The sequence below is a fragment of the Shewanella denitrificans OS217 genome (assembly GCF_000013765.1).
Classification (GTDB): domain Bacteria; phylum Pseudomonadota; class Gammaproteobacteria; order Enterobacterales; family Shewanellaceae; genus Shewanella; species Shewanella denitrificans.
This window is the reverse complement of record NC_007954.1, coordinates 3,863,058-3,977,648: the sequence shown is the minus strand read 5'-3', so window position 1 is coordinate 3,977,648 and position 114,591 is coordinate 3,863,058. Positions and strand designations below refer to the sequence as shown.

114 protein-coding genes (2 of these 114 running past the window's edge) are annotated in these 114,591 nt (G+C 45.3%); 74 read left to right on the top strand and 40 right to left on the bottom strand.

The window, feature by feature from the left end; genetic code table 11:
- The 10 genes from SDEN_RS17325 to SDEN_RS17280 all read left to right on the top strand — a co-directional run.
- Window positions 1-2,612, top strand: the 3' portion of a protein-coding gene (locus tag SDEN_RS17325; RefSeq protein ID WP_157599885.1) for a DUF6701 domain-containing protein. 1,975 nt of this gene lie to the left of the window's left edge; 2,612 of the gene's 4,587 nt are visible here — the last part of the coding sequence; the start codon falls outside the window, past its left edge; its stop codon occupies window positions 2,610-2,612.
- 217 nt (window positions 2,613-2,829) lie between these two features.
- Complete coding sequence (locus tag SDEN_RS17320) at window positions 2,830-3,876, top strand: rod shape-determining protein (protein ID WP_011497753.1); 1,047 nt, start codon at window positions 2,830-2,832, stop codon at window positions 3,874-3,876.
- 56 nt (window positions 3,877-3,932) lie between these two features.
- A complete protein-coding gene (gene mreC, locus SDEN_RS17315; protein WP_011497752.1) occupies window positions 3,933-4,817 on the top strand; it encodes a rod shape-determining protein MreC in 885 nt (294 codons plus the stop codon).
- Complete coding sequence (gene mreD / locus SDEN_RS17310; protein ID WP_011497751.1) at window positions 4,810-5,301, top strand: rod shape-determining protein MreD; 492 nt, start codon at window positions 4,810-4,812, stop codon at window positions 5,299-5,301. Before mreC ends, mreD begins: the two co-directional genes overlap by 8 nt.
- Window positions 5,302-5,303: 2 nt before the next feature.
- Window positions 5,304-5,900 carry a Maf family protein gene (locus tag SDEN_RS17305; protein ID WP_011497750.1) on the top strand — a complete coding sequence of 199 codons (597 nt, stop codon included), beginning with the start codon at window positions 5,304-5,306 and terminating at the stop codon, window positions 5,898-5,900.
- 57 nt (window positions 5,901-5,957) lie between these two features.
- The gene (gene rng, locus SDEN_RS17300; protein WP_011497749.1) at window positions 5,958-7,448 is read left to right on the top strand and encodes a ribonuclease G; all 1,491 of its coding nucleotides are present in this window, start codon (window positions 5,958-5,960) and stop codon (window positions 7,446-7,448) included.
- Entirely contained in the window at window positions 7,448-11,707 is a 4,260-nt protein-coding gene (locus SDEN_RS17295) for a YhdP family protein (RefSeq protein WP_011497748.1), read from the top strand. Before rng ends, SDEN_RS17295 begins: the two co-directional genes overlap by 1 nt.
- Before the next feature lie 9 nt (window positions 11,708-11,716).
- On the top strand, window positions 11,717-12,556 hold the full coding sequence (locus SDEN_RS17290; protein ID WP_011497747.1) for a carbon-nitrogen hydrolase family protein: 840 nt from the start codon (window positions 11,717-11,719) through the stop codon (window positions 12,554-12,556).
- Between the two features lie 37 nt (window positions 12,557-12,593).
- On the top strand, window positions 12,594-14,042 hold the full coding sequence (gene tldD, locus SDEN_RS17285; protein ID WP_011497746.1) for a metalloprotease TldD: 1,449 nt from the start codon (window positions 12,594-12,596) through the stop codon (window positions 14,040-14,042).
- 177 nt (window positions 14,043-14,219) lie between these two features.
- Window positions 14,220-14,474 (top strand): DUF6500 family protein, encoded by a 255-nt coding sequence (locus SDEN_RS17280; protein WP_011497745.1) that lies wholly within the window; start codon window positions 14,220-14,222, stop codon window positions 14,472-14,474.
- Window positions 14,475-14,922: 448 nt separating this feature from the next.
- Here the strand turns inward: SDEN_RS17280 and SDEN_RS17275 are convergent, their stop codons facing one another.
- Window positions 14,923-16,125: an IS4-like element ISSde1 family transposase gene (locus SDEN_RS17275; RefSeq protein ID WP_011495916.1), complete on the bottom strand. Its 1,203-nt coding sequence runs from the start codon at window positions 16,123-16,125 to the stop codon at window positions 14,923-14,925.
- Between the two features lie 55 nt (window positions 16,126-16,180).
- Here SDEN_RS17275 and SDEN_RS17270 point away from each other — a divergent pair, with 55 nt between their 5' ends.
- The 5 genes from SDEN_RS17270 (at window position 16,181) to SDEN_RS17250 (ending at window position 19,840) form a co-directional block, all read left to right on the top strand.
- Window positions 16,181-16,435 carry a hypothetical protein gene (locus SDEN_RS17270; RefSeq protein ID WP_041405877.1) on the top strand — a complete coding sequence of 85 codons (255 nt, stop codon included), beginning with the start codon at window positions 16,181-16,183 and terminating at the stop codon, window positions 16,433-16,435.
- A gap of 2 nt (window positions 16,436-16,437) precedes the next feature.
- Window positions 16,438-16,944, top strand: coding sequence for a hypothetical protein (locus SDEN_RS17265; RefSeq protein WP_011497744.1), 507 nt, complete (start codon window positions 16,438-16,440; stop codon window positions 16,942-16,944).
- A gap of 184 nt (window positions 16,945-17,128) precedes the next feature.
- Window positions 17,129-18,106, top strand: coding sequence for a hypothetical protein (locus SDEN_RS17260; protein ID WP_011497743.1), 978 nt, complete (start codon window positions 17,129-17,131; stop codon window positions 18,104-18,106).
- A gap of 245 nt (window positions 18,107-18,351) precedes the next feature.
- Entirely contained in the window at window positions 18,352-18,945 is a 594-nt protein-coding gene (locus SDEN_RS17255; RefSeq protein WP_083759664.1) for an alpha/beta hydrolase, read from the top strand.
- A gap of 283 nt (window positions 18,946-19,228) precedes the next feature.
- Window positions 19,229-19,840, top strand: coding sequence for a DUF2238 domain-containing protein (locus SDEN_RS17250; protein ID WP_011497741.1), 612 nt, complete (start codon window positions 19,229-19,231; stop codon window positions 19,838-19,840).
- Window positions 19,841-19,984: 144 nt separating this feature from the next.
- On the opposite strand, the gene SDEN_RS17245 is transcribed toward SDEN_RS17250, so the two are convergent.
- Window positions 19,985-20,998 carry a hypothetical protein gene (locus SDEN_RS17245; protein WP_011497740.1) on the bottom strand — a complete coding sequence of 338 codons (1,014 nt, stop codon included), beginning with the start codon at window positions 20,996-20,998 and terminating at the stop codon, window positions 19,985-19,987.
- Entirely contained in the window at window positions 20,999-23,074 is a 2,076-nt protein-coding gene (locus SDEN_RS17240) for a winged helix-turn-helix domain-containing protein (protein ID WP_011497739.1), read from the bottom strand.
- Between the two features lie 128 nt (window positions 23,075-23,202).
- On the opposite strand from SDEN_RS17240, the gene SDEN_RS17235 reads away from it, so the two are divergent.
- Window positions 23,203-24,573, top strand: a complete 1,371-nt coding sequence (locus SDEN_RS17235; protein WP_011497738.1) for an FG-GAP repeat domain-containing protein — start codon at window positions 23,203-23,205, stop codon at window positions 24,571-24,573.
- 192 nt (window positions 24,574-24,765) lie between these two features.
- Here the strand turns inward: SDEN_RS17235 and SDEN_RS17230 are convergent, their stop codons facing one another.
- From SDEN_RS17230 to uvrA, 3 genes are all read right to left on the bottom strand, one after another.
- Window positions 24,766-26,601: a DEAD/DEAH box helicase gene (locus SDEN_RS17230; protein WP_011497737.1), complete on the bottom strand. Its 1,836-nt coding sequence runs from the start codon at window positions 26,599-26,601 to the stop codon at window positions 24,766-24,768.
- A 219-nt stretch (window positions 26,602-26,820) separates the two neighbouring features.
- Window positions 26,821-27,846: a M20/M25/M40 family metallo-hydrolase gene (locus SDEN_RS17225; RefSeq protein ID WP_011497736.1), complete on the bottom strand. Its 1,026-nt coding sequence runs from the start codon at window positions 27,844-27,846 to the stop codon at window positions 26,821-26,823.
- Window positions 27,847-27,892: 46 nt separating this feature from the next.
- Complete coding sequence (gene uvrA, locus SDEN_RS17220) at window positions 27,893-30,829, bottom strand: excinuclease ABC subunit UvrA (protein WP_011497735.1); 2,937 nt, start codon at window positions 30,827-30,829, stop codon at window positions 27,893-27,895.
- Window positions 30,830-31,086: 257 nt separating this feature from the next.
- On the opposite strand from uvrA, the gene SDEN_RS17215 reads away from it, so the two are divergent.
- The 6 genes from SDEN_RS17215 to SDEN_RS20710 all read left to right on the top strand — a co-directional run bounded on the left by SDEN_RS17215 (window position 31,087) and on the right by SDEN_RS20710 (window position 36,884).
- Window positions 31,087-32,454: an MFS transporter gene (locus SDEN_RS17215; RefSeq protein ID WP_011497734.1), complete on the top strand. Its 1,368-nt coding sequence runs from the start codon at window positions 31,087-31,089 to the stop codon at window positions 32,452-32,454.
- Between the two features lie 88 nt (window positions 32,455-32,542).
- Entirely contained in the window at window positions 32,543-33,238 is a 696-nt protein-coding gene (gene ssb, locus SDEN_RS17210) for a single-stranded DNA-binding protein (RefSeq protein ID WP_011497733.1), read from the top strand.
- A gap of 822 nt (window positions 33,239-34,060) precedes the next feature.
- Window positions 34,061-34,453, top strand: coding sequence for a hypothetical protein (locus tag SDEN_RS17205; protein ID WP_011497732.1), 393 nt, complete (start codon window positions 34,061-34,063; stop codon window positions 34,451-34,453).
- Window positions 34,454-34,512: 59 nt separating this feature from the next.
- A complete protein-coding gene (locus tag SDEN_RS17200; protein WP_011494663.1) occupies window positions 34,513-35,556 on the top strand; it encodes an IS110-like element ISSde11 family transposase in 1,044 nt (347 codons plus the stop codon).
- 392 nt (window positions 35,557-35,948) lie between these two features.
- Window positions 35,949-36,473, top strand: a complete 525-nt coding sequence (locus SDEN_RS20715) for a DUF3644 domain-containing protein (RefSeq protein ID WP_332248845.1) — start codon at window positions 35,949-35,951, stop codon at window positions 36,471-36,473.
- Between the two features lie 129 nt (window positions 36,474-36,602).
- Window positions 36,603-36,884: a hypothetical protein gene (locus SDEN_RS20710; RefSeq protein WP_011497730.1), complete on the top strand. Its 282-nt coding sequence runs from the start codon at window positions 36,603-36,605 to the stop codon at window positions 36,882-36,884.
- Between the two features lie 439 nt (window positions 36,885-37,323).
- Here the strand turns inward: SDEN_RS20710 and ppiC are convergent, their stop codons facing one another.
- The 3 genes from ppiC to SDEN_RS17180 form a co-directional block, all read right to left on the bottom strand.
- The gene (ppiC, locus tag SDEN_RS17190) at window positions 37,324-37,602 is read right to left on the bottom strand and encodes a peptidylprolyl isomerase PpiC (protein ID WP_011497729.1); all 279 of its coding nucleotides are present in this window, start codon (window positions 37,600-37,602) and stop codon (window positions 37,324-37,326) included.
- Window positions 37,603-37,740: 138 nt separating this feature from the next.
- Window positions 37,741-38,601, bottom strand: coding sequence for a substrate-binding periplasmic protein (locus SDEN_RS17185; RefSeq protein ID WP_011497728.1), 861 nt, complete (start codon window positions 38,599-38,601; stop codon window positions 37,741-37,743).
- A gap of 290 nt (window positions 38,602-38,891) precedes the next feature.
- Complete coding sequence (locus SDEN_RS17180; RefSeq protein WP_011497727.1) at window positions 38,892-41,027, bottom strand: M3 family metallopeptidase; 2,136 nt, start codon at window positions 41,025-41,027, stop codon at window positions 38,892-38,894.
- Between the two features lie 379 nt (window positions 41,028-41,406).
- Between SDEN_RS17180 and SDEN_RS17175 the strand changes: the two genes are divergently transcribed.
- The gene (locus SDEN_RS17175) at window positions 41,407-42,198 is read left to right on the top strand and encodes a hypothetical protein (RefSeq protein WP_011497726.1); all 792 of its coding nucleotides are present in this window, start codon (window positions 41,407-41,409) and stop codon (window positions 42,196-42,198) included.
- 147 nt (window positions 42,199-42,345) lie between these two features.
- Here SDEN_RS17175 and SDEN_RS17170 read toward each other — a convergent pair whose 3' ends face one another.
- The gene (locus SDEN_RS17170) at window positions 42,346-44,088 is read right to left on the bottom strand and encodes a winged helix-turn-helix domain-containing protein (protein ID WP_011497725.1); all 1,743 of its coding nucleotides are present in this window, start codon (window positions 44,086-44,088) and stop codon (window positions 42,346-42,348) included.
- A gap of 153 nt (window positions 44,089-44,241) precedes the next feature.
- On the opposite strand from SDEN_RS17170, the gene SDEN_RS17165 reads away from it, so the two are divergent.
- Both SDEN_RS17165 and SDEN_RS17160 read left to right on the top strand, forming a co-directional pair.
- Window positions 44,242-45,792 carry a peptide MFS transporter gene (locus tag SDEN_RS17165; RefSeq protein WP_011497724.1) on the top strand — a complete coding sequence of 517 codons (1,551 nt, stop codon included), beginning with the start codon at window positions 44,242-44,244 and terminating at the stop codon, window positions 45,790-45,792.
- A 153-nt stretch (window positions 45,793-45,945) separates the two neighbouring features.
- Window positions 45,946-46,440: a peptidylprolyl isomerase gene (locus tag SDEN_RS17160; RefSeq protein ID WP_011497723.1), complete on the top strand. Its 495-nt coding sequence runs from the start codon at window positions 45,946-45,948 to the stop codon at window positions 46,438-46,440.
- A 22-nt stretch (window positions 46,441-46,462) separates the two neighbouring features.
- On the opposite strand, the gene SDEN_RS17155 is transcribed toward SDEN_RS17160, so the two are convergent.
- From SDEN_RS17155 to SDEN_RS17115, 9 genes are read right to left on the bottom strand one after another with little or no spacing between them, the layout of a single operon-like run.
- Window positions 46,463-47,539: a protein-glutamate methylesterase/protein-glutamine glutaminase gene (locus SDEN_RS17155; RefSeq protein WP_011497722.1), complete on the bottom strand. Its 1,077-nt coding sequence runs from the start codon at window positions 47,537-47,539 to the stop codon at window positions 46,463-46,465.
- Window positions 47,536-48,039 (bottom strand): chemoreceptor glutamine deamidase CheD, encoded by a 504-nt coding sequence (gene cheD / locus SDEN_RS17150; protein ID WP_198134607.1) that lies wholly within the window; start codon window positions 48,037-48,039, stop codon window positions 47,536-47,538. Before cheD ends, SDEN_RS17155 begins: the two co-directional genes overlap by 4 nt.
- Window positions 48,040-48,044: 5 nt before the next feature.
- Entirely contained in the window at window positions 48,045-48,872 is an 828-nt protein-coding gene (locus SDEN_RS17145) for a CheR family methyltransferase (RefSeq protein ID WP_011497720.1), read from the bottom strand.
- A 52-nt stretch (window positions 48,873-48,924) separates the two neighbouring features.
- Window positions 48,925-49,488 carry a chemotaxis protein CheW gene (locus SDEN_RS17140; RefSeq protein WP_011497719.1) on the bottom strand — a complete coding sequence of 188 codons (564 nt, stop codon included), beginning with the start codon at window positions 49,486-49,488 and terminating at the stop codon, window positions 48,925-48,927.
- A 9-nt stretch (window positions 49,489-49,497) separates the two neighbouring features.
- Window positions 49,498-51,129 (bottom strand): methyl-accepting chemotaxis protein, encoded by a 1,632-nt coding sequence (locus SDEN_RS17135; RefSeq protein ID WP_011497718.1) that lies wholly within the window; start codon window positions 51,127-51,129, stop codon window positions 49,498-49,500.
- A gap of 32 nt (window positions 51,130-51,161) precedes the next feature.
- On the bottom strand, window positions 51,162-53,363 hold the full coding sequence (locus SDEN_RS17130) for a chemotaxis protein CheA (RefSeq protein WP_011497717.1): 2,202 nt from the start codon (window positions 53,361-53,363) through the stop codon (window positions 51,162-51,164).
- A 43-nt stretch (window positions 53,364-53,406) separates the two neighbouring features.
- Window positions 53,407-53,721, bottom strand: a complete 315-nt coding sequence (locus SDEN_RS17125; RefSeq protein WP_011497716.1) for an STAS domain-containing protein — start codon at window positions 53,719-53,721, stop codon at window positions 53,407-53,409.
- Window positions 53,722-53,752: 31 nt separating this feature from the next.
- Entirely contained in the window at window positions 53,753-54,115 is a 363-nt protein-coding gene (locus SDEN_RS17120) for a response regulator (RefSeq protein ID WP_011497715.1), read from the bottom strand.
- A gap of 47 nt (window positions 54,116-54,162) precedes the next feature.
- Complete coding sequence (locus SDEN_RS17115) at window positions 54,163-55,326, bottom strand: methyl-accepting chemotaxis protein (protein WP_011497714.1); 1,164 nt, start codon at window positions 55,324-55,326, stop codon at window positions 54,163-54,165.
- A gap of 389 nt (window positions 55,327-55,715) precedes the next feature.
- Between SDEN_RS17115 and SDEN_RS17110 the strand changes: the two genes are divergently transcribed.
- Entirely contained in the window at window positions 55,716-57,188 is a 1,473-nt protein-coding gene (locus SDEN_RS17110) for an MBL fold metallo-hydrolase RNA specificity domain-containing protein (protein WP_011497713.1), read from the top strand.
- Between the two features lie 26 nt (window positions 57,189-57,214).
- On the top strand, window positions 57,215-58,414 hold the full coding sequence (locus SDEN_RS17105) for a winged helix-turn-helix domain-containing protein (protein WP_011497712.1): 1,200 nt from the start codon (window positions 57,215-57,217) through the stop codon (window positions 58,412-58,414).
- 118 nt (window positions 58,415-58,532) lie between these two features.
- Here SDEN_RS17105 and SDEN_RS17100 read toward each other — a convergent pair whose 3' ends face one another.
- On the bottom strand, window positions 58,533-60,353 hold the full coding sequence (locus SDEN_RS17100; RefSeq protein WP_011497711.1) for a S8 family serine peptidase: 1,821 nt from the start codon (window positions 60,351-60,353) through the stop codon (window positions 58,533-58,535).
- Window positions 60,354-60,847: 494 nt separating this feature from the next.
- Here SDEN_RS17100 and SDEN_RS17095 point away from each other — a divergent pair, with 494 nt between their 5' ends.
- Window positions 60,848-62,461 (top strand): endonuclease, encoded by a 1,614-nt coding sequence (locus SDEN_RS17095; protein WP_041406493.1) that lies wholly within the window; start codon window positions 60,848-60,850, stop codon window positions 62,459-62,461.
- 82 nt (window positions 62,462-62,543) lie between these two features.
- Here the strand turns inward: SDEN_RS17095 and SDEN_RS17090 are convergent, their stop codons facing one another.
- A complete protein-coding gene (locus tag SDEN_RS17090; protein WP_011497709.1) occupies window positions 62,544-62,972 on the bottom strand; it encodes a CBS domain-containing protein in 429 nt (142 codons plus the stop codon).
- Window positions 62,973-63,270: 298 nt separating this feature from the next.
- Here SDEN_RS17090 and SDEN_RS17085 point away from each other — a divergent pair, with 298 nt between their 5' ends.
- Window positions 63,271-65,028 (top strand): alkaline phosphatase D family protein, encoded by a 1,758-nt coding sequence (locus tag SDEN_RS17085; protein ID WP_011497708.1) that lies wholly within the window; start codon window positions 63,271-63,273, stop codon window positions 65,026-65,028.
- Window positions 65,029-65,103: 75 nt separating this feature from the next.
- Here the strand turns inward: SDEN_RS17085 and SDEN_RS17080 are convergent, their stop codons facing one another.
- The 3 genes from SDEN_RS17080 to arfB form a co-directional block, all read right to left on the bottom strand.
- Window positions 65,104-66,111 carry a class I SAM-dependent rRNA methyltransferase gene (locus SDEN_RS17080; RefSeq protein WP_011497707.1) on the bottom strand — a complete coding sequence of 336 codons (1,008 nt, stop codon included), beginning with the start codon at window positions 66,109-66,111 and terminating at the stop codon, window positions 65,104-65,106.
- A gap of 145 nt (window positions 66,112-66,256) precedes the next feature.
- Window positions 66,257-66,712, bottom strand: coding sequence for a type II 3-dehydroquinate dehydratase (aroQ, locus tag SDEN_RS17075; RefSeq protein WP_011497706.1), 456 nt, complete (start codon window positions 66,710-66,712; stop codon window positions 66,257-66,259).
- A 76-nt stretch (window positions 66,713-66,788) separates the two neighbouring features.
- Window positions 66,789-67,205: an alternative ribosome rescue aminoacyl-tRNA hydrolase ArfB gene (gene arfB, locus SDEN_RS17070; protein WP_011497705.1), complete on the bottom strand. Its 417-nt coding sequence runs from the start codon at window positions 67,203-67,205 to the stop codon at window positions 66,789-66,791.
- Window positions 67,206-67,428: 223 nt separating this feature from the next.
- Here arfB and SDEN_RS17065 point away from each other — a divergent pair, with 223 nt between their 5' ends.
- The 4 genes from SDEN_RS17065 (at window position 67,429) to SDEN_RS17055 (ending at window position 70,177) form a co-directional block, all read left to right on the top strand.
- The gene (locus SDEN_RS17065; protein WP_011497704.1) at window positions 67,429-67,794 is read left to right on the top strand and encodes an STAS/SEC14 domain-containing protein; all 366 of its coding nucleotides are present in this window, start codon (window positions 67,429-67,431) and stop codon (window positions 67,792-67,794) included.
- A 53-nt stretch (window positions 67,795-67,847) separates the two neighbouring features.
- Window positions 67,848-68,000 (top strand): DUF3012 domain-containing protein, encoded by a 153-nt coding sequence (locus SDEN_RS20310; protein ID WP_083759700.1) that lies wholly within the window; start codon window positions 67,848-67,850, stop codon window positions 67,998-68,000.
- Window positions 68,001-68,656: 656 nt separating this feature from the next.
- A complete protein-coding gene (locus SDEN_RS17060; RefSeq protein WP_011497702.1) occupies window positions 68,657-69,199 on the top strand; it encodes a YniB family protein in 543 nt (180 codons plus the stop codon).
- Between the two features lie 192 nt (window positions 69,200-69,391).
- A complete protein-coding gene (locus SDEN_RS17055; RefSeq protein WP_011497701.1) occupies window positions 69,392-70,177 on the top strand; it encodes a DUF4393 domain-containing protein in 786 nt (261 codons plus the stop codon).
- A 37-nt stretch (window positions 70,178-70,214) separates the two neighbouring features.
- Here SDEN_RS17055 and SDEN_RS17050 read toward each other — a convergent pair whose 3' ends face one another.
- The 9 genes from SDEN_RS17050 to SDEN_RS17015 form a co-directional block, all read right to left on the bottom strand.
- On the bottom strand, window positions 70,215-70,523 hold the full coding sequence (locus tag SDEN_RS17050) for a hypothetical protein (protein ID WP_232279905.1): 309 nt from the start codon (window positions 70,521-70,523) through the stop codon (window positions 70,215-70,217).
- Between the two features lie 93 nt (window positions 70,524-70,616).
- Window positions 70,617-70,868, bottom strand: a complete 252-nt coding sequence (locus tag SDEN_RS17045; protein ID WP_011497699.1) for a hypothetical protein — start codon at window positions 70,866-70,868, stop codon at window positions 70,617-70,619.
- Window positions 70,865-71,125: a hypothetical protein gene (locus SDEN_RS17040; RefSeq protein ID WP_011497698.1), complete on the bottom strand. Its 261-nt coding sequence runs from the start codon at window positions 71,123-71,125 to the stop codon at window positions 70,865-70,867. The genes SDEN_RS17045 and SDEN_RS17040 overlap by 4 nt, the downstream gene beginning before the upstream one ends.
- Window positions 71,122-71,388 (bottom strand): hypothetical protein, encoded by a 267-nt coding sequence (locus SDEN_RS17035; protein ID WP_011497697.1) that lies wholly within the window; start codon window positions 71,386-71,388, stop codon window positions 71,122-71,124. The genes SDEN_RS17040 and SDEN_RS17035 overlap by 4 nt, the downstream gene beginning before the upstream one ends.
- Entirely contained in the window at window positions 71,385-71,708 is a 324-nt protein-coding gene (locus tag SDEN_RS17030) for a hypothetical protein (RefSeq protein ID WP_011497696.1), read from the bottom strand. Before SDEN_RS17030 ends, SDEN_RS17035 begins: the two co-directional genes overlap by 4 nt.
- Window positions 71,705-72,052 (bottom strand): hypothetical protein, encoded by a 348-nt coding sequence (locus SDEN_RS17025; RefSeq protein ID WP_011497695.1) that lies wholly within the window; start codon window positions 72,050-72,052, stop codon window positions 71,705-71,707. The genes SDEN_RS17030 and SDEN_RS17025 overlap by 4 nt, the downstream gene beginning before the upstream one ends.
- 24 nt (window positions 72,053-72,076) lie before the next feature.
- Window positions 72,077-72,328, bottom strand: coding sequence for a pyocin activator PrtN family protein (locus SDEN_RS17020; protein WP_011497694.1), 252 nt, complete (start codon window positions 72,326-72,328; stop codon window positions 72,077-72,079).
- Between the two features lie 33 nt (window positions 72,329-72,361).
- Window positions 72,362-72,535 carry a hypothetical protein gene (locus SDEN_RS20595; RefSeq protein WP_157599883.1) on the bottom strand — a complete coding sequence of 58 codons (174 nt, stop codon included), beginning with the start codon at window positions 72,533-72,535 and terminating at the stop codon, window positions 72,362-72,364.
- Window positions 72,532-72,864, bottom strand: a complete 333-nt coding sequence (locus SDEN_RS17015) for a hypothetical protein (protein ID WP_011497693.1) — start codon at window positions 72,862-72,864, stop codon at window positions 72,532-72,534. The genes SDEN_RS20595 and SDEN_RS17015 overlap by 4 nt, the downstream gene beginning before the upstream one ends.
- 604 nt (window positions 72,865-73,468) lie before the next feature.
- Between SDEN_RS17015 and SDEN_RS17010 the strand changes: the two genes are divergently transcribed.
- Window positions 73,469-74,320 (top strand): hypothetical protein, encoded by an 852-nt coding sequence (locus SDEN_RS17010; RefSeq protein WP_011497692.1) that lies wholly within the window; start codon window positions 73,469-73,471, stop codon window positions 74,318-74,320.
- 552 nt (window positions 74,321-74,872) lie between these two features.
- On the opposite strand, the gene SDEN_RS17005 is transcribed toward SDEN_RS17010, so the two are convergent.
- The 3 genes from SDEN_RS17005 to SDEN_RS16995 all read right to left on the bottom strand — a co-directional run bounded on the left by SDEN_RS17005 (window position 74,873) and on the right by SDEN_RS16995 (window position 78,701).
- Entirely contained in the window at window positions 74,873-75,850 is a 978-nt protein-coding gene (locus SDEN_RS17005) for a restriction endonuclease subunit S (protein ID WP_011497691.1), read from the bottom strand.
- A gap of 2 nt (window positions 75,851-75,852) precedes the next feature.
- Window positions 75,853-77,730 (bottom strand): HsdM family class I SAM-dependent methyltransferase, encoded by a 1,878-nt coding sequence (locus SDEN_RS17000; protein WP_041406491.1) that lies wholly within the window; start codon window positions 77,728-77,730, stop codon window positions 75,853-75,855.
- Window positions 77,731-78,011: 281 nt separating this feature from the next.
- Window positions 78,012-78,701, bottom strand: a complete 690-nt coding sequence (locus tag SDEN_RS16995) for a S24 family peptidase (RefSeq protein ID WP_011497689.1) — start codon at window positions 78,699-78,701, stop codon at window positions 78,012-78,014.
- A 105-nt stretch (window positions 78,702-78,806) separates the two neighbouring features.
- On the opposite strand from SDEN_RS16995, the gene SDEN_RS16990 reads away from it, so the two are divergent.
- The 3 genes from SDEN_RS16990 to SDEN_RS16980 all read left to right on the top strand — a co-directional run bounded on the left by SDEN_RS16990 (window position 78,807) and on the right by SDEN_RS16980 (window position 80,384).
- Window positions 78,807-79,010, top strand: a complete 204-nt coding sequence (locus SDEN_RS16990; RefSeq protein WP_011497688.1) for a Cro/CI family transcriptional regulator — start codon at window positions 78,807-78,809, stop codon at window positions 79,008-79,010.
- A 31-nt stretch (window positions 79,011-79,041) separates the two neighbouring features.
- Entirely contained in the window at window positions 79,042-79,647 is a 606-nt protein-coding gene (locus tag SDEN_RS16985; RefSeq protein WP_011497687.1) for a hypothetical protein, read from the top strand.
- 95 nt (window positions 79,648-79,742) lie between these two features.
- Window positions 79,743-80,384, top strand: a complete 642-nt coding sequence (locus tag SDEN_RS16980; protein WP_011497686.1) for a hypothetical protein — start codon at window positions 79,743-79,745, stop codon at window positions 80,382-80,384.
- 190 nt (window positions 80,385-80,574) lie between these two features.
- On the opposite strand, the gene SDEN_RS20305 is transcribed toward SDEN_RS16980, so the two are convergent.
- Complete coding sequence (locus tag SDEN_RS20305; RefSeq protein ID WP_083759663.1) at window positions 80,575-80,778, bottom strand: hypothetical protein; 204 nt, start codon at window positions 80,776-80,778, stop codon at window positions 80,575-80,577.
- Window positions 80,779-80,852: 74 nt separating this feature from the next.
- On the opposite strand from SDEN_RS20305, the gene SDEN_RS20590 reads away from it, so the two are divergent.
- The 31 genes from SDEN_RS20590 to SDEN_RS16825 all read left to right on the top strand — a co-directional run bounded on the left by SDEN_RS20590 (window position 80,853) and on the right by SDEN_RS16825 (window position 108,779).
- Window positions 80,853-81,017: a hypothetical protein gene (locus SDEN_RS20590; RefSeq protein WP_157599882.1), complete on the top strand. Its 165-nt coding sequence runs from the start codon at window positions 80,853-80,855 to the stop codon at window positions 81,015-81,017.
- A gap of 141 nt (window positions 81,018-81,158) precedes the next feature.
- Window positions 81,159-82,043 carry a helix-turn-helix domain-containing protein gene (locus SDEN_RS19930; RefSeq protein ID WP_011497684.1) on the top strand — a complete coding sequence of 295 codons (885 nt, stop codon included), beginning with the start codon at window positions 81,159-81,161 and terminating at the stop codon, window positions 82,041-82,043.
- Window positions 82,040-82,705 (top strand): replication protein P, encoded by a 666-nt coding sequence (locus SDEN_RS16965; protein ID WP_011497683.1) that lies wholly within the window; start codon window positions 82,040-82,042, stop codon window positions 82,703-82,705. The genes SDEN_RS19930 and SDEN_RS16965 overlap by 4 nt, the downstream gene beginning before the upstream one ends.
- Window positions 82,695-82,916: a hypothetical protein gene (locus SDEN_RS16960; RefSeq protein WP_041405874.1), complete on the top strand. Its 222-nt coding sequence runs from the start codon at window positions 82,695-82,697 to the stop codon at window positions 82,914-82,916. Before SDEN_RS16965 ends, SDEN_RS16960 begins: the two co-directional genes overlap by 11 nt.
- 2 nt (window positions 82,917-82,918) lie before the next feature.
- Window positions 82,919-84,172 carry a tyrosine-type recombinase/integrase gene (locus tag SDEN_RS16955; protein WP_011497682.1) on the top strand — a complete coding sequence of 418 codons (1,254 nt, stop codon included), beginning with the start codon at window positions 82,919-82,921 and terminating at the stop codon, window positions 84,170-84,172.
- 54 nt (window positions 84,173-84,226) lie between these two features.
- Complete coding sequence (locus tag SDEN_RS16950) at window positions 84,227-84,445, top strand: helix-turn-helix transcriptional regulator (RefSeq protein ID WP_041405873.1); 219 nt, start codon at window positions 84,227-84,229, stop codon at window positions 84,443-84,445.
- A complete protein-coding gene (locus SDEN_RS16945) occupies window positions 84,432-84,791 on the top strand; it encodes a hypothetical protein (protein ID WP_011497680.1) in 360 nt (119 codons plus the stop codon). Before SDEN_RS16950 ends, SDEN_RS16945 begins: the two co-directional genes overlap by 14 nt.
- A 48-nt stretch (window positions 84,792-84,839) precedes the next feature.
- On the top strand, window positions 84,840-85,484 hold the full coding sequence (locus SDEN_RS16940; protein ID WP_011497679.1) for a hypothetical protein: 645 nt from the start codon (window positions 84,840-84,842) through the stop codon (window positions 85,482-85,484).
- A gap of 550 nt (window positions 85,485-86,034) precedes the next feature.
- The gene (locus SDEN_RS16935) at window positions 86,035-86,382 is read left to right on the top strand and encodes a DUF4406 domain-containing protein (RefSeq protein ID WP_011497678.1); all 348 of its coding nucleotides are present in this window, start codon (window positions 86,035-86,037) and stop codon (window positions 86,380-86,382) included.
- On the top strand, window positions 86,379-86,858 hold the full coding sequence (locus SDEN_RS16930) for a lysozyme (protein ID WP_011497677.1): 480 nt from the start codon (window positions 86,379-86,381) through the stop codon (window positions 86,856-86,858). The genes SDEN_RS16935 and SDEN_RS16930 overlap by 4 nt, the downstream gene beginning before the upstream one ends.
- A complete protein-coding gene (locus SDEN_RS19925; protein ID WP_011497676.1) occupies window positions 86,848-87,285 on the top strand; it encodes a hypothetical protein in 438 nt (145 codons plus the stop codon). The genes SDEN_RS16930 and SDEN_RS19925 overlap by 11 nt, the downstream gene beginning before the upstream one ends.
- Before the next feature lie 137 nt (window positions 87,286-87,422).
- Complete coding sequence (locus SDEN_RS16920) at window positions 87,423-87,674, top strand: HP1 family phage holin (RefSeq protein ID WP_232279904.1); 252 nt, start codon at window positions 87,423-87,425, stop codon at window positions 87,672-87,674.
- Complete coding sequence (locus SDEN_RS16915; RefSeq protein ID WP_011497674.1) at window positions 87,674-88,204, top strand: terminase small subunit; 531 nt, start codon at window positions 87,674-87,676, stop codon at window positions 88,202-88,204. Before SDEN_RS16920 ends, SDEN_RS16915 begins: the two co-directional genes overlap by 1 nt.
- A complete protein-coding gene (locus SDEN_RS16910) occupies window positions 88,179-90,161 on the top strand; it encodes a phage terminase large subunit family protein (protein ID WP_041405871.1) in 1,983 nt (660 codons plus the stop codon). Before SDEN_RS16915 ends, SDEN_RS16910 begins: the two co-directional genes overlap by 26 nt.
- Before the next feature lie 28 nt (window positions 90,162-90,189).
- A complete protein-coding gene (locus tag SDEN_RS16905; RefSeq protein ID WP_011497672.1) occupies window positions 90,190-90,396 on the top strand; it encodes a hypothetical protein in 207 nt (68 codons plus the stop codon).
- A 114-nt stretch (window positions 90,397-90,510) separates the two neighbouring features.
- Window positions 90,511-92,085 carry a phage portal protein gene (locus tag SDEN_RS16900; protein ID WP_011497671.1) on the top strand — a complete coding sequence of 525 codons (1,575 nt, stop codon included), beginning with the start codon at window positions 90,511-90,513 and terminating at the stop codon, window positions 92,083-92,085.
- Window positions 91,994-94,081 carry a ClpP-like prohead protease/major capsid protein fusion protein gene (locus tag SDEN_RS16895; protein ID WP_232279903.1) on the top strand — a complete coding sequence of 696 codons (2,088 nt, stop codon included), beginning with the start codon at window positions 91,994-91,996 and terminating at the stop codon, window positions 94,079-94,081. The genes SDEN_RS16900 and SDEN_RS16895 overlap by 92 nt, the downstream gene beginning before the upstream one ends.
- Before the next feature lie 65 nt (window positions 94,082-94,146).
- On the top strand, window positions 94,147-94,467 hold the full coding sequence (locus SDEN_RS16890; RefSeq protein WP_011497669.1) for a DUF2190 family protein: 321 nt from the start codon (window positions 94,147-94,149) through the stop codon (window positions 94,465-94,467).
- Window positions 94,460-94,792, top strand: coding sequence for a hypothetical protein (locus tag SDEN_RS16885; RefSeq protein ID WP_011497668.1), 333 nt, complete (start codon window positions 94,460-94,462; stop codon window positions 94,790-94,792). Before SDEN_RS16890 ends, SDEN_RS16885 begins: the two co-directional genes overlap by 8 nt.
- A gap of 3 nt (window positions 94,793-94,795) precedes the next feature.
- A complete protein-coding gene (locus SDEN_RS16880; protein ID WP_011497667.1) occupies window positions 94,796-95,353 on the top strand; it encodes a hypothetical protein in 558 nt (185 codons plus the stop codon).
- A gap of 19 nt (window positions 95,354-95,372) precedes the next feature.
- Window positions 95,373-95,798: a hypothetical protein gene (locus SDEN_RS16875; protein ID WP_011497666.1), complete on the top strand. Its 426-nt coding sequence runs from the start codon at window positions 95,373-95,375 to the stop codon at window positions 95,796-95,798.
- The gene (locus tag SDEN_RS16870; protein WP_011497665.1) at window positions 95,795-96,514 is read left to right on the top strand and encodes a hypothetical protein; all 720 of its coding nucleotides are present in this window, start codon (window positions 95,795-95,797) and stop codon (window positions 96,512-96,514) included. Before SDEN_RS16875 ends, SDEN_RS16870 begins: the two co-directional genes overlap by 4 nt.
- 90 nt (window positions 96,515-96,604) lie before the next feature.
- On the top strand, window positions 96,605-100,864 hold the full coding sequence (locus SDEN_RS16865; RefSeq protein ID WP_011497664.1) for a phage tail tape measure protein: 4,260 nt from the start codon (window positions 96,605-96,607) through the stop codon (window positions 100,862-100,864).
- Window positions 100,865-100,890: 26 nt separating this feature from the next.
- Window positions 100,891-101,262 carry a hypothetical protein gene (locus tag SDEN_RS16860; RefSeq protein ID WP_041405870.1) on the top strand — a complete coding sequence of 124 codons (372 nt, stop codon included), beginning with the start codon at window positions 100,891-100,893 and terminating at the stop codon, window positions 101,260-101,262.
- Between the two features lie 10 nt (window positions 101,263-101,272).
- Window positions 101,273-103,678 carry a hypothetical protein gene (locus tag SDEN_RS16855; protein WP_011497662.1) on the top strand — a complete coding sequence of 802 codons (2,406 nt, stop codon included), beginning with the start codon at window positions 101,273-101,275 and terminating at the stop codon, window positions 103,676-103,678.
- Window positions 103,679-103,702: 24 nt separating this feature from the next.
- Entirely contained in the window at window positions 103,703-104,707 is a 1,005-nt protein-coding gene (locus tag SDEN_RS16850; protein ID WP_011497661.1) for a hypothetical protein, read from the top strand.
- Entirely contained in the window at window positions 104,700-104,999 is a 300-nt protein-coding gene (locus SDEN_RS16845; protein ID WP_011497660.1) for a hypothetical protein, read from the top strand. The genes SDEN_RS16850 and SDEN_RS16845 overlap by 8 nt, the downstream gene beginning before the upstream one ends.
- A gap of 3 nt (window positions 105,000-105,002) precedes the next feature.
- Window positions 105,003-106,784 (top strand): hypothetical protein, encoded by a 1,782-nt coding sequence (locus tag SDEN_RS16840; RefSeq protein WP_011497659.1) that lies wholly within the window; start codon window positions 105,003-105,005, stop codon window positions 106,782-106,784.
- A 25-nt stretch (window positions 106,785-106,809) separates the two neighbouring features.
- Entirely contained in the window at window positions 106,810-107,022 is a 213-nt protein-coding gene (locus tag SDEN_RS16835; protein ID WP_011497658.1) for a hypothetical protein, read from the top strand.
- Window positions 107,023-107,114: 92 nt separating this feature from the next.
- The gene (locus SDEN_RS16830) at window positions 107,115-107,522 is read left to right on the top strand and encodes a LexA family protein (RefSeq protein ID WP_011497657.1); all 408 of its coding nucleotides are present in this window, start codon (window positions 107,115-107,117) and stop codon (window positions 107,520-107,522) included.
- Window positions 107,523-108,779 carry a Y-family DNA polymerase gene (locus SDEN_RS16825; RefSeq protein WP_011497656.1) on the top strand — a complete coding sequence of 419 codons (1,257 nt, stop codon included), beginning with the start codon at window positions 107,523-107,525 and terminating at the stop codon, window positions 108,777-108,779.
- Here the strand turns inward: SDEN_RS16825 and SDEN_RS16820 are convergent, their stop codons facing one another.
- Entirely contained in the window at window positions 108,780-109,352 is a 573-nt protein-coding gene (locus tag SDEN_RS16820; protein ID WP_011497655.1) for an SOS response-associated peptidase, read from the bottom strand.
- A 17-nt stretch (window positions 109,353-109,369) separates the two neighbouring features.
- Window positions 109,370-110,440, bottom strand: coding sequence for a site-specific integrase (locus SDEN_RS16815; RefSeq protein WP_011497654.1), 1,071 nt, complete (start codon window positions 110,438-110,440; stop codon window positions 109,370-109,372).
- A 119-nt stretch (window positions 110,441-110,559) separates the two neighbouring features.
- Between SDEN_RS16815 and dusA the strand changes: the two genes are divergently transcribed.
- The 4 genes from dusA (at window position 110,560) to SDEN_RS16795 (ending at window position 112,635) form a co-directional block, all read left to right on the top strand.
- Window positions 110,560-111,588 carry a tRNA dihydrouridine(20/20a) synthase DusA gene (gene dusA / locus SDEN_RS16810; RefSeq protein ID WP_049763066.1) on the top strand — a complete coding sequence of 343 codons (1,029 nt, stop codon included), beginning with the start codon at window positions 110,560-110,562 and terminating at the stop codon, window positions 111,586-111,588.
- A 324-nt stretch (window positions 111,589-111,912) separates the two neighbouring features.
- The gene (locus tag SDEN_RS16805) at window positions 111,913-112,230 is read left to right on the top strand and encodes a hypothetical protein (RefSeq protein ID WP_011497652.1); all 318 of its coding nucleotides are present in this window, start codon (window positions 111,913-111,915) and stop codon (window positions 112,228-112,230) included.
- Entirely contained in the window at window positions 112,227-112,409 is a 183-nt protein-coding gene (locus SDEN_RS16800; protein WP_157599880.1) for a hypothetical protein, read from the top strand. The genes SDEN_RS16805 and SDEN_RS16800 overlap by 4 nt, the downstream gene beginning before the upstream one ends.
- 25 nt (window positions 112,410-112,434) lie before the next feature.
- Window positions 112,435-112,635, top strand: coding sequence for a PspC domain-containing protein (locus tag SDEN_RS16795; RefSeq protein WP_011497651.1), 201 nt, complete (start codon window positions 112,435-112,437; stop codon window positions 112,633-112,635).
- Window positions 112,636-112,713: 78 nt separating this feature from the next.
- On the opposite strand, the gene SDEN_RS16790 is transcribed toward SDEN_RS16795, so the two are convergent.
- Complete coding sequence (locus tag SDEN_RS16790; protein ID WP_011497650.1) at window positions 112,714-113,451, bottom strand: enoyl-CoA hydratase-related protein; 738 nt, start codon at window positions 113,449-113,451, stop codon at window positions 112,714-112,716.
- Window positions 113,452-113,486: 35 nt separating this feature from the next.
- Between SDEN_RS16790 and SDEN_RS16785 the strand changes: the two genes are divergently transcribed.
- Both SDEN_RS16785 and SDEN_RS16780 read left to right on the top strand, forming a co-directional pair.
- Window positions 113,487-113,978, top strand: a complete 492-nt coding sequence (locus SDEN_RS16785; RefSeq protein ID WP_011497649.1) for a copper chaperone PCu(A)C — start codon at window positions 113,487-113,489, stop codon at window positions 113,976-113,978.
- A 12-nt stretch (window positions 113,979-113,990) separates the two neighbouring features.
- Window positions 113,991-114,591 carry the 5' portion of a DUF2333 family protein gene (locus SDEN_RS16780; protein ID WP_011497648.1) on the top strand. It continues 371 nt past the right edge of the window, so the window shows 601 of its 972 coding nt (coding positions 1-601); the start codon lies at window positions 113,991-113,993; the stop codon falls past the right edge of the window.

Genomic DNA, 114,591 nt, shown 5'->3' with positions numbered 1-114,591 from the left:
CCAGCATTACCCCCCAGCCTGGCAGTTTTGGTGGTGCCTTAGGCTATGCCCAGCGGGATAACGGTACCCCAGGTTTTGCCGGTGGCTGGCTGGGTATTGCGCTGGATGAATACGGCAATTTCTCTAATGCCAATGAAGGCAAGAGGGATGGCCCAGGTTTTAGGGCACAAGCCGTGGCCATTCGCGGCTCGGCCAATACCAGTTATCGCTACCTTACGGGGACTAATGCCAACCTGAATCCACGAATAGATGTGCGCAGTACGGCCAATGCTGCACCAAACCATAGATACAAGATAGTTATCGACTCTAGAGTGTCGGGAACCGCCATGGTTTCTGTGCTACGTGATACCCAAAATCGTGGCAACCCTGCCGATTACATCGAGCTGGTGCCCCCCTTTAATGCGTTAAGCTTCTCAGGCCAAGCGCCAGTACCAGACGATTTCTATGTGTCATTTACCGGTTCTACTGGTGGCTCTAATAATAATCATGAGATGGATGATTTTAAGGTGTGTGCCCTTAAATCTAAGCCGGTAGGGGCGCAGGTGCATCACTTTGAATTTGACTATAGCCTGTCGCCATTGACCTGCAAGGCGGAAACCATGACGGTTAGGGCCTGTAAGAATGCGGTGTGCGATTTGTTTACCGATCCCGTGCGGGCCTCTCTTTCCCCGCACCCCATAGCGAATGGCGGCTGGTACTTTGAAGGCAATAATACTAACGCTGTGAGTTTTACCAATGGTTTGGCTCAAGTGGACTTGCGCCACCATGGGATAACGCCCATTACCATAGGGGTGACATCCTCAGATCCATCCACTGTTGCAGGCAGCGATACCTTGTGTCGTCGTGGCTCGGGATCCTTGTCTAAAGCCAGCTGCAGTATCAGCTTTGCTGACAGTGGCTTTGTTTTCGATGTGCCTGATAAGTTAGCCAATAAAGAAACCGCCGATATCAGCATCAAGGCGGTGAAAAAATCTGATACTAGTCAGCAATGCGTGCCAAGTTTTTCAGGTGTCTCTAAAACGCTCAATTTTTGGAGCAGTTACATTAGCCCTAGTACACTCATCAGCCCTCAGCCTGTCACTGTCAATGGTAGAGTTATTGGGCAGCAAGCCAATACCGCGACGGCCATAGGGCTTAATTTTGATGCTAACGGCGAAAGCAAATTTACACTTAATTATCCCGATGCAGGTCAAATTGAGCTGAATGCGACTTATACCGGCAGCGGCGATGATGCAGGACTTGTGATGCAGGGTTCAGATCAATTTGTGAGTTTTCCTGTTGGTTTGTGCATTACCCCAAAAGAATCCGCAGCCCTTTGCCCTAACGCCGATGCCAGCTGCAAGGCCTATAAAGAAGCGGGCAAAGCCTTTGAGTTAGTCATCCAAGCTAAGGCTTGGCAGAGAGATGATGACGATATTGATAACAACGGTGATATCAATAAATATTGCGATAACCTCAATACCCCTAATTATGCCCAAACTAGCATAGTGCTGACCCACAATTTAATTGCACCTAAAGATAATCATCTGGGCAGTCTTTCAAACAGTCTTTACAGCCATGTTGCCGCAATCAATAACAGTAACACTGTGAGTCAAAGCGTGTCAGAAGTGGGGGTGTTTACTTTTAGTGCTGATCCGCCGCGTGAATACTTAGCCTCAAGTTTTTATCATATTCCAACAGCTACGTCAGGCAATATTGGCCGTTTCGTGCCAGCAAGCTTTGAAGTGATCCAAAGTAGTATTACAGCAGCCTGCGGCGCGTTCAGCTATATGGATCAAGGTTTTGGTATTGGTTACACCCTAGCTGCCAAAAATATCACTGGAGTTACCACGCAGAATTATATCGGTGCGTTCGCTAAGGCATCCATAAGCCTTGCTGGCGAGAATGCCAATGATGGGGTTGATTTATCATCAAGATTAACCACCCCTAGCATTCCAACTTCGGCTTGGGATAAAGGTGAGGCGCTAATGAGTGGCAGTGATGCCAGCTATTTTAATCGCCTAAGCGCCCCTCAAGTGGATGGCCCCTTTGAATCTTTGGCCATCGGTCTTAAGGTCGATGACAATGATGGCGGCTTGGCGCTGATTGCTGCGGCTGATATGCATGCGGGTTCTACGGCAATGCCCTGCGGTTCACTCTGTGATGCCAAATTACTTGGTCCACTCAATACCACAACCAAGCTTAGGCATGGGCGCGTGGTGATGGATAACACCTATGGGCCCGAGAGTGAAACCTTGCGCATGCCGGTTTATGCTCAGTATTGGAGCGCCGGCAACTGGGTGAATAATTTAGCTGATGCTTGCAGCACATTGTCACCCACATTGGATGGCAGTGAGCAGTATTCCCCAGCACTCATCCCAGGACAGACTATTGTTCGTGGTCCGGCACTAGTGACGCTATTCCAAGGGGGTCAAGAGCTCACTTGGAACAATGCCGGCACTGTGGATTATCGTGGTGAAGTCAGGGCGCCTTTGACCGTCGCGCCTTGGCTTAAGTGGTATTGGAATTGGGACTCTTCGAGCCCAAATATCCTTGCGGACCCTCGCGCCAGCGCTTTCTTTGGTCGTTACCGTGGTCATGACAGAATTATCTACTGGCGTGAGACTCAATAGTTGAACAGTTGTTAGACGTATTAAGTTGTTGGATTTTTTGTTGGTGGTTTTTTGGTCATTCTCAGGCTCGATAGCACAAAAATGGCACTATTTGCCTGTTTGATAAAAATAAATGCCCTGTTTGGCCCTAGTATCCATCTTCGTCCTTGTAGAAATGGAGTTGCATTGATAAAGTTAGCTGATTTTTTTCTCTACTCCACGGAAACGGGCTGAATACATGTTCAAAAAGCTGCGCGGTATTTTTTCAAACGACCTGTCGATCGATTTAGGTACGGCTAATACATTAATTTATGTACGCGACGAAGGCATAGTGCTGAATGAGCCTTCTGTGGTTGCCATCCGTGGTGAACGCAATAGTTCGAATAAATCTGTTGCTGCCGTAGGCATAGCGGCCAAACAAATGCTGGGTAGAACGCCGGGCAACATTCAGGCTATCAGGCCGATGAAAGACGGTGTTATTGCCGACTTTTACGTAACAGAAAAAATGTTACAGCACTTCATCAAGCAAGTGCATAACAACAGCTTCTTCCGCCCAAGCCCTCGTGTACTTGTGTGTGTGCCTGTTGGTGCCACTCAGGTAGAACGTCGCGCCATTCGCGAATCGGCGATGGGAGCGGGTGCTCGTGAGGTTTACCTTATTGAAGAGCCTATGGCGGCAGCAATCGGTGCCGGTTTACCTGTCTCTGAAGCCACAGGTTCCATGGTGGTTGATATCGGTGGTGGTACCACAGAAGTGGCTATCATTTCATTAAACGGCGTGGTGTATTCATCGTCTGTACGTATCGGTGGCGACAAGTTTGATGATGCCATCATCAACTATGTACGCCGCAACTACGGCAGCTTAATCGGTGAAGCCACAGCCGAGCGTATCAAGCACACCATAGGCACAGCCTACCCAGGTGATGAAGTGTTGGAAATCGAAGTTCGTGGTCGTAATTTAGCCGAAGGCGTGCCAAGAAGCTTCACCTTAAATAGCAACGAAATTCTAGAAGCCCTGCAAGAGCCATTATCTGGCATCGTCAGTGCGGTGATGGTTGCCCTCGAGCAGTCACCGCCTGAGCTTGCATCAGATATTTCTGAGCGTGGCATGGTATTGACTGGCGGCGGTGCATTGCTGCGTGATCTAGACAGACTATTAGCCCAAGAAACGGGGATCCCTGTGATGGTGGCTGATGATCCTCTGACTTGTGTTGCCCGTGGCGGCGGCAAGGCATTAGAGATGATAGACATGCATGGCGGAGATCTATTCTCGGAAGAGAATTAATCTTCGATAGCTAAGCTTGGCCTTTTGGCAATCCTGAAGGCTGGGCTGGCAAGACAATGAAACCTATCTTTGTTCGCGGTATTTCAAACCAATCTCGGCTCACACTGGCTATTTTTTTGTCGGTGGCCCTTATCGTGGCAAACGATAAGTTAGAAGCTCCCCGTCAGTCCTTATCGTCGATATTAAGTCCATTGCAGTATTTGGCCAATCTTCCCGGCCTACTCATGGATTGGTCCTCAGATACACTCGCAACCCGCGACATGCTGCAAACCCAAAATGGTGAGTTACAGCGTCAACAATTGTTGATGTCTGAACGTTTGCAACGTTTTGAACACTTGCGCCAAGAAAATGAGCGCTTGCGTGCCTTGCTTGGCAGCCCAGTGCAGTTAGCGGTAAAAAAAGTGGTCGCCGAAGTGATGGAAGTGGCCAGCGACCCTTTTCGTCATTATGTGGTACTTAATCGCGGCGCACAGGATCAAGTCTATGTGGGTCAGCCTGTGGTCGATGCCCTTGGGGTGATAGGCCAAGTGATTGAAGTCAGCGCACTGACCAGTCGCGTCTTGATGGTGTCAGATCCCACTCACGGCATTCCTGTGCGAGTTACCCGAAACGATGTGCGGGCAGTGGCCAATGGCACCGGCGAAATTGACCAAATTGAGCTGCGTCATGTGGCAAAAAGTGCCGATATTATTGCCGGTGACCTCTTGGTCTCTTCTGGGCTTGGCAATCGATTTCCCGAAGGCTACCCGGTGGCGAGGGTGATGAAGGTCTCCCGTGATGAAGGCCAAAATTATGCGGTGATCACGGCGCAGCCGCTGGCCGCATTAGACAGAATTCGCTATGTGTTGCTGATTTGGCCCGAAGATTTGATAGAGAATGAAACCCTGCTAGAAGATGAACAAGCATTTAGCGGCAAGGATGTGGAGACAAGCCATGAGTAACCATATTGCTAATGGCCGCTTGATTGTGTGGGTCACACTCTTTTTCGGGGTCATGTTTCAAATCATGCCTTTGCCAAGTTTAGTGGAACTCTGGCGCCCAGATTGGCTGTTAATGGTCATCATGTATTGGGCCATGGCCTTGCCCCATAGGTACAGCATTCTCACCGCTTGGTTTCTTGGGGTGGTGTTAGATATTCTGCTCGGGGCCCATCTTGGGATCCGCGCCATGGCGTTTTCATTAGTGACCTATATCGTAGTGCTGCATTTCCAGCGTCTGCGGCACTTTCCCCGTTGGCAGCAATCTATTGTGATAGCCGCCTTCATCTGTTTGTATCACCTAGTGGTATTTTGGCTAGAATTTATTGTGGTTGGCGGGGTTCAGTTTAAAACGGAATATCTTCAACCTGTTGTTTCTAGTATATTTATTTGGTGGTGGGTGTTTTGGGTATTACGTAATATTCGTCGAAGTTATAAGGTAAGATAAGCATGACATGGGTATTGGCTTCGAGCTCTCCTCGCCGTAAAGAATTATTGGCTCAGGCTGGGTTTACCCAAGCACAATTCCAATTTGTTCAGGTGTCCCCCGATATTGATGAATCTCAATTAGCGTTAGAAACTCCCTCTGCCTATGTGACTAGGCTCGCCCTTGAAAAAGCGCAGGCAGGCCTAGCACTCAGTCGCCATTTACCGCACCCAAAAGTGATAGGTTCAGACACCATAGTGGTGCTTGACGGTCAACTCTTAGGTAAACCCACAGATCCCCAAGATGCAGAGCGCATGTTAACTTCATTATCCGGGCGTACTCATACTGTGATGACAGCGGTCGCAATCACAAATGGTAAGCGGGCCTTGTCACGGCTTTGCCAAACGCAGGTGAGCTTTACTTCACTGTCGCAACAAGACATTGCCAAGTATGTGGCCACGGGCGAGCCTATGGATAAAGCAGGCGCCTACGGCATTCAAGGACTAGGGGGCTGTTTTGTCAGTGAAATTTCTGGTAGTTATAGCTCAGTGGTCGGTTTACCTTTAGTCGAGACACGGGCCTTATTAGCAGCCATGATGGAACAAGACGACACCCTTTGATTTAATCAATCTAGTGCCGAACTATATTGGCGCAGGGTGCATAACGCGGGTGACAAGATGAATAATAAAACCAAAAATAAAAAAGGCTCAGAATTATTAATCAATGTGACCCCGACCGAGGCCAGAGTCGCCTTAGTTGAACATGGGGTATTGCAGGAAGTTCATATTGAAAGGCGCATGAAGCGCGGTTTAGTGGGTAATATCTATAAAGGTAAAATCAGTCGAGTGCTGCCAGGTATGCAGGCGGCTTTTGTGGATATTGGCTTAGATAAAGCGGCTTTTTTGCATGCCTCAGACATAGTGCCGCACACTGAATGCGTGGCCGATACTGAAAAACGTAACTTCGTGGTGCGTGATATCGCAGAACTGGTGCGCCAAGGCCAAGATATCATGGTGCAAGTGGTCAAAGATCCGCTGGGCACCAAAGGCGCGCGTCTGACCACAGATATCACCTTGCCTTCCCGTTATTTGGTTTTCATGCCTGATTCTAGTCATGTGGGGGTATCTCAGCGTATCGAAGTTGAAGCCGAGCGTAATCGTTTGAAAAACATTACCTTGCCCTATGTGGATGCCGATGGCGGTTTTATTATACGCACCGCAGCCGAAGGAGTAGGCGAAGACGAGTTGGCACAAGATGCGGCATTTTTGCGCCGTGTCTGGGCAAAAGTGAGTGAGCGCCGGAAACGCAAAGGCGTTACCTTGTTGTATCAAGACTTGGCCTTACCCGTGCGAATTATTCGTGATTTTGTCGGCACTGAGCTTGATCATATTCAAGTTGACTCGAGCCAGACATATGATGAGTTAAGCTTGTTTGCGCAAGAGTTTATGCCTGAAATTGCCGATAAAATTGAGCATTATTCAGGGCCTGCGGCGATTTTCGACCTTTATGACGTGGAAAATGAAATTCAGCGCGCCCTTGGGCGCAAAGTTGAGCTTAAGTCTGGCGGTTACCTCATCATAGATCAGACCGAAGCCATGACCACAGTGGATATCAATACCGGTGCCTTTGTCGGCCATAGAAACCTAGAAGAGACCATATTTAATACTAACCTCGAGGCCACCCAGGCCATAGCGCGGCAGCTGAGGTTACGTAATTTAGGCGGCATCATCATTATTGATTTTATCGATATGCAAAATGCCGAGCATAAAAGCCGGGTGCTGGCCAGCTTGCAGTCGGCCTTAAGTAAAGACAGAGTCAAGACCAGCATTAGCGGCTTTTCTGGCTTAGGCCTAGTTGAAATGACCCGCAAACGCACCCGAGAGAGCTTAGAGCACGTGGTGTGCGGCGAATGTCCCAGTTGCCACGGCACGGGGAGCATGAAGACCATAGAAACTGTGTCCTACGAGATTTTCAGGGAATTGATCCGCTTAAACAGCACCTATGCCGCGGATGAGTTTCTTATTTATTGCTCTCCCGCTGTGTACAACAGCCTTCATGGTGATGACAGCCATCTTCTGGCTGAACTTGGCGTCTATATTGGTAAGCGTTTGAGACTGCAGAGTGAGCCCATGTACGCACAAAATAAATATGATGTGGTGATGATCTAGTGTCAACACCGACGCTGCAACGACTCATCAAAATAGTGTGGCAGCTGCTGGCCTTAGGCCTGTTGCTGTTTGCACTCTTGGTGAGTTTAATTCGCGGCCTCTTGCCCCATGTCCCCGAGGTGCGTCAGCAACTGGTTGAGTACCTGCAACATCAATATAAAGTTAAGGTGCAGCTTGAGAGTATCATGGCCCAGTGGCGTGCCTTTGGTCCTGAACTCGTCATTAATCAATTAGTTATTCCTCCTCAGGCTGCCTTACCCATCACCTTGATGGTGGAAAAAGTACACTTAAAAATCGATTTCTGGGACTCAGTGGCCAGCTTTTCGCCACAAATAGAAACGGTTACCTTCGATGGCTTACACTTAGCCTATGACTTAAGTCATCAGGCCATAGCCCCATCAGCATCACCCGCGGCCATGGATTCAGAAGGTACCCATGGTCCAGCCATAGCATCAGAAGAAGCCCAGGCTCAAGACTGGCTCTATGGCTTTGCCCTCGAGCAGCTGAGTCACTTTTCTATTACCAATGCGTCGGTGCAACTCTTAAGTGATAAGCGCAAGTTTAAGCCGATTTTTATTAATAACTTAGTCTGGTTAAATAGCCCCAATCTTCATCGCGGCGAAGGTCAGCTGTTGATGGATAAATCAGGGGCATCCCAACAGAATTTGTCCCTGAAACTTGAAATTAGCGGTAATGGCTATCAAGCCGACTCCTTGGTGGGTCAGGCTTATCTACAGGCTAACGAGTTAGATCTCGGCCAATGGCTTAGTGGCAAGGCTGCTGAATTGGATTTTAAACGCTTGCTGCAAGTGGCCAATTTAGACTCAGAACCTGAGCATGCTAAAATCGACGGAAAGCTTAACTTCGAGGCTTGGCTTGAGTTTAGCAATCGCAGTCTAGCCTCGGGATTATTAGTATTAAAACCCAGCTCATTACAATGGCAATGGGCTGACGTGACCGAGCGGTTTTCTATCGAATCAGGCCAGTTTGAACTTGTGTCTTCCCCTGAAGGTTGGCAAGTAAATAGCCATGGGCTTAAGCTGATGACTAATCAGCAAGTGTGGCCAGCATTGGATATCGGCGTACGCTATCAAGATGATGCATTCTTTGCCTATCTCAACGAGCTGAGTCTACCGCTGTTGACGCCTTTGCTGGCATTGGTGCCTGAGCTAAGCGCGGAGCAATTAACTCAGTGGCAGACGCTCGGCTTGTCGGGCACGGTTGGACCCATTCGCGGCTATCACAGTCTTGAAACGGGATTGATTGCCAAAACCAGGCTGAGCCAAGTTGCGTGGAGTCGAGCAGAGGGCATGCCGGGCATGAGCCCCATAGACGCCGCGTTAAGCTATGACAATCATGGCCTTAATCTTAGTTTGCCAGCACAGGATTATAGTCTGGACTTTGGCACAGGTTTTGAGGCGCCATTAGTTTTTCATGGTGAGGCCTTGAGTGCGCGCTATGAGTTAAGCGAGCAGCGCTTAGCTATCCCTAGATTTGCATTCGATAATCAAGACATTAGCTTGGCGGGGGCAGTTGGCGTGAGTCTTACACAAGACACGCACCTGAGTCTGGCGGCCAAGGTTAAGGTCAAGCAAGCACAGCATCTTGGGGATTATTTTCCCTTAGCCGCCATGAGTCCCGAACTGGTCGAGTATCTTAATGGCGCCATCATTAAAGGGCAGATCCCTGATGCCAGTGTGGTTTGGCATGGCGCCTTAAGTCACTATCCTTATGAGGATAATTCCGGGGTGTTTCAGGCGGGTTTTACCCTAGAGAATGCGGTTTATCGTTTTGAGCCCGACTGGCCGGTCATTACTGAGCTGCGTCTGGACGCCTTATTTGAAAATGCCGCCATGGATCTGTGGGTGACACAAGGCCAATTACAAGATGTGGCCATCGATGGTGCCCATGTGTATATTCCAGAACTTGGCGAAAATAGCCTGTTGCGAGTAGAAGCCAAGCTTAATACGCAGGCCCTTGCGGCTACTCGAGTGTTGCAGGCATCCCCTCTGAAAGACTCAGTAGGTGAAACACTCAATAGCCTGCAGGTTAGGGGCGCTATTTCTGCGAGGCTTGATCTTAATATCCCACTCTATGAGGGTGAAGAAGAACGCATTGCGGGCAATATCAGCTTTAATAAGAATAACTTGTTGCTAACTGGCCCTGAGCTTGAGTTCACTGATTTGACCGGCGAGGTGAGCTTTATTAACCAAGAATTGTTAGGTAAAGGCCTGAAAGCCAAGTTACTCGGGCAGGGATTAGTGTTTTCCTTTGCCACAGAGGAGCGTGACGACAAGCTGGCGCTCGCGGTGGACCTGCAGGGCAAGGTGGTGATGGCAAGTTTGCCACAGGCGGCAGCCAATCCACTGTCCGAATATTATCAAGGTTCATTTGAATGGGATGGCGCCATGAGCATGGTGTTTGAACCCGATAATTATCAGCTGCAATTACAGCTTAATAGTGACTTAGTGGGCACAGAAATCAGCCTGCCGGCGCCATTCAATAAACCTGTAAAAGTGCCTTTAGGACTAAACCTTGAGTTATTCGGTGAGAGTCAGTCGATCACATTCAGTGCAAAATTGGCCGAGTTGGCCGAATTTAGGGGGGAAATAACCCCAGAGAGCGGCAATGGCTTGAGTCATTATGATGTAATGCTAGGCCGAGCATTTAAGCTTGGAGATACGCTGCAAGGGCAAGGGCAAGGGCAAATTCAAATTGCCTTAGACCAGGCCCAGCTTGCCCCTTGGTTGCCTGTGATTGAACAGTTTACCTTAGCGAGCACTGAACCCACTGGCGAAGAGGCTGAGCCAGGGTTTTTCCCCCCATTGCAATTAATTCGCGGCAAGGTTAATCAATTCGAATTACCCGGGTTATGGCTTCACGCTGCAGAATTTAGTGCATCGCCTTCAGCGGACAAATGGCAGTTTAAGGTTGATTCAGAAGAGTTTGTTGGTGACATCAGCCTCTATCCCGACTGGCAACAACAAGGCTTGGAAGTACAGGGTGAAAAGCTTGCCTTGAGCACACAAGCGCTTGGACTTAAGCCCGAGAAGCATATCGAAGCGAGCGCGCCAATGCTGCCGCTCGAGTTAAATCCCCTTGAAGCAGACTCGGATCCAGTGACTCTTGGTTTAAACCCAGCGTCTCAGGCTGTTGAAGTACCCGCACCCAGTAGCACAGATATTGCGGCTTCTAGCACAGTCCTTTTACCTAAGGTTGAATTCAAAACAGCCTTAATCGACTTGCCTAAACTTAAGATAGATGTCGCAGACTTTAGTTTCAATGGCATGCCATTAGGGCAATTGCAGCTCGAGGGTGCCCATAACGAGTTAGGTTATCAGTTCAGCCACATAGGCTTAACTAAGCCTGGCTTGATTTTTAACGCCACAGGTTTGTGGTCTTTAGTTGCAGGGCAAGAGCGCAGTGAGTTTGAACTCGATCTGCAAGCGGATAAGTTTGATATCCTGTCAGAATCTTTATTGATAGAACCGGGTGTTAAGGATTCACCTGTGAAGCTTAAGGGCAATCTTAGCTGGCAGGCAGCCCCCCATGAGTTTGTGTTGTCAGCGCTGGATGGGGCTTTAGCGTTTGAGCTGGGTAAGGGGCACTTATCTGAAATTAGTGATAAAGGCGCGCGGATATTTTCCTTGTTCAGTTTAGATTCTTTGCTGCGCAAATTATCTTTTGATTTCTCGGATGTATTTGGCCAAGGATTATATTTCAACGAGTTTAAGGGCGATCTCACCATAGATAAAGGTGTGCTTAAGACCCGTAACACAGAAATGGATGCTATAGCAGGCGATATGAAGGTGCGGGGCTATACTGATTTAAGCAGCCAAAGCTTAAATTATGATATTCGTTTCGTGCCTCAGTTAGCGTCAAGTGTACCGACTGTGGTGTTACTCAGTACCAGTGCCTGGACATTTGGTGTTGGTGCGTTTGCGCTAACTAAGGTGCTTGAACCTATGATAGAGATTATTTCTGAAATTCGCTTTCGGGTGACGGGCACCATGGATGAGCCTCTCATCGAAGAGTTGGAGCGTAAGCATAAAGAAATTGAGATCCCCGAAGCGATTTTAGCCCCCAAAGTGGGCGCACAGACCCAAGAGACACTTGAAAGTGGTGAGCCTGTTGATGCCTCAACCCTGTCACAGGGTCAAACTAAAGCGCCAACCCCGGCTAAACCAATCGCTGATGATGTATCGTTGGACGTCCCCGCGTTGGTGGAAAAGCCTGAAACCCAGCCAGTGCCAAGATAGAGGTTAAAGATGCAGATAAGTTTATTGCAGTGCCAAAGTAGTCGCGATGTCAGTGCTAACATTGACTTTATTGATGGTCAGCTGGCGCTGTTACCTAGAGAAGCTGATGACGCTCAGTTAGTGGTGTTGCCAGAATGCAGTCTGTTATTTGGCGGCCATGAGAGCCAGCAACTTGAATATGCAGGCACTGATGACAACAGCAAGCTTAAAGCGGCACTTGCAGACTTAGCTAAACGGCATAATGTGTACTTAATCGCCGGCACTATTCCTATGCAGGCTCAAGGTGCTAAGGTACATAGCCGTTGCTACTTTTTTGATAATCAAGGAATAACCTTAGGTCATTACGACAAGCTGCATCTGTTTGATGTGGACGTGTCAGACAATACCAAACAATATCGAGAGAGTGACAGTTTTACGCCAGGAGAGGGGTTAACCGTTATCGATACCCCTTTTGGTAAAATTGGCCTCGCCATCTGTTATGATCTGCGCTTCGCTGACTTATTTCGTGCACTGCGTTTAGCGGGTGCCGATTTCATCGCCCTGCCATCGGCATTTACCAAAGTCACAGGGGAAGCTCACTGGCAAACCTTGTTACAAGCCAGAGCCATTGAAACCCAGTGTTACTTATTAGGGGCAGGTCAATGGGGCCAGCATAATGAAGGTAGCCGCGAGACGTGGGGGCAAAGCATGATAGTCGACCCTTGGGGGCGCATAGTGTCTCAGCTCGAAAGCGGTTGTGGTTGGGTGCAGGCCAAACCCGATTTTTTATTATTAGAGCGCATTCGGCAGCAAATGCCAGTGCAGGGGCACAATAGATTTTTGCCCCCAACACTTATCAAAAAACCTTAATGACATTAATTAGCACAACACAGAACAAAGAGATTTTATGCCATTTTTAGCACAAGTTGAGCAGAGTTTATTTAAAGGCGCATTAACCTTAGATGGGTTAGCGTCATACTTGAACACCATACATCAGCATCAAATCGATTACTCGGATCTGTATTTTCAGAGTAGCCGCCATGAGTCTTGGGTGCTAGAAGATGGCATTATCAAGGAAGGCAGTTTCCATATCGAGCGTGGTGTAGGTGTGCGCGCCATCAATGGCGAGAAAACCGGCTTTGCCTATGCCGATGAAATTACCCCAGTGGCATTAGAAGCGGCGGCGAGTGCGGCTCGTGGTATCGCCATTGCCGGACAAACTCACAAAGTGCAGGCGTTTAAGCGTCAGCAGCAACATGCCTTGTATGACAGCGCAGACCCTATTGCCGCCATGGATGAAGTCACTAAGATTGGTCTATTAAAACAAGCCGATGCTTATATTCGCAGCCTAGATAGCCGCATTATCCAAGTGGTAGTGAGCCTGTCTGGCGTGCATGAAGAAATCATTATTGCCGCCAGCGATGGCACCTTGGCGGCGGATATTCGCCCCTTAGTGCGTTTCAATTGCAGCGTTATTTTAGAAGAAAATGGCAAGCGCGAGCGCGGCAGTGCCGGCGGCGGTGGTCGTCATGATTACAGTTCTTTCTTCATCACTGATGACACAGGTTTGCCGCAAAGTTTTGAATTTGCAAGGGATGCGGTGCGCCAGGCTCAAGTCAACATTAATGCCGTGGATGCCCCCGCAGGTGAAATGCCTGTGGTATTAGGCAATGGTTGGCCTGGGGTGTTACTGCACGAAGCCGTAGGCCATGGTCTTGAAGGTGATTTTAACCGTAAGGGCAGCAGTACTTTTAGCGGAAAAATTGGCCAGCAAGTGGCGTCAAACTTGGTCACTGTGATTGATGATGGCACCATGCCAAATCGCCGTGGTTCCCTGAGCATAGACGATGAAGGTGTACCGAGTCAGAAGAACGTCTTAATTGAAGATGGTATTCTTAAAGGCTATATGCAGGATAAGTTAAATGCGCGCTTAATGGGCGTTGCCCCAACCGGAAACGGTCGCCGTGAATCTTATGCCCACCTGCCTATGCCGCGTATGACCAACACTTATATGAACGCCGGTACTTCCACCTTAGATGAAATGATTAAGTCGGTGGATAAAGGCATTTATGCACCTAATTTTGGTGGTGGTCAGGTCGATATCACTTCAGGTAAATTTGTGTTCTCGGCCTCAGAAGCCTACTTGATTGAAAAGGGCGAAATCACCCAAGCCATCAAGGGCGCCACCTTAATTGGTAATGGCCCAGAAGCCATGGGATTGATTTCTATGGTGGGTAACGATCTTCAATTAGACAAAGGCGTTGGCGTGTGCGGTAAAGACGGCCAAAGCCTTCCCGTGGGGGTTGGTCAGCCGAGCCTCAAAGTTGACCGACTCACCGTTGGCGGTACAGCCTAAATTATCAATTGAAGAACAGCCACATTTATCTTTTTAAATCAGTATATTGTGTGGTTAATGTTGTTTGAACACTGAAGTGCAGCATAGGAAAGCGCCTAAGCTGCATTTTTGTAATATGTTCATTATATGTCAGAAGCAAGAAGCAAATATTCACTCATAGCATAAGCAAGGATCCCTATGCCCGCTTTACTTAAACAGTCAGTAACTCCGTTATTACCAAAACGATTAAAAGAAAAAGCCATTCAAGTTTGTCATAAGAAAATTGCCCAAAAAGGCGATAATGTCGGCCTGTCTTTTTATGCCTTTTTTGCCAATAAAAATGATGACTCTGAGCTATTAATGCAAGCCGCTACTTGGTGGATCCAAACCCACCAACTGGATCATTTCGAAAAAGCCCACAAGATAATCAAGTTGCTGGAAGCAGAGGGGTAATGGGCAGTGAAAATATTAAAAGCATAGTTAGTAGAAAGATACCTGCCATGTAGAATGTAAAGATAACATTTCCTCTTAAGAGGTGATCCATGAGCACCATGATGAACCTATATACGAGGCTATCGGCTATGGTTACCACAAGAGTGGGTGCTTTAGCTGCAATAATGGCAAACAAAAGGGTCGATATTGGTTTAATTCACTCATGTGATTCAGCCACTGAGCGAGTGCATTATATTAGAGTAAAAAACTAGCACCTTCATTGCGTAGAATAAATGACAGGCCTAACAAATGCTGTGTAATGTTAGTTGGTAAAATAATAATATCACCATAAATCAATGTGTTAAGATGGTTAGATGTCTTTCTAGGTGCTTGTTACACATATAGAACCCAGCCAAAATTATACCTCATAACTTTACAAACCATTAACCATGAGTGCTGGCGGATCCCCTCATAATTTAGGTCTGCCAGCGGTATGAACCAGTTTGATATATTCGTTTAATGCCCAGTAAATTATCGATGCTTTTAGTGTGTATTTTGGCCTTCGCCGCACTTCTTTTCCTAATCTTACAACGGATAATACAGCGCGATATTTGATGCTGTTAGCTTGGAAATCCTTCTGCCAGCCAAGATGCCTCGCGGCTATGCCTATACACCACAACAGTATTTCTGCCAGCATAGCGATAAGCAACAATACATCATATCGCTTTGGACACCGACTGCGACTTTGCCTCAATCCCATGCCATATTGTGGGCTTTTTAAATCCCGAAAGGTTTCTTCAATTTGCATGCGTTTAGCATATAGCTCAACCACTTTTGCTGGATTGAAGTATTCAGGCGGTAAGTTGGTCGCCAGCAGCCACGGCTCCTTACTGCCTAAGCGATAACTCTTTTGTGCGGTGTGGTTTCGGCCCGTTTTTGAAGAGCGCTTATCTTTACGTAATTTGGACTTAGCCTTAAATAGATGTAAATGGCAGCTTAGCGGTGATTTACGTGCAAGCTGAACATTACCTATGTATTTAGCGGTTGAGTTTGCTTTTGAGTAGAGTGATTTATTTGAATGCCAAGTGGTTTGCCCGTGGTGCATAAAGCTTACATCGCCTCGCACTCTGCCAAGCCAGAACCAGCCATAGCGCTCAACTTCCCTAAACCAGGTATTGCGATAGCCTGCATCGGTGACAATCAGAGGACAACAACCTTGAGGTAAAACGTTGGCAAGTTCAGCGAGAAAAGCATTATGGCTGCGAGGTGCGTTGTAGTCCTCAAACAAGAAAGTCCGTTCATACAGAGTCACAGAGCGACCTTGAACGCTGATGGATGCGCGTAGCGTCATTATTCGAAGCTGTTCACGGACATCAGACCAATCGACGAGAATAATAGGCATAGGGTTTGCGCCACAAAGATAGCGAGCATGCCACTGATATATTGTTATTTTATCTTGAGCTAAGTGATAATTACCTAAGAGTCGGTCAATACGTTTAATGTTGTGTTTAGCTGCCACGGAGCCCGTAATATTACGACCAAGCTGAGTAAGTGATAGTTGATTACCATCGAGGAGTGACTCAGTGGCAACCATCAGAGAATTAAGTCGTTTTTGGTGTATTTGAGGGCATTGTTTTTTGATTAAATCGTGTAAGATATGGATATCACGCATGGTGTTAGATCTAGTAGGTTTTTGGCGAAATTGATTAGATCAGATAGCACCATGCGTGTCTACTAAATTGAAAATAAAAGCAATTATCAGGGGATTCCCTAGGTCTGTTATAAGAGGGGGAGATACAGGGCTTTTGTTTGTTGGATTGCACGAGTTTGGTCATGTCGTTGGTAGGCAATATAGCAACATATGGGATGCGGATAAAAAAGAGCGATTTGCTAATTCATTTGCAAAGAAACACTATCCCAGAAGGCTATCAGGAACAGATGTTAATAAGAAAGATATTAAGTTTGCAAAAGGGATAGATTAAAAATGAAAAAATCAATTGCAGTCTTATGGTTGATGAGTTTGCTTATGGCCTCTAACGCACTTGCTAGTAACTACCACTATGATAACTATGCATTTGATGCAGAAAGTGAAGGTAAACCAAGTTATTTTTATTTCAACTTAAAAGATTCATACACACTGGATCCTACAAATGAATATAGAAGCTTAGTTTTATGTAAATCAGAAGGAAAATACTTCTGTGTTAAAGATGGTCTGTTTAACTTTGCGGTTCCTATTGGCCCTTTGAAAGTTGGGGGTAATTGGACGATAGATGGCAGAGAGTTTGCTGTTAAGAAAGAGGTGGAACTAAAACTACTCGGTAAATCTGAGCAGACTTATTTAATCAACTCAAAAATTAACAAATATATAAAGTTTCAGTTTTTTTACTCAATCGAACATGGGCTGTTAGCATTTTCAATCACATCGCTGGATGACGACAATACCGAAATGTATTTTTTGCGTGAGGAGAAAGGGCTAGGCAGCCGTAATTGACCTGAGGCAGTTGATAACAAAGTCCGCATTGCGGGCTTTGTTGTCTCTGGCCTAGGCTTCCAGCTCGTTCTAGTAATTAACATGGCCACCCATTATTATTAATTAACATGGCCACCCATTATTATTGGCGAAATTGTGAGCATTACACTAAGCTTTAATTATCATTCTTTAATGGTATAGACAGATGGCCAGACCCAGAAAAACCATAGTGAGCTTGGATGATACGCCATATTATCACTGTTGCTCTAGAGTAGTACGTAAAGCCTTTTTGTGTGGAATTGATAGTGCCACGGGTGAGAACTTCGAGCACAGGCGTGCTTGGGTTGAAGGGCGAATGTTTGAGCTTGCCACTATTTTTGCTATGGATATTTGTGCCTATGCAGTGATGAGTAATCATCTGCACATAGTGCTCAGAGTGGATGCTGAACAAGCGAAACAATGGACTGATAAGCAAGTGCTGATCCAGTGGCATAAAGGGTTTAAGGGCACACTGTTAACTCAGCGATTTGTAAAAGATGAAGTGTTAGACGAGTTTGAGCTAAAAACGGTAATCGATTCAGTGGCTGTGTATCGTGAACGCCTGACAAGTATAAGCTGGTTTATCCGAGCACTGTGTGAACCCATCGCTAGAATGGCCAACAAAGAAGATGGTTGCACAGGGCATTTCTGGGAAGGACGTTTTAAGTCGCAAGCTCTGCTCGATGAAGCCGCGGTATTGGCCTGCATGGCCTATGTTGATCTTAACCCTGTTCGTGCCAAGATGGCGGCAACACCAGAAACTTCTGATTACACAGGTATTCAACGGCGCATTAATGCTGCCCTTAAAGGTGAACAACCTAATGAGTTACTGCCTTTTCTCGGTAATGAGCGTGACAATATGCCCAAAGGGTTGATGTTCAGCGCCAAAGACTACCTTCTCTTGGTGGAAGACACTGGCAGAATTATTAGGGATGACAAACGCGGTGCCATTAGCCGCAGCAGTCAGTATATTCTCGACAGGCTCAATATTCCCACGGAAAACTGGCTAAAAATAACTAAAGATTTTGGTCACTTATTTAAAGGTGCAGTAGGGTCGCTTCAAGCCTTGAGTCAATACTGTGAACACCTTGAACGTAAACGACGACAAAGCGCGGCTAATTGTCAGCGCTGGTTGTGTGGTTGAAACGCAATCTTGTATTTCGTTATTTTAAACGATGAGGAATGACAGTAAAGGCTTATAAAATATATGCTTAGGTTGTTTTGCTATTGCCTGGAACCAGTATTCAACGCAGATATTTTGTTTATTTTATTACTCATCATCCATTTGAACCGCGGTTTATCGGTCATTTTGCTTTTAAGTTATCTCCCTTGTTTTATCGCAAATGCAAATGGCATTATGTTGTTGTTTTAACATGGCTGGCCTGATTTATTTTTTTTAAATATAGACTTGCGCCAGAATACCCTTACCCAGCGGCGCACGATGATGTGTATAAAGCCACATTGGCCATCAAACAATCGGGTTCAAAATTTGGCAATACAGACAGGATTATATTTGTGGGTGATAGCGCAGGTGCTCAATTAGCCTTGATAACATCGCTTAGGTTGAGAAATCAGCAAAATTGGTTGCCGCAAAAACAAATATTGATTTACCCCATGCTGGATCCCGATGGCAAGTCACCAAGCTATCTTGCCAACGGTAGTGATTACATCATCACGGCTAACATGTTGCTATCAGGCTTTGCTATGTATATGGGTGACAAGGCTAAGCATAGCGCCAACCCAGAGCTTTACCCTTTGGATCAAGCTGATTTTAGTGGCCTACCTTCGACCTACATAGTTACGGCGGAATTTGATCCATTAAGAGATGAAGGCGAACAGCTTTACAGGGCATTGCTGACCGCAGGTGTCGAGGCATATTGCCAGCGATATTTAGGTGTCATTCATGGTTTCTTTCAGCTGTCAGGCGTGAGCCAATCAGCAGTGAGCTGCATGGAGAATATCACTAACCAGATAAAGGCATAGTTCACTTTCCGTTCTTGAAGCATGGGCTAATGAGCAGAAGTAGCAATCGTAAAACGCTGCTTGGGCATCAGACTGTCATCCTTGCTTGTGATGCTGGCTTTGGGCTATTTAAACGCTTTACAAGCAAGGCTTAGAGTCACTAGTATGGCAGCTCTGGCTTCTGCATTAACTTCCTGAGTTTTTAGATTAAAAGCTGAGCTTAAGCGCGTTGGAAGTTTGGCTGTCGCAAGCTAAGATTTTAAGTATCAGGTATTGGGCATTTATATTTTGGAGCAAGAGCGCAATGGACATGAGCAGTAAGAAAATTAACATTCTATGGATAGTCATTTTTACCGCCACGCTAGTTTGGTCTGGTATCAACCCAAAAGATCAATTTACTTGGTTTCTTGAGGTGGCGCCGGCGCTGATTGGCGCAGGATTGTTGGCTGTGACCTATAAGTCGTTTCGGCTCACACCTTTGCTGTATGGGTTTATTCTGCTCCATTGCTTAGTCTTGATGATTGGCGGCCATTACACCTATGCGGAAGTGCCTTTTTTCGATGGTCTCTTTGGCGCCGAAAGAAACAACTACGACAAAGTGGGTCACTTCTTCCAAGGCTTCGTGCCTGCGCTATTGGCAAGAGAAATCCTATTGCGTAAAAGCGTGGTGAACAGCAAGGCTTGGCTTAATTACATCATAGTGTCCATCAGCTTAGCTTTTAGCGCATTTTATGAATTAATTGAATGGTGGGTTGCCTTGGCCACAGGTGAGAATGCGGAAGCATTTTTAGGCACCCAAGGCTACGTGTGGGACACTCAGTCCGACATGGCGCTGGCACTCTTGGGGGCGATTTGTGCGCTAGTATTCTTGAGCCTACCTCATGACCATCAATTAAAAAAAATCGCTAACGCCTAGCAACATCTGCTTGCGCATTACAGTGAAAACAGGGACATAAGTGTCCCTGTTTTCATGCTATTGGATTAACAAGTCTGAAAGTTAAAGCTTGATAATATGCGACACGCTATTCCAGCGCTTCCTCATTGACACCGAGCTTTAGATTTAAGCCGCTTGCTCTTCATTTTGTACTTGGAGCGCTTGGCGAAGTTTTTCGGGGTTCTTGACGCTTAAATGTAAAGTGTCAATTTTCTCAGTGAGTTGCCCTAGGCCGCCAAAGTACCATTGGGGCTTTTTGAAATGGATACTGATATTGGTATATTCGCCTCTGCCAAGCATAAGTTCGCCTTCTGCAATGTGTTTAGGCTTAAGGCTTGCTGTTACGCTGTCGATATTATCGAGTTCAATCGCCATAAAGCCCCAAATAGCATTGTTTACCACGAGTTTGCTCCGCAGGAAATACAGTGAGTAATGCTTAGCGAGCCTATGATTGGCGACCAGCATAACAAGGCTTAGACTGAGTATTGAAGATACGATAATGGCCGCAAGCAGACTCCAGCTGATCAGTATTAAATAACTAGAAATACAAGCAAAAAGGCAGCTACTAAGCATTAAGCATAGGTGCCAAGGTTTAGCGCTCCATAAGTTGATGGAGCTAATGGCAGCTGGGTGATGACGGGAAAACCAAGGAATGGCGTAGTACCAATTGGTGGCTTCGCTGGCAAGAATAAATCCAACAGAGAGTTTCTTTTCATCATCACCATAAAGCTCTAGCACGCCGACTCTGGGATCGCCGTTAACGTTTCTTACTTTAAGCAAACCGCGCACTATACTGACAATAAGATACATTTCAATGATGATTAGCACCCCTATAATGGGATAGCGCAGCCAGGCAATAAATTCAAAATAGTGGGCAATATCGGCGGGGAAACTTAGGCGAGCAATCAAGCTGCTTAAGCTGAAAATAACCAGTAGTTTCCACAGTTTTTGCTCACCGACTTTAATGATGCAATACCAATAAGCTAAGGGTAATAGTGCAAAATAAACGGCAGTAATAATGCCTAAGCTTAGCTTATCGACCTCTGTGGTTAAGGTTTCAGGAGTCCAATGCACTCCGAGAGTGACGCTTATAATGGCAAAAAGTATAAAAATGAGTCGAAATTTAACCTTAGACCGCATCTATTTATCCTTGTTAAGTTGAGTATTATTTTGTTGTGATTGCTCTAATAAAATAATTTGAGCATTGTCTTCAATTAAATGATCATAAATAATGAACGGGTGTCCATCTCCGCCAATTTGAGTTACCACACTGTTTTTGGGTAATTGATAAAAAAATTCTACTTTCTTAGTATTTAAGTTATACCGCATTACTTGTGAGTTTTTCTCGTATTTGACGACGTAATACAACCAATCAGATGTCAGCATTAGTCCTCTTGGGAACGTTTCAGCATTCAATTCGAATAGATTGACAATACTTTTAGCCTCAGCATATTTGTTTTGACTCATTAAGTGCCCGGATGACATATTTACGTAAATCAGATCATTATTTTTGGTCTGTTCTTTTGCATACATACCAGCATTCATGGCTATTTTGGTATGTTGGTTTGACTTGATATTAAAGCTTGATAAAGTGTATTGTCCATCTGAGATATAACTATAGATTATATTTTCACCATTGCTTGACCAGTTTAATAAATATGAGTTTTTAGGAAAATCATATTTGTAGTTAGAACTTTCAGGTTTTAGATTTAAAATTATAAGTTGCTCTAAAATATTTGATTTGTTCAAAAATGCCAGTTTTTTTAAGTCAGTTGATAATAAAGGTTGGCCTAAGCTGTTAGCTTTTTCTAGTGTTATTTGCTGTGTTTCTCCGTGGTGAGAACTCCAAATCTCAAACGCACCTGAACGATTAGATACAAAGTAGAATGTTTGTAACTCTCGAGAGTAAATTGAATTTATGTCGATAGCATTACTGTTACTAACTTCAATCTTCCCTCCTAGATCTGAATGGCCAATGATAATGTTTCTTTTCCAATTTTTATATACAATTGTCGATGCATCAAAATTTGATGAAGATAAGTCAGATTGAAACTCACCCAAGGGGTTGCTCGGGTTTTGTAGTAACGTATTCTTGTTTAAATTTAATGACCAGATAGAAAATTGGCCATCTTTCTTCCCCGAAATCAACAACTCATTTTTTCCATGAGGTTCTATATCTAAAATTGAATAAAAATTTTTGTTTACTCTGTGGGTAGATAGCTCTTTCATGTTGTATTTTTTTAAGTGTGGATTTCTTGTTTTTATATTGCTAACAAAGAACAAATATTCATCGTTATAGCTGAATTTTGGTAGGCTATGATTTTCATTTTTATCTTTAGGTATTATTAAAGTTTTATTTGAGCTGTTGTCATCTATTGTCACTACCTCTATTGTGTTGGTTCCCTCATGAAGATAGTTTATTGCAATGATTTTATTTGACTTGGATATGTCGTATGACATTATATAATTATCTTTTAATAAGACAGTGTGCATTAATCCTGTTTTTATATTGTGTTTAATAATCTTGCATTTTTCTCTTTTACATTTTAAGTAAAGTAATTCCTCACCATTACTGGCCCATTTAGGATAGAGGTAGTTAGCGTCTTTTTTTGTTATTTCTGTTCTTTTATTGGTGGCTGAATCAATTAATACCACTTGGTTTAGTTTGTCTTCAGATGATGATGATTGTACAAGTAGAATTTTTTTAGATAATCCAAAGTTAGGCATTTTAGAATAAGTGTCTGGTTGAGTAATAGCTGTGGAATGGTATTTTTCATTTCCTTTAATATCAGTTATGAGTAGATTTTTTTGCCAGAAGACCAATGTTAACAATATCATGGTAGTTAATATTGCATAGAGAGTGTTTTTTTTGATTTTTGTTTTTTTGTGAGTTTTGATATTATTTTTATTATTAATATCATAAATAAAACAATAGCCTTTTTTAGCTATGGTCTCGATAAATATTGGGTTTTGGGCTGAATCATTCAAAACTTTTCTAAGTTCAAATATTGCCCTGGTGACAACATCTAGTCCAACTACAGAGTTAGGCCAAAGATTAGTAGCAATGTATTCACGGCTTATGACTTGTCCACGATGTTGGATTAAAAAACATAAAATCTCCATGATTTTAGGTTCAACTTTAACCTGTACACCATTCAACTCCAGTTTATTGTGCTCTGGGTACACTAGGTATTCAGCTAATTTAAAACTAACCACTAGAACTTCCTTTGTTTAACTTGTTGTTTCTTATTGTAAAATTTAAAAATAATATTTTCATTATCATCAAATCATTGTACGGTAGCCACATGGTGATTACAACACAAGCTTCTACAAGGACATACTATATGGATTTTACAATGATAAAAAATAAAGCAAAATTGTTTTTTTTAATTAGCCTCATGGCATCGAGCTTAAGTACTGCATCCGTTGCAGATATTATTAGCATTGAGATAGGAGGAAAGGGAACAATCAATGCATCTGAAGCGAGTATAACTTGTGATGTAAATTGCATAATTGAGAATGATCTTCCATTAAATACTTTGATAGCAACACCTAAGGATAATGGTAGCTTTTATGGCTGGACAGGGCAGATGTGTGATTTTGGTGACCAGCTTATAGTAAATGAGACTGAATCCATTATCACGAGAACAACTGGCGGTTCCAAAACATTAGTTAGTGCAGATATTAATGGAGATGGGTTTATTGATCTGGCCTCAATTCAACTTTTTAATGGGAAGGTTACCACTTTAATAAATGATGGCTCAGGTGAATTTAAGCAACATGTAGTAGTGACGAATTTGAATTATCCTACAGCGTTAGCTTTTTATGATTGGGATAATGATGGAGATCAAGATTTAGCTGTTGCTGAATTTGGAAGTTCAAAAATTAAATTATTTTATAATAATGGTAATGGGGGGATGGAGTTCAATCGAGATATTATTATTGAAGGAGTAATGCCATATTCAATATCCATTACAGATATAAATAGTGATAAGCAGCCTGATTTAATTATTTCCTCATTCACAGCCGATACGAGTGGTGATTTGTTTCAATTAGTCAATAGCATAAAAAATGAAAACACTAGCCTTTATGTTAATGATAATAATAATTTTACCGTTATGAATAAATTGTCAGATACTGCCGCTATGACACTTGACTCTTATCTTCAGGAAGATTCTGAAAAACTTATTGTTGTTGCTGCAGAAATAATTAAAGGTGACGTTGCACTTTATACCATAGATAAAAAGGATGTAATTAGAACATTGGTTGATTCAGTAGGTGCAAGTTATGGTGTTGCTTTCGGTGATGTGGATAACAATGGCTTGATAGATATTCTTGCATCCTATTATAGGCCATCAATTTTGGGACTATATTACAACCAAGGGAATAATACCTTTTCAGCGATGCACACTATAACAAGAAAAACTGAGGGATTAACAGCAACCTCAATTGCTGATTTTAATAATGATGGATATGATGATCTGGCAACAGGGGAGTTCAATAGTGACAAGTTTTACTATTTCCCAACAAAAAGTTATAAAGATTGTATTATAGAAAAAGGGAGTAACATTTCATTGATGGCAACCTTTAGCCAGGCTAGTCAACCTCAAGAGGTTATCGTGCCTAATTCAGAGTCTGCATCAGGAGGTTCTATTTCTCTGTTTATATTATTAAGTATTTTATCTTGTATGTTTATTAGAGTGAGATATACGTAAAACTTTAATAGGCATATTTATCTAGCGTTGATAGTTGAAATTATGTCTAATTATCTTCGACGCTGACCACTGCATAACAAAAATAGTTTGGGTGGTAGAGTCAATAAGATTGCTACTAAACGCTGACTAGATAAAAAAGGAGCCTTTCGGCTCCTTTTTTCGTCACTTGACCTTAAAAACGCGGGCTATTGATTAGCCGTTATCTCTTGGCTTACGTGGACGACGTTCAGCACCTGCTGGACGGTCGCCACGTGGACGGCTTGGACGATCGCTACGTGGTGCACTGCTGCGACCTGAGTCAACGAACGTTTCACTGCCTGCTTCACGCAAGTTTAATGCACGGCCACAGACACGGACTTTACGTAAGTGCTGCAGTACATCTTTTGGCATACCATCAGGCAAATCAACGGTAGTCACTTGATCGTACAATTGGATTTGACCTATGTAACGGCTGTCTAGGTTAGCTTCGTTAGCGATTGCGCCAACAATGTTACCTACACCAACACCATTATCACGACCTACATCGATAACATAACGGTTCATCTTCACGTCTGGGTTATCTTTAAGGCCTTCTGGGCCACCAAAGCTAGTAGGCGCTGGACGTGCATCACGACGTGGACGCTGGCTGCGTTCGCCGCGGTCACCACTACGTTCACTGCGCTCGCCACTACGTTCACTGCGCTCATCACGAGAATCACGCTGACGCTCTTGGATGGCAGGTAATTGCAGCGGACGTTCGGCTTGTACTTGCTGTAAAAGTGCAGCGGCAAGTAAATCAGTATCAACTTCTAGCTGTTGGCATAATTCGGCAACTGCACTCTTCATGAAGTCCAAGTCACCATTTAAGGTTTCTTGAATTAGCTCGCCTAAACGAGACAAACGGCGCTCTGCCACTGACTCAGGGCTTGGCACTTTCATGGGAGCGATGCGGCTGTTGGTGGCGCGCTCGATAGTGCGCAGCATGCGCATTTCACGGCTAGTCACAAACAAAATTGCCATACCTGTACGACCAGCACGACCAGTACGGCCGATACGGTGAACATAAGCTTCTGTATCATAAGGGATATCGTAGTTTACTACGTGACCAATACGTTCAACGTCTAGACCACGAGCCGCAACATCTGTTGCAATTAGAATGTCTAATTTGCCACGCTTAAGCTGATCAACGGCGCGTTCACGGGCTTGTTGATTCATGTCGCCATGGAGTGGCGATGAAGCATAGCCGCGAGCTTCTAGCTTTTCAGCTAACTCAACACAACTATTACGGGTACGAACGAAAATGATAACACCTTCAGTGTTTTCAACTTCTAATACGCGCACTAGGGCTTCAAGTTTGTTGTGCTGTGATACTTGTACGAAACGTTGATCGATAGATTCAACTGTCGTTGTGCTAGCAGCAATGCTGATGTTCACTGGGTTGGTTAAATGCTTAGCAGCAACACGCTTAATTTGCTCTGGCATAGTGGCAGAGAAAAGGGCAAGTTGGCTGTCTTTTGGCTTATGCTCTAATACCCATTCGATATCATCGATAAAGCCCATTTTTAGCATTTCATCAGCTTCATCAAGCACGAGTGCTTTTAATGAATCTAATTTTAAAGTGCCACGACGCATGTGATCCATTACGCGACCAGGAGTACCAACAATCACTTGTGGTCCACGCTTAAGGGCGCTTAATTGCTGATGCATGCTTTGACCGCCGTAAATCGGCAGTACGTGGAAGCCTTTCATGTGTTTAGCGTAGCTACCGAATGCTTCGGCAACCTGAACGGCGAGTTCACGTGTTGGGGCTAGGACTAAAATCTGTGGTGCATTGATTTTCATGTCCACTTTATTTAGTAACGGCAGAGCGAAGGCGCCAGTTTTACCTGTACCTGTTTGTGCCTGACCGATAATATCTTTACCCGCCATAAGCGGATCGATACTAGCAGATTGAATTGGGGTAGGGTTTTCATAACCTAGCTCGTCAAGAGCACGCAACAAATTCTCAGACAGGCCGAGTTCGCGGAAAGTTCTTTCATTGGATGACATTGGGTTGTAGCCTTGTGGATGGCGCAAAATATCGCGCTGGAAGTTTCACAGACAGAAAATCAACCCCGTGTCGATTTCCCGCAGAAAGGGTGAATTATAGCAGCGTTTCTTAAACTTGCCTATGCTAATCTGAATATATTTTTAAATATTGATTAAAACTGGCCTGATTTTTGACAAGCATAGCTATACAAGCTCACTGAATAGCATCTATTTTAATGGTTAAAGGCTTGAAGGCTTTATTTTTTCAACTGGCAGTTGGATTAATGTGAATGCAAGTTCGGTGGTGGCGCCGAGAAAATCGAGGTTTATGGTGTCTAAGGTGTCATTCACAGTGTGATAATCCTTATGTGGTGGTACCCCTAAATAAAGCCAGGGGATATTGGCTTTATGGAAGGCATAATGGTCAGAGGCCCTAAGCCAATCTATGTTAAGGCTGCTAGCGCCTCTGACTCTGGAGCGATTGACCTTAAGGCAAAGCTTGCTGTGCTGGGTCAGGGTCGGGGCTAAGGTGTCAAAATGGGTTAAGTTTTGCTCGCCTTCCATGTAAATGGCGTGCGGACGACTGGGGTGACCTATCATGTCTAAATTCAGCGCCAGTTCTATCTGCATTTCAGGCATAGTTTTTAACTGCTCTACTAAGCCATAGGCTCCATAAAGGCCGGGCTCTTCTGCATCCGTCGCCACTAACATCAAATTCACCTCTTCCATAGGTTCACGCTGCCACTGTGCGGCAATGCTCAGCAGCGCCGCAACGCCTGAGGCATTGTCATCGGCGCCAGGATAATAATGGCTGCCTTGCTTGCCTAAATGATCGTAATGGGCGGTAATAATTCGCCAGCGAGAAGCGGGCTTTTGAGCTGGGATCACCCCAATCATATTGACGCCTGAGCGGCTGGACAATAAAAATCCGTAGTCGAAAGGTGCGTGATAACTGCCTTGCCAAGGGGTTAAATTAAGCGCCTTAAAGCGGTTTGCTAGAAAGTCTTGGGTGAGTTTAGCGCCACGAGTACGGGTTTTCCGCCCTTGAAATTCACTGCTGGTTAATACTTGCAAGTCTTGGGTGAGCTGCGCCTTGTCTACCCAGAGGGTGTGAAGCGGCTGATTGCAACTTGGGGTGGAGGCGCAGCCACTTAGCATGAGTAATAGCAGCAGTAGAGGGGCTAAAAAGAGTGGCGCTAAACAGCGGTCATGGCGTTTAGCGCCGCGCGATGGGAAAACACAGTTAATGTTCAAAAATCCTTTCATCGCGCCTCACTATTTGTTACTAAGTTTGTGACTCAAGTTTGATTTTTTACGACTTAGTTTCTTTTTTTGCTTTGGCTTTTGGCTGCTTTTTTTGACTGGCTATAGTTTGACTAGCCAACTTTTGATTTACCAACTTTTGATTTGCTAACTTTTGATTTTCTAATAATGGCTTCAAGAAACGCGCCGTGTGGGAGTGCTTACATTTAGCCACCTCTTCTGGAGTGCCAGTGACCAAAATGCTGCCGCCTCCGGCGCCGCCTTCTGGGCCTAAATCCACTATCCAATCGGCGGTTTTAATCACATCTAGGTTGTGCTCTATCACAACCAAGGTGTTGCCGTGTGATTTAAGTCTATGTAATACATCCAATAATAGCTGAATGTCGGCAAAGTGTAGCCCAGTTGTCGGTTCATCCAAAATGTATAAGGTTTTGCCGGTATCGCGCTTAGATAATTCTTTTGCGAGTTTGACTCGCTGAGCCTCACCGCCAGACAAGGTAGTGGCGCTTTGGCCTAGGCGAATATAAGACAGGCCGACATCCATCAGAGTTTGCAATTTCCGGGCAATAGAGGGGATAGCATCGAAGAATACACGCGCCTCTTCCACTGTCATCTGCAGCACTTCATGAATGTTCTTACCCTTGTATTTCACGTCTAAGGTTTCGCGGTTGTAGCGCTTGCCTTTACAGTTATCACAAGGCACGTACACGTCAGGCAGGAAGTGCATTTCTACTTTAATTAAGCCATCGCCTTGGCAGGCTTCACAGCGACCGCCTTTGACGTTAAAGGAGAAGCGGCCAACCAAGTAGCCACGGGTACGTGATTCTTGGGTGCCAGCAAACAGTTCCCGTATTGGGGTGAAAATACCTGTGTAGGTGGCAGGGTTTGAGCGCGGCGTGCGGCCAATGGGGCTCTGGTCGATATCGACCACTTTATCGCACTGCTCCATGCCTTCGATGCGATCATAAGGGGAGGGTTCATCAACGGTAGCGCCATTGAGCATCCTATGGGCAATTTTAAAGAAGGTATCGTTGATAAGCGTCGATTTGCCGGAGCCTGAGACGCCGGTCACGCAGGTAAACAAGCCAAGGGGGATGCTTAAGTCGACGTTTTTGAGATTATTGCCGCGGGCACCAAAGAGTTTTATCTGCTTGGTTTCATCAATGGGGGTGCGCTTGTCACCCACATGAATTTGCTTCTTGCCAGAAATATATTGCCCAGTGATGGAAGCTTCGCAATTGATAATGTCCTCAAGATTACCGGCGCAGATAACTTCGCCGCCGTGTACACCAGCGCCAGGGCCGATATCAATAATGTGGTCTGCCATGCGAATGGCATCTTCATCATGTTCGACTACTATGACGGTATTGCCTAAATCCCGCAGATGAATAAGGGTTTGCAGTAAGCGCTCGTTATCTCGTTGATGCAAGCCAATAGAGGGCTCATCCAGCACGTACATCACCCCTACAAGCCCAGCACCAATTTGGCTTGCAAGCCTAATGCGCTGAGCTTCACCGCCAGAAAGTGATTCAGATGAGCGCGATAAGCTTAAATAATTAAGCCCCACATTGACCAGAAAACCTAAGCGGTCGCAGACTTCTTTAAGGATTTTATCGGCAATTTGCGCTCGCTGTCCTTCGAAGGTGACGTTATTGAAATAGTCAGTGGCCTCGCCAATTGACCAAGTGGTCAGCATAGGCAAGTTAATGTCGCCGATAAACACATGACGGGCTTCTTCACGCAGGCGCGAGCCGTGGCAGCTACTACAGGGCTGCTTATTCATAAACTTAGCCAATTCATCACGCACCGAATTGCTTTCGGTCTCGCGATAGCGCCTGTCCATGTTATTGAGTATGCCTTCGAAGGGGTGATTGCGACTGACGACATCGCCGCGATCGTTGGTGTATTTAAAGGCGATGCTCTGCTTACCTGAGCCAAAGAGGACGATTTTTTTGATCTTGTCACTGAGTTTGGCGTAAGGGGTATCCACATCAAATTTATAATGTTCCCCTAAGGAGGTGAGCATTTGGAAATAATAGAAGTTGCGTTTATCCCAGCCACGAATGGCGCCGCCCGCTAAAGACAACTTATCATCGGTAATGATGCGCTCAGGGTCGAAGAACTGCTGTACACCAAGGCCGTCACAGGTAGGGCAAGCGCCGGCGGGGTTATTAAAAGAGAAAATTCTGGGCTCAAGCTCGGCCATGGAATAACCGCATTGAGTGCAGGCGAAATTGGCCGAAAATATCAGTTCTTCGTCTTTGCTGTCCGCTTCCATGGAGGCGATGATGGCGATGCCGCCAGAAAGCTCTAAGGCGGTTTCGAATGATTCGGCAAGGCGCTGCTTCATGTCTTCACGCACTTTAAAGCGGTCGACCACCACTTCTATGGTGTGCTTAATGTGAAGCTCAAGAGTTGGAGGGTCAGTTAAGTCACACACTTCGCCATCGATGCGGGCGCGAATATAACCTTGAGCCGATAGGCTTTCTAATAACTTAACGTGCTCACCCTTGCGGGCCTTGACCACGGGGGCCAATAACATCTGTTTGCTGCCTTCGGGCAAGCTCAGCACCTTGTCTACCATCTGGCTCACTGTTTGTGCCGCAAGCGCTTGGCCGTGAGTTGGGCAGCGTGGCTCGCCCACTCGGGCGAACAATAAACGTAAATAGTCGTAAATTTCTGTGATAGTACCCACAGTGGAACGCGGATTGTGGGAGGTGGATTTCTGTTCGATAGAAATCGCTGGGCTTAGGCCTTCGATGTGATCCACATCGGGCTTTTCCATCATGCTTAAGAACTGGCGAGCATAAGCTGATAAGGACTCCACATAGCGGCGCTGACCTTCTGCATACAAGGTATCGAAGGCGAGTGAAGATTTACCAGAACCAGATAAGCCTGTGATAACAATGAGTTTATCTCTTGGTATCGTCAGGTTAATATTTTTGAGATTGTGGGTTCTAGCACCGCGTATTTCAATCTTATCCATCAATGACTCTCTTGGCTGCTTTAAAGGAAGGCAAAAACACAGGTACTCATAGGTACCACAAGCAAGGCTGTGAGTATCGCACAACTTATGCTGAAATTTTGCCGTTTTTTGGCATTTTTTTCAGTGGAGAATGAAGCGGGTCGCAAGATAGATATTTCCTTTTGAGCAACATCTTCGCCCTGTGGTAATATGCGCCACTCGATTATGAGCGATTCAGATTTTATCAAGTTTTCAGGCGTGAATTAGAGGTTAACTGCATGACCAACCACGGACTATCGAGTCTAGAAAAAAAAGTCGCATTTTCCCTTGCCGGTGTATTTGGCCTGCGAATGATGGGCTTGTTTATGATCATGCCAATTTTCGCCCTCTATGGTCAGCATTTAGAAGGCTTCTCCCCCTTGTGGGTGGGAATCGCCATCGGCGCCTATGGCTTAACCCAAGCCCTGCTGCAAATACCTATGGGGATACTGTCAGACAAGTATGGCCGTAAACCCATAATCTTAATTGGCTTAGTCTTGTTTGCTGTTGGCAGCATCATCGCCGCCATGTCGGATCACATCTATTGGGTGGTCTTTGGCCGCGCAGTGCAAGGTATGGGGGCGATAGCGGCCGCGGTATTGGCCTTAGCGGCGGATTTAACCCGCGATGAACAGCGCACTAAAGTGATGGCGATTATTGGCATGTGTATCGGCCTTTCATTCGCATTATCCCTATTGGCCGGGCCCTTAGTGGCGCAATATTTAGGCCTAAGTGGGATATTCTGGCTGACCGCAGTGCTGGCGGTATTGGGCATGGCGATAGTGCACTTCTTAGTGCCCAATCCAATTTCACAGGCTCCCAAAGGGGATACCTTAGCGGCACCAGCCAAACTTAGGCGTATGCTACTGGACCCACAATTATTTAGGCTCGATGCCGGTATCTTTATTTTGCACTTAGTGCTGACGGCAGTATTTGTGGCGCTGCCCTTTAATTTGGTGGATGCGGGCTTAGTGAAAGAGCAACATTGGCTGCTGTACTTCCCGGCTTTTGTGGCGGCTTTTGTGCTTATGGTGCCTATGATCATCATAGGGGTTAAGCGCAACAATACTAAGACCATGTTCCAGCTGTCTTTGGTTATCATGATGCTTTCTTTGTTGTTGATGGGCTTATATGCGCAAAACTTGTGGTTATTGAGTGCCGCCGTAGTGCTATTTTTTACCGGCTTTAACTATTTAGAGGCCTCACTGCCAAGTTTAATCGCCAAATTCAGTCCAGTAGGCGAGAAGGGATCTGCCATGGGGGTCTATTCAACCAGTCAATTTTTAGGCGCATTTTGTGGCGGCATGTTAGGTGGCGGCGCTTATCAATATTTAGGCGCCGAAGGGGTGTTTTTTGTCGCCAGTGCCTTGATGGTTATTTGGCTGTTTTTAAGTTTTGGCATGGAAAAACCTGTGCTATTAAAGAGTGTTACTCTAGAAGCCCATATTACCGATAAACCCCATGCCTTAAGTATGGCAGCGCAATTATCTCAGCTTGAGGGCGTAGTCGAGGCCATGGTGGTGCTAGAAGAGAAGGTGGCTTATTTAAAAGTCGACTCTCATTTCGATTTAAGCAAAGCCCGAGCTGTGTTAGGCTCTGCACATTAGATCTAAAACGATCATTATTATTCGTCTATTTTTCGCTAAAATTAGTTTAATCACTATTTAGTGGTAACAAGAAATTCAGGAGATTTCGATGGCCAGTCGCGGTGTTAATAAAGTCATTATTGTAGGCAATTTAGGCCAAGATCCAGAAGTACGCTACATGCCTAATGGCAATGCTGTTGCCAATATTACAGTGGCGACCAGCGAGTCATGGAAAGATCAACAAGGCCAGCAACAAGAGCGTACCGAATGGCACCGTGTGGTCATGTTCGGTAAGTTGGCTGAAATCACTGGTGAATACCTACGTAAAGGTTCGCAAGTGTATTTAGAAGGCAAATTGCAGACACGTAAGTGGAAAGATCAAAGCGGTCAAGACAAGTACACCACCGAAATCGTTGTCGATCAAAGCGGTAGCATGCAGATGCTAGGTAGCCGTAACCAAAATCAGGGACCAAGCCAAGCGGGCTCACAAGGTTCACAAGAGGGTGGCTATAGCGCCCCAGCACAGAACCAGTATGCCGCTCCAGCTCCTGCACCACAGGCTCAGCGCCCAGTTGCAACACCAAATCAACAATACAATGCGCCGCAGCAGGCTGCGGGTGCTTATAAACAGCCACAGCAAGCACCGCAGCAGCCTAGCTATGCGCCTAAGCCTCAGCAGGCACCACAGCAAGGCGGTGGTTATCAGCAAGCCGCTCCTGCTCAGCGCCCAGCGCCGCAAGCACAGCCGCAGCAAAACTTCACTCCAGATTTGGACGACGGTTGGGATGACGATATCCCGTTCTAAACTATTCTACCGTTGATCTTGAGACTCATTTTGGGACGAGAGATTAAATAGTTTAAAAGCCTCGCAATGCGAGGCTTTTTTATGCTCCAAAGCGTATTGGAATAAGTTCAATCAGCGAGCTCGGTCATTGCACTAACGTCCCGAGTGACGCCGCTTGTTCAGTAAAAAGATGCTCTACCATTAACATTTGGCACATTAATGTTCGGCTAGATAACATCAAGCAATACTCTGTAGTTTTCTGCTGTACAGGCTCGCTATGCCACCTCACTTGACGACACGCAGCAAGTCCATCCTTGGATGCTCGAACGCCCCGTCCATGGGGCGGACGGTCATCTCGTAAAGCGTCCTAGTTCACCTTTTTAGTGTTGAGTACCTGTTAGTTTAAAAGCTTAATCAGTGAACTCGGCCATTGCACTAACATCCAGAGTGACACCTACGATTGTTCAATAGGACGATGTCTTTTTGGGCGTAGCATATCTGCAGCCTAATTTAATCAATCAACTCGAGCCATTTAGTCCAACATCTTCCTGTGAGCATTGGAAACATCATTTAGTTCTAAATCAGTATAATTACATCGACATAACAAAATACATTCACTAGATTAGCCATAAGCCATCTCCATGATTAGTGCTTTTTTGGTCGAAAGTTCTGAGAAAAAGTAGGAGAGTATAATTTCTTATCTTGAGTTGAGATTATTTGGGGCTTTAGAGACTCCACAATCATTGAGTTCAGTTGATCGGTTAGTCGCATAATATTTATTAGTAAAGGTTTCACCTCAAAAGCAGGGAGGCTTTATCTGTTGATGCAAACAAGGATGTAAATATGGGTAAAAATACCGCGCAGGAAAAATTCTTCGAATTTCTAAGAGAGAAGCAAAAGTCAGCAAAGAAATTTAATAAATCTGAAGTAATTAAAGCTACTAATTGGAAGCCTGATACCTTTAACACCTACTTCGGTAAAGGGCAAATAACGCAGTTTGTAGTTAAATTAGCCGATGATGAATTTGAAGCTGTAAATACGCTTGAGATCAAGTTTGTTGAGTTTAAAAAAAGGTTATCGCAAAGTAAGCATTATCAAGAGCTAGGGCATAAATGTAAGTCTAGCCTTGCTAAAGCTTTACTTAAGAAATCACGTGATAACATGATGTTAGCCCTTGAACTATACAACCGGCCATCATTGGAAAATAAATTGGATGATGAGATGGACGCTCCCTAATACGGCGTCAATGCGCCAAACTGATGTTGAACCATACAGTTACTTAAGGAGCGTCCACCATGAAAGTTAGCACTATTTCGATTGATTTGGCAAAAAATGTATTTCAACTATTGGGGATGGATAAACACGCCAAGCAAGTGTTCAGCAAACGCTTAAATCGCACACAGCTGAGCGAGTTCATGTCGCAGCAGCCAGTCTGTGATGTGGTCTTTGAGGCGTGTTATTCTTCCCATTACTGGGGGCGTAAGTTTCTTGCCATGGGGCATAACGTTAAGCTCATTCCAGCCCAGCATGTCACGCCCTTTGTACGCGGCAGCAAGAACGATAAAAATGATGCCATGGCGATTTATGAAGCCAATTTTAGGCCCAACATTCGCTTTGTGCCGATTAAAACCGAAGCCCAACAAGAGATATTGATGCTGCACCGCGTCAGAGAGCGCTTGGTAAAACAAAGAACGGCCTGCACCAATCAAATTCGTGGTGTGTTAGTGGATTTCGGTATTTGTTTTCCACAAGGTCACAGTGCGTTTGAGCGAGCCATGTGGGACATCATTAACGATGAGTCACAGCGGCCTATCATCAAGTTAATGGCCAATGATTTCTGGGATGAATACCAGACTGTGAGTACCCGCTTAGACCGCATTAACCGCCTGATAAAACAGCTGGTAGAGCAAGACCCTAATGGCAAAATCTTATTAAGTATTCCAGGTGTTGGCCCCATTATCGCTTCAGCGTTTGCCGCTGCCATTGGTGCAGGGCAAGCCTTTAATAGCGCTAAAGAATTAGCAGTCTGGCTAGGGTTAACCCCACAACAATTCGCCTCAGGCAATAAGAGTATTAATGGCAGTATCACCAAACGCGGCGACGGCTACTTACGCAAACAACTTATTCACGGTGCCAGAACCGTAGTCAGCCATGCAAGTAAGAAAAATGATGATTTAAATCAGTGGATAACCCAATTAAGAAACCGTAAAAGCATCTGCACAACTGTGGTTGCCACCGCTCATCGACTCGCTAGGCTGATGTGGATTTTATTGCACAAGCAAGTGCCCTATGCGCCGCAATACGGCGCTTATCAAGGCATAAGCCATGAAGCCAATTAACCCTGTTATCGCTATCTTGCTCAGCTCGGTCGTGCCAAGGGCTTATAGCCCGTCTGGATGATAAGAGCGGCAAGATAGCACCTAATACTCAAGGTTGTTGTTAACGATGAAGAAATGGCTCAGTCCAACCAGTGTAAGCCCGAACAGGCCAAGGATGGGGTAACCCAATCCGTATGGGTGTTTCACATTTACAGGCGCAGTGGTACGGATTTAATTAGGGGCAGCACATTCAGACGAATGCGTGCATAGCCCGTATATATGGCAGTACAACCGCTTTTAGCGGAAATGAGTCGCATCAATAACAATGGCAGGAGTAAAGCAGTTGAACAGAAAACTAAGGCCCAAAAAGCCTTAGGTGAGCAGATTATTGCCTTGACTCACCGGGAGCGTCCATATATGGTTTCGTTGTTCTGTTCTCAATGTCTTGGGAGCAATTGATAAAGGCAATACTCATTGAACGAGATGGCGAAGATAGTATTTATAAGCCGTCATCGAAAAAAGGCATTAGAGAAACAATATCATTAAGAGTAGCTCTAGACAGGCTCTTTAAAGGGGCTCATTCAATCCGGAAGAATATTGAAATAATCGCTGATTGGAGAGATAAGGCTGTTCATCTGTTGATGCCTGAGCTTCAAGGTTTGGCATCTAGAGTATTTCAATCGGGAGTTTTGAATTATTCAGCGAAATTTGAACAGTTTACTGAGACCCCCTTTCTCCATGCACAGCACAGCGGTATGCTTTCTTTGGTTGGTGATTTCAAGCTTCCTCCTGCATCTGTACTCAGAACAAATTATGGCTTGGCAGCAGATGACATTCTAGGGCTAGCAATGGCCGCTGAAGAGGATATTAAAAACTCAAATGACATTGAGTTTGCGATACCGATTAACGTTTCTCTAGTGTATGCCAAGGATGGGTAAACAATTATTGCCAATGCAAATGGGAATCAAGAAGACTTACAGAATCTAAAAAATGCCCTAATTATCAATAAAACCGTTAATCCTGAAGAGTCTCACCCATTAACTCAAGATAATGCAATCAAAGCCATTATGGCTGAGCTGGAGGGGAGATTTGATGAAGCTAAGTTGAATCGTTGCCTCGTTACAAAGAAGGGCGGTAAACCCAGTTTTAACCGCAATTGTTTTCAATCCTGCTTGCAGAAGCTCAAATGGAAAATGGATAACAACGATTTTCATTTTCATCAAACCATTGCCGATAAACACATTTTTTCTCCTTTAGCTGTACGTGAGATTGTAAGGCGAGTTACTGAAAATGAGAGCTTTTTAGCGGAAGCAAAAGCTAGTTTTAATCGTAAGGAGCTAAAAGTTTAGCCGTTAAATTTAGTGTTATCTTTTATGCAGGCTTGAAGAGCAAAAAAATTAGATTACCTTGTTTATCCAGCTTGCTTTAACATGGGCACTCTATTGAATTCAAACAACTTAACAATGGCACCCAACTTTATTGGTGAAGCATGGTGATTTGCGAGACGACCTTCTGAGACAGGACGTCGAAGAGAGCTATAGGGATATATTCACGCGTGTCGGTGAGTGAATGCCATGATAAGCCAGTATGGCGGAATTTCAGGCCAGCATCATTATGTTCAAAGATAGTTTGAGTTGTTGGACCTTATTGATTTAATGCGATGTTTAAGCGTATCTATGAACAAATCTCATGCGAACGGAGCATTAAGCCAAGATTGTTGGCTGTAATCCTCCCTGCTTGGGATCTTGATAAAGTTGGGCATCCTCCCATGAACACCTGAGTTGCCGTTTAGGTGCGATAGAGTACCTTGATCACGTGCCAGCCGAATTTGGTTTTAACCAGATGGGGGATGATTAATTCACCGCTAAAGCAGACTTTGTCGAATTGTGGCACCATTTGACCTTTCTTAAACTCACCAAGATTGCCGCCATTTTTGGCCGAGGGGCAGGTCGAGTGCTTCTTGGCTAACACATCAAATTTAGCGCCATTTTGCAGCTGTTTGATGATGTCTTCGGCTTGGGTTTGGTGTTTGACTAAGATGTGAAGTGCTGCTGAGGTTTTGGCCATGGGAGTCTCTAATGCTGTTTGGGTCAATGTTTTATTACTACTGGCTGTAGTACGGCTAGCATTATAGCGGTTTTTAAGGGGATTAACTCCCCTTAGTGGTATGTTGCTGGATTTGGGCTTACTTAGACGTACTTAAGCCTATTTGGGCACAGAGGCCAAACGTATGGTGACGTCTTCATCTAAGGTTAATGACAATAAAAGCTGATATTTACGTTGGATAGCTGACAAGGTACCGTCTTGTTTTATTTGCGCGAGTCCCAAATTAAAGTCATCGCGGATGTTGGCGTGTAAGAATGCGAATCGATAAGGTGTCGGTGGAAATACCTTGTGGCAAATCACTTCCTGTTGTACTTCATCTTTATTCAGTTTGCCATTGAGGTATGACTGCCTTAAGTAGTAGATAAAAATATTTTTATCCATCACCACCACATCAGTCCTTTTCTTCATCAACATATACACTTGCACTATTTGATTGGAAATCTCGCTGTAATTAGGATTGTGTTTCACTGTGTGGTGGAAGTCGTCACCCAATAGCGTTGAGGCGCGCTGAAAGGCAACTATGCTTTTCCCTTTTAGATCTTCGAGTACATTGATGCCGAGCTTCTTGTCTTTAAGGCTGATGGCACAATTTTGAAAATGTATCACCACATCAGAATAAAACACGTTCTCTAATATGTTTTTTTTGGCGTTAATAATGCCGTCTAGTTTACCTTCTTTGAGCTCACGGAATGTGCGTGAGAAAGGCTGATACTCTATGTTGGCCTTATGGCCTCTGACAGCAAGGGCGCTCTGCAACAATTCAAGTTCAATACCTGTGTCAGTTTCTTGAATGACATAAGGGGGAATGGAAAAGCTGACGCCAATTTTAAGGTCTTTAGCGTTCAGGTTGCCGCTAAGGCAAGTGAGACAGATTAGCCAAACATAGCCGAAGCCTTTACCAATAAACTGGGCTCTTTTCTGTCTTTGAACATTAACTCGCTTATTTTTCTCGTTATTCATTCTGAATATCACCTCGGGAGAGTGTAGAGACGCGAGCCCTTGCATCAAATCTTCCTAATACTGTTATTACAGTGGTGTTAACTGTTTCTCTAATATAGGAGGTGTTGAGGGAATAGTATAGTTAGGCATAGTAAAATACTGGTGTAATTTGTATTATCCATTGTTTATATTGATTTATTTGATTGTTCTTGTTTTGATATAATGTCTGTTGTTATTAGGAGAAAAACTAGGGAGCCAGTTAATGCTGAACTCCCTATTTATTAAATGCAGTGTTAGCGCTCAATGCAGTGTTAGTTCACTAAACCACGGCGTTTAAGCAAGGCTTCAGTGGTGGGCTTACTGCCACTAAAATCGATATAGTCTTGCATCAAGTCTTGGCTGTTGCCTTTAGACAAAATGGTTTGACGGTATTTGTTGCCGTTCTCTAGGGTTAATCCGCCTTGCTGGTCCATATGAGCGAACGAGTCTGCGGCAAATACCTCAGTCCACAGGTAAGCATAATATCCTGCTGAATAGCCGCCGAAGCTGTGGCTAAAATAAGTGGTCTTGTAGCGGGCGGGAACAGGATTAAAATCCAAGCCGTGTTTTGCTAGCGCTTGCTGCTCGAACGTTTGCACGTCTTTGATTTCAGTGCCAGGCGCAATAGAGTGCCATTCCATATCCAAAAGTGCAGCCGCCAAATATTCTGTGGTGCCAAAACCTTGGTTGAAGGTCTGGGCCTCTAATACCGTAGCCAGTAATTCGGCGGGGATAGCCTCGCCAGTTTGGTAGTGCTTAGCATAGTTGGCAATAACCTGCGGCTCTATGCTCCAATCTTCATTGGCTTGAGAGGGGAATTCGACAAAGTCCCTAGGCGTTGCTGTGCCTGCAAGGCTTGGGTATTTCACCTGAGAGAATAACCCATGAATGCCATGACCGAATTCATGGAATAAGGTGGAAACTTCATCGAAGGTCATCAAGGTGGGTTGACCTTCTGCGGGTTTTGGAATATTCAGCGAGTTATACACCACAGGCTTAGTGTTAAGTAAGGTCGATTGGCTTACTAGCTCGTCCATCCAGGCGCCACCACTCTTGCCTTCGCGGGCATAAGCGTCAAGATAGAATAAGCCTATGGTACTGCCATCTTGGTTGAATACTTCATAGGCGAGTACGTCTTTGTGCCATACGGGTAAATCGCTGCGGCTTTTGACTGTGATGCCGTAAAGCTTATTCATGGCGAAGAATAGGCCATCATTGAGCACAGTATTAAATTCAAAATACGGCTTAACGTGGTTTTCATCTAAATCGTATTTAGCTTGACGAACCTTGTCACCATAATAGGCCCAGTCCCACGCTTCAAGTTTGAAATCTTTACCGTCTTTTTTGATTTCAGCTTGAATATCCAAAGCTTCAATCTTGGCTTTGGCTAAGGCTTTAGGGGCTAGGTCATCTAAAATGCTATAAACCGCTTCTGGGGTCTTAGCCATTTGATTGGCAACCGAATAGCTGGCCCAATCTTTAAAGCCAAGCAAGGCGGCCTTTTCTGCCCTAAGCTGAGCGATTTTGATATTCAGTGGCGCATTGGTGTCCATGGCGCGATAGGCTGAGGTTTCCCAGATTTTCTGTCTTAACTCACGGTTTTCAAGACTTGAAAGCAGTGGCTGAGTAGTAGTGTTCACTAGGGTGATCATATAGCCTGTTTTGCCAACGGCTTTGGCAGCTGCGGCGAGTGAAGCAATCGTGTCATCAGACAAACCGGCAAGCTGAGCTTTGTCCTCAACTAAAATAACATCGTTTTTGAAAGACTTAAGTATATTCTGTGAGAAGTTAGTCTCAAGTTTTGCCAGCTTGCCGTTGAGTGTGCGCATCTTGGCTTTATCGTCTGCCCCGAGCTTGGCGCCTGCGCGAACAAATTGATCATAATAGACCTCGATTAAGCGTAGATCTTCGCCTGTTAATGCCGCCTTGGCTTGGTAAATGGCATCAATTTTGGAAAACAACTTAGCATCTAAATAGATGTTGTCTTCATGGCTGGTTAATAACGGCACCATGTCTTGCTCAATTTGGATGAAATCATCATCAGAGATGAGCCCAGATAAAGTAAAGAAGGCTCTTTGGGTGCGATTGAGTAACGCCCCTGATTTTTCCAATGCCATTAAGGTGTTATCAAAGCTCGCAGGCTCGCTGTTGTTGATGATGGCGTCGATTTCGGCTTTATGCTCTGCCATGCCTTGGGTGAATGCAGGCACAAAATCACTGGCTTTGATTTGATCAAATTGCGGTGCAAAATCTTGCAGTGGACTAGCGGTTAATAGCACGTTTACAGCGCTTGCCGTTTGGCTTGCTGGAGCTTGGGTGGTCATATTGCTGTCCGCCACTGAGTTATCTTGACAGGCGCTTAGCATAAGCGTCGCACTTACGGCGACTGTGATGAGAGATTTACGCATTAATATATCCTTGGGTTAGCCCTAATTATTGTTAGTCCATTGAGTGAGATGATAGTTAGCCACATGAGCGTAGAACCTAATGGCTTGGCAAGATTAGTCATAGAGCAACTCAATAGCGCTAATGTAAGCAGTACAATGCATGCTTAACGGGCACTACAGTAACAAGCAATGAGCATTAGAGACAATCCCTAATTTGGCTCCGAAGCCTTGAAACTGGTGGTCAATGCAGTTAAGCATTAACATATGTTGAACCGGAAGCTGGAGTGCACTGATAGAGTATGAACAAGGGAGTTTGCAGGAATAATTTAGTCTAAGGCCTGAGCCTTGCTTAACTATACTTAGATTTCCAGATGTTATGTCTATTATTCGGAGGTTTAAAATGAAACGAATAATTACCGCAATATTAGGGACCTTGCTCTTGCCTTCGGTAAGTGTTGCAGACCATTCATGGAATGACTATCACTGGGCGCGAACTAGCGCTTCATTTAATTTAATCTTAGTTAACAACACCACCCCTGATTGGCAACCCTATGTGGTACAAGCCATCTCTGATTGGTCACTCTCACCTATGGTGGTTCTGGTTGAAGACAGTAGTGGTGCTAATAACACCAAAGTGCGCCGCCGTTGCAGTTCAATCGAGGGACAGTTAAGAATTTGTAATTTGGCTTACGGCAACACAGGCTGGCTTGGAATTGCAGGTATTTCTTTGGATGGCAATGGGCATATCACCACTGGCTATACCAAGTTAAATGACACGTATTTTTCAGATCCTTACTATGATGAGGCTTGGAAGCAGAGTGTGACTTGTCAAGAGATAGGCCATAACTTAGGTTTGGACCATCAAGATGAAGATTTTAATAATCAGTCTCTTTTTAGTTGCATGGATTATCAAAATCCCCCTTTCGAGTATCCCAACACTCATGATTTTGAACAACTAACTAGTATATATGGACACTTAGATAGTTATAACTCTTATGCTGGTGCGGGTGAAAACCCAGATGCTAGAGCTTGTAATGCTCCTCCCGGAAAAGGATGTAACAAAGCAGGTTCAAATAATGATGTTGGCTGGGGTATGTCGATGGGAAGGCGGGGGAATGCTGAAAAGTTTTTGCGCATCGACAGAAATGGTGTTCGTCATTTAACCCATGTGACTTGGGCTATCGGCTTTTAATTAAAGTGAAAGCTGGTGCTTAATTTAGGTGTTTAGGTCTTAGCACTAAAGAAAATGCTTGCCCAATGGGGCAAGCATTTTTTTGATTGAACAGCCTTGTATATAGATTAAGGCTGCGTTTGGAAATTACTGGCTTGCGTCTTTGATTCACTTTTGCTCTTGATAGGCTTGTTTCTGGAAGGTTAGCTGCTGTAGCAACTCATCCATTAATTGTGTGAAGCGACTGTCATTGCGCAAGGTGTTAATACTGGGGTGCAGAGTCAGTAATTGTTGCGCCAAATAACCTTGGTTGATTGCTTGGATCAAATAACGATAACTGGCCTCTTGCTCATTTTGCACGGCATACAGCAATGCCAGCGATAAGCTATCTGCCGCCCTGTCTGAGCCTTGCAGTAACCGCTGTTTAAATTCTTGGGTTAGCAGCTCAAGTGCAATGCTATGCTCACTTGAGACCTCGGAAACATTACCATCACTCATCGAAATTTCATCTTCAAGCTGTTGATTGTCATTCTCTTTTAATGCTGACTTAGCAAGGGCTGCAAGTAACCGACCTTGTAAGGCAATTTGGGGGTTGTCTGAGTTTAATAGGGATTTGCTGGTATCTATGGCGAGTTGAAACTCTCCAAGATAAAGCTGGCTTAAGGCTAGACCGTGAATAAAGTGAGTTTGTCGCGGCAGGTCTTGCGAGAGCTTAAAATAATGGGCCTTGGCTTGCAGGAATCGCCCTTGATGAAGATACCATAGTCCCTGCGCGTCATTGGCCAGCAGCGAGTCAGGTTGTAAGCTTAATGCGCGGTCCAACCACAGCTGCGCTTTGGGGAAGTCTTCTAGGGCGATTAAGCTTTGCGCCTTATGCACGCAGCTAACGCTATGGTTGGGGCTGAGAGTGAGGGCTTTATTAATCCACATCATAGATTTGGATAACTGGCCCATTTCTCGGTAGATGAAACCTATGTTTGTCATGGCTTCATGATAGTTAGCTTGTTTTTGCAATGCTTTAACATTGGCATTGATGGCTTTATTGAGCCAGCCCTTGTTGTAGTAAGCCAGGCCCAAAGATTTGTAGGCTTGCGCCAAGTTGGGATCTAAGGCAATGGCCTTATAAGCGGCGTCGATGGCTTTTTGTTGCCAGAGCCGCGGGGCGTTAAATTGAAACACGCCTTGGCTATAGGCATCGGATAAACCGCTATAGGCTAAGGCTAAATTTGGATTGATGGCAAGAGCCGAAGTGAACAACTCTATGGCATGGAGATTATCGGCTTCTCGATACCTATGATAGTAATCCAGCCCCTTGAGGTAGAGTTCAACATCAAAACCTGGTGAGGCTAGCGATGACGGTGCGTTTTCGTCAAGCTTGGCGAGGTTATCGCCCGATGAAATGAATAGCGCTACAAGAGCAAAAATGAGCATTAAGGCCGCTAAACTTAAAGAGGTTAGTTTCCAAAATAACGGATAACTCTTGCCATCTTCTGGCATCACATGGGTGTCATTGGCTAAATCTAAACTTGTCATTCGCGTTGGGGTGACCTCACTGGTCACTATGACTTGAGGCAATAGTCGATAACCTCGCCCTCGAATAGCTTCTATATAAATCGGGGTATGGGCATCATCATTCAGTGCGCGCCTGAGTAACTTTATTCTCTGCTTTAGGGTTTCATCACCCACCACCACATCCGGCCAGACTTTTTCAAGCAATTGCTCTTGGCTCACAATCCCAGGGGCAGCTTCACATAGTACGGATAACAGGCGATAGCTAAGCCAAGGCAGCCTAACTTCGAGTTTGTCATCTCGCACTAAGGTACCTAAGCGGGTATTGAGTGTGAGGTCGTTAAATTGGTAGCGGTAGTAGATAGCGTCACCTGTATATGGGCTAGTGTGATGATGAACCAATGAGTTACCCCTTACTTTACCTCGCTTTCACCCTTTAGCAATCCCCTTCACCCAGCTTCACCGAATATTCCACTAGGGTTCACCTAAGCTTCAAGTCTTTTACAAGACAAGGGGTTAGCTTAAGGCAAGCATAAAACTAACAATGAGAACATCATGGACAATAGCGCTGCTGTGGAAAATAGCTTGGATGTGACTAATAACGAGAAAGAGACTAATCAAGTACACCCAAAGGGCTTATACGTGTGCTTTTTTACTGAGATGTGGGAGCGATTTAGCTTCTATGGCCTAAAGGCCTTGCTGATTTTTTATCTGACAGAGCATTTCTTGTTTAGTGACCAAGAGGCTGCCAGCATCTTTGGTAACTACTTTGCTTTAGTTTACGCCTTGCCCTTAGTGGGTGGCGTATTGGCTGATCGATATTTAGGTGCAAAGCGGGCTGTAGTCTTGGGCGCTGTCTTGTTGTGTTTTGGCCATTTGGGAATGACATTTGAAGGCAGCGCTGCTTATATCAACGAGTCGGGCGAACGTGTTTCGAGCACAGGGTTGACGGCATTTTACCTGTCTTTGTCATTTATTATCGTCGGGGTGGGTTTTTTAAAGCCTAATATTTCCAGCATAGTGGGTAAGCTGTATCAAGTGAATGACCCTAGAAAAGATGCGGGTTTTACCTTGTTTTATATGGGGATTAATTTAGGTTCAGCCTTGGCGGCGATAATATGCGGCTATGTGGGCGTCACCTACGGCTGGGCTTATGGCTTTGGTTTGGCGGGTTTTGGCATGCTACTCGGGCTGGTGGTGTTCCTGCGTGGGCATAAGCACCTGCTTGGGGTTGCCGATGCACCGAATGAAGCTAAGTTAACTGAGCCTGTGTGGTTTAGCATTAGCCGAGAGAAGCTGATTTATCTGGGCAGCCTAGGTTTGGTGGCGGTTGTTATGCTGCTTATCGGTAATCATCAGCTGGTGGCAGGAGTATTGGGGCTGGCATTTGTGGCTATTGGTCTGTGGCTTGTATGGTATTGCCTCAATGAAGTGTCATCTGAAGTTAAACAAAAACTCTATGCCGCCGTCAGCCTCATCATGATGTCGACCGTGTTTTTCTTGTGTTTCTTGCAGTCGGGGAGTTCGATGAACCTGTTTGCCGATAGGTTAACTGATAGGCTCGTTTTTGGGCTGACGATACCCGCGCCCATGCTGCAATCACTTAACGCCATTTTTATCATTATGTTAGCGCCAGTTTTTGCCAAGTTATGGCAATGGCTAGCGAAGCATAATTACTGCCCAAGTACGCCGATGAAATTCTCGCTAGGGCTATTGCAAGTGGGCTTGGGCTTTTTGGCCTTGGTGGTTGGCTTGTATTTCGCAGAAGGTAGTGAGCAAGTGGCCTTAGGTTGGTTAGTGCTGGCTTACTTGCTGCACACTACGGGGGAATTATGCATCTCCCCCATAGGGCTTTCAATGATCACTAAATTATCCGCGCCAAAAATAGTTGGCCTTATGATGGGATTATGGTTTCTTGGCTCTGCGATTGCTGAATTCATCGCCGCCTTGCTTGCAGGTCAAGCGAGCATGGATATAGCAGGCATCACTTCGCATCAAAGTTTCAGCTTACTCTACCAAGACATAATGTGGATTGCCTTGGGAGGCGCCTTGTTGACCTTCATCATGTCGCCGCTGCTAAAGCGCTGGATGGGCGATGTGGTTTAGGTTAATACATTAGCGAGTCAATGCTAATATACTTTTTTAAGTCGGTGAGCTTAATGTTCACTTCAAGCCGTGCATAGCGCGGTTTTTTTAGTCTTTCGCTTTAATGCTTAGGCGCAATCGAGATACATTATCGAGAGACATTAAGGAATAATTATGATCGTTTTTAGCACCAATCTTGGCGATATCAGCATAGAGCTAGATATGACGCGAGCCCCTGTGAGTTCAAAAAATTTTTTAAGATATTGTAAAGAAGGATTTTATGAGGGCACCATTTTTCATCGAGTCATTAAAGGCTTTATGATCCAAGGGGGTGGTTTTACTGAAAATATGGATGAGAAACCCACCCATGACCCCATAGTCAATGAGGCCAATAAAGGCTTGAGTAATGTGATGGGCACTATTGCGATGGCTCGCACCGATGCGCCTCATTCAGCGACTGGGCAGTTTTTTATTAATGTGGGCAATAATGATTTTCTAGACCATGTGGCAAGCACAAATGCAGGTTGGGGCTATGCCGTCTTTGGCAAGGTGAGTGCGGGTATGGACATCATTAAGCAGATAGAAAAGGTAAAAACCACCACTAAAGGCGATCATGATGATGTGCCAGTGAAAGCCATCATCATCGAAAAAGTCACAGTGACGGATTAACTAATTTCCATATGCTTAGGAATTAATCTTTTAGGTGAGCATAACGCATGATTTCTTGAGGAATTTGGGCTAAAGGTAGAATTTTACCGGCCGCCCCAAGGGCGATGGCTTCCTTTGGCATGCCAAACACCACGCAGGATTTTTCATCTTGCGCTATGGTCGGTGCGCCAGCATCCAACATGTCTTTAAGGCCCCGAGCCCCATCATCGCCCATGCCGGTCAAGATAAAACCGACGGCATTTTTTCCGGCGCATTTTGCGGTGGAGCGAAACAGCACATCCACCGAAGGTTTATGGCGATTGACCAGAGGCCCATCGATAATTTCAACCAAGTACTGAGCACCACTGCGTTTGAGCATCATGTGTTTTCCACCGGGGGCAATTAACGCATGCCCTGGGAGCACTCTGTCGTTATGACGGGCTTCACTGACGCGAATGTCACAGATGGAATCGAGGCGCTCGGCAAAAGAGGCGGTAAATTTCTCCGGCATATGTTGCACTACGACAATACCCGGCGCATTGGTTGGCAGGGCTTTAAGCAGAAATTCTAACGCTTGGGTGCCGCCGGTTGAGGTACCAATGGCAACCACATGCTCCGTGGTTTTAGACATGGCACTGGCGCCGCAGGGGATAAGGCTTTCGACGCCATTTTTTTCACGTACTTTCACGGCGGCTTTTGGGGCGCGAATATTGCTCATATTGGCTTTGGCCGCGGCTTTGACGGCATTAGTGATATCACTGGCTGCATCTTGAATAAAGTCTTTCAAACCGATTTTTGGCTTAGTGACTATGCTTACCGCACCAGCAGACAAGGCCTGCATTGTGGTCTCGGCGCCTTTGTCGGTTAAGGTTGAGCAAATTACCACAGGGGTTGGCCGCTCTGCCATGATTTTTCTTAAGAAGGTCACCCCATCCATTCGCGGCATCTCTATGTCCAGCACTATGACATCGGGCCATTGGATTGCCATACGATTCATGGCGAATATGGGATCTGCCACTGCGCTAATCACCTCAATACCTGGGTCTTTATTGAGTATGGCTTGCATCACTTGCCTGACGATGGCGGAGTCATCGACTATCATCACCTTAATTTTTGTCATAATGTGTCTCTAGCAGTCTCAATCCCACCATATTTTACCCAGACATCCCCATTCCATAGCTCTAAGTAAACTTGCCTGTGAACAGCACCGCCTAAATCCATATTCTGAATGTGAAAACCGTTTTGTTTTAGTAATTTTAGTCCAGCGGCAATATTTTTCTCCGCTACATTGAGGAAATGATGATGACTATTGAGCTGACGAAACATGTTACTACCACCAAAAAGTTTGACGTGATAATCCTCTGGCTGGGTGTGGTGCAGTTTAATGGCATCAAGGAATAACTTCATAGCACCATCGGCAAAGAAACCTGGTTCTAAACGCTGGGTCTGGCTGCTTTTTGGCAGCATATAATGACACATACCCCCAAGATGTTTATCGGGGTGCCATAAGGTAATGGCAACACAAGAGCCTAATAATGTGTTTATTCTGATTTTTCCTTGGGCAAAATGAAATTCCCCGGGCTGGAGGGTGATCTGTTTGAATATGTGTGTATCTAACACAGTATTCATAGCTTTTGATACACGGAGGGGACAACGGCTCTAAGATTGTCCACAACGCCGTTAAGACTTTCTGAGTGGCCAACGATAAAGTAGCCGTTGGGTTTGAGTTGTTTCAACAGTTGGCTGACCACCTGCTGCTTGGTTTTGACATCAAAGTAAATCAGTACATTTCTAAGAAAAATCACATCGAAACTGCCAAGATGACCTAAATTATCTTTCAAATTGGCGTGAATAAACTGCACTTGCTTGCGGATCTCAGGGGCGATAATAAAGGTACCTTGTTGTTGACCTATGCCTTTGAGGCAATATTTTGATAAATATTGCTTAGGAATATTGTCTGCTCGCTCAATGGCATAGTGGCCGCTTCGAGCACGCTCTAGAATTTGTGTGCTGATATCTGTACCCACAATTTCCCAATTCTTGTTGTTGGCATGTGCGGCTAATATCATGGCTAAGGTATAAGCTTCCTCGCCTGAGGAACTCGCCGCACTCCACACCTTGTGGCTACTTTGGTTCCAGTTGGGGATAATTCTATCTCGCAGGAACTCGAAATGTTTAGGTTCCCGAAAGAAGAAGGTCTCATGAGTGGTGAGTAAATCGATGGCAATTTGATGCTCGTTATGCAATTTAGATTTGAGTAATTCAAAATATTGGCTGTAGCTTCTCAGTCCATAATGTTTCACTCTTTTGGCTAATCGACTGCTGACAAGGGCTTTCTTGTTTGCGGACAGATTAATTCCTGCGATGTCATAGATCATGTTTTGAAATAAGGAAAACTCTTTATCACTGAGATTTAACACTTCCATATAGACACTCTCAGAGCTTACAAGCATAAAGTTTCGAGTTAGGCCAACCTGTACACTTGTCGGCCTTGGCTAAGTTACACTAGTTGGTTCTTTGTTCTGCAACGGTTTTCTGTCCATGGCCCTGACCTTGGGCGAGGTTGCTCACCATAGACATTTCCTCAACCGACAACACCTTATCGACTTGCAAAATAATGACAAAGTCGCCATTGATCTTACCCATTCCTTGAATAAAATCGGCGCGAATTTGAGCCCCGAAAGCGGGCGCGGGCTCGATATTACTTCGGCTTATTTCAATGACTTCAGAGACCGCATCTACCACCACACCAATGTCTTGCATGCCTTCTTCATTCAATACTTCGATGATAACGATGCAAGTGCGCTTCACTATGCTGCTTTGATTGCAGCCAAAGCGGGCGGAGAGGTCGATAACAGGCACCACAGCACCGCGCAGGTTAATCACCCCCTTAATAAAGTTTGGCATCATGGGCACAGGGGTTACATTGCTGTACTCCAAAATTTCTTTGATATGCAATATGCCAATGGCGTACATGGCGTCTTTGAGCATAAAGGTTAAATACTGTTTATCCTCATCGCTACTCTGATGTTCCGCCGGCTGCGATGCCCGCTTATTGGGTAAATTCATCTCAGCCTCCTAGAATCGAACGAAATCATGCTCGTTGCTGACTGCAGTTTTGGATTTATTGCGGCGGCTTGGTGTTTCTGCATAAGCGCTATTTTTAACGACTTTAGTTTGCAGGTTCTGTTGACGCTCTGGCGTACCAACTTTGAAGAAGCTGATCACATCTTGCAATAACTCGGCTTGGCTGCTCATTTCTTCCGCAGTCGCGGCTAATTCCTCTGATGCTGAGGCGCTTTGCTGAGTGATTTGGCTGAGCTGCTCCATGGCCGTGTTGATCTGCGCGGCTCCCGAGGATTGCTCTTCGGAGGCTGCACTGATTTCTTGCACGAGATCGGCGGTTTTTTTAATTGAAGGCACAATTTCATCCAACAATTTCCCCGCTTTCTCTGCCAGCCCTACGCTGTTGCTGGCTACGCCGCCAATTTCTTGTGCCGCCACTTGACTACGTTCGGCAAGTTTTCTTACTTCAGCTGCGACCACGGCAAAGCCTTTACCATGCTCACCCGCTCTGGCGGCTTCAATCGCGGCATTTAGGGCTAACAAGTTGGTTTGATAGGCAATGTCGTCAATAATGCTGATTTTATCAGCGATAGACTTCATCGCCGCCACGGTCTGCTGTACCGCTTTACCTCCTTCATCGGCTTCCTTAGCGGCTTTTGATGACATGCCGTCAGTGACCTTGGCATTCTCGGTGTTCTGGCTAATGGAGGCAGACATCTGCTCAATAGATGCAGAGGTTTCTTCAACACTCGCCGCTTGCTCACTGGCACCTTGGCTCATGCTTTGGGCTGTGGCTGAGACTTCTTCCGAAGCACTGGATAGGTTATCGGCTGAGGTGCGTATACTAGAAATAATTTCAGACAATTTATTCACCATGGCATTGACGGCAAATAACATGCTGCTGGTGTCATTGGATTTTACATCCACTTTAATTTGCAAATCGCCGTTAGCAATGCGGCTCACCACATCGGTCACATAGCTGGGTTCGCCTCCGAGCTGGCGAGTAATGGATTTAGTGACTAGGAACGCACCGCCTATGGCGACAATAAATGCCAACACTCCTGTGATGCTCATGGCCATTACGCCATCCTCATAACTGAGCCTCGATAACTCGGCAGACCCTTCTAATATTGAACCCTGAAAAGCGATCAAATCGTTAGCAGAGGATAAATAGTCATTGAGTTTGGGCATGGCATTATCGAGCATGCTAGTGATGGCCGCCTCTTTTTGACCTTGCGCCAATAGGGCATTAATTTGAGAAAATTCACCTTGAAAGGTTACTCGAGCTTCTTTCAAGTGTGCCAGTTTGGTTTTGCCTTCAGCACTCTTGATCATGCTTTCAAGCTCGGCGGTTTTCTGATCTATACCAGTCCTGTTGGATGCCAATAAATCATGTAGGCGCTTCTGATCCGCGGGATCATCGTTGAGCAGCAGCTCTAAGCGAGTCTTAGCATTGCTGTTGGCAATATCGATGATGTCGTTAGCCAGTACAGTTTTTCGCCAATCATCGGTGACAATTTGATGGGTGATGTTATTAACGGCCGAGAGCTCTTTTAAGCCTATCCCTATGATGACCAGCATCAAGATAATGAGAAGCGCAAAGGTCACTCCGAGGCGCATGCTTAGTTTCATATTATTAAACATCCGAATATTCCTTAAAGTAAATAAATCCTAAATCAAGCTTGGCTGTAGAGGGCTTTGGCTGATTCTGTTGTCAATATTTTCTGGACTAAGTTGGGTACATCTAAAATCAATGCCACTTCACCGCTGCCTAATACTGTCGAGCCACTAATTCCCTGAATGTGACTGAAAATATTACCTAACGGCTTGATGACGGTTTGGAACTCTCCCACTAGTTTATCGACAGCAAGTCCCACCTTGCTGCCTAGGTAAGATACGACGATGACATTCTCTCGTTTTGGCGTCTGTCCACCTAAGTGGAACAAGCGCCTTAAGCGAATAAAGGGCAGTACTTCACCACGCAGATTGATGTAACTCTGCTGGGTATTAGGATCGATCTCCGAGTTGTATTCACTGAGTTCAACACATTCCAGCACCATGTTGAGGGGGATAACGAACGAGGAGGTATCGATTTCCACTAAGAAGCCCTCAATAATGGCGAGAGTAAGTGGCAATCGAATGCTAAACAGTGCCCCTTGACCAAAGGTACTTTGCACATCGACAGTGCCGCGCAGGGCAGTAATGTTACGTTTAACCACATCCATGCCTACCCCTCTTCCCGAAAGGTTAGTGACGGCCTCTGCGGTAGAAAATCCGGGTTCAAAAATGAGGTTGTTGATTTCGCTTATGTCCAGCTGTTCACCTTCTTGTACTAGGCCTTTTTCTATGGCTTTTTGCAGTATGCGTTCATGATTTAAGCCAGCGCCATCATCGGACACTTCTATGATTATCATGCCCGAATCATGGTAAGCATTGAGACAGAGCCTTCCTTTGGGAGACTTTTGCTTGTTCATGCGAACATCTGGGGCCTCTATGCCATGATCCATAGAGTTACGCACCAAATGCATTAAAGGATCGCTGATTTTCTCGACCACAGTTTTATCAAGTTCAGTTTCGGCGCCTGTGATCACAAGCTCTATGTCTTTGCCTAACTCTTTGGCCACATCCCTCACCACACGTTGAAAACGACTAAAGGTTCCGCCAATTTGCACCATGCGCAGTTGCAATGCGGCGTCACGGACTTCTTCCATTAAACGGGTTAATAAGGAGAAGGACTCGATCAATTTTCTGTCACCTGAGGTGTGGGCATGTAAGCTTGAGCTGGCGCCGGCAATGACCAGTTCACCGACCAGATTTATCAGCTGATCTAACTTGTCTGCATCGACCCTAACAGATTGGCTTTCTTTGTTTTTACCATCCCTAATTTGATTTTGTTTTGCGATGGCAGATTCAAGCACAGGTTGCGGCGTCAGGCCATTGTTGACCACAATCGAGCCTAAGGGCACATCTATGGATTGGCTTTTAAGCTCCCGTTGCAAGCCCAGAGCAAATTCCAGTTCATTGGGGGTTAGCGAACCACATTTGACCAGAATTTCCCCGAGTTGCAGCTCTTCTTCAGGTAAAGCTTTAATTAAGTTGATGTAATCGCTGACGCGGCTACTGGGCGGCAGGATATGCACTTGGCTATCTTCGCGAATAAATTCAAATGCCCCTTCAATTTCTTGTTTATCAGCTTGGCTTTTAAAGTTAATTTCATAGCCCAGATAGCAAGATTCAGGATCCATATATTGGGCTTCAGGCATGGCTGGGAACAAGGTTTTAATGGTTTCTATGGTGCCTAAGGTGGCTAAATAGCGCAGTATGGCTAAGGGGTCCATGCCGAAACGGAAGGAGTCTTCATGATAGCGCACCGAGATATGCCAATTATCACTTTCCACTTTAGGGCTCTTGACTCGTTCAACTGGCTGAGTCGTGGCGACATTTGTCGTGACTGGTGGAACATCTTGCGGACCATCTGTGCCGCCTTGTTTCACCACTATGATCAGTGTTTGCAGTAAGGTTTTACCATTTAATGAGGCTTCTTCAGTGAGGCTGGCTTTATTCTCCACATTATCGATAAGCTGGCTGATATGATCTTTGCAGTCCAGTAGTAATGACGTCAGTTCGGCGTTAGGCGCAATTTTTCCGTCGCGCATTTTATCCAGTAAACTCTCAACCCCATGAGTGAAATGTACCACTTCATCCAGTGAGAAAATCCCTGCCGATCCTTTGATGGTATGAGCAGCGCGAAAGATGCCATTAAGGCTTTCACTTTTATCTTCTTCATTTTCAAGATTGAGTAATAGCGTTTCCATCTCATCCAGTAGCTCTCTACTCTCTGAAATATACAAACCTAAGACTTGTTCTAATTCATCCATGTCATATCCCTATTATTCCCAAATACAGCCAACTTCGATGAACCTATTGCCGTGCCATGATCACGGGGTCATTAAACCAACTGACTAAGCCCATTAACTCCATCGCTTCCACAACCGCATCGCTGTGATGAATTAGGGTGAGTTCTAGGTGAGCACGAGCTTGCTGTTGCTTTGCCATAATAAGTAGCTGTAATCCTGCCCCATCAATTTCAGTGACCGTCGATAAATCCAGCTCTAAAGAATGCGAAAAATTAAGTACTTGCATTAACTGGCCTTTGAGTTCGAAAGCATTGTGGATCGTCATGGCCCCTTCAATTTGGGCCTGGGACAAATTATCGGTCTGAGAAAACGTTAGCATGGCAACCACATCCTTTTAGGTGTCATAGGGCTTAAATAAGTTTGGCGACGGCCGCAAGCATTTGCTGTGGCTGGAAAGGCTTAACTACCCAAGCACGGGCACCAGCTGCTTGACCTTCGGATTTCTTATCCGCTTGGGACTCAGTGGTCAGCATTATGATGGGGGTAAACTTATGAGCAGGGAGTTTTTTGACTTCCTTTACCATGCTAATGCCGTCCATATTGGGCATGTTGACGTCACTAATAATCAGATTCACAGCGGCGCCATTGAGCTTCTTTAGCGCATCGACTCCGTCACAGGCTTCGATGGTGTTATAGCCTGCGCCCTTGAGCGCTATGCTAACCACTTGCCTTAAGCTTGCTGAGTCATCCACTATCATGATTGTTTTAGACATAGAGTATTCCTTTTATTATCTTAGCCTTGGGGAGAAGGTTACTGCATTTAGAAGAAAGTAATGTCTTCAACTGGCGCCGATTTAGCATGATGAGAATCGTGGTTACTCCTTTGCTCGAGCATGGCGTAGCCCTTCTCCATTTTGCTTAGCCAGTGGCTGACATCCTTTTCAGTAAAGGCATTCCCTAAGTGTTGATTGCTATGGGCTTGCTCCATGGTTTGCCCCAGTTCCTCCATACTCTTGTTAACTTGAGCCAAAATTTGGCTAGTTCTATCTTGAAACTGCAAAGACACTAGCATCTGTTCTATTTCTTGCTGAATATGAAGTCCTTCCTCTTGCATCACTTTTTTGGATTGCGCGAGATCTTTAACTGTGGAGCTAAAGCTTGAAAGCACTTCTTTAATGGAGTTTTCAGCCCTGTCCATAATGCCATCGTCATCTAATGTGGCTTTTTCGGCGACGGCGAAAGCGTTGTTGACGGCATTGTTAATGACATTGACTTTCTCTGTCATGTTTTTGCCTGTGGCGCTAGAAAGTGATGACAACTTACGTACTTCATCGGCAACAACGGCAAAGCCACGGCCCGCTTCGCCGGCTCGTGCTGCTTCGATAGCGGCATTTAACGCCAGTAAGTTTGTTTGTCCCGCGATGGCATCCACTTCTGCAGCCATACGTTTAAGCTCTTCCGTGTAGGAGGTGAGCATACGCACTTCATCTAAGATGGCGGCCCTGTCATGTTGGGTCGTCTGCAGGGAACCTATCACGCCTTGTAGAGATTTTTCGGCAAAAGAAAAGGTGCTTTCTATGGAGTTTTTCTCTGTACTGCCACTGGCGTTACTGGAAAATGAGTGAGTGAGGCGCACGACTAAATTACTAAAATTCGATGCTAAGTCTGTGGTGGCCGTTTCTGTTTGCAGCCGAGTCGTTTCAACCTGGCGACGCCAAATTGGAAATACTTGCAGGCAAAGATTGTCTAGATTACTGACATTTAGGCTTGAATCTGTGAGTTGTTCATTGCTGGCTTGTGCTGCCGCTAAGCGTTCACTGCACTCCTTTTGGTTTTGCTTTACCCAATGACCAAAGAGTAGGCCTAGGGCAAATAAAACTAAGGCAGCTAAGCTAGTGCTAAGGTTCACTTGCGAGAAAGACAGCAGCAATATACTGCCCAGCAGACCCAATATTGGGGGATAAATATGAACTCCTGTACGCATTAACACTCCTTGACCCTTTTATCGTGTCTATCTTCTGTGAGTTTGGCTTAGTTAAACACCAGCGTATGTTGATCTTTTGATTATTACTGACGCTGCAATTAATGGGAGCAGCAAAAGGTAAATGCTATTCCCCTATCTCATGCCGCTGTTCATTGAGTGTAGGAAACATTTAATGTTTTGCAAAAGCGCAAAAAAATAAATTGTTAAAAAATATTGGAATACAAAATACTTAGCTTACAGGGGGAGGGCTAATTTTATCGATTGAGCCATTCTTTGATCTCGGTTCCATTATTGGACATTAAAACAGCATAATCTAAAGTGAGTTGCTTAAGTATTGTATTTAAGTTCTGTGCTTAAGTGCTTGGCTGAAGATAAACAAGGATGCTGTTATGGAGATGAGCTTACAATTTTTAGGGGCAACTCAAGAGGTGACAGGCTCTTGTCATTTGCTCACTGTCGATGGTCAACAATTACTGCTGGACTGCGGTTTAATTCAAGGCGGCAAGGCCGATGAGTTACGTAATCATGATCCGTTTGATTTTAAGCCATCTCAGATTGACGCGGTGATCTTGAGCCACGCTCATATCGATCACTCTGGCCGTTTACCCCTTCTGGTTAAACAAGGCTTTAATGGTCCCATTTATACTCATAAAGCGACGGCAGAGCTGTGCGGCATTATGCTAAGGGATGCCGCCATGCTGCAAGAAAGGGATGCGCAAAGAAAAAGTAAAAAGTTAAAAAAACTAAATCTTGATCCCGTCGATGCATTATTTGATGAAGACGATGTCGAAGCCGTGCTTAAATTATTCGTCCCCCTCGAATATGGTGCACAAACAAAGTTGATGCCTCATGTCAGTGTGCGCTTGTCCGATGCGGGTCATATTTTGGGTTCTGCCATCGTTGAGCTTTGGTTAGCGGAGGGGAGTGAGGCGAAAAAGATCGTCTTTAGCGGCGATCTTGGCCGTGCCGATATGCCTATTCTCGATGATCCCTGCTTGATTGATAGTGCCGATTTAGTGCTTATGGAAAGTACCTATGGCAATCGATTACACCGAAGCTGGGAAGAGACCTTAACCGAACTAAAAGCCATTTTTGCCAGCACCATTAAACAGAGTCGCGGTAATATTTTATTGCCTGCGTTTTCCGTTGGTCGAGCTCAAGAGTTATTGTATTTATTCCATTTATACGCAAAAGAGTGGGACTTATCCCGTTGGCGAATTTGCCTAGATAGCCCGATGGCCATTAAAGCCACTCAAGTGTATGTCAATAATTACCCATTAATGGATGAAGACTTTAAGCGCTTTACGCGCTTATCACCGGGTAAGCATCCTTTGCTTTCCAATGCCGAATTTACCAGTAGTACAGAAGAGTCCATTGAACTTAATGATATCCATGAAGGGCTTATTATCATAGCCGGCAGCGGCATGTGTAATGGGGGGCGCATTCGCAATCATCTGGCCCATAATTTGTGGCGCAGTGCTGCAGATGTGATCATTTGTGGTTATCAGGCTCTAGGAACCCCAGGAAGGTTATTAGTGGACGGCGCTACTGAGCTGACTATTCATGGTCAAAAAGTGAAGGTCGCAGCGAGGCTGCATACCATTGGTGGATTATCTGCTCATGCAGATCAGGCTGAGTTATTACGCTGGTATCGACATTTTGAAAATTCACCCCCTGTGGTATTGGTTCATGGGGAGAAAGAAGCTCAGGCTGTGCTTATGGAAGCCTTAAGCGAAAATCTTGATACTTCCCCGCAGGCAGCCGCTATCGCTGAGCACAGGGATTGCCTCGATCTCAGTAAATTACCTAAGCTTGTTTGGATCCATGCTGAGTGTGTTCAATGGGGAAGGAGGCTAAGATAAGGCTCCTTTTTCAGTCTGGATAACCTATGTCAGCCAACACTAGCCCTTATTCCAATCAAGAGTGGCGTCAGCTTATTTTGCAGCAGCAAGGGCTCACTGCGCCATTAACCAAGTTGACAGAAGTTGTCACTAGGCTGAGTTATGTACAGATTGACTCTATCAATGTGGTTGAGCGCGCTCATCATCATGTCCTACATACTCGGCTTAACAATTATCAACCCAGCACGTTGAACCAAGCATTAGCCGATGCTCAAATATTTGAGTATTGGGCCCATGCGGCGGCCTATTTACCCATAGAAGACTTCCGTTTTAGCTTGCAGCGAAAACTGGCTTTACAACAAGGGGGCAAGCATTGGTTCGAAGTTGATGATAAGGCTATGCAAGAAGTATTGGCGCGGATAACAACGGAAGGACCGCTTAAAAGCAGTGACTTTAAACATCCTGAGTCGAACAAAACCAGTGGTTGGTGGGATTGGAAACCGGCTAAAAAAGCCCTAGAGCAGTTATTTATGCAAGGGGACATCATGGTGAAGCGCCGTGATAAATTTCAAAAAGTGTACGATCTCACTGAGCGTGTGCTACCCAGTTCAGTGAATCGCCAAGCGCCCACTGAAGATGAATTTGCCCACTACTTGATTAGTCGCTTTATTAGGGCGCAAGGGGTCGGTACTCTCAAAGAGATAGGTTATTTGCGCAAGGGGCTTAAGCCTGCGTTGACTCGGCAAATACAAAATTTGCTAGAGGCTGGCAGTTTGAGCCATTTTTCCCAGTTGGGACAAGACTATTACTTTGACCCTAATATTGGTTTAAAAAAGGTAAAAAAATCAAAAGTCTTTCTCATTAATCCTTTCGATAATCTCATCATTCAAAGGGCAAGATTAACGCAGTTATTTGATTTTAACTATGTGCTCGAGGTCTATGTTCCCGAAGCTAAGCGAAGGTTTGGTTATTACAGTCTTGCAGTGCTGTGGAAGGATGATTTTATTGCTCATTTGGATGTCAAAGCCCAAAGAAGTCATGGCCATTTATTGCTGCAAAATTTAAGCTTCACTTCTAAAGCCTTAACTGAAAAGGCGATGTTGCATAATGATGATTTTTTCGCTGCGTTTGAACAAGCCGTCAATGATTATGCCGAGTTTAATGGTTGCCAAACGTGGCAGTTGTTGGCCTGTAATGACAGCAAGCTAGGTAGGAAATATTCCAGCTTGCAGCATCGAACTAGTTAGCCATCTTGCTAATTTAAGCATTAAAAGACCAGCATTAAAAAGGCCAGCATCAGCTGGCCTTTTTGGGTTTTGCTAGGTGTTGGCTAACATGCGCTAGCTGGACCTATTAAACTATGATTTATAGGCTAACACTTTTAGTTGCGCTGCAGCTGATGGTGCCAGCAGAACAGACTTTATAAGTGTAAGTGCCAGCCGAGCTTAGGGTATCTGTATAAGCACCGTCGTTAGCTGTGGTAGTGATTTTCACGCTATTGCGGAAGATGTCTACACTTGAACCCGCAGCGCCAGAGAAGCTTAAATCAACCTTACGCACGCCTTTGCTCTTATAACCGTTAAGGCTAAGGGTGATGTCGCCGCCTGTTGGTGGTGGCGTCACGCCGCCCGCACAACCGTTTGACGTTAGGTAAGCGCTTGCAGCCGCAGCTTTAACGATACCGTAACCGAAGTACACGTCCTTGCCTGTAGCACCGCTGTCTTGGGCTGTGGCTTTTAAGGCGTTACGGATTTCAGTACCGGTACACTCTGAATGGTTAGACCATACTAGTGCAGCAATACCAGAAACCGCAGGCGTTGCCATCGAAGTACCGCTCATCATGCCGTAGTCTGATGTGCCTATGTTGATGCTAGCTGTAGACGCTGCAACCAAAGCGGCGCGATCTTCAAAGGCGGCGCCAACCGCAGGAATAGTCGTGGTGTTAGCATCACCTAAGGTGGCCGCTAACATGCCTGGCGCGTTGTTGATGATAATAGCACCCACACCACCTGAGGCTTCACAATTGGCCACTTTATCATGGAATGAAATCACTCCACGGTCGATAACACAGATGTTACCGTTAGCACCTGACTGCACTGTTTCAGCCGTCCCCATGAAATAGGTTGAGCCTGACGCTGAGCCTGGGTTTTCCATTGCAGATGACGCATACGCCACGCCGTTTGCCGTCATGTTCGATGCTGTTGCCATGCCTGCTGGGTAAGTTGATAGTGTATCAACACCGCCAGCCGTAACTTCAACACAGATGGTCTCATCATTGGTGGCGTTCTTGCCTTTGCCTGAGGCGCAGCTTGGGAACTGAGAGAAATCGGCGATGTTGTTATTAGCATCATTGGCACCAATCATCATTACTGATGGGTAGCCTGCTGGGTACGAACGCACATTGTTACCATCGTTACCCGCTGCAGCGAGTACTAGGCCGCCTGCGTCAGTGAAAGATTTAAATGCGTTTGATTCTGTGCTGTTTGAACCACCGCCGCCTAAGCTCATGCTGATGATGTTTGCGCCAGCTTGCGAACAAAGGTTAGCTGCGTGAGCCAAATCCGATGAATAACCCCAACCTGCGGCATTGAATACCTTGATGATGTGTAAATCAACACCAGGTGCCATACCAACCACACCTAAGTTGTTGTTAGCCGCAGCTATGGTGCCAGCAACGTGAGTACCATGTGGGCCACCATTCACGTCCCAGTTACCTGTGCCAGAATCGTTATTGCCTGTGATGTTGTTCCAGACAAAATCAGGGTTTGAGCGGTCAAGGCCTGAGTCGATAACACAAACCTTCATGCCAGCGCTGGCATTGAAATTAACTTGATTGGCTTGTGATTGATATACGGCGTACGGCGTCACTTGCTGTGTCATCGGGTTGCCAGCATCATCTGAATAGACAGACATTAAGTGACGTGGTTGATCTTGTTCGATTAACTTGATGTGTGGGTTGTTTAGCAGGCCTTTAACTTGCTCAAGGTCTTTACCAGTAAAGCTTGCAGCAATGAAGCCATCACCATCGACATGAAGTTGGGCGCCCAGTTGTTTAGCTAGCGCTTTTACTACGCCTTTCTTTGAGTTATCCACCTGGATAACATAACGGTCATCGGCTGCATTGGCTTGTGCAATAACACCGACAGATAACGCCATGATGGCACAAGACAGTTTAGATAATTTCATAAAGGACACACTCCAAAATATAATTTTTGTTATTTGAATTTAGTCGGCGTCCTTTAACGATTGCCTGTTTATTGCTTCCTTTTTGATGGCAAGTAATCTAGCACTTTAGTTTTTAGTTAACAATAGTGTAACACGCTTGCAACCTTCAGATGCTAGGCGAATAATGACTAATTTACTGATTAATAGGGCGATATTTTTGTGTGATTCAACTGACTTATTTAAGGGCGGCGAATGTTTTAATGCTATGTTCAACCTCAGTCTTCTAGAGAGTCTCAGTGAAACTAATGTATTCCAATTGTTTTAAACATTGTTTTTCAAGTTCTTTCCATTGTTCTTATTTTGAAAATAACAATTTCGTCACATTTGTATCCTAGGGTTTATGGCATACTCCGCGGGTTTTAACAAAACTCAAAGGGAATTGAATGGGGTAGGACTTTCGAGGGGGGTCACCTGAGAAAGTACCTGAAAAATAATAAATAATGAGAGTTATGTTGATGATAAATAAGTCTAAAACAGCAGTGTTCCTAGCACTGGCAGGCTTGGCTTTTACAGCCAATGCCGAACTGATGATAAGTGAAGTCCTCTACGATGCACCGAATAATGACACTACAGAAGAGTTTGTCGAGTTATTTAATGCAAGCTGCAGTTCAATTGATTTAAGCCAGTATTCTATCAGTGATAATGGTGCCAGTTATGGATTAACGGGTAGCTTAGGGTCTGGTCAATACCTGACTATCGCTAAAGACGCCGCAGGTTTTAATAGCCTGTTCGCTCGTCAAGCCGATTTATCTCCTATGCCATTGTCTCTGGGTAATTCAGGTGATTACGTTAAGCTGCTCAAGGGCACAACTGAGCTTGACTTGGTTTCTTGGGAAGGCGGCGTATCAGGTTGGTCATTGAATGCCACTAATGTGTCTTTAGTACGTACTACCAGCACCAATACTAAATCTCAAGCCGACTGGAGTGTGGGCAGCAGTGCCGGTAATCCAGGCCTAGGTAGCTTGACAACGAGTTGCAGCACCCCTCCACCCGTGACTGAAAACCTCTTGGCTAATGGCCAAGCGGTCAATAACTTATCAGCTGCCACCAATCAAACCTTAAAATTTGTTGCCGATATTCCCTCTGGCGCGACTAACTTAAGCTTTGCCTTAAGTGGCGGCAGTGGTGATGCGGATCTTTATGTGCGTCAAGGCAGTGAGCCAACGACGAGCGTGTTTGATTGCCGTCCGTATTTAACCGGTAATAACGAGCAGTGCCCTATCACGACGGTAGTGGCCGGGCGTTACTATGTTAACGTCACTGCTTACCAAGCCTTTAGTGGTGCAAGCTTAGTTGCCAATTACACCCCAGCCAGCTCAGGCGGCACTGGCGGAACGGGAAATCCAGGTGATTACGCCTTCGATACCTATTATGCCAATGCCAGTGGTAAGACAGGGGCGGCCTTAAAGAGCAGCTTAAACCTTATCATTCGTGATCATACCCGCTTTACCTATGATCAAGTCTGGGATGGCCTTGGCTATGCTGATGAAGATCCAGCCAATACTAACAATGTGATTTTGCTCTATACCGGACGTTCGGAGCCTAAGACCAACCGTGCAGGCATGAGTAATTCACAAGATGCTTGGAATCGCGAGCATGTGTGGGCTAAGAGCCACGGCTTCCCTAGCAGTGGTCAGCATGCATACACAGATTTCCATCACCTGCGTCCTGCCGATGTGTCGGTCAATGGTACTCGTGGCAATAAAGATTTTGCCATGGGCGGTGTAGCCTTAACTGAAGCTCCAGACAATAAGACTGACAGCGACAGCTTCGAGCCAGCCAATATGGTTAAAGGTGACGTTGCCCGTATGGTGTTCTATATGGACGTGCGCTATGAAGGCGGTGATAACAGCGGAACACCGGATTTATCTGTTGCCAAAGGCATTACAGGCACAGGTGAAGCACTGTTAGGTGACTTATGTACTCTGCTTAGCTGGCATATTCAAGATCCCGTCAGTGATTGGGAGCGTCGTCGTAATAACCGTATCTATGAATGGCAGAAAAACCGTAATCCCTTCATCGATAATCCTATGTGGGCAGAAACGCTTTACAGCAGCTCATGTAACTAAAACGACAGCCGGGAATACCCTTGTTGTTACTAAAAATCCAGCCTAGGCTGGATTTTTTATTTAAGGCATTTGGCTTACTGACTTAGTCTGGATGCTTGAGTAACAAGCGTTGGCACAACTTAACAAAATCCGATGAAGTGACTATGCCTATGACTTTGTTACTGGTATCTACAACGGGTAAACAGCCTAATTTATTATCAATAAAGTACTGTACCACGACAGATAATGGTTCATCTAAACCGAGTTTCTGTACTTGGGTTTCCATCACCTCGATAATGGGTTTGTAACGCTCTTTCCTGTCTAAGGCTCCTTGGCCGTATTTATTGAGCATGCTTAACACGCTGGCGATCATCTTCTTGTGTGTCAGCATACCTACTAGAGTGCCATCTAATTCAGATATGACAGGCAAGTGGCGTACGCTGCGGCTTTGCATTAATTGATGTGCATCTTTGAGGGTAGCTTCATTACTGATACACACTGGGGTTGTGGTCATGATATCGCTGACTTTCATTACATCGCTCCTTGAACTTAGACTGGCGTAATTTTAGTCAAAACAACCAAGGATAGCCAGCAGCGTTTGTTAAGCATATTTTTCTAAGGGTATGAATATAAAGAATAACTAATACAGAAAGAGAATTAACACTATCATTTTGTCATTAATTTGTAATACTCTTGTTGCAAGATCATCTCATTAGACCTCATACCAGAAGGTTTTAGTTTGAAATCGAGATTTTGGGTTTTAGCGTTTCAATATTAAAAACAATAAATTCAATAAGATAAATTTATAATAATAAATTAAAGGATTAATGATGACTCATAATGTTTCACGTCGTGACTTTTTAGCCATGTCAGCCAAAGGTGTTGGCGCTGCGGTTATTTCTTATGGCCTTATGGGCTGTGGTAGCGAAGAAAAAAAAATTCCTGGTGAATTTTTGCATGGTGTAGCCAGTGGTGATCCGACCCACAAAGAAGTGATCCTCTGGACTCGTGTGACCCCTGAATATGATGGAGACGTCTCGGTTTATTGGGAGCTTGCCACAGATGATACTTTCAGTAGTTTGGTGCAAACGGGTAGTATGCTGACTAATATTGGTCGCGACTACACCGTCAAAGTTGATGCCATTCAGCTGGAAGCAGGCAAGCAATATTTCTACCGTTTCAAATGTGGCGATAATTTATCGCCAGTGGGCAAAACCCGCACTTTGCCAGAAGGCGCTGTGACTTCAGTTAAATTGGCGGTACTGTCTTGTGCTAACTTCCCCGCCGGCTACTTTAACGTCTATGAACTGGCGGCGCAGCGTGATGATTTAGATGCCGTGGTGCACTTAGGCGATTACCTCTATGAGTATGCCAGAGGGGGTTACGCCAGTGAGAATGCCGCTTCTCTTGGTCGTGAAGTGCTACCCGCCCATGAGTTAATATCTTTAACTGATTATCGCAGTCGTTATGGTCAATATCATCAGGATGCGAGTTTGCAAAAACTGCATGCCAAAGTGCCTTTCATCACAGTGTGGGACGATCATGAAGTGGCCAATGATGCCTGGCGCGAAGGGGCTGAAAATCATCAAGCTGCAGAAGGGGATTTTGATCTACGTAAGCAATCAGCACTGCAAGCCTATTTTGAATGGCTGCCCATTCGACCATGGCGTGAAGGCAATCATGAAGATATCTATCGAAGCTTCAGTTTCGGTGATTTAGTCGACTTACACATGCTAGACACCCGTCTTGTGGGGCGTGATAAGCAGCTCGATTACGCTAGCTACATGGACCCTAACAGCGGGGCTTTTAACGATAAAGCCTTTAAAGCCGATGTGACCTGGCCTTACCGTACCATGCTAGGTCAAACTCAGCTGGAGTGGCTGCAGGGCACCTTGCTACAGGCAACCGGTAAGTGGCAGGTATTGGGGCAACAAGTCTTGATGGGGCAGATGTCATTGCCTGCTGCAATTGCCATGCAAACCCTCTCTATTCCAGAGTTTGCTGAGCTAGGGGCATTAGCGCAACTTGCTGGACGAGCTCAGGCGGGGGATCCTAGCTTGACAGCCGATGAGCTAACCTACCTGCAAGCCAATCAGGGCAAGTTGACCCCAGAGGTATTAGCCCAGCTACAGCTGCCAGCTATTCCTTATAACTTGGATGCTTGGGACGGTTATTTCTACGAGCGTGAAGTGATTTTAAGTACCGCTAAATCTGCGAACCACAACTTAGTGGTATTAGCCGGTGATACTCATAATGCCTGGGCCAACGAACTCAAGGATTATAAAGGCAATGCCATCGGGGTGGAGTTTGCTACCAGCTCAGTGTCATCACCGGGTCTTGAGTACTACCTCAATATCCCCCTTGAGCAAATCCCCGCCACAGAAGCGGCAATCGTGGGCATGGTAGAGCATTTGAAATACGCTAATCTCAAAGATAGGGGTTACATGATGCTGAGTTTCACACCTGAAGAAGTGCGCAGCGATTGGTTTTTTGTGGATAGCATACTCAGTAAAGACTTTAATCTTGCCAGTGACAGAAACTACAGCGCCGTGACTAAAATTGGCGTGCCGAGCATTGCTCCAGTGTAGGAAATCTTAATGTGAACGATAAAAAACAGCTCATTTGAGCTGTTTTTTTATGGTTGTTTCATTGGTGACTTGCGCTTAGCTTAATGTCAGCGCGACCATTTTTAAAGGATGATTGCCATCAAAAGAAGGGAAGTCAGGATGACAATCGAGCCACTCACATTGACTGACACTACGGCCTTGTTTTTCGACGCAGCGAACGAGACTGTCAAACCACGCTTGGCGCTCGACTTTGGCCACATTGTTACAACAGACTATGGTGCCGCCGCTTTTGGTGGCTAACATGGCAGGCTTAAATAAACCTTGGTAATCATGGATTAAATCGACTATTCCAAAGGGGCTTTTGGCATATCTTGGTGGGTCAAGAAACACTAAATCAAACTGGGTGGCACTGAGTTTTGGGTAGCTGGGCAATTTCTGGTTACGCCTGCCGCCGACTTTTAGCCCTGCAAGCTGCCTAAGCGCGGGAAAGGCATCACTTTGTATGAATTCACACACATCATCCACTTGATTTAACTCGGCGTTTCTTTTGCCCGCCGCCAAGGCAAATGATGAAAAATCTACATTGACCACGTTACTGGCGCCGCCCATGGCCGCCGCTGTACCTATGCCGCAGGTGTAAGAAAACAAGTTGAGTACCGTCTTGTTGTTACTGTGTTGGCGCACATATTCACGGCCAATACGCATGTCTAGAAACAGCAGGGGATCTTGGCCTTCATGGCGGAGTTTAGAGCTAAATTTAATGCCATTTTCATGGATGATTTGCTCAGTGGTGGCTATGTGTTGCAGCTCTGGGGTTAATTCATTGTCGATACGGGAATGGCCAGCGGCTCTGTCGTTATAGATAACCGGCAACATGACGGCTTGCTGTAAGGTCTGAGTGATAAGCGCAAGCTCATCTGTCGTTAAACTTTGATGAAAGCTTTGAATTAACCAAGCATTGCCATACCTGTCTATGTTAAGGCCGCTAATCCCTTCTACAGTGCCATGAAAAACACGATAGCAATCCGTATTATCAAGGCAAGCTTGAGATAAAAAAGCCTCACGCTGACTGAGCGCTGCGACTAACAAAGAGTGTACTGACATGTATGCTTGCTCTTAACTTAATGATTAACTATGGGCCCAAAGCGGGTAGGCGCGGGAGTATAGCAAAATTCATCAGCCCTTGCGCGAGCATGGGCTTGAAAAACATTAGCGGGTGACGATAAGTATTAGGGACTATTTGCGAGTATTAGCTCTGCAGCTGTTTGTCACTCAGGTGGCTCAATGCGGCTTGAAGGGCGAACTTGTAGCCTTGAGCTCCTAAGCCGCAAATCACCCCAAGGGCCTTATCTGAAAAGTAAGAATGCTGCCTAAAGGGCTCGCGGGCATGGACATTAGACAAATGCACTTCAATAAAAGGGATGGCCACACCAAGCAGGGCATCACGCAGGGCGACACTAGTGTGAGTAAAGGCCGCCGGATTGATAATAATAAATTGGGCATCAGTGGCGTGAATGGCGTCAATGAGTTCATGCTCGGCGTTAGACTGTAAATGCTCTAGGCTGACGCTCGCTTGTTGCGCTTGAGTGCTAAGTTCACTGACAATGGTAGCTAAGGTCTGGTGGCCATAATGTCCCGGTTCTCTGCGGCCGAGTAAATTCAAATTTGGGCCGTTGAGTAATAGGATTTTAACTGTGGTACTCATGGTGCAGTCCTTAGAGAAAATAATTTCAGTTAATTTAGCATGTTAAATGAGAATAACACTAGCCTATCTTTGGCGCTTAATAGTCGCTTTTATTTTGTCTCATGGCCTTAGTGGCGCCGCGCTGCTTTTTACCTTCGATGCGGCGTTTCTGACTGGCCTTAGTGGCTTTGGTGGCGACCCGCTTTTTTTGCACATGGGCAACGCCTGCGACCAATTCAATAAATTGCGCTAAGGCTTGTTGACGGTTGAAATCTTGGCTGCGACTTTGTTGGCATTTAATTAATATTTTACCGCTTTTGGTTATCCTGTGATCGGCCTTGGCCAGCAGCTTTTCTTTATAGAAGTCAGGCAAGGATGATTGGGCGATATCGAAACTTAATTGCGCTGCGGTAGAGACTTTGTTGATATGCTGGCCGCCAGCGCCACTTGAGCGGACAAATTGCCATTCAATTTCGTTATCTGCTAATTCGACTTGGTATGAAATTTTTATCATTGATTCGGGTGGGAATTTCCTATGACTTGGGGGTGATGCAGACTAGTTATTTAGTCTAACTTTTTAATCTGAGTTATTTAACCTTATCCTTGTCAATAATGCGATTAAGCGCTTTATGGTTTGGTCTGAGTTTTGTTATCATCCGTAGCATTATTGAGTGCCAAAGACTATACACTGACTTAGTCTACCGTACTTAGCCCTTATTCGGTTCGGAGTTTCCCTTATGTTATGCCAAATTCCAGATATTGCGAAAGGTGTTATTAGTTTATTTGCCAGCGGCCGCCTATCTGCGCAAGATTATCGCACACGTTTACAGCCTGCGATAAAAAGCTATCGCAATGATTGGGGCCAAGTGTGTCTCTACATTGAGGCCGATGTACTACTGGAAGGCTGGGAGTTTGAATCCTTAACCGGTAGCGGTGAAGTGCAGCTGCCGGCTTTCGATGCTTTAGTCATAGTGGGTGGCCCAGATTGGGTGGGTAATGCGGTGCGTCTGCTCGGACCTTTTATGCAAGGTGAGGTCGCTTGGTTCCCGCTAGAACGTAAACAAGAGGCGATTGTTTGGGTGGCGAAACGCTCTCAAGCTTAGTTGTTATTTTTTAATCCAATGAAAGGATCCTTATAGTGAAGATTTCAAATCAAATGTATGCCGCGCTGTTAGCCGTAGTATTTTTGCCAGCCTGTGCTCCAGAAGTGGGCAGTGATGCTTGGTGTAAACAGATGGAAGACAAAGAGAAGGGCGACTGGACTGTGAATGAAGCGACCGATTTCGCTAAGCACTGTGTGTTTAAGTAGTATTGATTTTTATCAGTTAGCCCGATGAATATTTTTATTGATATTCATTGGTTTACAGTGATAACAGATTTTTTCTTAAATGACATCCAGTTTAGTTAAACCCAGTTGAAGATAGGCCAGCGCAAGACATATGACTAAAACGACACAGACCCCAGATCATACCTTTTCCATTGCGCCCATGCTGGATTGGTTTGATTCCTGCGTAAGTTTTTGTTATCTATAAGGGGAGGCTAAAATTGGTTCCCTATAGGTTCCCTAGTCAAATTTTAGGGCTTTATGGTTCCCCGCTGGTGCTAGATTTTTACTGAATAAAATGTGAGGTTATCTATGGACAGAAAATCTTTAATTCTAGTTGCGCTGGTGTTAACGAGCGGCCTACCTTGTTCGGCTCAGGCCGACGTCTATCAATGTGCTGATGGTCAGTTGCCAGCCTTGTAACTTCTGTTGTCCTAGAGCGCTTTACATCAACAGCTTAATTATCCACAGCTTTAGATTATAGATTTTAAACTGCGTAAATGCCTTGCTCCTGATGGTGTATTTGAAGGCATGCTGATATATTCCCTTAAATACAGGTAGTTAACCATGCGCACTTTTCTGATTTAACGTAGTAAACACGCATACGGACTATACAAAGGTTAGCAATTTAAGGAAGTACAATGAATTTTCAGGAAGCTAGAAAGAAGTCATTAATATATAGGTTAGTCGGAGCTTTAATCGTTATACCTAGTGTAATTTCAACAATCATTTCATTTTTAAAAATGATATATTTTCGACTCGATGATGGAACTGAATTTGGTTCAATTCTTACACAACCTTTTAAAAAAATGGTTGAAATTATACATCAACATACTGACTTCCTGATTATTTTTTGGAATAAATCTCCAGTCCCAAATCATATGAATATTTCAGAGCCTCAGAATATTCCTTTTATTTTAATATATTTAACTATTTTTTTTGGAATTACATTTTGGGGGGCTGGCTCTAGCTTATCACTTAGATTGAGAAAGATTCGTAAGAAAATTGAGGATCAAGTTATCGAGGAATCAATAAAAGGGGTTGCAGCTAGAACACATGCAGAAATTAGAAAGTCAATTGTAATTCCAAGTAATGGTATGTTTTCAGAAGCTCATAAATTATACTTAGCCCCAATTGTAGTCACAGTTATCGGTGCAGTGCTAGTAAAATTTCTGGATTTGTGAGTCAACACTGCTGACAATAATCTCTATTATAAAGAAAACATTTTATGTTACGGGTCCAAATGCGCCTGTGTCAGGATTGTTCGTGTTTTTAAGGCGCTTAGGATTGATTTTAGGGGCTGTTTTTTTAACTGAAAGTGAAGGTTAGCGTTATTCTATAGCCTCGTCAGATGCAATAAAATGGTAGGTTCACACATGAATGAAGATATAGAAAAAGGATTAGTAAATAATTTAGCTGTTCCTGTGTATGAAGATGTATTAAGGCCATTTGGCAAAGAAATATCCAAAGGATTGGCATCAGTAGCGCGTAGCGTTAACACAGGCTTATATTTAATGGAAGACTGTGTAAACGCTACAGTTAGTGTAATTCGGATGACAGGTGAAAAATTAGCTTTGCTTCCGCCCGAGGAAATCACCTTTTCCAATCCAAGAGTTGCGTTACAAGCTTTAGACCAAGCAAAATTTTTAGTTAATGAAATTCAGATTCAAGAGTTATTTTCGCAATTAATTGCGTCTAGTTTGAATGAGAACAAAAAAAGCTTCATTCACCCTGCATTTATTGAAATTATTAAGCAGCTTCAAAGTGACGAGGCTTTAATACTTAAATATATGGCAAGACAAGACAGCCATCGTTCAGGCTCCGGACCTACAATTGACATAAGTATAAAAAGTGGTGATGAGAATTTCTCATCCGAGAGCATAATCCCTGAATTTAACCTTATAGCAGAAGATGCTGGGTGCATTTATCCAGAGAAATGTAGCAGCTATTTTGAAAACCTAAAACGAATCGGTCTTATTGCTCATCACTCTGGTACTCCATATTCTCAAGATCAACATTTAAGAATATTCGAGTCGGAAAAAGCAAAAGCTGTGTATGAAAGTGAAAAATATCCTGTTGGTAGTGCAGCCACATGGAAATTTGGTTGTTATTATTTTACGGGGTTTGGACGAGAGTTTGCACAAGCTTGTATCAGCACCTAAAAGTTAAATCTAGTAACCGGAGGTCTTTCGCCTCCGGCTACTCAACTAATTTTTTTAAACACCCTTCGTTTTCATCTTCTTGCCATTCTTCAGAGTCCACAAGCTCTGTAGCGCAACGGTTACAAATTTGATGGTGTTTTCCGTCATGCTCAATGTGTGTCGCTCGATGGCGTTCGCAAAAGTATCCAGCACAACCTATTTCATCGTTACCGTGCATATCACCACAGGCATAGCTTAGGCCGCGATCTATTTGATTGTGGCAACCTGGGTGATCACAGGTTGCCTCGATTGCATATCCAATTGGTCTGCCATTGCTATCTTCACCACAGTTAGCCCATCCCATCATTACCTTCCTTTGCCAAGTCTTTGGCATGTTGTTTAAACATTGTTGGCGCTTGCCAGTCGTGTGCGGGGATTAAATGCCTCCGCGGTCATGGGGCTATGCTTGCCGTTGATTATTGCAAAGTGGTTGCTGCCTTATGCGCAGTTTTGATTCTGCGGTTTCGGCAAATAGCTCGGCATCGGCTTGTTCGAACGGCTCGCATTCGAGGGCGTTAAATATTTTGCATACGCCCCAACCGCTGTAGTTGTTGGGTTTGTAGGTGAGCTCAATTTGCGGGTAATCGTACATTATGGTGGTGAAGGGCATTGAGAGCGTGACTACGCCATTGCGGGTGCTGAATGTGTTCATGCTGCCTCCTTGCTTCTTTGCTGTGGGTGACTCGCTAGCCTTATTGGGTGGTATTGGTATGAATAGCTGATGGTTCGCCCAATGCCTTTGGCTAGGTTGGTTAGGCCATTGCCCAGTGCTTGCCAGTAAAGGCAATCCAGTGCACCAAGGGCGGTGGCGATGTTGAGCTGTTTACCTGTTGTTAGCTCAAGTGCCATGGTTTTTTTGTGGTTGCGGTAGTGTTTAACTAAATGTTGAAACGCGGCTGATTTGTTCATTTAGCCCTCTTATGCAATTGCAATTTCGCCCAGTCGATAACCTTGATGGATTCAACCGTTGCCGCCACGGCCTCTAGTCGCTTTTGATTGCGTACGAGGTTTGATAGCGCAATATTGTGTTCAGCCGCGGCCTGTTCTGCGGGCAGTGAGGTGGTGTAGTGATCCATCAAGGCGGCGATCACGTCTTTTGACCTAATGCGGGTGAGGGATAACAGCAGCTCAAGGCGCTTTTTGGCTTCAAAGCCTGGAAGAAGGTATTTCATAGCGCTTTGTCCGTGGTGATTGGGGCGGCAAACATGGCGATGGGGCCATCTTCGGTGTCGTGGATAGATATCAAGAAGGCACCGTGTGCATGGCAACTGGGTTGCCACTGGCTGCAATTACACTCACCTTGTTCGAACCAGGCATCTTGGAGTTCTTCTGGTGCAGAATCTTCAAACTGGTCTAAATGCAGTGCAAGGTTCTGGGCGGTAAACCACTTGGTGGCATCAGCCCATGTGGTGCCTTCATCCCAATAGGGTAGTTGTGAGTGGGTCCAAAAACCGTGCTGGTCACGGGTCACTGTTTCAGGTTGAATGTTCATGCTGCTAGTCCTCCGGTATAAACTACCCAGGAAAAAATTTCTTTCCTAGTTTTAGGGTTCGTCTTGCCTGTGGATTTACGGTAGCGAACGTGTAGGTCACGGTGTGCTTCTTGGGTATTGGCCAGCGCTATGTATTGTGAGCAAAGCGACGGCGTAGATAGCGAGTGCGAAAGCCTTTGTGGCTTCATTTTTTTGTAACGCTCTGCCGTCATTTCATCTAGCTTGGCCTGATATTCTTCGGGTGTGAGCAAACGCCTGTTAGGGTGCACCCCATCGTGAGTACTGCATTTTTTCTTGGCGACTTTTCGCGCCAGTGTCATTGACACGCCATAGACATAGAACATGGTTACCTCCCTATACTGTTTTGCTTATGCCACGTTGATTTGGTCTTGCTTGGCGGCATCACGCTGTTTGTCGAGGTATTCAGCAAGGTCGGTGATGTTGACTAACCACGGGGCTTTATTGCTGGAACCTGTTCTAAACGCGGCTACGGGCAAGCGGCCTGCTTTGGCGTAGTTCTGCGCGGTGCGTGACTCTAAGCCGAAATAGGTTTTGCAGATTTCATCGAGCGGCACTATGGCTTTGTTGAATTGGGCCATGAGTAAAAATGCTGTATTCATGTGGTTTACTCCGCTGGTGTTGTTTGGGCGCCTCTAGCGCAGTTGTCGCTTGGTGCGCTGCCAGCCGGCTATTAATTTCAGTAAGCAGGCTTTTTCATGGGGCCAAATGCGGATCATGTCTTGGCATTTGGCTATTTCGCGATTGCAGTACTCAAGTGCCGCATTGCTTGGGCTTGTTGACGTTGAAATAGGAGTTAAAGGTTTCATACTCTGCCCCTTAGCGGGGTGACCTTGCTGGCTAATTCAAAAGGGGTATTGCGCCAAATCATGATCCGTTTGCTGGCGGCGTTGTAACGCAACGCCAAGCATTGCCCTAGCTCACCGGCTTTGTTTTGATACGATTGCACAAACACTAGGCTGGGGCGGTAATGGCTTAAATGCTGTTCAAGCGCTGCAGTGCGGGCCTTCACCCTTGGACAATCCATGGGGTTGATGTGGCCCTTGGCCACTGCCATCAAGCAGGCGAAGCGGATCGCCATCAGCAGACGAAATTCAATGCGTTGCAAAGGTGTGGTGTGAACTTTCGCTAGAATCATTTCCTTGTCCTCGGTAGTGGGGATAAGAATAAAGTTAAGATAACTTTACTGAAAGGTCAAGCTGAAAGTTTTGAAAACTTGACTTTGTTTTTTGGTTGCATTTCCTTTGGTGGTTTTTTGACCAAATGGTAATGAGGGGATAAGAGATTGAACTAAGGCGGGTTATGGTGATGTTAGCTAAGGCCATTTTTGTTAGGTGAGACTGACTGATTGATCTTTACTGCCTGATTGCGTGTTTGAATAAGCTCAATGGGTGACTTCGATCATTTAGGCCAACTATTTACCCACTATTCCACCGTTGATTATCATTGTCGTCACTGAGATTATGGGAGTGGCTCATCATTTAGACTGAATGGCAGGACTAAATTTTTACATCCGGATCACTTTTTCCGCTATCCTTGCGGGTTTAGCCTTGAGTAGCCTATTTTTTGCGAGTAGTATCAGTGTGTTGGATTAGTAGCTGTGGTAATAATAGGCTTCGCTTTTTTGGTGAAGAGTCTAGGTATCAACAAAACGCGCATGCGCACTATGCAAAGGTTATGTTTTCTAGAGTATCGAATTAAAGGTACGTATTGTTTTTATATTTATAAGAGTAAGTATTAATATGGATGATAAGTTTTCTTACCAATCAGGTGATTATAATAGACAGTCTCAAAGGTTCGTTATTCCATTGTATATTAAAGATGCGTTGGGGAATTATCAGTATTCTTCAACAGGGACATTAGTTAAATATGATGGGCATCATTACATAATATTTGCTGCGCACGCGTCACCAAATGATGATAGCTTAGAAAGTATTTATACTTTTGGTATTGATGGAGATTTTTCTAAAATAAAAGATATTGCTATTGGTCATCAATTTTTTGTAGAAGATGATATTGTAATAGTGGATTGTTTTAACAAAACATATGATGGTAAAAATTACTTTAATCTTGACCTGAATGCTTTAGTTGGTTTTGAGAAAAGGTGCTTTGCTTGGACTGGTTTCCCTTCAAGTAAATCAAAATCTAAAAAGGTACATAACACAAAGTCAAAAGAGTCGTTGAAAAAACAATATGTTCATTCTGATGAAAGTGGTAATTACTTTAAAAATGCAAGTTATTTTACAATAGTATCAAAAATAAAATCGAATAATAAGCAACAAATCACAGGTACATATGACCGAAAGAATGCCTCTCTTAAATATAAAGGTAATGTAAGCATGGCTCCACATCCTGAAGGAATGAGTGGTGGAGCTATGTACTTTTTTTCAAAGAATCAAGAATTGAAAGACAGTCTTGATGATACATTCAGGTTTGCAGGAATAGGCATTGAATACAAGAAAGATAATACTATTGTTGGTGTTCCGAAAATTAAAATTATTCAACTTATTGAACAATTTAATATTGAAAACCCACTAATGTGGTCACTTACGGATTCTAAAGCAGCGCAAAGTAATGAAAAAATAATAAGCTAATCAACGCGACGTATTACGGTTGTCATCAGGGCAACCGCATGAGTGTACGTTTTTTATTCAGTATGATTAAGCCTAATACTGAATCACTTTTGACTAATCTCAAGGTGATGATTGACTGAACAGAATTAGTATTGAACGAGCACTATAACTCAGGGCGAGCGCATGAATGTTCAATAATTGACCTTGAAAATAAAGGTACACTCAATTTCACTCATTAATATCTGTTTTCAGCTTAACATTCGTATAGACCATGAGTGTTTATCGAACAGTTTTTGAGTGATAAGTGTTCATGCGGTAGCCCTGCACTATAACTGTTCTGAAAACGTTCGCGATCTCGCCCTGAGTTGCGACGTGGGTTAACTCACTTCTTACTAAAAAGAATTATAAGATCATAAACTTAAGTAAAGGTAAAGCTTCGTGATCTTGCCCTGATGCGTTTGCCTTACTAAAACTTATCAAAAACCAGCACCTGTACCAAACGGAACAACCAAAATTTATTAATTATGGCTAATAAGTGTGGAAATAAAGCCACTGATATAGTGGCTTTATTATTTATTCAACATTTGAGCTGTAAGGTAGAGAATTAATATAAGATATGACTTTTTCTATATCTTTTCCTTCGAGCTTTGGAATTTTAATAGATTTTAATTTGTTTCCTTTTGGTTTTCTACCATACGAGAATAAGTATCTATTTGCAGTAACACATTTTGCATAAAATAGCTTTTCTTCAATACTCATTTCTCTTTTAGGAATTAATACTGAAACATCGCTATTTGGAACAAACTCATCGGTTGAGACGTATGAATAACTATGGCTACCTTCTCCATTTGTTGACACGAAAAGAGAACCTTTGGGAAATATTTTCTTTTCAGGTGCTAAGGACTTAGATATGTAACTTCTTTTAGTCCTCGCTTGTGTTGCCGCAGGACGAACATACATAATGCTACCTTCAAAGAACTCATCTTTTTCATTCAACTTTGTAGCAGCAATGCCATTCTCGATAGTAAATAGGCTTGCTATTTCTACCGTTTTAGTTAGATCAGGTAATTGTACGTTTGAAACTGACTTAGGCTTATTTACACCTTCAAATTCTGATAAATTAACACCTTCAACCCAATCAGGTATGTCCTTTAAACTTGGAACGAATAGACTTTTTAGGGTTCTATTAGCTTCACGACCAAAAGCACTATACCTAAATCTATTTTTAGTTATACATAGGCAATAAAAGAGTTTTTGCTCTTTCGTTAGATTGTCTTTTGCTTTTAAAACAGCGACATTTTGCCCTGTGTAAAACTCTTTCTCTTGAAGGAATGAAGATAAAACATAGGTTCCTCCCAATGTAACAGTGATTAAGCCAGGTTCTAATGGCTTAACTCCCTCTACTGCATCTACATATCCCACAACACCATTATTTTTTGAACTTCTTGAAACAAAAGCGACCTTAGATTTATCACTTTTTTTCATTTTGTTCATATCAAATTTTGTGCCGTAACTTACTTCAAATAGCTCAGATAGTTTGACGTTTGCCATAATTAGATATCATTTGTTAGCTTGAACAAAGCGTAATCTTTTACCACTTCTTCAAAGTCTTTTTTGGTTAATTTTGAATAATCAGTTTCTAGATATGCCTCCGCAATCCATTCGCTATCAGCGTCAACATATGCAGTTACAGACTCACCTGCGTGCACTTCATTGTTGCTATAAGCTTCTAGCCAACGAGATTTGATATCTTGCCATTCATGGTTTAAGTCAATGCGTCCCATATGCTTTGTTTTGACATAGCCATCTTCACGCCAGTAACCAAACCACGTTTTTTTGTTTGTTTCTTTGTGCGGCTTATGTGCTTCAAACACAACGATACAAGTTACCGTTCCAACTGGATAGAAAAGCTCGCTAGGCATAGACATTACCGCTTTCAACGTGTGTTTTTGCAATATCTCGTGTTTAACTTTGTTCGGCATTATCACACAACTCACAGGGATAATTGCTACTCCTGTCCCCCCTTTTTCGAGAAGGTCTAGCATTTCTTTCACAAAGTAGAGTTCGTGTAGCTCTGCATCGCTTTTTGATTGAGCATAAGGAGGGTTCAGCAAACCAATATTTGGCCTTTTAACACCCAAAGCAGGATCGGGAACTGTAATAGCTCTCTTTAACGTTGGTTCGAAACAACTACTTTGGTGTAGGTTTGCTTTGCCGTCACCCCGTAAGATCATATTGCTTGCAGCTAGTGCAAACATTTTTGGACTGTTCTCGATACCGATCAGACGGTTCTTTTTAATGTCTAAACGTTCTTCTTCCGTCATCGCTGTTTTCAGCATTCGGTGCATTGCTGAAATCAAGAAGCCACCAGTGCCAGCACAGATATCTATAACAGTGTCTTTTTTAGTAATGTTGGCGATATCGCAAAATAGCTCTGTTACGTGTCTTGGAGTCAAGACTATGCCAAGGGCTTTCTTATCCCCTGCAGTGTATTTTAAGAACTCACCATAAAAATGCCCCACAACGTCAAAGTTGTGATAAACGCTAATAAATGGCCAGACATTATCGTTGATTTCTTTGATCACCTCGTAAAGAACACCTTTCGGATACTTCTTGGCGATTTTTGCATCAGGTTTGCCTAAATTTGGCTGTCCAGCAACAGTCGCATAAGGTTGACGCATTGTGTCTTTTTTAGCCTTGGGAATATCAGCTTTATCAAGTTCGTCTTTGATCGCTTCTAGCCATTTTCGTGGCATATCCTCTGGACTGTAATATTGAAATGAGTTTAAAAACGGTTGGTTCATTAGTGCAATCAACGTTCCACTAACTAACAAAGGCTTATCTTCTTCTGATATTTTCGCTGCTGTCCAGATAAGCTCGTGGAGGTCTTTTGCAAACGCTAATAGATCACTATGACGTTTCCTTTCAACCTGTGGGTCGAAAGAAGCTAAACGGTAATAGTCTTCAAATGAAAGAATATCGTTTACTTCAATGCCATCTTCATTAGTCAAGACTTTGTGATCTTTACTTCCACAAGGTATTAAGTAGTTAGACACTTTTGTATAGTCTTCTGACGTGCCGCTAACAGCCAAGGCAAGGATAGTGAAGTCTTTTGACAGATACCTAGCGTAGTGTAAAACACCGTCAACAGCATAGTCTTTTGGTTTGTCTAAATCTGGGCTTTCGTGATACTTAGTGTCAGCTTTACACTCAACCACAATTAGGAAGTTAGGATCTGACTCCCAAGTGATAATAAACTCTGGATAGCCGCCTTTACCTGTTTTCGCTTTACTTGCAGATTTTAAGAGGGTTTGAACTCGCTTGATTTGCGATTTTTGTTCTTCAATGACTACGCCATTGTCAGCTTCATAGTAGCCGTTTTCTCTCAACTTCTCTCTTACATAGTTTTCGGTAATTCTTTCATTTGCCACAAGTAATCCAACCACGTTTAGTCTTTAAAATTTGGTCAGGATTATACCTAATCTAGTCGAATACTCTATGCATTACTTTGTCAATGATTTTGGTTTAGTGACGAATAAATGTCATAACCTGCTGCAAATGAGAAGTGTCGTAGGATAAGAGGGCATACAAAGGGGAGATTAGTGGTTTTTCATACCTGTAGTTGCTCATGAAATTCTAATGTTCGACCTTCCGAAACTGATAATTGTCCAAAAATACCTTAGCAGAGCTCATTTTGGTGCAGCAATCGATTTTACACCAAGACAGAGTACCAAAACACTTTGCCGATCACTTTGACTTGTTTGAGTTCTTCGGCATCGAGGCGTTCATCTGGGTATTCGTCGAGGTTGTAGCTGCGTAGGCGCAGGCCACCGCCTGGGAGTTTGTAGAGCATTTTCACTCTTAACATGCCATCGTGATTGATGGCATACATTTTCCCGTCAACAATATCTGTGTGGGCGGTATCTACGCCGACGGTTGAACCGTTGGGCAGTACCGGCTCCATGCTGTTACCATTGACTTTAACACAGGCTGCATGGTCACTGGTCACGCCTTGGCGCTTGAGGGTTGACTTGGCAAAACGCAGCTTGGGGCCTTGGTATTCACGGCAATCTATGATGCCATCCCCTGCGGCTAACTCCACTTCCATGTAAAACGGTATTTCTACCTCATCATCCCCTAACGGGCTATTACTGCCCCATGTCTCAAAGCCACCGGCCCATTCGGCGTTTGGTTCAGGCTTTATTGAATCATTTCCAAAAAGAAGAAACTCAGGGGCGCATCTAAGTGCTTTAGCTAATGCGTGCAAATTCTCGCCTTTGGGTGAGGTAGATCCTGATTCCCAAAGCGAAATAGTGGCTTTTGTTAAGCCTATGGTTTTTGCAATTGAAGGCTGCGTTAAGCCTAACTCTTTGCGTCTTTGTTTAATGCGTTCATTCATCATAGTAAAGCTATCTTAACTTAACCTAAGTCAAGTTACCTTTTCTTTTATTGACAAAGCGGTTTAGTTTTCTTAACCTTTGTTAAAGTCACTTGTTGGAATTCATTAATGAAAACGAAACAAGCAATTTCGTATTTTGGTAACAAGTTAAAACTGGCTAAAGCGTTGAACGTTTCTAAGTCTGCGATTAGCCAATGGGGTGAAGATGTTCCCGAACTGCGCGCTTATCAAATTGAGCGCTTAACCCGTGGGGCACTGAAAGTTAACCCCGTTATTGTTTTAGATAAGCCTAAGTCGGCGAGTGTAGCTTAGGGCCATTTTAAGTTAAAGGAGGAAACAGTACATGAAAACCAATTCACATAAGCGGGTGAGCCGCTTGAGTTTGTTGATGAAGACCATTCATCGGGCGCTGGAGTTGCCAAAGATGACGCGTTTTGCGTTGGCAATGGACTTTGTGGCGGCGGTTGAGCGGCTTGGGTTTACTGAAGTGCTAGCGGATGAGGGCATTAGCTTTGCCCGCAGCCAAGATGTACACAACGATGCGCGGGTGAATGCGCAAAAGCTGTTCCGCTGGTTGGGGCAGTACGAGGGACAACATCCTCAGGCTGAGCGCTTGTTTCATGTTGAGCAAGCCTTAGTGGCGGCGCTGCCGGCGCATTTACGCACTCAGTATTTGAATGATGTGTTTAGTTGCGTTGGGGTGACGGTGATTGCCGACCAGGTAACTGATGGTGCGGTATTTAAGGTGAGCGAAATGGCGGCATCTTTGACTAAGGAGAACTCGGAGGCGCAAGTGGCGGTGATCCATTTGGGTAACGAGCCTCAGCGCGAGCAGTTAATCGCTGCCCATCGCGAGTTAAAAGAGTCGGCGGCGACCACGCAGGCCAGTATGGCGGCATTAGAGCTGGCGTATCCGTACTTGGCAGGGCAGCGCATTAAGGCGGTTTGATGGTGTGGGCTTTGTGCAAGGTGCTAATTCTAAATAAGAAACCCCGCTTAAGTTTGGCGACCGAACGGGGTTAATACCTATTGAGAGGCAATATCATGTTTGATTCTGAATGTTTAATTTGTTGTTTGGAGGGCGGTAGCGCTTGTTCGGTGCACGGCCAAGTTGCAGCTAGTGATGCGCGGATTGCTCCTAGTGATGAGCGAATTGTTCCTAGTGTTGAGCGGCCGGAAGAAGTCTTTGTGGCGAAGCAAGATAGAGAGGCTGAGTCACAAGTGGCTTTGTTGGTTGCTCAGGCTAACACCCTGATGCACAAGGCTGCGGCGTTGAGTGCCAATGCTTCACCTCTGTGTGAAGTGAAGTTTAAGCGTGATTTGGCCTGCTTTTACGGTTTTACCGCGTTAGATAATTTTAGCCGTTCGCAGGTTGGCAGAATTATTGATGTGTTAAAGCGTGAACCCGAATTGCTTGAGGTTAAAGCTGACCGTTTAGAGGCGCTTGCGGCCAAGGTGGTGAGCAAAGCGCTGTTAGGTGATGCTAATAAGTTGCCGTTACCCAAAGTGAGTGTGGATTGGTTTTTGGGTTATTTGCAGATGCAAGAAAAGCGCGCCGAGCGTTCGATTGAAATGATGGGTGCTGACCCCTTTAATCAGGCCAAGCACATCAAGCTGCGAGACATTTATTGCCAGTTACGCACTAACTTGGCGCGGGATATTTACGTGCTACACAGAAACGTATGAGCAGCTTTTTTGTTTAACGCGGGTTGTCGTTTTGTCGATTTGAAGAGTCATGGTGGATATATGGAAACTACAGAGAAATGGGTTATTGAAAAAACGGGCGAAAAGTTCTTTTTCACCCGATGGTTGGGAGATCAGGTTCACGAAAGTTATGCACCAGTCTCGCAAGAGGTGGCTGGTATCTATGCTGCGGCTATTGTGCAAGGTTTTCAACCACCACATTGTTTGTACTATCTCGATAAACTAGCTGGTTAAATTCAACTTGGACTAACGTTGGCGATCGCTGTTTTAGCCGATAGAAATCGAGCATTGAGAAGTCAAGCAACATGTTATCTGGGTAGTGGCTGAGCATTTCTTTGAATTCGCCGACGGTTATTGATGGTTTGTATTGTTCCATGATTCGTCCTTGATGGTGATGTTGTGGATTTTTGAAATAAGAAACACCCCTAGGTAGAAGATAAGGAGTTAGCTATGAGAATTAAAATTTTAGGTTTTTTGGCGAAATTAATGGGGGTCCAATTCAAGATTGATGGGTTCCCCTACGGTGCTACCAAGAGCGCTCAGGTGCATTTAACCAATCGGAGCAGCCAAAATTCCAAGATGACCAATCTCGTTGAAGACGAGCCACAAAAATAACGTCATTTGAAATAAGAAACCCCGCTTAAGTTTGGCGACCGAACGGGGTTAATACCTATTGAGAGGCAATATTATGTTACGCAAGCATTGGTGTTTCGTCAATTCGGCTTTGCTGGATTGGCTGCATGGGAGGGTTCTCTCATGAGTAGAAAAGCGACTGATTGGGCTTGGGATCAGTTAATTAAGCCTGCTAGTTTAAAAATCATTTTGCTGTCGATGGCGGATAGGGCTGATGAATATCATCAGTGTTATCCGAGTATTTCTCGCTTAACGCGTGATACGTCGTTAGATAAGAAAACGGTGCAATCGGGCATTTTGAAGCTGATTGATAAGGGCTTGGTAAGCGACACGGGCAAGAAGATGGGGCCGACCCAACGTGTTCGTGTGTTACGGCTTAACCTTGACGTTGACTTTGGTTTAAATCCAAATCCCAATGCTAGCCCTAATCCAAATGCTATTCCAAACACAAGCCCTAGCCCAAATCCAAACCCCATTCTTAACTCAAATACGGCTGCTTTAAATGACCCCAAAAACGGGAACGTTACCAAAAGCGGGAATGTTCCCAAAAACGGTAACGTACCCAATAACGGGAATATTCCCGAAAACGGGACTTTGAATGATCCCGAAAACGGGGTTTTGAATGATCCCGAAAACGGGATCCAGAACCAGTCATTAGAACCAGTCATAGAATCTTTAAAAGATTTACCCTCCACCTCATCCAAATCTGCTTTTGATTTTTCAAGATGGCCAGCATTGCCAAGCGAGCAAGTTTTTAAAGATTGGCTTGCGGTGCGCAAACAGAAAAAAGCCAAGTTAACCCAAACTGCGATTAATCGCCTGGCACCGCATTTGGTGAAGGCGGTTGCGGCGGGGTGTTCGGTTGATGCGGTTTTTGAGCTGTGTGTTTCACGTTGTTGGATTGGTTTTGAGTTTGATTGGCTGATGAACGCTGGCTTGATTGCTAGGCAGGCGGTTAAGGCTGATTGGTCATCGAGCGTTTTTGACCCTGAGGATCCTTTGATATGAAGTCTATTCAAACAGTGATTAATTCAACTCCAGTTGGCATGCCAATGGGTGAGCAGGGGGCTAAGCAGCTGTCGGCGATGGATGTGGCGATTGTTGACAGTGTGTTTGCTAAGTTGCGGGTGTTGTTTCCGGTTGGGGCGCCTAAGCCTGATGAGGAAGCGGCACACAAGAGCGAATGGCTTAAGACGTTGGCGGCGCAAGGTATTGGCAGCCGTGAGCAGGTGCAAATGGGCTTGAACCGGGCAAGGCGTGAGTTGGGGGATAGGCAGTTTTGGCCGACACCGCGCCAGTTTGCGCTGTGGTGTTTACCTACGGCTTGTGATTATGGCTTGCCTGATTTGGACTCGGCTTACGCTGAGGCTAAGCGGCATTACCATAATTTAACGCGCCATAAGTGGAGCCATAAGGTGGTTGGTTTGGCGGTGCGTGAGTGTGGGACCTGGTTGTTTGCGACGGGGTTGGAGAGGGATGTTTTGAGCATGTTTTCACGCCAATACACGATTTTATGCCGTAAGTACGCCAAGGGTGAGTTGGTTGATGTTGAGTTGCCTAAGGCGTTACCGACGCGGGCTAGTCGGCGCATTGAAGCGGCTGAGGGTAGGGCGCTTGTGGCTAAGTTTAGGCGTGACTTAGGGCTGAGGAGGGCAAGCGATGGCGAATAAACCATTAACTCAGAAAGCGCGTTTGAAGCAGGTGCTGATGGGCAGCGAGTTTTTAACGTTGTATGAAATTCAGCAGGCGTGTTTTGAGCGTTTTGGGGTTCACGATAGTGAGACGGCGTTGAGTGCGCGGTGGCGTGAACTGCAGGGAGTGAGCAAGCTTAAGCGTAGACGCGCTAAGTGTGCTGCTTGGGAATACAGGTTGGAGGCTTAGTTATGGCGTCTGGTGTGCAAGTGGGCAAACTCAATGATGCTGCGCTGCGGCGTTGGCTACGTGCTGGGGTGTTGCGTGATTATCGTGATCCTCAGTTTCCTGAAATGCGGTTACGGGCTTCGGCTGATAGGGCAAAAGCCAGTGTGTATTTGGTGATTAATGAGGGAGGGAAGACGGTGTGGCAGAAGCAGGGGGTATGGCCAAGCATGTGTATTAAGACGTTTTTGGCTGATTTACCTGTGATGTTGGCTAAGCGCAGTTCGGGCGCTGATGTGTTACGGGGTGAGTTTTTTACTGTGGCTGATTTGCTTGCTTGGTACGTGGGCCATATTGAGGTTAATTCGACCTTGAGCCGCAGCTGGTTTACTAACTGTAAGTCGATTATCAATAGCCATTTAGCCCCTAAGCTTGGGTTGGTGACGTTGGCTGAGTTGTCTTTTGCTGTGGTGGATAATCTGTTGGTGAAGGTGATGATGGCTGAGGGTTATGCGGCTAATTATATTCGTTTGTGTGTGAATGTGATTAAGCGGGCGTTGAGTGCGGCATTGGATTTGCGGTTGTTGGTGGTTAATCCGTTGTCTGGCTATCGGGTGACGATGAGTTTAAAGCTTTCGCCTGAGGTGGATACGCGGTTGGTGGAGTCGGATTTGGCGCCCTTGTTTGGGGCGTTGCGTGATGCGGTTATGCCGGTGGCGATGTTGTTTATGTTGATGCTGATGTTTGGTACTCGCATTGGTGAGACGCGGTTGGCGCGCTGGGAGCATTTTGCGGGCAATTATTGGTTTATTCCGGCGGCTAATGCTAAGAATCGGCAGGCGCATAGGTTGCCGCTGACCCCTACTGCTAAGGCGCTTATTGCGCATTATTTGCAGTGGCAAGTGAAGTTTGTGGGTAAGCGGGCGTTTTTGTTTGCCGGTGATGTGGGGGCGATTAGTTTACGTACTGCGCAGTATTGGAGTGAGTCTATTCGGTTTAAGGATTTTACTTCGCATGATTTACGTAAGCTTTGCCGGACCATTATTGCTGATATGGGGGTGGACACTATGGTGGGCGAGCGTTTGCTTAATCATGCTTTGCCTGTGCTGCTGCGTACCTATGTGCACTCTAAGTTGGATAAGGGCATGTTGGAGGCGCTTGATGCTTACCATGCACATTTAATTTCTTGCGGTTTTAATGAGGTTGCGCCCGAGATAATCCCTAGATCGTCGGTTGATCGTGGGTTGGATAAAACCCTTATGGCTGCTGGGTGGCTGTGATGATCGTTGCATCAGCCTTAGAAGAGTATGCAATGGCACTAAATGGAGTTAATTATGGGTAATCGAGCTGCAATAATTTTAAAGACGGGCCGAGCGATTAAGGGGTTTTCTCAGGATGAGGTGGCGGCGGTTTATGGGGTGAGTCGGCGCACTTATCAACGGTGGGAAAATGGGGATTGTAACGTGCCATCAAATCATCTGCTGTCGATTTTGGATGATGTGTTTCATTTATCGATTGATCAGATTGCGGAGGTGACTGATGAGGTTATGTGATGCACAGGCACAGTGGATGAACATGAAGGCTTTACGTGCTGGCCTAGTTACCTGGGGAAATTATTGGGCGTTCCAAGAACTGGGTCAAGGTTTTGGTAGTCGCAGCGTTTGCGATAAGTTGGGTGAGGTGCAAGTGTATGGCGCTTCGGTGGTGCATGAGCTCAATGTGCCTAAGCATGTGGCCCAGTTCGATAAGATGATTGAGCGCTTATCACCTAACTGCAAACGGGCTATCCGCACCTGTTACGTGTGCAAGGGCCAGTGGATACTGATGGGGTTTGATAGTAAGCAGTCGTATGTGTACTGGCTGAGAAAGGGGGAGATGGCTTTAACTTTCAAGGAATAAGGAATAATATCTATTTAATTAGAGTATTAGGTATTAGGTATTAAGTAAATGAGTCAGAGTTTTTATAAATGGTGTCGTATTTTTTCGGGTGAAATAGTAGGGTCTTTACTAGTAGGTATTATGGTTGGATGGATGACTTTTGGCCTATTCTATATTTCTATAGATGCATTTAGCTTAGATTATGCTCTTGTTACTAATGTCGTGATTGCTTGCACAACTATAGTGGCAGTGTTAGTTCACTTAAGCGGGTTAAATGAGCAAGAAAAAATCAGGCGATGGGAATTAAGGAAGGCAATAATTTTCGATTTATTGGCCTCTTTATCGACATTAGTGAGATTAAATGAAGAAATGGAAGAATTGAATTATAGGCTAAATAGCGTTCAATCAGATGAAGATGTTGCAGAGATGCCTGCAGTTAGAGTACTGCTTAAAAATGCTTCATCTAACTGGAAACTATCTCAAGTAGAGATGGAAAATTTAGTTGATAATGTTTTATCTGTGTACAAACCGATCTTTTCTGCAGCAACAATAAGTTCCATCGACCAGTTCAAAAATAATAGGAATGAATTAAAAAGAAGATCACGTCAAGATTGGGTGGAGTATGAGGATTTAATGGCTGATGAAAGAACTATATTGCTAAGTTTGCGAGATCATCTATTTGATTTTGTTGAAAAAGAGTCAGGTTTGAATTAGCGGGTCCTTCCGACTCGCTTCATTGCGGGGGCGGTGACGCGCAGTGCTTCACTACATAAGAAAATTTTAGGGGGTTGTGTTGTTGTTTTATGCGCAGCTTGTTTACCCCTCCTAAACAGCACCAAGTAACCTTGGGCTATCCAACTGATTTAATTGTTATTTCACCCCGTTAACGCGAGTGCGATGCTCTGATGCTTGTGCGCGATGGCATGCCTCAACTTTGCCAGATCATTTTTTGATCTTTTGAATATTCTGATTTTTTCATCCCCCAATCTTGCCCTCGTTGACGTAATGCGTTGACCTTCTTGCCTGTGCGCAAATCAGTTAAGTGATAACTAAATCACTTTTTACTCTGTGATTAAGTTTTCACGTATCACATCTTTACAAATTTGTCAGCGCCATATATGGCGCTTTAAGCGTCACATTTGACGCTTTCAAGCCCCATTAAATCGGGTACATTTATGTAGGCTTGATAAAGCTTCGTTTACAAGTAGCGCGTTCATCCCCCTCAAGGGCTCCGTATTGGAGCCCTTTTTTATTTGGTGCTGATATGGCTCGTATTTCCCGACATAAAAAGGTTTACATCGCTGGCCCCATGTCTGGGATGGTGGGTGAAAATCGGCGTGAGTTTCATTTGGCTGCAGATGTTCAGCGTGAACTTGGCCATGTGGTTCTGAATCCGGCCACTTTACCTGCGGGTTTGTCTGAACCTGAATACATGTCTATCTGCATGCCGATGTTGATGTGCTGTGACATGATTTATTTGCTCGATGGCTGGGAAGATTCTAACGGCGCCAAAGCTGAATATGCGTTAGCTAAAAAACTGGGCTTACTTATTGTTTACCAAGAAGGCACAGATCATGAAATAGCATTGATTGGTTTAGGAGGGAGGTTATGAGCATTAAATCTCAATTAGCTGCCCTTGGTTTAACGGGGTCTTTATTGTCTGGCGCTGTGCTTATTGCGGTACATGAGGGTGAAATTCATCACACTTACCTCGATCCCGTTGGGGTTAGCACAGCTTGTTTTGGGCATACAGGTAAAGACATCAAAGTTGGCATGGTATTCAGCCGCGACCAATGCCTAAAGCTGTTGGCCACAGATCTTGATAAATTCAATCAAGCTTTACGTAAATTGGCGCCCGCACTAACCGAGGGCGAACACATTGCTTACCTGAGTTTTATCTACAACGTTGGTACCGAGGCTTTTAGTACCTCGACATTAAGAAAAAAGTTCTTAAATGGCGAGCGAGTCGCGGCATGTGATGAATTACTTAGGTGGGTATACGCCAAAGGCAGACGGTTACCCGGACTAGTCAAACGCCGCTCAAATGAGCGGCGTTTTTGTATGAGGGATTTGCAAAATGTTCAATAGCATAAAAGATACAGTGTTTGCATCAGTAACCTTAATCCTTCTTGCCATTATCGGCATCTGCTATATCAGCATTGAAAGTCTGCAAGCTAGAAATGCATTACTTAACAATGATATTAGCGAGCTGAATGTGAGCAATCAAGCGCTGATTAGCAACATAGAAAGCAAAGAGGTGCAGATTGCTAGGTTAAAACAGCATTATGAAATTGTCATAGCGCTTAACGCCCAACATAGAAAAAACCTTAATGACATCAATGCCACTCACAAAAGCCGCATGGATAAAGCCAATCAGTTAAGGAGCTCGAACAATGAACCTACTAAAGATTGGGCCAATGCTTTGCTGCCTGTTGATGCTGTGCAGTTGCTCAAGTCAGCCCATTGTCAAAGTGGTGACACAGATCAAGATGGAGTATGTGCTCCCACCTCCTGAGTGGTTGGTCTTATGTGGTAACCCAAGCTTTGCCGGTAATACAAATATTGATTTGCTCAATCATTCACTCACTCAAGCCAGTTTGCTGGCTATTTGCAATGCAAACATGCAACGGCTTCAACTATGGCGGCAACAACATGAATATAACGACTGAGCTAGGAGTGCAGAAAATCACCTCGTTTCTATCGTATTTTGTATCGTTATTTACCGCGCTTGGTAGCTACTTCAGCGACATAGACATAGGTGTGCTAGTCGGAGTGGTGTGTGCCTTGGCCACGGCACTGGTTAATTGGATCTATCAATCGAAACGTAATCACCGCGAGCAAGCATTATTTGAACAAAAAAGGCAGCTACTTAAAAAGCAGATGGAAAAAATTGAGACAAGCTGATGGCCCGAATTCAATCTCCAGAGATAACGCCCGTCTTACTCAACAAAACCGACCTCTGTAAAAGTCTTGGCATCAGTACCCAGGCATTCGATAAATGGGATGTGCCAGTTCACAGCAAAAAAGGTCGTGAATGTTTGTACCAAATGAGTGACGTGGTGGGCAATCGTGTTGCCAATGAGCGGAAAAAGCACATAGCTAAACCCGATGACAGCGAAGATAAGCCCAATATTGATTTCGAGCGCTGTCGGCTGATTAAAGCACAAGCCGATGGGCAGGAATTAAAGAATCGTAAAGATGATAAAGAAGTGGTTGATGTGGCTTTTTGTGTGTATGTGCTTAATCGGTTAGCGGCCCAAATAGCCCCAGTGTTGGACCAAATACACATACGGGTAAAGCGAAAAAACCCTGACATACCAGAACGCGCTATTGATGCCGTTAGGGCTGAGGTGATTAAAAGCCAGAACACCGCAGCCAGCTTGGCAGAGAGCATTGAGGATTTGTTAGATGAATATATCGGCAGCACAGATTAAAAATCTGAAAGCCGCCGTTGCTGCTGGATTGCGTTCATTTTATCGCCCGCCAATGCTGACTTGTTCACAATACGCCGATGAGCATTTTTACATGTCGTCGGAGTCCTCCTATACCGAGGGCAAGTGGGAAAGCTTACCGTTTCAAATTGGCATTTTAAATGCCATGGGTAACGATCAAATCACCAGACTCAACCTAATGAAGTCGGCGCGTGTGGGTTACACCAAAATGTTGATGGCGAATGCGGCTTATAAAATAGAGCACAAAAAACGCAACGTGTTGATCTATCAACCTACAGATGGCATAGCCAAAAAGTTCATGAAAAAGCACGTTGAAACGGCAATTCGTGACATCCCAATTTGGAAGGACCTAGCCCCATGGATTGGTCGAAAACACAAAGACAACACGCTAGAAGATAAAATTTTCACCAATGGCAAAACATTATTAGTACGCGGTGGCACGGCAGCGGCTAACTACCGTGAGCACTCAGTTGATGACGTGATTTATGATGAACTCGCGGGTTTTGATGAGTCTATCGAGCACGAAGGTAACGCTACATCCTTAGGTGATACTCGTATCGAATTATCGATGTTTCCTAAATCGATCCGTGGCTCAACCCCTAAAGTTCTCGGCACTTGCCAAATCGAAAAGGCCTGCAGTGAATCCCCGTACTATTTTAAGTTCAACTTACCTTGCCCACACTGCGATGAGCTGCAGGTTTTAAAATGGGGAGGCAAGACCGAAGAGTTTGGGATCAAGTGGCAAGGCAGCGACCCAAGCACTGCTTATTACGTTTGCGAGCATTGCGCCGCTTGCATCGAAAACAATCAGCTTGATGATATGGAGCTGCACCCAAGCGCACTTTGGATATGTGAAAACAGTGGTATTCGAACTAAAGATTTTCTCGATTTTTACGACAGTAACGGCAACGACATTTGCACGCCATCCAGCGTGTCTATCCATATTTGGTCAGCGTATAACTCGCTTAACAGCTGGGCCAAGTTAGTCACTGAGTTTTATAACGCCAAAAATGACAAAGAAAAGCTGCAAACCTTCGTCAATACCAAGCTCGGCCAGCCGTGGGATAACGACAACGGCGAACGCCTAGAGTGGGAAGATTTAAAGCGCCGCCGCGAAATGTACCCCAGTGGCAAAGTGCCTAATTGGGTGGTGTATTTAACCTATGGCATAGATACCCAAGACGACCGCTATGAGGGCCGCGTCTGGGGCTGGGGTGCTGGCAAAGAAGCGGCATTAATCGACCGCTTTATTTTATACGGCGACCCAGCAAGCCAAGTATTAAAAGACAAGGTGGGTGAGCGTATCGGCCAAAGCTACAGCCGTGCCGATGGGGTTATTCTCAATGTGGGCACTATCTGTTGGGACTCTGGCGGTCATTACACAGATGACGTTTATGCCATGAGTAAAAAGCTCGGGTTAATGCGGGTTATTCCGGTTAGAGGTGCTAACGTTTACGGCAAGCCGATTGCCAACTTTCCCCGTAAACGCACCGCCAAAGGCGTTTACTTAACTGAAGTGGGTACCGATAACGCCAAAGAGCTGCTGATGTCTATGTTGCGGGTTGACCCTGATGTTGATGTGCGCAAGCCAGGTGCGATTCATTTCCCGCTAAACGAAACCGTATGTGATGACGCAGAGCTGCAACAGCTCACTAGCGAACGCAAAATACCAGTGCGCCGCGATGGCCGAATTATCTATAAATGGGACAACCAAAAGCGCCGCAATGAGGCGCTAGACTGCTTTGTCTACGCCTTGGCAGCACTGTATATCGCCATAGAAAAATTCGGAATCAACCTCGACAAGCTTGCGCAAGTGGCCCCGATCGCCATATCAAGCGGCCAACCCAAAGAACCTAAACCTAAAGCCGCAAAACAGGCCAATGCGAATGCTGCTTACCTAAACGGTGGCGGTTCTGGTACGTCTGGCGGTTGGCTGTAGTCAATACCACAAAGCCAAGGATAACAGCATGACCAAAACCCAATGCCAACAGATGATCGATGCGTACTTTCAGGCCGAGCTTGATGTGCTAGATGGCAAGCAAACCACGATCAACGGCAAGACGATGACCACAGAAGACTTAGCTGAAATTCGTGCCGGTCGTTTGGAGTGGGAGCGGCGTATCAATGCCTTTAGTCGTCCACAGGGCGGCATTAAGTTAGCCAGCTTTAACTGACAATTCGCCACTTCATGGCTACGGAACGGCCTGCGGCCTTACGGCTGACAGAACGGGCTTCGCCCTGACCGTGAGCGAAGCGTTCCGTTATCCGCTTTAACTACCGGAGCTTAAATGAGCATTATCAATGATGCGCTGGCGATATTTGCCCCGCGTTTAGCATTACAGCGTGAAGCTGCAGCCATGAGCTATCGCAACCTTAAGGGTTACGAAGCTGCCAGCCCAGGCCGCACGCATAAAGCGAAAAAAGAAAGTCGCGGTGCAAACCAAGCTGTGTTTGCTGCAGGTAAAAGCCTGCGTGAGCAAGCCCGTTGGCTAGATGAGAATCATGATCTGAGCATAGGCATTTTAGACCGCATGGAAGAGCGGGTGATTGGTGCGCAAGGGATTGTGGTTGAACCGCAACCGCGCAGTATTAGTGGCGAAATTCTCGATGACTTAGCAAACGATATTCAGCGCCGTTTTGGTGCTTGGTCGCTTAAGTGCGATGTAACGGGCCGCTATAGCCGCCCCGAATTAGAGCGCTTAGTACTGCGCACTGTATTGCGCGATGGTGAGATATTTGGCCAGCATGTGAGAGGTAAATTGCCAAAACTCGGCCACCCGAATGAGCAAGGTACCCTATACAGTATTGAAGCATTAGAGCCCGACTTCGTGCCCTTTGAGCTGAATGATTTAGCTCAGCGTATCCGCCACGGATTTGAAGTCAATACCTGGGGCCAAGTCATTAACTATCACGTATTGCTTGATCACCCAGCGGATCAGATTGGCTTTCGCTACCAGACAAAATCGGTACCCGCAGCAAACATGATGCACCTTGGACTGTTTAAGCGCCTGCACCAGCTGCGTGGGGTGTCGATATTTCACGGCATTTTAACGCGTTTGGCAGATATCAAAGACTATGAAGAATCGGAGCGAGTAGCGGCAAGGATTGCGGCAGCATTGGCGTTTTATATCAAGCGCGGTGATGCCAGCATGTTTGTAACAGATCAAAGTGGTCAGCAAGATAGCCGCGATATTCCCATTGCCCCAGGCATGACATTTGATGACCTCAAGCCAGGTGAAGATGTGGGCATGATTGAATCCAATCGCCCTAATGTGCATCTGGTCGATTTTCGTAACGGTCAACTCAAAGCCGTAGCTGCGGGTACAAGGGCAAGTTATTCCAGCATTGCCCGCGACTATAAAGGCAATTACTCAAGCCAACGCCAAGAGCTAGTCGAGCAAGATGAAGCCAATCGCATTATGCAGCAATGGTTCTGCGCCGGTTGGTCGCGGCCCGTGTTTCGTAATTTCTTGCAAATGGAAATGCTCAACAAGCAAGACCCCCTCATCTTGCCGCCCGATCTGGATATGCGCAGCTTATTTGATGCCGTGTACTACGGTCCCACCATGCCATGGATTGATCCACGGAAAGAGGCCGAAGGCTGGGAAATGATGATAGCCGCTAACGTTGCAACTGAGGCCGATTGGACCCGCGCCCGTGGCCGTAACCCTACAGAAGTAAAACGCCAGCGTAAACGGGAGGTGGATTATAACCGCGAAAACCACATGGTCACGGCTAACGACCCCGACCCCTCACTAGGAGAACAAGCCAGTGAAAAAAACCAAGATAGCAGCAATGCTCGCCGCAATGCAGCCAAGCGCAGCAGTGATCGCGCCAAAAGGCAACAGTCAGACCGTGAGTAATGAAAAACGCGGCTTTTATAGCATCAAAGCCGCCGCTGGTGGCGTGGCTGAACTCATCATGTATGGCGATGTTGGCTGGGATTTTTCAGCTAAACAAATCGCTTCTGATTTACGTGCAATGGGCAAGATCACTCAGCTAAAAGCCTACATTCAATCCGGTGGCGGTGATGTGATGGATGGGATGGCAATTTATAACATCCTTGCCCGCTGGCCCTGTCAGAAGTCGATTTGCATAGAGTCGGTAGCGGCGTCAATGGCCAGCGTGATCTGCATGGCTTTTGACACAGTGATCATGCCGTCAAATGCCTTTTTGATGATCCACAGCAATTGGGGCGGCGCAGTGGGCACGGCAGACGATTTACGCGAGTACGCTGATTTACTCGATAAGTGGCGCTCCAGCATGGGCAAGGCTTACCAAGATAAGGCAGCGGGGAAACTCAGTGATGAACAGCTGGCACAGTTTTTTAAAGAAGACACTTGGTTGACCGCCCAAGAAGCGGTTGCTCTTGGGTTGGCTGATGAAGTAATTGAACCGATGCAAATGGCTGCATCAATTGATTTTAAACGATTGAAGGACTTTAATAATATGCCTAAAGCAATGCAAACCCTGTTACAGCAACAGGCCAATGTCGGTGAGACTCCAACTGCAGCCACCACAGCCCCAACGACTACAGCGCCAGCCGCTGCAGTTCCCCCAACTACCCCCGCAGCTGTGCAACCTGATGCCGCAACAATTCAAGCGGCAGCGATTGCGTTTAATAGTGAGCGAATGAAGGGTATTAATACAGCATTTGCTTTCTTTCCGGAGTTAGCTGATTTGCATAATCAGTGCATTGCCGATGCTAATATCAACGCCGAAAAAGCCAAAGACTTGATCTTGGCTAAATTGGGTGAGAACACCACGCCATGCGCTACTTTGCCCCGCACGAGTGTTCACTCGGGTAACGGTAATATAGTGGGCGATTCGATTCGAGCCCAGCTTTTAACTCGTGCTGGTCATGCGGAGCGAGAGGAATCAAATGCATATGCTAGTTATAACTTGCGTGATCTTGCCCGTGCTTCATTAACGGATCGTGGTATTGGGGTGTCTGGCATGAACCCTTTGCAAATGGTGGGGTTGGCCTTTACCCATAGCTCAAGCGACTTTGGCAACATCTTGTTAGATATCGCCAATAAGTCAGTATTAATGGGCTGGGAAACTGCCGAAGAAACCTTTGAACTCTGGACGAAAAAAGGCCAGCTTGGTGACTTTAAAATTGCCCAACGGGTAGGGCTAGGTGACTTCAACAGTTTGCGTCAAGTGCGCGAAGGTGCCGAATATAAGTACGTGACAGTTGGTGATCATGCTCAGCAAATTGCACTGGCCACCTACGGCGAACTTTTCTCTATTACTCGCCAAGCTATTATCAATGATGATATGAGTATGTTAACTGACATTCCAATGAAAATGGGCTTTGCAGCTAAAGGCACTATAGGAGATTTGGTGTATGCGGTTCTTACGCAAAACCCCAAAATGGCAGACGGAAAAGCCTTGTTCCATGCCGACCACGGTAACTTAGGTTCTGGTGCGCCCAGCGTAGCGGCTATTGATGCAAATCGCATGTTAATGCGTAAGCAAAAATCGGGTAATCGTAGCCTTAACATCCGCCCTGAATTTGTGTTGTGCCCTGTAGGGCTCGAAACCACAATGAACCAGATTATTAAGTCCAGTTCAGTTAAAGGTGCTGATGTTAATTCAGGTATTGTTAATCCAATCCAAAACTTTGCTGAAGTGATTGGCGAACCTCGTTTAGATGATAGCAGTGCAACACAATGGTTCCTTGCAGCTGGCAAAGGGCGTGACACCATTGAAGTGGCTTACCTAGACGGTATCGATACGCCTTACATCGAACAGCAACAAGGTTTCACCATAGATGGCGTTGCTACCAAGGTGCGTATTGATGCGGGTGTTGCACCGCTTGATCACCGTGGTTTGGTTAAATCAACCGGCGTGTAATTCAACTGCCTAGGTTCTAGATCCTAGGACCTATTCTCTTTTCCTTCTTTTACAGGATGAATGTTATGAACAATCTAGTTTGTGATGGTCACACTATTGATCACACTCCCACGGTGGATGTTGCTAGCGGAGCCACAGCGCTTATCGGAAAATTGGTGGGCGTTGCTCTTGGTAATGTTGCCGCAAACAGTGAAGGCACATTTGTTACCACAGGTGTGTTTGAGCTACCTAAAGTCAGTGTTGATGATATCGGCCAAGGGGCTTTAGTATATTTAAAATCGGATAACACAGTGACCACAACGGCATCAGGCAATACCTTGGCGGGTAAGGCGTGGGCTGATGCATCTAATCCATCCGAAACGGTTTGGGTAAAAATCAATGCCTAATGTGGGCAAAAACTTCGCTGATAGGGCGAGCGCTAAAATGGTGCGGGTGTTTCAGCGTTTAGCTGAACCGTGCCTTTTTACCCCAACTAATGGCTCTGCGGCATTTACTCGCTTGGTGAGTTTGGATGATAACGCTAAGGATTTAAGCTCAGGTTTGGGTGAGTATTTGCCCCAGTTAGTTACCCGAGCCGAGTTTTTGCATTCAGAAGGGGCGGTAAATTCAGGTGATGAATTTGACATTAATGGCCAGCACGGACGACTCACCCAAAGGGTAAGCATGGACTCTATCAGCGTGACCTTTATCTATATTCCACTTGAGACCTAACTAATGGCGCGCATAAAAATTGACGGGCTAGATGCTGTTACTAAAGAGCTAAATCGCATTCGCGGCGCCCAAGCGCCAGCGATAAAAAAAGCGATTGAGGATACGGTAAAGTTTGGTGAAAAAGCTGCAGTTGATGGTATTTATAATCGCTACGGCTTTAATTCCCGCAGTTATATTGAGCAGAATCTATCCGTGAGTTTCGACCCGCGTGATCTAAAGGGCACTATCTCGGCCCGTTACCGCCCCAGTACTTTAATCCGTTTCGCGCGAAGGCTTACCCGTACCGCAAGGTGGGGTGGTTCTCGCCCTGATGGCCACATGGTCAGTGCCCTGCGCAATAAACCCGTGTGGTTTAAAGGCACCTTTAGCGTGATTGGCCGCAACGGTAATCAAATCATGTTCCAACGGATGAAAGGCGATAACAGTTGGCGCAAGCTTAAAGGGCAAAAAGCGATGTACGGCCCTTCAGTGGCCGGCAGTTTCGGCAAGATCAGGGGGGATATTGAACCGCCGATTATTGCACATCTAAGAAATAAATATCGTCAGTACGCGAATCGTTAATGCCTAAAGGATAACTTCCATGATCCAAGCAATATTAGACCGCCTTGCGCTGGTTGACGGCACAACTGTGCGTGAAGGTTTTTACGTACAAAGTATCGCAAAGGAAGAACGATTTATTTTTTTGCAGCCGTACACCGATGGATTTGACGCTAAAAATGGTATTGATAAATACAAAGACGAATTGGCATTACAAGTCGTCGCAGGCGTAAAACTCACGAAAAACAGCACCCCAACAGCAGATTTAATCAATCTGGTACGTGCCATCCGTTGTGCTTTTTATAAAGATGAGCGCTTCACAGAAAAACCCAGTTGGTTGCCTTCGGTTATCAGCTTTAAAGAGTCAGAGCCATGTAAGTACATCATGCCTGAAGCCCATGAAAGCCACGGGTTAGCCGTGCTAACCCTATCCCTTGTTACTACCGTTAAATTTGGAGACTCATTATGAGTGAAACCGTAACTGAAAGTTATATTGGTTCAGCGATTGTCTATATCGATGGCCGTGATTGTGGCAACGTTAGCGGCGTAAAACTCGCTATTGATCAAGAAACCAAATCCTTGCCTAACTACCGTGGTGGCGGTGGAAACGCCGATGAAGTCACCCTGATTAAAGCGGTCAAACTAAGTGGTACCTTTTACGATTTTAACAATGACAATTTGGCGTTAGCCATGCGCGGTAAGATTGATGTTTTAACTGCAGCAGCAGTGGTCGATGAAGACATTACCGCAGTGCTTGACGGCTTAGCGCCAACGGTCCACATGATTGACACCTCAGTTGCTCCAGTGGTTAAAAATACCGCTGGGGATTCCACCTATGTGCTTGATGAGGATTACGTGGTAAGTGCCGCAGGGATCCGCGCCTTGTCAGGCGGGGCCATTACCGCTGGTCAAGCGCTTAAGCTCAGTTACACCAGTCAAGCGGGTAATGCGTTGCAGGCATTAACGGAATCGGGCAAAACGGTCAGTGTGGTCGTTGACGGTATTAACGACTCAACCGGCAAACCCTGGACGCTGAAGTTCTATAAGTGGAAGCCCACACCCACATCAGGCTTAGACTTAATCGGCACAGATTACGGCAGTTTCGACATTGAAGGTGCTGTACTTGCCGATAGTTCAATCGTTGCCACTGGTAAGTCTAAGTTCTTCGTTCGCAGCGCCGCGTAATCCACTTTAAGCCCTTAATAGCCCGTAGCATTTAACTCTAAGTGCTGCGGGCTTTTTATTTTGGTTTGTTAATTCCTTATTGGTGAACTCATGAGTTTTAAAGACCAAGTGGTTAATCTAATTATTCAAGGCAAAGACCTGTTTTCCAGCGAAGCCAAGAAGTCTGAGAAAGCCTTGCAGGAGCTGGGGCGGGAAAGTGAAAAACTCAATGAGCAGCTTGACGATCTCAAACAACAGCAGGCGGCGATTAAAGCCATTGATGATCTAACGTCGTCGATAAAAAAAGGTGAAAAGGCGTATGTTGATAATGCTGTCGCGCTCGATAAGCTTAAAAAAGAGCAAAAACAAGCGGCGACAGATGCTAAGCAGCTTGAGCAAGCCCAAAGAGCGGCCGCAATCTCGACAACTAAACTTGAAACAGAATACAACCAAACGGTAATTGAACTTGCTAAGTATGATGCCCAGCTTAAGTTAGCGGGCGCAGAGGTTGAGCGCTTGGCCACGACTCAAACCAAAGGCGCTAATGCCAGCCAAGCCCAAACGCAGGCGTTAGCCAAAGCGAAAGTAGATTTGCAAAAGCTGGCAGCGGTGCAAAAAAATACCGCAGCTAGCGCTAGTCGTTTAGCGACTGAGCTCGAGCAAGAAACTGCAGAACTTAAGAAAATTAGCATTGAAGTTGATAAAGCCGGTCAAAGAAAAGCTGAATATACCCTTAAGGTTAGAACCGCCCGTACTGAGTTAAACCAACTGGGCGCTAGCCTTGGCCGCAATAAAGCCCAGTTAGATAAACAGCAAGCCGTGCTCAATAAAGCTGGGATCAGCATGGATAAGCTGGCCGATGCGAGTAAAGACTTAAAGGCTAAGCAGGCTGCCGCTGAACAGGCGCTGAAGGGGGTTAACGATAAGCTAAGCCTGCATGACAAATTACTCACTAATAGCAAAAAATCCTCAAAGGATGCCAATGCCCAAACCGATTTAACCACCAGGGCAGTAAGGACGTTAGCCAAAGCCTATGCTGTGTTGCTGTCGGCGCAGCAGGCCGTACAAACAGTAAAAAGTGGGGTTGAAAATTACGGAGAGCTAGAAGCCGCCATTACCAAGGTAGAGAAAACCACAGGCAATGCTCGCGAGGCGGTTGTCAAAATGGCGGCTGAACTTAAAGATCTTAGTGAGAACGTGACCCCAACTAGCACCAATGAACTACTGCGCATGGCAGAAGTTGCGGGACAATTAGGCACTAAATCTACCGAAGATATTTTAAACTTAGTTGCTGCCGCCGATGCTTTGGGGTTATCAACCAACTTAGCCGGTGATGAAGCGGCAACCATGCTTGCACGTATTTTGGGGATGACGCAGCAAGGTATTCCACAGATACAAAATCTATCTTCTTCTGTCGTTGCACTTGGTAATGATTTTGCGATTACCGAAGCCGATATTGTGAGCATGACCAAGGAGATTGTTACAGGTACCCGTGAAATTAATTTAGGGTCTGCTGCGGCTGCGGCGTTTGGTACTACTCTTGCTGAGTTAGGTCAGCCTGCGGAGCGCTCACGCACCGCCATTCAAAAGTTAGCAGCCTCAATCAATGAGGCCAGTAAAAAAGGCGGTAATGATTTAGAGCTACTGACTAAAATCACCGGCCAAACCGCAGACCAAATTGAAAAAGACCTGGGTGATGCCCCTGAGAGAGTCTTAGTCAAATTCCTTGAGGGATTAAAGCGTGTTAAATCTGAGGGCGGGCTGGTTTCTGATGCACTTAAGTCGATGGGCATTGAAGGTGTTGAAGCAACAAGCGTGCTCAGTGTATTAGCAGATGGTACCGACCGTTTAAAAACGGCATTGGAATTATCTAACAAAGCTTATATTGCTGGCGACTACCACATGAAGGAAGCCGCCAAAGCCTATGCTGATCAATCGGCGGCGATTGGTCGCTTAGAAAACAAATTCCATAGGCTAACAACCAGTATTGGTGAGGCGTTCTCAGACGAAATTGATACTGCAATAAGGGCGACTGGTGATGCAATTGATGCCGTAGATGAAAACGTTATTCAACTCATGGAGCGCATACCAGAGTTAGCTGATAGCTTTGTCGATTTACTTGCAGACATTAATAATTTCGCGGCAGGCACTGATGAGTCTTTTAGCGCCCTTCAGTACACAATGGATGCCTTTGCTGCTGGTTTAAATACCGTCAGCATAGGCGTAAATTCGCTGGCGTTAGAATTAAGCAATATGAATGTGGCGACTCTCGAAGCGCTTCGTTCAGCAAGTAAGCTTTCTGGTATTGAGTTTGTCACAGCAAAGCAAGTTGCTGATGCTAAAACCCGTAGCACTACCATTGCAGCGGCAATTAAGCGTGATAGCGAAGACATCATTACGCTTAATAAGCGCATGAGTGGTGAGTCGTCTATTGCCTACGAAGGCTTAATTAATACCACAGTAAAATACCGAGAAGCACTTAAAAAGTTATCGGCAGATCAACGCGGCCAAATAAGTAATATCTTATTATCAGGTGCTTACAATAAAGATCTTGAAACCATCTACCGCGAACTAACGGCGGCTTTGGTGCGAGCAAATCGTGAAGTAGAAATCGAAGCTCAATTAAAAGAAAAGGCGGCCGCAGCCAGTAAGAAAAAGGCTGAAAAAGATAAAAAAGCGGCTGATGCGGCGGTTGAGCACGCCGATAACCTCGCTAAGCTAAATACCAGCACCTTGACATATACAGAGGCGATCGCTGAGGTTGAGACAAGGCAAAAGTCATTAAATGAGCTTTATGCTAAAGGTGTGATCTCTGCTGAAAGGTTGGCTAAAGCATCCGAGTTACTAACAGGCTCGCTCAAAAGTTATTCAACTGAGGTTAATGCCAGTAATGTCAGTACGACAACACAAGCTGAATTAACCGATCAGTTTATTGCTAAGCGCAAAGAGCTACAGACCCAATATGCACAAGGATTGTTAACCGAAAAAGAACTGACTATATCGCAACAAGAATTGGCCAGCGCTTATGACAAAACGGTTAACGAGATCAATCTTGTTACAAAGGGTACAGGCTTACTATCTGACGAACAGTTAGGCTTGCAAGAAAGTATTATTAGCACAGAGGCTGAAATACGCGTATTAGAGCAAGCCTTAAAGGACGAGAACAAGGCAACAAATGAACTCCTTTTAATTAAAGCCAAGTTAGCAAAGGAAGAAGCCAACCTAGCTGAGATGAAACGTGAGTCTGTTGAGCTCTCTAAGATAGAGAACGCCACCTATGTTGAGCTACTTGTTTTACAGCGTGAGTATGAAAACCAATTAGAGATACTCGACCGCAACTTTAGGGCAGGCTTATTAACCAAGCAAGAGTATGACGCTCAATCAAAAACGCTTGAAAAAACATTATCTGACTTAAACAATGTTGTTGGCGAAAGTAGCCGCAAAAAAGCTGAAAACGCTGAAAAAACGAAAGCCGCCACTGAGGCCGTTAAGGATAACACTGAAGCAAATAAAGAAAACCGCCAGTCTTTAGAAGATCAAACTGTTCAATATATCGCGCTACGTAATGCCACCGTTGCCCAACGAAGCGTGATACTCGACACAGGTAAGAGTTATATTGATACTGCAGCAAGTGCTGATGAGTTAATTAGTCGTATCCAGCAAATGGGTATTTTGCAAACGGCATTCTTAGCCGGTGAAGACAAACGCCGTTACAGTGAACTGCAAACTTCATTATCAATAAGAAGGCAAATTGATGACATTGAAAGCAGCACATATAGCTTAGAAGCACTTGATAAAATGGCCAGCAAAGCGGCCAATGGCATGTTGGGCTTGTCGGATGTGCAGTTACAGCCACTAACCAATGCCATTGATAACGCGCGTGCTAAGTTCCAAGATTTGGCCGATGACATTAATGCGACCACCTTGGATATTCAAGATCGTTTAGATACGGCATTGGGTAACGAAAAGGATGTCATTAAGCGTAAGTTTGCCAGTGAAATAAAAGAGATAGATGGCTTAATTGCTAAGGCTCAAGCCTATGGTAATAGCCAGTTAGTCACTAAGCTGCAAAAAAGCATGAGCGATCTAAAAAAGGCCCAAGATCTTGAAATAAAAGCCCAGAAAGACGCCAACGACAAGCAAGCCATTATTGATGCTACTACCACCACTAAACAGCAGCCCTCCTTCAGTTCTGTGCCAACCAATGCGACAACCCAAACTCAGCCAAGAATCATAACGGCCGCAAACAGTAGCGATATCGTAATATTGCAGCTGCAAGTAGGTAACAGCACGTTTGATGCGCAGGTCAAGCGGAGCATAGTGAATGAGTTGATGAACGAGATCAAACGCCTGCAATCCGTTGGCGGCTAGCTATTTAACAACATCGAGTAATGTCTATGACAATCATCGACAGCATTACGCTATCTGAGCCGCTTCTGTGGCTCAATCGCAACAATACGCCACGGGTTGCTGCAAACATGAAACGTGCCCTAAACGGTGCGCCATTAGTGCAGCAAACGGCCATACAAGCAGGCATCGCAATGGAGCTAGGTACGCAAAATGGTTGGTTATCACGGAGTGAGTTTGAGCAATTACAAACCCATGCAGCCACCCAGTTAGCTAGCTTTACGTTGCTGCACGAAGGCACAAGCTACAACGTTATTTGGGACAACACCGCAGGCACCGCAGTAGGTGGAGTTGATCTATTTGACCAAGTGGGTGGGTTTGAGCACCTCACCAATGTGGTCCTAAAGTTTCTAATTCTATAACAGGTTCACTATGACAATTACCCGCCAAGATTTGAAGATAGCCAAGCCAGAATTACTCGGCGCCAGTGATGATGCAGGGGGCCAGCGCACTCGCAACTTTGTCCAGTCAGGCAAGCTCAATGAGTTGTTTCGAGCCATCAGCGACATTGACCATGCCCAATCGGCGATTGATATCGTGAAATGCTATCCCGCATTGGACACTCAAGACACCTCAACTTTACTCGATGCCCATGTGTTTATCAGTGAAGCGCCAACGGATCCCTTAGTGTCTTTGATGTTGGTAGAAGCTGACTCGCTTGATGATAGCGACCGCATGACAGACATGAAAGAAATCATTGAATCCTCAGTAACAGCAGGCTCTTTATTTCGCTCGGGCGGCCCAGGCTTCTTACCCAATCAAAACAACTTTAGCCAAGATTATTTAACCAGCGTTAAAACCTTAAATAACCGTGAATATCGGGTTTACACTCAGCTTAGAGTGGGCCAAGTGATTGCCATTAGCGTGGAGTACTCAGGCAATGAAGATACAGCCTATCCAAGATTTGTGCATTACGCCAAGGTGGTGCAACTTTTTGCGCCTGGTAACAGTGCGGGTAATGTGGTGTTTGAGCCGCCAATGTCCCGCGCCACGCCAGAAAGTCACGTCAATATTAATGGTGATAATAACTGTACTAAGCTGCGCCTTGTTAATGAGGCAAGCCCGCTTAAGTTTCATGGCGTGACTAAGCTCACTAGCGCAACCAGCAGCAAAACCCTAGCGGTCGAAGCGACCAAGAAAAATCTTTTGCCTGTGGTATTAAGTGAGCAGACAAAAAGCGGCATTAGTTTAGCGGCCAATGGCGTGTTACCTAAAACCGTATCCCAAGTGGCCAGTGAAGCCCAAAGCTATCAATTTGATTTAACCGATGTGCTGCAAGGGGAAAACCAGAATGTGGATTACTCGCCAAAAGTGAGCTTTAAATCAGGCGGTGAAATCTTTGGCACGGTCGATGCAGTGATTGTGGTGGCGACAGATAAAGTCAGTGTGACCTTGGCCCGTAAACCAGACATAAACAGCAATATCTCTTTGAGCTATATCTCAAGCAGCCACTATCAAAACTATGACAACGCAGATGCATTTCCTGCAGCAAAACAATTGGTGCTAGGTTCGCTTGATGGCAAAGTGATACTGAACGGCGGCAATTATACCTTTGTCGAGCGTGATGGCAGTATTTATGTGAATGGGGATACTAGAGTGGGTATTGTCGATTATGCGGCAGGAGTCATCACCCTTGAAGCGGGATTCTCAGGGCTCACATTTAACGCATTAGTCACTGAAAACACCCCCGTCAGCAATGCCGTTTTTAGCCTCAATGCCACCACCCCTATATTAGAGACTTTTTACCTGCAGGTACTTTCAGCCACTGACACTTTAGTCAGTGCCAGCAGCGATGCAAACGGCGTCATTACTGGGGCAGGGGTTAGCGGTACCTTGGACAATGGTTTGGTGACCTTGAGTTTCACTCAGCCCGTGAAACTCAATACCTTAACCTATGACATTACCGAGCAAGTGCGAAACTTACCCCCTGCAGATATTTATGGATTAAACCCGCTGCGGGTGCCTAATAACGGCATAGTGGATGGCTTTAGGGTTTGGGGTACTGTGGCCATTCAGCACAGCCAGTATCAAGCTATTCCAACTCCAGCCGCCGCACAGGTGCATAACATTCGCCAAGGGGCGCGGTTTGTTGATATTACCGATGCAACAGGCTTGAGTTTATGGACGCCCACCAATGATAACTTCACTGTGGATACAGCGTCTGGCACAGTCACATTAAACAGTGATTTTAGCGGCTTTACTGCGCCCTTTATCTTAAGCGACACCATAGGCGAGTTGGGCTTAGTGACAGCGCTCAGTGATAACCTCATTACTTTAGCCGGTAATTTAACTCAGCAATACCCCATCAATAGTACGGTGGCCAGTGTGCAGATTTTAGGGGATTTACAAGCCCGGGTAGGCAGCGTTCGCGATATGACTGCTTGGGCCAATAACTGGACCCAAGACGGTACCCCTGCCACCGGCAACCTAAACACGGTCGATTACCCCATTGAAGTGAATAACCGTACTGCAGTAAATGAAGATTGGGTACTTATTTTTAACTCAACAACATCATTTCGCTGTGTGGGTAGACGCCTTGGCCAAATCGCCACCGGTGATGTGTTAAACGACTTTTCCCCCATTAACCCCCAAACCAATGCCCCGTATTTTGTTATTCGGGCCGCTGCGTTTGGCGGCGGTTGGAATATAGGCGAAGCCATACGTTTCAACACTTATGCTGCAGCCAAACCCATCATGCCCATTCGCATTACACAGGCAGGGCATAGCCAAATCACCACAGATAAAGCCGTGTTGGCGTTTCGCGGTAACGAGTCGTAATAATCATACTCAGGAGTCAATAGCATGGGGTTACCAGTTACAGTTTATCGTTCAGACGATGCCGGAGCGCCACAGTTCACAGAGGGGATGAAGCCATCAGAGCTTATTAACGTATTGAAGAAATGCCTAGTCACAGGCTATGGTAGCAAGGCAGCGGCTGGCTGGTCGGTGGCGTTTGAAGATGCCCCAACGCAGCAAATTGTATTTAGAAATTCGACTTCATTAGCATCAGGTAGCTTTGTTAAATTCTGGCCAAGAAGTGCCGGTGATACTGTAAGAGGGGTTGTTAATTTTCAATCGGCCCCTTTTCTTACGTCTATCAATCCTGATTGGGCAACCGTTAACGCGGCAGGTTGGCGCTGTATGTTTGGCTCGGGTTATTACGTTAAACACTGGGTAATCATTGCCACAGCCGCCAGTTTCTATATTTATACTTATGGTGACTCGCCAAAGAATACTGTGCAACAAAGCACTTATCATTATCTCAGTATTTTTTGTGGCGATATTCACAGCCTCACCCCTAATGACGCCACTAGATTTACAACCGTAATGGGTCCATCAGAATCAGACTCTAGCATTACCGCCAACCCCTCTTGGACTGATGGACTAACTTATTTAAACGATAATACTAAGGTCTGTAAAATGCATCAAACAGATGGCAGTGATTACCCCAAACAAATGGTGTTAAACATGCCGTACCCTGTTTATCACACCTTACCGATTAGAGTTGTGCCACCCGCAAACCACTTGCAGTTTCTGAGCCCAGTAGCTATACGCCAGCTATACTATAGCCCTCAAGGCGCTGGGGTTAATTTTGAAGATTCCCAAGGGGTTAACAATAACCTGAGTACATTACACCCCTATGCTAGAGGGATTATGCCTGGTCTATATCAATCCTCATTCAATGGTTACACCGATGAGCTATTACCGCTCAGAAAAGACTTTAACGGCACCCTTTATTATCTAGTGCCAACTTCGCATCTTGGCGCGTCCAATCTTTGGATTTCGACAGGGGATTGGTATGCCTAATCTAATAACGGCCCCTATATTTGAAAAATCCCCCTACATGATGGGCTTGCTTGAGTTGGATGCCGACCCCGCCGCCGAGCGTTTTGCCGTTATTGATCGCGCCTCATTAAAGTTATTGTGGCAAAAAGAAGTGCCTGCAGGCGGCCAAGTAAAATGCTTGGTTCGCCCATCCTATGCCTTGAGTGGTGTATTGGTGATGATCCTTGATGATAACCAAGAATATAACGCTAAGGTGGCCGATGGCGTGACCTTACCTTTGGTGGATAGTCACACAGTAAATCTTGGTTATTAAGCCATGCTAGAACTCAGATTTGATGAGTCTTGGCCTAATGCCACCTCGCCGCTGCAGTTGCGTTTTGTGGGTGAACTTATACCCGAGCCGCCCATTCGTTTTGGGGGCATAGGCATTGAGTTGGGATTAGGGATTGGTAAGGGGCTGCGGCTTGATAATCAGCTAGTTATACACTCATTAAGCCGTTATATAGCACTTGATACAGCGCTTATTTGGGGCGGTAAATCGGCAGATCATCAAGACTATGGGCTTGTTTGGCACACTAAAGGCTTAGCGCAACAAATCACGGCTTGGCCATGGTTGACACCTCAATTACATAAACAGCAATTTAGTGTTCATTGGGCCACTCCAAATCAACATGAAAATCACACTCAGCTTGATTGGTTAACCCCGCTGCAGCGCATGAATGTCAATGTGGCCAAGTGGTCGCAATCACAACCAAAGGAGCAGCTTGCAAGCGTGCTTTGGCGCCAGGTCTCAGGTACTCAAATTTGCCAAGGAATAGCTTACAGCTATAAGGGCCAACGAGGGTTTGAGTATTCACTGCCTTGGGGGCCGCATCAGCCACAGTGGATTTGTTCGACTCGCTATATTCCGCAAACAGGCAAGATAACTATGCGATTTGGTGAGCCTTGGACTAACTCACAAAGCCCTATAACACTGCGCTTTACCATTGAGCCCAAAGTGTGCCGTTTTGACGATGGTGGCGGCCTAATAGATGCTCACCCAAGCTTGCCCAGTCTTGATCTTAAAATCCCCATTGAACCGCAAATCCGCAGGTACTACCTTATGCAACCAACCATTACATGCGTACGAGTATTTGATAATTTACCGATAGTGATCTCAAGCTGCAGCATTAGCCAGAGCCGTGGTCAGTGGGCTAAATCTGTCAGTATCGAGTTTTCAAGCCGAATCGATGCCCAGCGGGCTCACAATGAATTATTGTTGATCACTATCAATGGCTACGATTTCTATGTAATAGCTGAACAGCCAAGTGCTAGCAAGGTCTTTGGCAGTGAAACCCATAGCAGCACAGGCCGCTCACGCGCCGCTGAATTAGCATCACCTTATCTGCTGCCTATCAGCTACACCAACGCGGTTGCTCGAAGTTTTGGCGGTATTATTAGCGACATATTGCAACAGGGGGCTGGCAGCGCAGGCTGGACAGTTGAACTTAAAGGCATTGCTGATTTTACCGTGCCCGCAGGCGCGTTCAGCGTTGGCAATAAGTCACCGATTGATGCCATCCATGAAGCTGCTACGCAACTTGGCTGCATGATCTTAGCCGATGATGCCGCTCGAAAGCTCACTATCATTCCGCGCTGGCCAACTGCGCCATGGCAGATGGCAACCGCAGTGCCTGATTTAACCCTGCACGATGCGGTGATCACTAACTATAGCGAGACAGTAGCCCGTAATCCTTTGTGTAATGTGGTGTGGCTGCGCGGTGAGCAGCAGGGTATAAGTGCGAAAGTGAAACGCACTGGCAGTGCGGGCAATATTCCTGCCGCCGATATCAGTGCCCAGCTGATTGTTGATAACCAAGCCGCGCGCATCGCGGGCACTAATGCCCTAGCCGATACAGGAGATAAGCTTAATATCAACTTGACGCTGCCGGTCATGGCCGATTTACCCCCAGCAGTACCTGGTATGTTGATTGGTATTCGTGAAGGCACTGAGGTATTCAAAGGGACTTGTGATAGCTGGAGTATCCGCGCCAGCGTCAGTGAACGCGGTGATATCAATATCGAACAATCCATTACCGTGATCCGCTCAATTGCGTAACTCTGCTAACAGCCAGCGAGGCACCATGCTTAAACAACTTCAAACAGCGTTAGTATTACCACGGATGATCATGACAGTAGATGTCGTCAACGCCGATGGCACAGTCACCGCCAGCAGTGCCAGCGGCCACACAATACGTGCTATAGGTAGCGCCACCATCGGCGATCATATCTACGTGCAAGACGGCAGGGTGCTAGGCACAGCACCCGACTTGCCATTTGTGGAGATGGAAGTGTAGACATTTGATAAAGCGTCATCATAGCCAGTCTGTTCTTGCAGTTTCGCCGAGAATTGCTAAAATTACTGTATATAATTACAGTGGTGTTGTGTATGCGTGTTATCCCTATTTCAGCTCGAGCTGGTATTACTGGTTTTGAAAGCCCAGCAGCTGAGTACCATCAACTCGGCCTAAGTCTAGATGATCTTCTGGTAACTCACCCTAGTGCTACCTTTATCGGGCTAGCCCAAGGTGACTCTATGCAAGATGTAGGAATCTTTGATGGTGATGTGTTGATTGTTGACCGCCATGAAACGGCTCGTAATGGTGATGTTATCGTTGCCAATTTTAATGGCGAGTTTGTCTGTAAGATCATCGATACTAAGTCAAGGTTGCTACTGTCCTCTAATGAGCAATATCAAGCCGTTGCTATTCATGACTATGATACCTTTTCGATTGAAGGTGTGGTAACTCGCTCCATTCGTTGCCATCGCCAGAGCCCACTTTTGGCAGAACTGTAAATGTTTGCCCTTGTTGATGCTAACTCATTCTACTGCAGCGCGGAGCAAGTGTTCCGCCCTGACTGGCGTGGTAAGCCCATTATCGTGTTAAGTAATAATGATGGCTGTATTGTGGCTGCTAATCGTCAGGCCAAGGCACTTGGTATCCCTAAATTTTCACCTTACTTTAAAGTTAAAAACCTCTGCATTAAGCAAGGCGTGATCGCTTGCTCTAGTAACTATGAGCTCTATGCCGACTTATCGAGCAAGATGATGAGTATTATTGGCCGCTTTGCTCCTGAACAACATGTGTATTCCATAGATGAAAGCTTCTTATCTTTTGCCCATTGCTATCCCGCTATTAAATGCCTGCAGACACAAGGCCAGTTAATTCGCCGCGCGGTCTGGAAAGAGGTACGCCTTCCAGTCTGTGTTGGTATAGCAGCGACGCTCACACTGGCTAAAATTGCTAACCACGCGGCAAAGAAGATTGAGGGTTATCAAGGTGTATGTGTAATCAATACCGACCATGAGCGAGTAGCTATTCTAAAACAACTTTCGACAGAGGACGTGTGGGGGATTGGTCGCAGAATAAGCAAAAAGCTTGAGTTAATGAACATCAAAACTGCGTTCGACCTTGCTAATATGCCGGCAGGCTTAGCCAGAAAACAATTCAGCATAGAGATAGAGCGTACCGTTCGTGAGTTAAATGGCCAGGCATGTAAGGTTTGGGATGAAGCAAGAGCTGATAAGAAGCAGATATTCAGCACTCGAAGCGTTGGCGAACGGATCACCGATTATAACTCACTGCTTCAAGCTTTAAGTAAGCATGTGGGTATCGCAGCCGCCAAGGCTCGTTCTCAAGGTTCAAGTTGTAAGACTATGATGTTATTTGCTAGTAACTCGCCCTTTGATGAGCAGTCTAGAAGCTTCAAAGCCATAGTTCATTTTGCAAGCCCAACCAACTGCAGCGCTGAAATAACTAAAGCCATGACACAGGCCGCCACACAGCTGTTCCGTGAAGGCGTTCGTTACTACAAAATTGGGGTTGGGTTAATCGACTTAGCAAGTGATAAACACAGGCAACTTGATTTATTCAGTTCATCCAGAGCCAACCCCTCATTGATGTTGGTTTTAGATAATCTGAATCAACGCTATGGCCGTGATACCTTATTTCTTGTGGCTCAAGGCATAGAACAAAAGTGGAGCATGCGCCGTGAACTACTCACCCCCCAATACACCACAGACTGGGTAAGCTTACCTCGGATAAAGTGCTAGCTAAGCAGCTAATATCTTAATAATGTTGCTAGGGTTATTGATTAACAGATGTTCAAGCTGCTTGGGCTCTGAATGAAACCAGTAAAGAATATCACTTGGAACGATAAGTAGCGGCATTCTGTTATGGTAGGGTCGGCATTCATCCGTTGGTGATGTAGTCAGGGTGACTAGCTGCATGCCATCATCACTGGGATAAAGGATGCCTGCCATAAATAGTGGCACGTCTTCTTTATGACTAAACAGGTATTTCTGTTTTCGTTTGCCCCCTTCATCACGCCATTCAAACCAACCAGAACAAGGCACTAGGCATCGATTCTGCTCAAAAGCATAGGCGAAAGTTTTTTTGTTCATTACTGTTTCTGCTTGGGCGTTGATCAATAACTTCTTCGACCAAGCAGGTTGTATGCCCCAAGAAGCGTCTTGCTGATCAATCTCTTGATTTTGCATCACTAAAGTCGCAACTTGTTGGGTAGGCCTCAAATCAAGGTTTTGTTGGGAATGAAAATTAATACCTAAGCTATTAGACACCTTAGCATTGAGGTCATTCGAAAAAATATTGATCCTTCCGCACATATCAGCACCTATCTTAGTTAATTCTGCTCATCTTTATCATGCAATCGTTTAGGAAATAACTCGGTATACACTTGCCACAGGGTGTTGATGTTCCTATGCCCCGTCACCTGCGCCACCTCATCTATGCTGTAGCCCTTCTCAAATAACCGGCTAGCTCCTTCACGCCTTAAATCGTGATAGCGTAAGTCCTCAATTCCCAGAGCATTACGTACTCGTTGAAACCCTGCGGTGACACTGCGCTCATTGAATGGCCACACTCTTTCATCATCACGCGGCTGCTTTTGCAGTAACTCCCAGGCGCCACCCAAAAGCGGTACCAACATGTGATTGCCTGCTTTCTTGCGCGGGTCTTTACGGTCGCGCACTATCACCGCTTTTTGTGTCTCATCAACATCATCCCACCTAATTCGGCATACTTCACCTATGCGCATGCAACTGAGTATAGAGAAGTCGAGTAAATCAACATAAGGAATATGTGCGGCTCGTTGCTGAGCTCTTTCTGCTAGCCCCACTTTTAATTTTTCAATTTCAATGGCCGTAGGTCTGCGCGAACGTTTATTTGATTTGGCAATTAGTCCTTGTGCGTAGAGAGTGTCGTACGCATCTATTATGGCTATCTGTGAAACCTCATGGCCAAAGTTTGATTTCGCAATGCGCAGCAACCAGCGCAGAACACTAACATCAATAACTATGGTTGATGGGCCCGTTCCTGAACTTTTCCGTAGTTTACAGTGCTCAACGATGTGGTGTGATTTGAGCTCCAGTAGGTTGACGCTAGCGATATCACAATCTGCGAGTAGCTTTAAGCAGAAGAGTTTAGATCGTCCGATACTGGCCTTTATGCTTTCATCAGCTAATGCTTTATTGATAATCTCGCCAACAGTAATAGGTGCTGCTTCTTTATTATCATAACCATTGGTTTCAATATCCACTACTCGTTGCTTGCCCCATGCCTCAGCGGCTTGGTGCTTGGTAAAGGTCCGTTGCTCTGTGTATAATACTTTGCCGTTTTTCTTTACGCGGATAAGACAACGATGGCGATTTGTCCCATCAGCCTTTTCACGTTTTTGAATGCTATATGATGCCATTATGATGGTTCCCCAATATGCCCAGTCCAATCCATTTTGGATCACTATTGGTTCCCCGATCAATGTAAAACATCTAAAAACGTGTAAAAAATAGCCAGAACATGATTTTTTGGATTAGAATGAATTTAGATAAAACACAGACATACCAAGGTTTAGCGCCAAATATGGCCGCTAGCACCTTCTCCATCGCGCCTATGCTGGATTGGACGGATAAACATTACCGCTACTTTGCCCGCATTATGTCTACTAAGGCGCTGCTTTATACTGAGATGGTGACGACTGGGGCGATATTGCATGGCCGTGGGGATTATCTTGCCTATAACACAGAGGAGCATCCGCTGGCGTTGCAGCTGGGTGGCTCAAACCCTGTGGATCTTGCCGCTTGCGCTAAGCTTGCCTTTGAACGGGGTTATGATGAAATCAATCTGAATGTGGGTTGCCCGTCAGACAGGGTTCAAAATGGCCGTTTTGGGGCCTGCTTGATGGCAGAGCCTGAGCTCGTGGCAGAGTGTGTCGATGCCATGAAACAAGTGGTTGATATTCCGGTGACAGTGAAAACGCGGATCGGTATCGATGAGCAGGACAGCTATGAGTTTTTAACCAAATTCATTGAAACCGTGGCGGCTAAAGGCTGTGATGATTTCACTATCCATGCTCGTAAAGCCTGGCTACAGGGCCTGAGTCCAAAAGAGAATCGTGAAATTCCGCTATTGGATTACGATAGGGTTTATCAGCTTAAACGAGATTTTCCCAAGCTTAATATTGGCATCAATGGCGGCATCAAGACCTTAGCCGAGGCCAAACTGCATTTAACTCAGCTCGATGGGGTGATGGTGGGCCGGGAAGCCTATCAGAATCCGTACCTATTGGCCGAGGTGGACACACAATTGTATGGTGTAAAGCGTGACATCATCAGTCGTGAGCAGGTGATTGAGAAGATGCTGCCTTATATTGAAGCCCACTTAAAGACCGGTGGCCGCTTGAATCACATCACTCGCCACATGATAGGGTTATTCCAAGGCTTGGCGGGTTCTCGCCAATGGCGCCGCCATTTAAGTGAGAATGCCCACAAGCCTAATGCGGGGATTGAAGTGGTGCGCGAGGCCGTGATTAAGATGCACACTACTGCAGAGTCGATGCAAGATTAAATCAGTGTTATTAAATCAGAGTCACTAATATCAGAGTAACTCTTTATTGCTATTAACGCCCTTTTGGGCGTTTTTTGTTTTTATCGTCATGGGTAAATAGCCGCTGAAAAAGGGATGGAAAATAGTGTTGGTGAAATTCACCATTGCAGTGGTTATTTTTACTAACCGCTAGTATTAGTCTGTTTTTAAACATGCAAGAATCATGTTTAGATTGACCATGTTACAGCTAAATATATGAAATTAAAGTGATAAAAATATGTTTTAAAAGTTGGCACGTTGTTCGCAATACCTTAGATGTAACCCACTACTGAAAAGGAAGACACTATGTACAACTTAACTCAACTAACAACAGCATCAAGTTCATTGGTAAAAACGGGCTTAGTCGCCGCGACATTAACCTTAGCGAGTTTTTCAAGCCAAGCGGTTGAAATCGATGCATCAGAGATTTTGGTCGCCGTAGAGCAAAACCTGACTCAAGCCAGTCAAGAGGCGATTTCTAAAGCTAAGCAAGAATTAATGCTGTCATTGCAAGAGCAAATCTCTCAACAGTTGTACTCAGTGGCTGAGATAGACGAAGCCGCCATTGCACTTGAGATTAATGAACAAAGCTTGGTTGTCACTCAACGCTCTGAGGCCAAATGATGATTTGGGCCGCCTTAATCCAGCTGGCACTGCCCTTGATGTCTCTGTTGTTACTGCCTGTCATTAGTTTTGCAGTATGTGCATCCTGTGTTAGCTGGTTTGAACGTCATTTTCAGTCTCAAGATGTGAGCGCTCATGAAGTGGCGGTAAGTGAATTGAAGTTAACTCAATCAATGTGATTTATCATAAGCGTGCGGAGGACAAATGGATAAGATGATAGCTAGATTAGCAGGGCCTGAAGCCATCATAGCGGGAGTAGCCGCTCATATTGCTGGCGAATTTAATTGGTCCTTGTTGTGGACGCGAGTCATAGGCACAATGGCCGTGGTGTTTAACCCTTTCATTGGTGGCTTGGTCTATCTTGTGTTAGCGCTACTGATAAAAAACAAGCCCAGAGATTTTTAATCGCGGCAAAGATCTCATTTGCCGCTTAATGCAGAGGGCTTATAGATGCAGAGTGCTTATAGCATTAGAACTGAATAATTACTTTTTTAAGAACGCCTGAAATCTTGCTTTGGCTTCATCACTGCCTAAGCGTTCATCGAATTGAGCCAGCTCGGCTTGCATTTGCAGCCTAATTTTATCGCTATTACTGCGCAGTAATTTACGCGATGCTTGCAGTGCTTGAGGAGGCTGCGCCGCTAGTTTCTTAGCTTGAGTTAAGGCAAAGTCCAATAAGGTATCAGCATCGATTATCTTATTGATAATGTTAAGTTCACAAGCAGTATTTGCATCAAAACTCTCACCCAACAAAATTAACTCAGCCGCTTTTTGTGTTCCCACTAATTGTGGTAATAACAAACTCGCCCCAGCTTCTGGCACTAAGGCAAGGTTGACGAATGGCAGCTGAAATTTAGCGCTGTTATCGGCGTAGACTAAGTCGAAATGCAGTAACATAGTGGTGCCTATGCCCACCGCCGAGCCTGAAACCGCAGCCACCACAGGTTTTTTTAACTCGAGCAATAAATAGAGAAACTTAACCGCTGGGTGCTCAGGCCCTAAACTGCCACTTTTTAAAAAATCACTAATATCGTTACCGGCAGTAAAACAATTATCTGCGCCGTGGAGCATAAAGGCGCGAATGTCATTGTCGGCCTCACCTTGGATCAGGTATTCTGTTAGCGCAAGATACATATTAAGATCAAAGGCATTGCGCTTTTCAGGGCGATTAAAACTGATGACACGCACACCTTGATCATCCCGAACCTGAATATGACTCATTCGTTGTTTCCTTAATAGACGCGATAGGGTATTACATGGAGTTTAAGACATTGAAAGTAATATTCAAACATCTGTTTAATTTTTTAGTGCTATCATCAATATCATTCACCGCGGTTGCACAGGTGGTTCTCATTGAAGGCCACATACGCGCCATGCCTGCCAGTGTGCCCAATACGGCGGCGTATTTTGTGCTAGAAAACCCGACGGACACATTACAGCGACTCGTGGCAGTCAAGACCTCAGCGGCAAAAGACGCCCAGCTACACACCATATTGGAAGAGAATGGCATGGTGAAGATGCGCCAAGTCAGTGGCTTTGATATTCAGCCCAAGTCTAACTTAACCTTGGCGGCAACAGGGGATCATCTTATGTTGCTTTCCTTAGTTAAGCCGCTCGCCATCGGCGACAAGGTGACATTGGAACTTATTTTTGACCAAGGTGAGCCACAACAGATCGAATTGCAAGTACAAGGTGCAGAAAAGGCAGAAGCGCAAGAGTTGTCAAATTCACACCATCATCACCACTAGGAGATAATACAGATGCAAATGACCAAAAATAAACTCATTGGAAGCTTAGCTGCCGTCGCATTAATGGGTTATGGCATCAGCGTATGGTGGAGCGTCGAACCCGACAGCCTAGAGCCTGTGTATTATGAAGCCGACAATGGCCGCATGGTTGTCGGTTATGCTACTACTAGTTCGTTAATTAATACCTTAGACAGTTTACTGGATAAGCCAGGTGGCTGGTTATCAAACGATGTGCTGCCGCCTTCCTTGTTTATGGACAATATGCCCGCATTTGAATTTGGTGCCATAGAGCAAGTGCGCGACTTAGCACTCATAATGCGTAAAGAATTCAGCCGTTCACAGTCACAATCCAAGGCTGATAGCGATTTACTCGCCGCCCACTCCAAACTTAACATTACTCATACCAGTTGGCTGGTGCCAAGCGCTGAAGGCGAATATAGTGATGCGATTAAATTATTGAAACTGTATCGCGCTAAAATTAGTGATCCTAGCCATGATGAGGCGCAATTTTATGCCAGAGCCGATAATCTAAACGAGTGGCTTAAAGAAATTCAGAAGCGTTTGGGCAGTATGTCCCAGCGTTTATCCGCCAGCGTGGGTCAAGAAAGAGTAA

What these genes read in the sequence shown, in the direction of transcription:
- SDEN_RS17320 (WP_011497753.1), top strand. Translation starts at nt 2,830, where the DNA reads ATGTTCAAAAAGCTGCGCGGTATTTTTTCAAACGACCTGTCGATCGAT.
- mreC (WP_011497752.1), top strand. Translation starts at nt 3,933, where the DNA reads ATGAAACCTATCTTTGTTCGCGGTATTTCAAACCAATCTCGGCTCACA.
- mreD (WP_011497751.1), top strand. Translation starts at nt 4,810, where the DNA reads ATGAGTAACCATATTGCTAATGGCCGCTTGATTGTGTGGGTCACACTC.
- SDEN_RS17305 (WP_011497750.1), top strand. Translation starts at nt 5,304, where the DNA reads ATGACATGGGTATTGGCTTCGAGCTCTCCTCGCCGTAAAGAATTATTG.
- rng (WP_011497749.1), top strand. Translation starts at nt 5,958, where the DNA reads ATGAATAATAAAACCAAAAATAAAAAAGGCTCAGAATTATTAATCAAT.
- SDEN_RS17290 (WP_011497747.1), top strand. Translation starts at nt 11,717, where the DNA reads ATGCAGATAAGTTTATTGCAGTGCCAAAGTAGTCGCGATGTCAGTGCT.
- tldD (WP_011497746.1), top strand. Translation starts at nt 12,594, where the DNA reads ATGCCATTTTTAGCACAAGTTGAGCAGAGTTTATTTAAAGGCGCATTA.
- SDEN_RS17280 (WP_011497745.1), top strand. Translation starts at nt 14,220, where the DNA reads ATGCCCGCTTTACTTAAACAGTCAGTAACTCCGTTATTACCAAAACGA.
- SDEN_RS17275 (WP_011495916.1), bottom strand. Translation starts at nt 16,125, where the DNA reads ATGCGTGATATCCATATCTTACACGATTTAATCAAAAAACAATGCCCT.
- SDEN_RS17265 (WP_011497744.1), top strand. Translation starts at nt 16,438, where the DNA reads ATGAAAAAATCAATTGCAGTCTTATGGTTGATGAGTTTGCTTATGGCC.
- SDEN_RS17260 (WP_011497743.1), top strand. Translation starts at nt 17,129, where the DNA reads ATGGCCAGACCCAGAAAAACCATAGTGAGCTTGGATGATACGCCATAT.
- SDEN_RS17250 (WP_011497741.1), top strand. Translation starts at nt 19,229, where the DNA reads ATGGACATGAGCAGTAAGAAAATTAACATTCTATGGATAGTCATTTTT.
- SDEN_RS17245 (WP_011497740.1), bottom strand. Translation starts at nt 20,998, where the DNA reads ATGCGGTCTAAGGTTAAATTTCGACTCATTTTTATACTTTTTGCCATT.
- SDEN_RS17235 (WP_011497738.1), top strand. Translation starts at nt 23,203, where the DNA reads ATGGATTTTACAATGATAAAAAATAAAGCAAAATTGTTTTTTTTAATT.
- SDEN_RS17230 (WP_011497737.1), bottom strand. Translation starts at nt 26,601, where the DNA reads ATGTCATCCAATGAAAGAACTTTCCGCGAACTCGGCCTGTCTGAGAAT.
- SDEN_RS17225 (WP_011497736.1), bottom strand. Translation starts at nt 27,846, where the DNA reads ATGAAAGGATTTTTGAACATTAACTGTGTTTTCCCATCGCGCGGCGCT.
- uvrA (WP_011497735.1), bottom strand. Translation starts at nt 30,829, where the DNA reads ATGGATAAGATTGAAATACGCGGTGCTAGAACCCACAATCTCAAAAAT.
- SDEN_RS17215 (WP_011497734.1), top strand. Translation starts at nt 31,087, where the DNA reads ATGACCAACCACGGACTATCGAGTCTAGAAAAAAAAGTCGCATTTTCC.
- ssb (WP_011497733.1), top strand. Translation starts at nt 32,543, where the DNA reads ATGGCCAGTCGCGGTGTTAATAAAGTCATTATTGTAGGCAATTTAGGC.
- SDEN_RS17205 (WP_011497732.1), top strand. Translation starts at nt 34,061, where the DNA reads ATGGGTAAAAATACCGCGCAGGAAAAATTCTTCGAATTTCTAAGAGAG.
- SDEN_RS17200 (WP_011494663.1), top strand. Translation starts at nt 34,513, where the DNA reads ATGAAAGTTAGCACTATTTCGATTGATTTGGCAAAAAATGTATTTCAA.
- SDEN_RS20710 (WP_011497730.1), top strand. Translation starts at nt 36,603, where the DNA reads ATGGCTGAGCTGGAGGGGAGATTTGATGAAGCTAAGTTGAATCGTTGC.
- ppiC (WP_011497729.1), bottom strand. Translation starts at nt 37,602, where the DNA reads ATGGCCAAAACCTCAGCAGCACTTCACATCTTAGTCAAACACCAAACC.
- SDEN_RS17185 (WP_011497728.1), bottom strand. Translation starts at nt 38,601, where the DNA reads ATGAATAACGAGAAAAATAAGCGAGTTAATGTTCAAAGACAGAAAAGA.
- SDEN_RS17180 (WP_011497727.1), bottom strand. Translation starts at nt 41,027, where the DNA reads ATGCGTAAATCTCTCATCACAGTCGCCGTAAGTGCGACGCTTATGCTA.
- SDEN_RS17175 (WP_011497726.1), top strand. Translation starts at nt 41,407, where the DNA reads ATGAAACGAATAATTACCGCAATATTAGGGACCTTGCTCTTGCCTTCG.
- SDEN_RS17165 (WP_011497724.1), top strand. Translation starts at nt 44,242, where the DNA reads ATGGACAATAGCGCTGCTGTGGAAAATAGCTTGGATGTGACTAATAAC.
- SDEN_RS17160 (WP_011497723.1), top strand. Translation starts at nt 45,946, where the DNA reads ATGATCGTTTTTAGCACCAATCTTGGCGATATCAGCATAGAGCTAGAT.
- SDEN_RS17155 (WP_011497722.1), bottom strand. Translation starts at nt 47,539, where the DNA reads ATGACAAAAATTAAGGTGATGATAGTCGATGACTCCGCCATCGTCAGG.
- SDEN_RS17145 (WP_011497720.1), bottom strand. Translation starts at nt 48,872, where the DNA reads ATGCTTGTAAGCTCTGAGAGTGTCTATATGGAAGTGTTAAATCTCAGT.
- SDEN_RS17140 (WP_011497719.1), bottom strand. Translation starts at nt 49,488, where the DNA reads ATGAATTTACCCAATAAGCGGGCATCGCAGCCGGCGGAACATCAGAGT.
- SDEN_RS17135 (WP_011497718.1), bottom strand. Translation starts at nt 51,129, where the DNA reads ATGTTTAATAATATGAAACTAAGCATGCGCCTCGGAGTGACCTTTGCG.
- SDEN_RS17130 (WP_011497717.1), bottom strand. Translation starts at nt 53,363, where the DNA reads ATGGATGAATTAGAACAAGTCTTAGGTTTGTATATTTCAGAGAGTAGA.
- SDEN_RS17125 (WP_011497716.1), bottom strand. Translation starts at nt 53,721, where the DNA reads ATGCTAACGTTTTCTCAGACCGATAATTTGTCCCAGGCCCAAATTGAA.
- SDEN_RS17120 (WP_011497715.1), bottom strand. Translation starts at nt 54,115, where the DNA reads ATGTCTAAAACAATCATGATAGTGGATGACTCAGCAAGCTTAAGGCAA.
- SDEN_RS17115 (WP_011497714.1), bottom strand. Translation starts at nt 55,326, where the DNA reads ATGCGTACAGGAGTTCATATTTATCCCCCAATATTGGGTCTGCTGGGC.
- SDEN_RS17110 (WP_011497713.1), top strand. Translation starts at nt 55,716, where the DNA reads ATGGAGATGAGCTTACAATTTTTAGGGGCAACTCAAGAGGTGACAGGC.
- SDEN_RS17105 (WP_011497712.1), top strand. Translation starts at nt 57,215, where the DNA reads ATGTCAGCCAACACTAGCCCTTATTCCAATCAAGAGTGGCGTCAGCTT.
- SDEN_RS17100 (WP_011497711.1), bottom strand. Translation starts at nt 60,353, where the DNA reads ATGAAATTATCTAAACTGTCTTGTGCCATCATGGCGTTATCTGTCGGT.
- SDEN_RS17095 (WP_041406493.1), top strand. Translation starts at nt 60,848, where the DNA reads ATGATAAATAAGTCTAAAACAGCAGTGTTCCTAGCACTGGCAGGCTTG.
- SDEN_RS17090 (WP_011497709.1), bottom strand. Translation starts at nt 62,972, where the DNA reads ATGAAAGTCAGCGATATCATGACCACAACCCCAGTGTGTATCAGTAAT.
- SDEN_RS17085 (WP_011497708.1), top strand. Translation starts at nt 63,271, where the DNA reads ATGACTCATAATGTTTCACGTCGTGACTTTTTAGCCATGTCAGCCAAA.
- SDEN_RS17080 (WP_011497707.1), bottom strand. Translation starts at nt 66,111, where the DNA reads ATGTCAGTACACTCTTTGTTAGTCGCAGCGCTCAGTCAGCGTGAGGCT.
- aroQ (WP_011497706.1), bottom strand. Translation starts at nt 66,712, where the DNA reads ATGAGTACCACAGTTAAAATCCTATTACTCAACGGCCCAAATTTGAAT.
- arfB (WP_011497705.1), bottom strand. Translation starts at nt 67,205, where the DNA reads ATGATAAAAATTTCATACCAAGTCGAATTAGCAGATAACGAAATTGAA.
- SDEN_RS17065 (WP_011497704.1), top strand. Translation starts at nt 67,429, where the DNA reads ATGTTATGCCAAATTCCAGATATTGCGAAAGGTGTTATTAGTTTATTT.
- SDEN_RS20310 (WP_083759700.1), top strand. Translation starts at nt 67,848, where the DNA reads ATGTATGCCGCGCTGTTAGCCGTAGTATTTTTGCCAGCCTGTGCTCCA.
- SDEN_RS17060 (WP_011497702.1), top strand. Translation starts at nt 68,657, where the DNA reads ATGAATTTTCAGGAAGCTAGAAAGAAGTCATTAATATATAGGTTAGTC.
- SDEN_RS17055 (WP_011497701.1), top strand. Translation starts at nt 69,392, where the DNA reads ATGAATGAAGATATAGAAAAAGGATTAGTAAATAATTTAGCTGTTCCT.
- SDEN_RS17050 (WP_232279905.1), bottom strand. Translation starts at nt 70,523, where the DNA reads ATGATGGGATGGGCTAACTGTGGTGAAGATAGCAATGGCAGACCAATT.
- SDEN_RS17045 (WP_011497699.1), bottom strand. Translation starts at nt 70,868, where the DNA reads ATGAACACATTCAGCACCCGCAATGGCGTAGTCACGCTCTCAATGCCC.
- SDEN_RS17040 (WP_011497698.1), bottom strand. Translation starts at nt 71,125, where the DNA reads ATGAACAAATCAGCCGCGTTTCAACATTTAGTTAAACACTACCGCAAC.
- SDEN_RS17035 (WP_011497697.1), bottom strand. Translation starts at nt 71,388, where the DNA reads ATGAAATACCTTCTTCCAGGCTTTGAAGCCAAAAAGCGCCTTGAGCTG.
- SDEN_RS17030 (WP_011497696.1), bottom strand. Translation starts at nt 71,708, where the DNA reads ATGAACATTCAACCTGAAACAGTGACCCGTGACCAGCACGGTTTTTGG.
- SDEN_RS17025 (WP_011497695.1), bottom strand. Translation starts at nt 72,052, where the DNA reads ATGTTCTATGTCTATGGCGTGTCAATGACACTGGCGCGAAAAGTCGCC.
- SDEN_RS17020 (WP_011497694.1), bottom strand. Translation starts at nt 72,328, where the DNA reads ATGAATACAGCATTTTTACTCATGGCCCAATTCAACAAAGCCATAGTG.
- SDEN_RS20595 (WP_157599883.1), bottom strand. Translation starts at nt 72,535, where the DNA reads ATGAAACCTTTAACTCCTATTTCAACGTCAACAAGCCCAAGCAATGCG.
- SDEN_RS17015 (WP_011497693.1), bottom strand. Translation starts at nt 72,864, where the DNA reads ATGATTCTAGCGAAAGTTCACACCACACCTTTGCAACGCATTGAATTT.
- SDEN_RS17010 (WP_011497692.1), top strand. Translation starts at nt 73,469, where the DNA reads ATGGATGATAAGTTTTCTTACCAATCAGGTGATTATAATAGACAGTCT.
- SDEN_RS17005 (WP_011497691.1), bottom strand. Translation starts at nt 75,850, where the DNA reads ATGGCAAACGTCAAACTATCTGAGCTATTTGAAGTAAGTTACGGCACA.
- SDEN_RS16995 (WP_011497689.1), bottom strand. Translation starts at nt 78,701, where the DNA reads ATGATGAATGAACGCATTAAACAAAGACGCAAAGAGTTAGGCTTAACG.
- SDEN_RS16990 (WP_011497688.1), top strand. Translation starts at nt 78,807, where the DNA reads ATGAAAACGAAACAAGCAATTTCGTATTTTGGTAACAAGTTAAAACTG.
- SDEN_RS16985 (WP_011497687.1), top strand. Translation starts at nt 79,042, where the DNA reads ATGAAAACCAATTCACATAAGCGGGTGAGCCGCTTGAGTTTGTTGATG.
- SDEN_RS16980 (WP_011497686.1), top strand. Translation starts at nt 79,743, where the DNA reads ATGTTTGATTCTGAATGTTTAATTTGTTGTTTGGAGGGCGGTAGCGCT.
- SDEN_RS20305 (WP_083759663.1), bottom strand. Translation starts at nt 80,778, where the DNA reads ATGGAACAATACAAACCATCAATAACCGTCGGCGAATTCAAAGAAATG.
- SDEN_RS20590 (WP_157599882.1), top strand. Translation starts at nt 80,853, where the DNA reads ATGAGAATTAAAATTTTAGGTTTTTTGGCGAAATTAATGGGGGTCCAA.
- SDEN_RS19930 (WP_011497684.1), top strand. Translation starts at nt 81,159, where the DNA reads ATGAGTAGAAAAGCGACTGATTGGGCTTGGGATCAGTTAATTAAGCCT.
- SDEN_RS16965 (WP_011497683.1), top strand. Translation starts at nt 82,040, where the DNA reads ATGAAGTCTATTCAAACAGTGATTAATTCAACTCCAGTTGGCATGCCA.
- SDEN_RS16960 (WP_041405874.1), top strand. Translation starts at nt 82,695, where the DNA reads ATGGCGAATAAACCATTAACTCAGAAAGCGCGTTTGAAGCAGGTGCTG.
- SDEN_RS16955 (WP_011497682.1), top strand. Translation starts at nt 82,919, where the DNA reads ATGGCGTCTGGTGTGCAAGTGGGCAAACTCAATGATGCTGCGCTGCGG.
- SDEN_RS16950 (WP_041405873.1), top strand. Translation starts at nt 84,227, where the DNA reads ATGGGTAATCGAGCTGCAATAATTTTAAAGACGGGCCGAGCGATTAAG.
- SDEN_RS16945 (WP_011497680.1), top strand. Translation starts at nt 84,432, where the DNA reads ATGAGGTTATGTGATGCACAGGCACAGTGGATGAACATGAAGGCTTTA.
- SDEN_RS16940 (WP_011497679.1), top strand. Translation starts at nt 84,840, where the DNA reads ATGAGTCAGAGTTTTTATAAATGGTGTCGTATTTTTTCGGGTGAAATA.
- SDEN_RS16935 (WP_011497678.1), top strand. Translation starts at nt 86,035, where the DNA reads ATGGCTCGTATTTCCCGACATAAAAAGGTTTACATCGCTGGCCCCATG.
- SDEN_RS16930 (WP_011497677.1), top strand. Translation starts at nt 86,379, where the DNA reads ATGAGCATTAAATCTCAATTAGCTGCCCTTGGTTTAACGGGGTCTTTA.
- SDEN_RS19925 (WP_011497676.1), top strand. Translation starts at nt 86,848, where the DNA reads ATGTTCAATAGCATAAAAGATACAGTGTTTGCATCAGTAACCTTAATC.
- SDEN_RS16920 (WP_232279904.1), top strand. Translation starts at nt 87,423, where the DNA reads ATGAATATAACGACTGAGCTAGGAGTGCAGAAAATCACCTCGTTTCTA.
- SDEN_RS16915 (WP_011497674.1), top strand. Translation starts at nt 87,674, where the DNA reads ATGGCCCGAATTCAATCTCCAGAGATAACGCCCGTCTTACTCAACAAA.
- SDEN_RS16910 (WP_041405871.1), top strand. Translation starts at nt 88,179, where the DNA reads ATGAATATATCGGCAGCACAGATTAAAAATCTGAAAGCCGCCGTTGCT.
- SDEN_RS16905 (WP_011497672.1), top strand. Translation starts at nt 90,190, where the DNA reads ATGACCAAAACCCAATGCCAACAGATGATCGATGCGTACTTTCAGGCC.
- SDEN_RS16900 (WP_011497671.1), top strand. Translation starts at nt 90,511, where the DNA reads ATGAGCATTATCAATGATGCGCTGGCGATATTTGCCCCGCGTTTAGCA.
- SDEN_RS16890 (WP_011497669.1), top strand. Translation starts at nt 94,147, where the DNA reads ATGAACAATCTAGTTTGTGATGGTCACACTATTGATCACACTCCCACG.
- SDEN_RS16885 (WP_011497668.1), top strand. Translation starts at nt 94,460, where the DNA reads ATGCCTAATGTGGGCAAAAACTTCGCTGATAGGGCGAGCGCTAAAATG.
- SDEN_RS16880 (WP_011497667.1), top strand. Translation starts at nt 94,796, where the DNA reads ATGGCGCGCATAAAAATTGACGGGCTAGATGCTGTTACTAAAGAGCTA.
- SDEN_RS16875 (WP_011497666.1), top strand. Translation starts at nt 95,373, where the DNA reads ATGATCCAAGCAATATTAGACCGCCTTGCGCTGGTTGACGGCACAACT.
- SDEN_RS16870 (WP_011497665.1), top strand. Translation starts at nt 95,795, where the DNA reads ATGAGTGAAACCGTAACTGAAAGTTATATTGGTTCAGCGATTGTCTAT.
- SDEN_RS16865 (WP_011497664.1), top strand. Translation starts at nt 96,605, where the DNA reads ATGAGTTTTAAAGACCAAGTGGTTAATCTAATTATTCAAGGCAAAGAC.
- SDEN_RS16860 (WP_041405870.1), top strand. Translation starts at nt 100,891, where the DNA reads ATGACAATCATCGACAGCATTACGCTATCTGAGCCGCTTCTGTGGCTC.
- SDEN_RS16855 (WP_011497662.1), top strand. Translation starts at nt 101,273, where the DNA reads ATGACAATTACCCGCCAAGATTTGAAGATAGCCAAGCCAGAATTACTC.
- SDEN_RS16850 (WP_011497661.1), top strand. Translation starts at nt 103,703, where the DNA reads ATGGGGTTACCAGTTACAGTTTATCGTTCAGACGATGCCGGAGCGCCA.
- SDEN_RS16845 (WP_011497660.1), top strand. Translation starts at nt 104,700, where the DNA reads ATGCCTAATCTAATAACGGCCCCTATATTTGAAAAATCCCCCTACATG.
- SDEN_RS16840 (WP_011497659.1), top strand. Translation starts at nt 105,003, where the DNA reads ATGCTAGAACTCAGATTTGATGAGTCTTGGCCTAATGCCACCTCGCCG.
- SDEN_RS16835 (WP_011497658.1), top strand. Translation starts at nt 106,810, where the DNA reads ATGCTTAAACAACTTCAAACAGCGTTAGTATTACCACGGATGATCATG.
- SDEN_RS16830 (WP_011497657.1), top strand. Translation starts at nt 107,115, where the DNA reads ATGCGTGTTATCCCTATTTCAGCTCGAGCTGGTATTACTGGTTTTGAA.
- SDEN_RS16825 (WP_011497656.1), top strand. Translation starts at nt 107,523, where the DNA reads ATGTTTGCCCTTGTTGATGCTAACTCATTCTACTGCAGCGCGGAGCAA.
- SDEN_RS16820 (WP_011497655.1), bottom strand. Translation starts at nt 109,352, where the DNA reads ATGTGCGGAAGGATCAATATTTTTTCGAATGACCTCAATGCTAAGGTG.
- SDEN_RS16815 (WP_011497654.1), bottom strand. Translation starts at nt 110,440, where the DNA reads ATGGCATCATATAGCATTCAAAAACGTGAAAAGGCTGATGGGACAAAT.
- dusA (WP_049763066.1), top strand. Translation starts at nt 110,560, where the DNA reads ATGAATTTAGATAAAACACAGACATACCAAGGTTTAGCGCCAAATATG.
- SDEN_RS16805 (WP_011497652.1), top strand. Translation starts at nt 111,913, where the DNA reads ATGTACAACTTAACTCAACTAACAACAGCATCAAGTTCATTGGTAAAA.
- SDEN_RS16800 (WP_157599880.1), top strand. Translation starts at nt 112,227, where the DNA reads ATGATGATTTGGGCCGCCTTAATCCAGCTGGCACTGCCCTTGATGTCT.
- SDEN_RS16795 (WP_011497651.1), top strand. Translation starts at nt 112,435, where the DNA reads ATGGATAAGATGATAGCTAGATTAGCAGGGCCTGAAGCCATCATAGCG.
- SDEN_RS16790 (WP_011497650.1), bottom strand. Translation starts at nt 113,451, where the DNA reads ATGAGTCATATTCAGGTTCGGGATGATCAAGGTGTGCGTGTCATCAGT.
- SDEN_RS16785 (WP_011497649.1), top strand. Translation starts at nt 113,487, where the DNA reads ATGGAGTTTAAGACATTGAAAGTAATATTCAAACATCTGTTTAATTTT.